The organism is Pseudomonas sp. ML2-2023-6, assembly GCF_037055265.1.
GTDB classification, from domain to species: Bacteria; Pseudomonadota; Gammaproteobacteria; order Pseudomonadales; family Pseudomonadaceae; genus Aquipseudomonas; species Aquipseudomonas kulmbachensis.
This window is the reverse complement of record NZ_CP146347.1, coordinates 3,104,080-3,219,422: the sequence shown is the minus strand read 5'-3', so window position 1 is coordinate 3,219,422 and position 115,343 is coordinate 3,104,080. Positions and strand designations below refer to the sequence as shown.

Annotated in this window: 89 protein-coding genes, 1 pseudogene and 1 riboswitch (1 of these 91 running past the window's edge); of the genes and pseudogenes, 44 read left to right on the top strand and 46 right to left on the bottom strand. The window is 57.7% G+C overall.

What is annotated here, in order from left to right:
* Positions 1 to 328: 328 nt before the first annotated feature.
* From V6L79_RS14735 to V6L79_RS14700, 8 genes and pseudogenes are all read left to right on the top strand, one after another.
* Positions 329 to 856: a fimbrial protein gene (locus V6L79_RS14735; protein WP_321836448.1), complete on the top strand. Its 528-nt coding sequence runs from the start codon at positions 329 to 331 to the stop codon at positions 854 to 856.
* A 61-nt stretch (positions 857 to 917) separates the two neighbouring features.
* Positions 918 to 1,601: a molecular chaperone gene (locus V6L79_RS14730; RefSeq protein ID WP_019822636.1), complete on the top strand. Its 684-nt coding sequence runs from the start codon at positions 918 to 920 to the stop codon at positions 1,599 to 1,601.
* A 103-nt stretch (positions 1,602 to 1,704) separates the two neighbouring features.
* The gene (locus V6L79_RS14725) at positions 1,705 to 4,242 is read left to right on the top strand and encodes a fimbria/pilus outer membrane usher protein (RefSeq protein ID WP_338579054.1); all 2,538 of its coding nucleotides are present in this window, start codon (positions 1,705 to 1,707) and stop codon (positions 4,240 to 4,242) included.
* Between the two features lie 11 nt (positions 4,243 to 4,253).
* Positions 4,254 to 5,294, top strand: a complete 1,041-nt coding sequence (locus V6L79_RS14720) for a fimbrial protein (protein ID WP_019822634.1) — start codon at positions 4,254 to 4,256, stop codon at positions 5,292 to 5,294.
* A 328-nt stretch (positions 5,295 to 5,622) separates the two neighbouring features.
* Positions 5,623 to 6,069 (top strand): hypothetical protein, encoded by a 447-nt coding sequence (locus V6L79_RS14715; RefSeq protein ID WP_261742217.1) that lies wholly within the window; start codon positions 5,623 to 5,625, stop codon positions 6,067 to 6,069.
* Positions 6,070 to 6,251: 182 nt separating this feature from the next.
* The gene (locus tag V6L79_RS14710) at positions 6,252 to 7,457 is read left to right on the top strand and encodes an EAL domain-containing response regulator (RefSeq protein ID WP_321836446.1); all 1,206 of its coding nucleotides are present in this window, start codon (positions 6,252 to 6,254) and stop codon (positions 7,455 to 7,457) included.
* Between the two features lie 148 nt (positions 7,458 to 7,605).
* Positions 7,606 to 8,398 (top strand): annotated as a pseudogene (locus V6L79_RS14705) (IS3 family transposase); the annotation flags it as partial.
* Between the two features lie 229 nt (positions 8,399 to 8,627).
* Complete coding sequence (locus V6L79_RS14700) at positions 8,628 to 9,008, top strand: type 1 fimbrial protein (RefSeq protein ID WP_338579053.1); 381 nt, start codon at positions 8,628 to 8,630, stop codon at positions 9,006 to 9,008.
* Between the two features lie 393 nt (positions 9,009 to 9,401).
* On the opposite strand, the gene V6L79_RS14695 is transcribed toward V6L79_RS14700, so the two are convergent.
* From V6L79_RS14695 to msuE, 3 genes are all read right to left on the bottom strand, one after another.
* A complete protein-coding gene (locus V6L79_RS14695; protein ID WP_338579052.1) occupies positions 9,402 to 9,743 on the bottom strand; it encodes a hypothetical protein in 342 nt (113 codons plus the stop codon).
* 303 nt (positions 9,744 to 10,046) lie between these two features.
* Positions 10,047 to 11,141, bottom strand: a complete 1,095-nt coding sequence (sfnG, locus tag V6L79_RS14690; protein WP_261742213.1) for a dimethylsulfone monooxygenase SfnG — start codon at positions 11,139 to 11,141, stop codon at positions 10,047 to 10,049.
* 46 nt (positions 11,142 to 11,187) lie between these two features.
* Complete coding sequence (msuE, locus tag V6L79_RS14685) at positions 11,188 to 11,751, bottom strand: FMN reductase (RefSeq protein ID WP_261742212.1); 564 nt, start codon at positions 11,749 to 11,751, stop codon at positions 11,188 to 11,190.
* 389 nt (positions 11,752 to 12,140) lie between these two features.
* Here msuE and V6L79_RS14680 point away from each other — a divergent pair, with 389 nt between their 5' ends.
* A complete protein-coding gene (locus V6L79_RS14680) occupies positions 12,141 to 13,379 on the top strand; it encodes an acyl-CoA dehydrogenase family protein (protein WP_338579051.1) in 1,239 nt (412 codons plus the stop codon).
* 323 nt (positions 13,380 to 13,702) lie between these two features.
* On the opposite strand, the gene V6L79_RS14675 is transcribed toward V6L79_RS14680, so the two are convergent.
* The 5 genes from V6L79_RS14675 to lysA form a co-directional block, all read right to left on the bottom strand.
* Positions 13,703 to 15,067, bottom strand: coding sequence for an MFS transporter (locus V6L79_RS14675; RefSeq protein WP_338579050.1), 1,365 nt, complete (start codon positions 15,065 to 15,067; stop codon positions 13,703 to 13,705).
* Positions 15,068 to 15,394: 327 nt separating this feature from the next.
* Positions 15,395 to 16,096, bottom strand: coding sequence for a FadR/GntR family transcriptional regulator (locus V6L79_RS14670; protein WP_321836442.1), 702 nt, complete (start codon positions 16,094 to 16,096; stop codon positions 15,395 to 15,397).
* Positions 16,097 to 16,189: 93 nt separating this feature from the next.
* The gene (locus V6L79_RS14665) at positions 16,190 to 17,719 is read right to left on the bottom strand and encodes an altronate dehydratase family protein (protein WP_338579049.1); all 1,530 of its coding nucleotides are present in this window, start codon (positions 17,717 to 17,719) and stop codon (positions 16,190 to 16,192) included.
* Positions 17,720 to 17,782: 63 nt separating this feature from the next.
* Positions 17,783 to 18,793, bottom strand: a complete 1,011-nt coding sequence (locus tag V6L79_RS14660; protein ID WP_261742208.1) for a zinc-binding alcohol dehydrogenase family protein — start codon at positions 18,791 to 18,793, stop codon at positions 17,783 to 17,785.
* Positions 18,794 to 19,028: 235 nt separating this feature from the next.
* Positions 19,029 to 20,345: a diaminopimelate decarboxylase gene (gene lysA / locus V6L79_RS14655; protein ID WP_338579048.1), complete on the bottom strand. Its 1,317-nt coding sequence runs from the start codon at positions 20,343 to 20,345 to the stop codon at positions 19,029 to 19,031.
* A 144-nt stretch (positions 20,346 to 20,489) separates the two neighbouring features.
* Here lysA and V6L79_RS14650 point away from each other — a divergent pair, with 144 nt between their 5' ends.
* Complete coding sequence (locus V6L79_RS14650) at positions 20,490 to 21,425, top strand: LysR family transcriptional regulator (RefSeq protein ID WP_338579047.1); 936 nt, start codon at positions 20,490 to 20,492, stop codon at positions 21,423 to 21,425.
* Positions 21,426 to 21,522: 97 nt separating this feature from the next.
* Here the strand turns inward: V6L79_RS14650 and V6L79_RS14645 are convergent, their stop codons facing one another.
* Both V6L79_RS14645 and V6L79_RS14640 read right to left on the bottom strand, forming a co-directional pair.
* A complete protein-coding gene (locus V6L79_RS14645) occupies positions 21,523 to 23,727 on the bottom strand; it encodes an OsmC domain/YcaO domain-containing protein (RefSeq protein WP_261742205.1) in 2,205 nt (734 codons plus the stop codon).
* A gap of 185 nt (positions 23,728 to 23,912) precedes the next feature.
* A complete protein-coding gene (locus V6L79_RS14640; RefSeq protein ID WP_321837127.1) occupies positions 23,913 to 24,911 on the bottom strand; it encodes a LacI family DNA-binding transcriptional regulator in 999 nt (332 codons plus the stop codon).
* A gap of 131 nt (positions 24,912 to 25,042) precedes the next feature.
* On the opposite strand from V6L79_RS14640, the gene V6L79_RS14635 reads away from it, so the two are divergent.
* Complete coding sequence (locus V6L79_RS14635) at positions 25,043 to 25,201, top strand: hypothetical protein (RefSeq protein ID WP_261742203.1); 159 nt, start codon at positions 25,043 to 25,045, stop codon at positions 25,199 to 25,201.
* Positions 25,202 to 25,340: 139 nt separating this feature from the next.
* Positions 25,341 to 26,012, top strand: a complete 672-nt coding sequence (locus tag V6L79_RS14630; RefSeq protein ID WP_261742202.1) for a GntR family transcriptional regulator — start codon at positions 25,341 to 25,343, stop codon at positions 26,010 to 26,012.
* Positions 26,013 to 26,150: 138 nt separating this feature from the next.
* Here V6L79_RS14630 and V6L79_RS14625 read toward each other — a convergent pair whose 3' ends face one another.
* Positions 26,151 to 26,540 carry a UDP-glycosyltransferase family protein gene (locus tag V6L79_RS14625; protein ID WP_261742201.1) on the bottom strand — a complete coding sequence of 130 codons (390 nt, stop codon included), beginning with the start codon at positions 26,538 to 26,540 and terminating at the stop codon, positions 26,151 to 26,153.
* Between the two features lie 312 nt (positions 26,541 to 26,852).
* Between V6L79_RS14625 and V6L79_RS14620 the strand changes: the two genes are divergently transcribed.
* From V6L79_RS14620 to abaF, 8 genes are all read left to right on the top strand, one after another.
* Positions 26,853 to 27,671: a transporter substrate-binding domain-containing protein gene (locus tag V6L79_RS14620; protein ID WP_261742200.1), complete on the top strand. Its 819-nt coding sequence runs from the start codon at positions 26,853 to 26,855 to the stop codon at positions 27,669 to 27,671.
* A gap of 10 nt (positions 27,672 to 27,681) precedes the next feature.
* Positions 27,682 to 29,454 (top strand): aconitase family protein, encoded by a 1,773-nt coding sequence (locus tag V6L79_RS14615; protein ID WP_338579046.1) that lies wholly within the window; start codon positions 27,682 to 27,684, stop codon positions 29,452 to 29,454.
* Positions 29,447 to 30,112 (top strand): amino acid ABC transporter permease, encoded by a 666-nt coding sequence (locus tag V6L79_RS14610; protein ID WP_261742198.1) that lies wholly within the window; start codon positions 29,447 to 29,449, stop codon positions 30,110 to 30,112. Before V6L79_RS14615 ends, V6L79_RS14610 begins: the two co-directional genes overlap by 8 nt.
* A gap of 10 nt (positions 30,113 to 30,122) precedes the next feature.
* Positions 30,123 to 30,773, top strand: a complete 651-nt coding sequence (locus V6L79_RS14605) for an amino acid ABC transporter permease (protein ID WP_261742197.1) — start codon at positions 30,123 to 30,125, stop codon at positions 30,771 to 30,773.
* Complete coding sequence (locus V6L79_RS14600; protein ID WP_338579045.1) at positions 30,766 to 31,488, top strand: amino acid ABC transporter ATP-binding protein; 723 nt, start codon at positions 30,766 to 30,768, stop codon at positions 31,486 to 31,488. The genes V6L79_RS14605 and V6L79_RS14600 overlap by 8 nt, the downstream gene beginning before the upstream one ends.
* A gap of 9 nt (positions 31,489 to 31,497) precedes the next feature.
* A complete protein-coding gene (locus V6L79_RS14595; RefSeq protein WP_321837132.1) occupies positions 31,498 to 32,526 on the top strand; it encodes a trans-3-hydroxy-L-proline dehydratase in 1,029 nt (342 codons plus the stop codon).
* A gap of 149 nt (positions 32,527 to 32,675) precedes the next feature.
* Positions 32,676 to 33,593, top strand: a complete 918-nt coding sequence (locus V6L79_RS14590; RefSeq protein WP_338579044.1) for a dihydrodipicolinate synthase family protein — start codon at positions 32,676 to 32,678, stop codon at positions 33,591 to 33,593.
* A 72-nt stretch (positions 33,594 to 33,665) separates the two neighbouring features.
* Positions 33,666 to 35,060, top strand: coding sequence for a fosfomycin efflux MFS transporter AbaF (abaF, locus tag V6L79_RS14585; protein WP_261742193.1), 1,395 nt, complete (start codon positions 33,666 to 33,668; stop codon positions 35,058 to 35,060).
* 127 nt (positions 35,061 to 35,187) lie between these two features.
* Here abaF and V6L79_RS14580 read toward each other — a convergent pair whose 3' ends face one another.
* From V6L79_RS14580 to V6L79_RS14570, 3 genes are all read right to left on the bottom strand, one after another.
* Positions 35,188 to 36,198, bottom strand: a complete 1,011-nt coding sequence (locus V6L79_RS14580; RefSeq protein ID WP_321836502.1) for an Ldh family oxidoreductase — start codon at positions 36,196 to 36,198, stop codon at positions 35,188 to 35,190.
* 61 nt (positions 36,199 to 36,259) lie between these two features.
* Positions 36,260 to 38,386: a bifunctional mannitol-1-phosphate dehydrogenase/phosphatase gene (gene mtlD, locus V6L79_RS14575; RefSeq protein ID WP_338579043.1), complete on the bottom strand. Its 2,127-nt coding sequence runs from the start codon at positions 38,384 to 38,386 to the stop codon at positions 36,260 to 36,262.
* Positions 38,387 to 38,950: 564 nt separating this feature from the next.
* Entirely contained in the window at positions 38,951 to 40,222 is a 1,272-nt protein-coding gene (locus V6L79_RS14570) for a hypothetical protein (RefSeq protein WP_338579042.1), read from the bottom strand.
* 351 nt (positions 40,223 to 40,573) lie between these two features.
* Between V6L79_RS14570 and V6L79_RS14565 the strand changes: the two genes are divergently transcribed.
* The 5 genes from V6L79_RS14565 to V6L79_RS14545 all read left to right on the top strand — a co-directional run bounded on the left by V6L79_RS14565 (position 40,574) and on the right by V6L79_RS14545 (position 50,130).
* Positions 40,574 to 42,763 carry a TonB-dependent siderophore receptor gene (locus tag V6L79_RS14565; protein WP_261742189.1) on the top strand — a complete coding sequence of 730 codons (2,190 nt, stop codon included), beginning with the start codon at positions 40,574 to 40,576 and terminating at the stop codon, positions 42,761 to 42,763.
* 259 nt (positions 42,764 to 43,022) lie between these two features.
* A complete protein-coding gene (mexE, locus tag V6L79_RS14560) occupies positions 43,023 to 44,267 on the top strand; it encodes a multidrug efflux RND transporter periplasmic adaptor subunit MexE (protein ID WP_261742188.1) in 1,245 nt (414 codons plus the stop codon).
* 15 nt (positions 44,268 to 44,282) lie between these two features.
* Entirely contained in the window at positions 44,283 to 47,462 is a 3,180-nt protein-coding gene (locus V6L79_RS14555; protein ID WP_338579041.1) for an efflux RND transporter permease subunit, read from the top strand.
* Positions 47,459 to 48,868: a TolC family protein gene (locus V6L79_RS14550; RefSeq protein ID WP_338579040.1), complete on the top strand. Its 1,410-nt coding sequence runs from the start codon at positions 47,459 to 47,461 to the stop codon at positions 48,866 to 48,868. Before V6L79_RS14555 ends, V6L79_RS14550 begins: the two co-directional genes overlap by 4 nt.
* A gap of 206 nt (positions 48,869 to 49,074) precedes the next feature.
* Positions 49,075 to 50,130: a lipopolysaccharide assembly protein LapB gene (locus tag V6L79_RS14545; RefSeq protein WP_261742185.1), complete on the top strand. Its 1,056-nt coding sequence runs from the start codon at positions 49,075 to 49,077 to the stop codon at positions 50,128 to 50,130.
* A 166-nt stretch (positions 50,131 to 50,296) separates the two neighbouring features.
* Here V6L79_RS14545 and V6L79_RS14540 read toward each other — a convergent pair whose 3' ends face one another.
* The 5 genes from V6L79_RS14540 to V6L79_RS14520 form a co-directional block, all read right to left on the bottom strand.
* Complete coding sequence (locus tag V6L79_RS14540; protein WP_095000393.1) at positions 50,297 to 50,674, bottom strand: response regulator; 378 nt, start codon at positions 50,672 to 50,674, stop codon at positions 50,297 to 50,299.
* A 67-nt stretch (positions 50,675 to 50,741) separates the two neighbouring features.
* Complete coding sequence (locus V6L79_RS14535; protein WP_261742184.1) at positions 50,742 to 51,938, bottom strand: hybrid sensor histidine kinase/response regulator; 1,197 nt, start codon at positions 51,936 to 51,938, stop codon at positions 50,742 to 50,744.
* Positions 51,929 to 52,537, bottom strand: coding sequence for a chemotaxis protein CheB (locus V6L79_RS14530; RefSeq protein WP_261742183.1), 609 nt, complete (start codon positions 52,535 to 52,537; stop codon positions 51,929 to 51,931). The genes V6L79_RS14535 and V6L79_RS14530 overlap by 10 nt, the downstream gene beginning before the upstream one ends.
* On the bottom strand, positions 52,534 to 53,349 hold the full coding sequence (locus V6L79_RS14525) for a protein-glutamate O-methyltransferase CheR (RefSeq protein WP_261742182.1): 816 nt from the start codon (positions 53,347 to 53,349) through the stop codon (positions 52,534 to 52,536). Before V6L79_RS14525 ends, V6L79_RS14530 begins: the two co-directional genes overlap by 4 nt.
* 1 nt (position 53,350) lies before the next feature.
* Positions 53,351 to 56,827 carry a response regulator gene (locus tag V6L79_RS14520; RefSeq protein WP_338579039.1) on the bottom strand — a complete coding sequence of 1,159 codons (3,477 nt, stop codon included), beginning with the start codon at positions 56,825 to 56,827 and terminating at the stop codon, positions 53,351 to 53,353.
* A gap of 176 nt (positions 56,828 to 57,003) precedes the next feature.
* Between V6L79_RS14520 and V6L79_RS14515 the strand changes: the two genes are divergently transcribed.
* From V6L79_RS14515 to cobM, 5 genes are all read left to right on the top strand, one after another.
* A complete protein-coding gene (locus V6L79_RS14515; RefSeq protein WP_261742180.1) occupies positions 57,004 to 57,369 on the top strand; it encodes a response regulator in 366 nt (121 codons plus the stop codon).
* A 100-nt stretch (positions 57,370 to 57,469) separates the two neighbouring features.
* Positions 57,470 to 57,682: riboswitch (cobalamin riboswitch) on the top strand.
* Positions 57,683 to 57,777: 95 nt separating this feature from the next.
* Positions 57,778 to 57,966, top strand: a complete 189-nt coding sequence (locus V6L79_RS14510) for a CbtB-domain containing protein (protein WP_019827274.1) — start codon at positions 57,778 to 57,780, stop codon at positions 57,964 to 57,966.
* An 11-nt stretch (positions 57,967 to 57,977) separates the two neighbouring features.
* Positions 57,978 to 58,679 carry a CbtA family protein gene (locus V6L79_RS14505; protein WP_321837138.1) on the top strand — a complete coding sequence of 234 codons (702 nt, stop codon included), beginning with the start codon at positions 57,978 to 57,980 and terminating at the stop codon, positions 58,677 to 58,679.
* Positions 58,676 to 59,101, top strand: a complete 426-nt coding sequence (locus V6L79_RS14500) for a cobalamin biosynthesis protein (RefSeq protein WP_338579038.1) — start codon at positions 58,676 to 58,678, stop codon at positions 59,099 to 59,101. Before V6L79_RS14505 ends, V6L79_RS14500 begins: the two co-directional genes overlap by 4 nt.
* A gap of 64 nt (positions 59,102 to 59,165) precedes the next feature.
* Positions 59,166 to 59,930, top strand: a complete 765-nt coding sequence (gene cobM / locus V6L79_RS14495; protein WP_338579037.1) for a precorrin-4 C(11)-methyltransferase — start codon at positions 59,166 to 59,168, stop codon at positions 59,928 to 59,930.
* 236 nt (positions 59,931 to 60,166) lie between these two features.
* On the opposite strand, the gene nfuA is transcribed toward cobM, so the two are convergent.
* Both nfuA and V6L79_RS14485 read right to left on the bottom strand, forming a co-directional pair.
* Complete coding sequence (nfuA, locus tag V6L79_RS14490; RefSeq protein WP_019827280.1) at positions 60,167 to 60,751, bottom strand: Fe-S biogenesis protein NfuA; 585 nt, start codon at positions 60,749 to 60,751, stop codon at positions 60,167 to 60,169.
* A 112-nt stretch (positions 60,752 to 60,863) separates the two neighbouring features.
* Positions 60,864 to 63,161, bottom strand: a complete 2,298-nt coding sequence (locus V6L79_RS14485) for a fatty acid cis/trans isomerase (RefSeq protein WP_261742176.1) — start codon at positions 63,159 to 63,161, stop codon at positions 60,864 to 60,866.
* A 154-nt stretch (positions 63,162 to 63,315) separates the two neighbouring features.
* On the opposite strand from V6L79_RS14485, the gene metH reads away from it, so the two are divergent.
* Positions 63,316 to 67,026: a methionine synthase gene (metH, locus tag V6L79_RS14480; protein ID WP_261742175.1), complete on the top strand. Its 3,711-nt coding sequence runs from the start codon at positions 63,316 to 63,318 to the stop codon at positions 67,024 to 67,026.
* Positions 67,027 to 67,072: 46 nt separating this feature from the next.
* Here metH and V6L79_RS14475 read toward each other — a convergent pair whose 3' ends face one another.
* The gene (locus V6L79_RS14475; RefSeq protein ID WP_338579036.1) at positions 67,073 to 69,022 is read right to left on the bottom strand and encodes an NEL-type E3 ubiquitin ligase domain-containing protein; all 1,950 of its coding nucleotides are present in this window, start codon (positions 69,020 to 69,022) and stop codon (positions 67,073 to 67,075) included.
* Positions 69,023 to 69,041: 19 nt separating this feature from the next.
* A complete protein-coding gene (locus V6L79_RS14470; RefSeq protein ID WP_338579035.1) occupies positions 69,042 to 72,194 on the bottom strand; it encodes a dermonecrotic toxin domain-containing protein in 3,153 nt (1,050 codons plus the stop codon).
* 153 nt (positions 72,195 to 72,347) lie between these two features.
* Here V6L79_RS14470 and V6L79_RS14465 point away from each other — a divergent pair, with 153 nt between their 5' ends.
* Complete coding sequence (locus V6L79_RS14465) at positions 72,348 to 72,563, top strand: DUF2970 domain-containing protein (protein WP_261742173.1); 216 nt, start codon at positions 72,348 to 72,350, stop codon at positions 72,561 to 72,563.
* On the opposite strand, the gene V6L79_RS14460 is transcribed toward V6L79_RS14465, so the two are convergent.
* Complete coding sequence (locus tag V6L79_RS14460; protein WP_338579034.1) at positions 72,560 to 73,651, bottom strand: ABC transporter substrate-binding protein; 1,092 nt, start codon at positions 73,649 to 73,651, stop codon at positions 72,560 to 72,562. The two genes, V6L79_RS14465 and V6L79_RS14460, sit on opposite strands and share 4 nt — an antisense overlap.
* A 482-nt stretch (positions 73,652 to 74,133) precedes the next feature.
* Here V6L79_RS14460 and V6L79_RS14455 point away from each other — a divergent pair, with 482 nt between their 5' ends.
* Positions 74,134 to 75,792, top strand: coding sequence for a nitrite/sulfite reductase (locus tag V6L79_RS14455; RefSeq protein ID WP_338579033.1), 1,659 nt, complete (start codon positions 74,134 to 74,136; stop codon positions 75,790 to 75,792).
* A complete protein-coding gene (locus tag V6L79_RS14450; RefSeq protein WP_261742170.1) occupies positions 75,776 to 76,270 on the top strand; it encodes a DUF934 domain-containing protein in 495 nt (164 codons plus the stop codon). The genes V6L79_RS14455 and V6L79_RS14450 overlap by 17 nt, the downstream gene beginning before the upstream one ends.
* 45 nt (positions 76,271 to 76,315) lie before the next feature.
* Here the strand turns inward: V6L79_RS14450 and V6L79_RS14445 are convergent, their stop codons facing one another.
* Both V6L79_RS14445 and sohB read right to left on the bottom strand, forming a co-directional pair.
* Positions 76,316 to 81,433: an NEL-type E3 ubiquitin ligase domain-containing protein gene (locus tag V6L79_RS14445; RefSeq protein WP_338579032.1), complete on the bottom strand. Its 5,118-nt coding sequence runs from the start codon at positions 81,431 to 81,433 to the stop codon at positions 76,316 to 76,318.
* Positions 81,434 to 81,633: 200 nt separating this feature from the next.
* Positions 81,634 to 82,653: a protease SohB gene (gene sohB, locus V6L79_RS14440; protein WP_338579031.1), complete on the bottom strand. Its 1,020-nt coding sequence runs from the start codon at positions 82,651 to 82,653 to the stop codon at positions 81,634 to 81,636.
* A 206-nt stretch (positions 82,654 to 82,859) separates the two neighbouring features.
* Between sohB and V6L79_RS14435 the strand changes: the two genes are divergently transcribed.
* The 4 genes from V6L79_RS14435 to V6L79_RS14420 all read left to right on the top strand — a co-directional run bounded on the left by V6L79_RS14435 (position 82,860) and on the right by V6L79_RS14420 (position 85,999).
* The gene (locus tag V6L79_RS14435; RefSeq protein WP_338579030.1) at positions 82,860 to 83,570 is read left to right on the top strand and encodes a histidine phosphatase family protein; all 711 of its coding nucleotides are present in this window, start codon (positions 82,860 to 82,862) and stop codon (positions 83,568 to 83,570) included.
* Positions 83,571 to 83,624: 54 nt separating this feature from the next.
* On the top strand, positions 83,625 to 83,939 hold the full coding sequence (locus V6L79_RS14430; RefSeq protein ID WP_048358034.1) for an SCP2 sterol-binding domain-containing protein: 315 nt from the start codon (positions 83,625 to 83,627) through the stop codon (positions 83,937 to 83,939).
* 201 nt (positions 83,940 to 84,140) lie between these two features.
* On the top strand, positions 84,141 to 85,208 hold the full coding sequence (locus V6L79_RS14425; protein WP_338579029.1) for a phosphotransferase family protein: 1,068 nt from the start codon (positions 84,141 to 84,143) through the stop codon (positions 85,206 to 85,208).
* Between the two features lie 23 nt (positions 85,209 to 85,231).
* Positions 85,232 to 85,999: an SDR family oxidoreductase gene (locus tag V6L79_RS14420; protein ID WP_261742163.1), complete on the top strand. Its 768-nt coding sequence runs from the start codon at positions 85,232 to 85,234 to the stop codon at positions 85,997 to 85,999.
* A gap of 88 nt (positions 86,000 to 86,087) precedes the next feature.
* Here the strand turns inward: V6L79_RS14420 and V6L79_RS14415 are convergent, their stop codons facing one another.
* The 14 genes from V6L79_RS14415 to V6L79_RS14350 form a co-directional block, all read right to left on the bottom strand.
* Positions 86,088 to 87,194 carry a nitronate monooxygenase gene (locus tag V6L79_RS14415; protein WP_338579028.1) on the bottom strand — a complete coding sequence of 369 codons (1,107 nt, stop codon included), beginning with the start codon at positions 87,192 to 87,194 and terminating at the stop codon, positions 86,088 to 86,090.
* Positions 87,191 to 88,096 carry an enoyl-CoA hydratase gene (locus tag V6L79_RS14410; RefSeq protein WP_338579027.1) on the bottom strand — a complete coding sequence of 302 codons (906 nt, stop codon included), beginning with the start codon at positions 88,094 to 88,096 and terminating at the stop codon, positions 87,191 to 87,193. The genes V6L79_RS14415 and V6L79_RS14410 overlap by 4 nt, the downstream gene beginning before the upstream one ends.
* A gap of 15 nt (positions 88,097 to 88,111) precedes the next feature.
* Positions 88,112 to 88,909 (bottom strand): ketoacid CoA transferase, encoded by a 798-nt coding sequence (locus tag V6L79_RS14405; protein ID WP_338579026.1) that lies wholly within the window; start codon positions 88,907 to 88,909, stop codon positions 88,112 to 88,114.
* Between the two features lie 11 nt (positions 88,910 to 88,920).
* Positions 88,921 to 89,796 (bottom strand): CoA transferase subunit A, encoded by an 876-nt coding sequence (locus tag V6L79_RS14400; protein ID WP_261742159.1) that lies wholly within the window; start codon positions 89,794 to 89,796, stop codon positions 88,921 to 88,923.
* Between the two features lie 9 nt (positions 89,797 to 89,805).
* Positions 89,806 to 90,699: a VOC family protein gene (locus V6L79_RS14395; RefSeq protein WP_338579025.1), complete on the bottom strand. Its 894-nt coding sequence runs from the start codon at positions 90,697 to 90,699 to the stop codon at positions 89,806 to 89,808.
* Between the two features lie 195 nt (positions 90,700 to 90,894).
* A complete protein-coding gene (locus V6L79_RS14390; protein ID WP_261742157.1) occupies positions 90,895 to 91,830 on the bottom strand; it encodes an OB-fold domain-containing protein in 936 nt (311 codons plus the stop codon).
* A 5-nt stretch (positions 91,831 to 91,835) separates the two neighbouring features.
* On the bottom strand, positions 91,836 to 93,047 hold the full coding sequence (locus tag V6L79_RS14385; protein WP_261742156.1) for a thiolase family protein: 1,212 nt from the start codon (positions 93,045 to 93,047) through the stop codon (positions 91,836 to 91,838).
* 137 nt (positions 93,048 to 93,184) lie between these two features.
* Positions 93,185 to 94,852: a DUF1302 domain-containing protein gene (locus V6L79_RS14380; RefSeq protein WP_261742155.1), complete on the bottom strand. Its 1,668-nt coding sequence runs from the start codon at positions 94,850 to 94,852 to the stop codon at positions 93,185 to 93,187.
* A gap of 86 nt (positions 94,853 to 94,938) precedes the next feature.
* The gene (locus V6L79_RS14375; protein WP_338579024.1) at positions 94,939 to 96,024 is read right to left on the bottom strand and encodes an MBL fold metallo-hydrolase; all 1,086 of its coding nucleotides are present in this window, start codon (positions 96,022 to 96,024) and stop codon (positions 94,939 to 94,941) included.
* The gene (locus V6L79_RS14370) at positions 96,017 to 97,879 is read right to left on the bottom strand and encodes a long-chain-acyl-CoA synthetase (protein ID WP_338579023.1); all 1,863 of its coding nucleotides are present in this window, start codon (positions 97,877 to 97,879) and stop codon (positions 96,017 to 96,019) included. Before V6L79_RS14370 ends, V6L79_RS14375 begins: the two co-directional genes overlap by 8 nt.
* Positions 97,876 to 98,949: an alkene reductase gene (locus V6L79_RS14365; RefSeq protein ID WP_338579022.1), complete on the bottom strand. Its 1,074-nt coding sequence runs from the start codon at positions 98,947 to 98,949 to the stop codon at positions 97,876 to 97,878. The genes V6L79_RS14370 and V6L79_RS14365 overlap by 4 nt, the downstream gene beginning before the upstream one ends.
* Positions 98,950 to 98,958: 9 nt before the next feature.
* Positions 98,959 to 99,588 carry a nuclear transport factor 2 family protein gene (locus V6L79_RS14360; RefSeq protein ID WP_321836411.1) on the bottom strand — a complete coding sequence of 210 codons (630 nt, stop codon included), beginning with the start codon at positions 99,586 to 99,588 and terminating at the stop codon, positions 98,959 to 98,961.
* 9 nt (positions 99,589 to 99,597) lie between these two features.
* On the bottom strand, positions 99,598 to 100,371 hold the full coding sequence (locus tag V6L79_RS14355) for an SDR family NAD(P)-dependent oxidoreductase (protein ID WP_261742150.1): 774 nt from the start codon (positions 100,369 to 100,371) through the stop codon (positions 99,598 to 99,600).
* Positions 100,372 to 100,401: 30 nt separating this feature from the next.
* Positions 100,402 to 101,136 (bottom strand): SDR family NAD(P)-dependent oxidoreductase, encoded by a 735-nt coding sequence (locus V6L79_RS14350; protein ID WP_261742149.1) that lies wholly within the window; start codon positions 101,134 to 101,136, stop codon positions 100,402 to 100,404.
* A 424-nt stretch (positions 101,137 to 101,560) separates the two neighbouring features.
* Here V6L79_RS14350 and V6L79_RS14345 point away from each other — a divergent pair, with 424 nt between their 5' ends.
* The 6 genes from V6L79_RS14345 (at position 101,561) to V6L79_RS14320 (ending at position 107,448) form a co-directional block, all read left to right on the top strand.
* The gene (locus V6L79_RS14345) at positions 101,561 to 102,892 is read left to right on the top strand and encodes an MFS transporter (protein ID WP_261742148.1); all 1,332 of its coding nucleotides are present in this window, start codon (positions 101,561 to 101,563) and stop codon (positions 102,890 to 102,892) included.
* Between the two features lie 17 nt (positions 102,893 to 102,909).
* Entirely contained in the window at positions 102,910 to 103,737 is an 828-nt protein-coding gene (locus V6L79_RS14340; protein WP_338579021.1) for an alpha/beta hydrolase, read from the top strand.
* A gap of 78 nt (positions 103,738 to 103,815) precedes the next feature.
* The gene (locus tag V6L79_RS14335; RefSeq protein ID WP_261742146.1) at positions 103,816 to 105,945 is read left to right on the top strand and encodes an FAD-dependent oxidoreductase; all 2,130 of its coding nucleotides are present in this window, start codon (positions 103,816 to 103,818) and stop codon (positions 105,943 to 105,945) included.
* A gap of 214 nt (positions 105,946 to 106,159) precedes the next feature.
* Positions 106,160 to 106,513, top strand: a complete 354-nt coding sequence (locus V6L79_RS14330) for a VOC family protein (RefSeq protein ID WP_321836409.1) — start codon at positions 106,160 to 106,162, stop codon at positions 106,511 to 106,513.
* A 231-nt stretch (positions 106,514 to 106,744) separates the two neighbouring features.
* Positions 106,745 to 107,101, top strand: a complete 357-nt coding sequence (locus V6L79_RS14325; RefSeq protein ID WP_338579020.1) for a type II toxin-antitoxin system RelE/ParE family toxin — start codon at positions 106,745 to 106,747, stop codon at positions 107,099 to 107,101.
* Complete coding sequence (locus V6L79_RS14320; protein WP_261742143.1) at positions 107,098 to 107,448, top strand: addiction module antidote protein; 351 nt, start codon at positions 107,098 to 107,100, stop codon at positions 107,446 to 107,448. Before V6L79_RS14325 ends, V6L79_RS14320 begins: the two co-directional genes overlap by 4 nt.
* Positions 107,449 to 107,472: 24 nt before the next feature.
* Here V6L79_RS14320 and V6L79_RS14315 read toward each other — a convergent pair whose 3' ends face one another.
* The 6 genes from V6L79_RS14315 to V6L79_RS14290 all read right to left on the bottom strand — a co-directional run.
* On the bottom strand, positions 107,473 to 108,855 hold the full coding sequence (locus V6L79_RS14315; protein WP_405046594.1) for a DUF1329 domain-containing protein: 1,383 nt from the start codon (positions 108,853 to 108,855) through the stop codon (positions 107,473 to 107,475).
* 111 nt (positions 108,856 to 108,966) lie between these two features.
* Complete coding sequence (locus V6L79_RS14310; protein WP_261742142.1) at positions 108,967 to 110,655, bottom strand: class I adenylate-forming enzyme family protein; 1,689 nt, start codon at positions 110,653 to 110,655, stop codon at positions 108,967 to 108,969.
* 37 nt (positions 110,656 to 110,692) lie between these two features.
* Positions 110,693 to 111,835: an acyl-CoA dehydrogenase family protein gene (locus V6L79_RS14305; protein ID WP_338579019.1), complete on the bottom strand. Its 1,143-nt coding sequence runs from the start codon at positions 111,833 to 111,835 to the stop codon at positions 110,693 to 110,695.
* 11 nt (positions 111,836 to 111,846) lie between these two features.
* Positions 111,847 to 113,037 carry an acyl-CoA dehydrogenase family protein gene (locus V6L79_RS14300; protein ID WP_338579018.1) on the bottom strand — a complete coding sequence of 397 codons (1,191 nt, stop codon included), beginning with the start codon at positions 113,035 to 113,037 and terminating at the stop codon, positions 111,847 to 111,849.
* A 182-nt stretch (positions 113,038 to 113,219) separates the two neighbouring features.
* Entirely contained in the window at positions 113,220 to 114,389 is a 1,170-nt protein-coding gene (locus tag V6L79_RS14295; RefSeq protein ID WP_338579017.1) for an acyl-CoA dehydrogenase family protein, read from the bottom strand.
* A protein-coding gene (locus V6L79_RS14290; RefSeq protein WP_261742138.1) for a lipid-transfer protein crosses the window boundary here: on the bottom strand, positions 114,390 to 115,343 show its 3' portion. It continues 225 nt past the right edge of the window; 954 of the gene's 1,179 nt are visible here — the last part of the coding sequence; the start codon falls outside the window, past its right edge; its stop codon occupies positions 114,390 to 114,392.

The window sequence follows — 115,343 nt, the reverse complement described above, 5'->3', positions numbered from 1 at the left end:
CGCAAATGCAGCGTCAATAAAACGACACCAAGCATAGTACTGGAAAAATTCCATTGTATTGACATGCTAGTTTCGGCTCGGCAATAATCTTTCAATGTCATCGAGTATGTTGATGCGAATATCACAAACCAGTGTATTGCCCAGCAATTAAGCGATCTGACATACCTTAATAGAAAGTTACTTAATCCGCCCTTGCCATGACTTGTCATGACTTACGCGGTGGTAATTATTTATTCTGTGAATTTTATTACCCTTTAGTTGCGGGCTCACTCAAAAGAGTGCTGCCAGTTATTTGCTTGCCCCCCTATTAATTGATGAGTAAAGAAAAATGAAAAAAACTGTATTGTCCGTAGCTGCACTGACACTGTCCATGAGTGCTTATAACGCAGTGGCTGCAAATGGCAACGTAGCCTTCACCGGCGAAATTGTACAGTCCACCTGTAAAGTGTCGGACCAAGACCAGAACAAACAAGTTTACCTGGGTAAATACCCAACCACTGCATTCCCGACGTCAGGTTCTACCAGCGGCGCGAAAGCATTCGACATCAACCTCGAAAAATGTGAAGCAGGTGATTACACCTTGCGTTTTGATGGCAACACTCCAGCGGGCCATCCAGAACTGTTGTCTGTGACTGGCGGCGCAGGCGGTGTAGGTATTGAAGTACTGGACCACAATGGCGCCACATTGCCAATCAGCCAGAATGTTACCAGCCCCGCGCTCGTCACCGTTGCTGCTGACGGCGCTAACCCGGGCTCTGCCACATTCAACCTGCGCGCCCGTTACAAGTCTTACCAGGACGTTGTAACGGCAGGTCAAGCGAACGCTACCGCGACATTCGCTATCGAGTACAAGTAAATAACCCCGCAGGAGAATCACTGGCCAAGGATGGCCACTTTTCTGAGCGCTTGAACCCCTTATGAAAAAAGTACTCTTGTGTGCGTTGCTCGCCTGTTCCGCGAACACGTTTGCTGGCATTCAGGTAGATGCAACACGCGTTATTTATAACAGTGACAGCAAGTCCGCATCGCTCTCTATCAATAACGACAGCGAGGAAACCTACATGGTTCAAACCTGGCTGGATACGGGCGATGCAAGTCAAATACCGCGCGACATACCGATTATTGTGACGCCACCCATCTTGAAACTGGCGCCTCATAAAGAGGCTGTTTTACGTTTTATCTATTCAGGGAAAGGACTGGCACAAGATCGCGAATCCCTGTTCTGGGTCAATGTACAGGAAATTCCTCCTGCCCCTAAACAGGACAATGTACTGCAAGTAGCGATTCGTACGCGTATTAAATTATTTTATCGGCCACAGGCGTTGCAAACCAATTTGCAAGCCCAGGCTGAAGCCTTGAAATGGCAGCGTCAAGGCCAGGTGTTAACCGTGACCAATAACGGCCCCATGTACGTAACACTAGGTATTTTAACGCTCAGCAACGGCGATAAAACCTGGAAAGTAAATGCCGATATGGTCGGCCCATATGACAGTCTCAAGATTGCCCTGCCATCAAATGCACAGTCCGCAAACGGCCTGTCGTTTACCTATATCAATAATTATGGCGGGCACACCGAGATCAAAAACGTCTCGTTGAAATGAGTCATGCTTCGCAGGGGAAAGAGTCGTGGTGCACCTAAAAACAGCTACACACAAGCTGACACGCAGAATTAAAATGGTTAACCGCGCAGGTTATTTTTATGTTGTGCCATTTCTACTCGCCCCTCTTGCCAAGGCCACGGACCAGTTCAACACGTCATTCATTCGTGGCAACGAAAATGCGGCTCAGGTGGCGGCACTTTCAGGCAGCGACGATATTCTGCCCGGCAGCTATCCGTTCGACGTTTTCCTGAATGGTCAACGCATCGATCATCGTGATATCGAATTCAAAAAGCTCGCCCCCGACCAGCCAATAGTGCCGTGCCTGACGGCTCTGGCTTACCGGGGCTACGGGATCAAGCTGTCAGATCGCCAAGTGCAAGATCCCACGGGGTGCTTTGCCTTGAACAAAGAAGTCCAAGGTGCACAGCTGAGTCATGACGCTGCGCTGCAACGCATGGACATTGAGGTGCCGCAATTATTTCTGGAGCCTCGCGCGCAAGGTTCCATCTCACCCAAGGTTTATGATCAGGGCGTGAATGCCGCCTTTATCAATTACAACTTCAATGGTAGCCACAACCGTTACGGCCATCAGCAAGCGGATAAATCTTCGGATTACTCCTTTCTGAGCCTCAACAACGGTATCAACGTCGGCAGCTGGCGATTGCGAAATAACTCTACGCTGAGCCAGCAATCAGGCGCGGGTTCCAGTTTCGATAATATCTCGACCTGGGCTGAAACAGATATTGTGCCCTGGCGTAGCCGTTTGATCATTGGGCAAACCAACACCAACAGTAACGTTTTCGACAGTATTCAGTTCCGTGGCGCGCAACTGTCTAGCGCCAATGACATGTTGGCAGAGAGCCTGCGTGGATACGCCCCGGTAGTGCGCGGGGTTGCATTGACCGCTGCCCGGGTTGAAGTCCGGCAGAATGGTTACACGATCTACAGCACGAACGTCCCCCCTGGCCCGTTTGCGCTTACCGATATTTACCCCAGCTCTTTAAGCGGCAATCTGGATGTAACGATCACTGAAGCCAATGGCTCAAAAAGCAGCTTTACCCTGCCCTTTTCCTCGGTGCCCAACATGTTGCGTGAAGGGATCTGGGACTATCAGCTGACAGCCGGCAAGTACCATGACGGGACTACCCACTACCAACCGTCATTTGTACAGGGCACTTTGTCACGCGGGATGACTTATGACGTTACCCCCTACGGCGGTCTGATGGTGGCGCAGAACTATCGTTCCGCCGTAGCAGGCTTGGGTAAAAACATGGGCCGTTGGGGCGCGGTGTCGTTCGACGCCTCTTACTCCGATACCGACCTGGCCAACGGCGATAGCAAACAAGGTCAGAGCGTGCGCTTCTTGTATTCCAAGTCGCTGAGCGACCTTGGGACCGAATTTCGCATTGCCGGTTACCGTTATTCGACCTCCGGTTATTACGACTTTTCTGATGCTGTAGCTGAACGTGACAGCTATGAAAGCGGCACTTACCGTAACGAGTACTACGATGAAAATGATTACCGCAATCTGGGTGTGCCAGGTTGGGCAGAGTCTCGTCGTCGGACCACTTATACCGACAACTTCGGCAATAAACGCCAACGTGTCGAGCTGTCTATCAACCAGCGCATGGGCGCCAGTTCGACGTTATATGCCAACGTGAGCAATCAGTCTTACTGGGGCGGCTCCAGTGAAGACCGAACAGTGCAGGCAGGTTTTAACAGCAGCTACAAAAATACCAGCTATGGCATTTTCTATCAGGATAGCCGCAGTAACTATGGCTTTAAGGACCGCAGTGTGAATGTGACCGTATCGGTTCCGTTCAGCTTTTTCAGTAAGGAATCGTCAGACATGACGGCCAGTTTCAATGTCGGTCACAGCGAGCAGTCGGGTAACACCTACAGCTCTGGCCTGAGTGGCACGGCACTTGACGATGACCGGCTCAATTACGTAGTGCAGACCGGACATGACGAATACTCCGGGCAGACGTCCTCGGCCAACATCGGCTACCAGGGCAACAAGGGCCTGATTAACGCGGGTTATAGCTACAGCAACGACTACCAACAGACCACACTGGGCGTGTCAGGGGGCATCGTGGCACACGCACGTGGGCTCACTCTGACCCAGCCGCTGCAAAGTACATTCGTACTGATCGAAGCCGAAAACGCCAAGGGCGTGCGCCTGGAAAACCAGCCTGGCGTGGAAATTGACAGCTCCGGCTATGCAGTCATGACTTCTGCTACTCCCTATCGTCACAACCGTATCGCGTTAAGGACTGAAGATATTGGCAGCGGCCTGGATATCCCGCTGGCGGCCAGGGATGTGGTGCCAACACGTGGGGCTATTCCTCGTGTGACGTTTGAAACTCACTCCGGCCAAAGCCTTTTGGTACACAGCACGATGAGCGACGGCAACTCGCCTCCCTTGGGTGCCAATATTTTCAGCGCGACAGGCAAAAACAGCGGCACGGTTGGCACTAACGGAGACATCTACATCTCGGGTGCCTCCACGGGTGATCTCTTGTTGGTGAAATGGGGAGCCGGCATAAACGAAACGTGCTCATTGCGCGTGCCCGAGTTGGCCGTCATGGAAGAACAGAACATCGGTTATCAAGAGCTTTCGCTGGCCTGCGTGAAGCCATAAAAGGACACCATATGTTTTTTTTATTAACGCATAAACATCGAGGACTGACCGCCGGATTGATAATCACCCTGGCAGCGGTCTCATCTAATAGTTATGCCTTGTCATGTAAAAAGAACGGCAGCATCCGTCAGGATATTGTGCTCGCTGAACAGATCAAGGTCTCTACTGCCAATACCGTGCCGGGCGCATTGCTGTGGCGCTCCCCGACGTTCACGTCTACCTTCCAGTGTGTTGACGATCGAAACCATCCTGGTGGGGAAAATGCCTACCTGTATTGGGACCCAAAAAACAATTTGAAGAGCATTCATAATTCAATTGAAATAGGGGTTAACTACGGCAGTATTGACTACAAGTTGGTGAATTCAGCACGGCAAGATATCGGTCCTGGAACACGCTGCCGAAAAAGAGGCTCTACCTGCTTGTCGCCTGCGCAATCTCTCAGTTTGACGGTGTCCTATTCGATATATATAAAGGCCACCGGAGCCGCACCGCCACCGGGCGGCAGGATTACCAACACCGGGGCGTACTCCTTGTTCCAGGTCGATGGTGTGGGCGGACTTAACAATGTCGCCGACAGCAACTTCAATGCCTATGTATCCGGGCTGGGCAATATCAGGTTTATCTCGTGCAACCCTAAAGTGACCGTGACTGCAAATAATGGCTCGGCTGTAAACTTTGGTAGCATTCCACGTCAAAATGCCAGGGTGGGGTTCATCGAAAAACAGGTGCCCTTCTCCATAAGCGCCGACATCTCAGGGCCCGACAGTGGCCAGGATTGCCAGGGACAGGTTCTGAACGCCAGCTTCAGCTCGACATACCCCGTGCAGGACACAACCACTATCCTGCCGACCAGCAACAGCGGCTTCGGGATTGTGCTATCACAGCAAAATACACCGATGAGCTTTATCCCTATGAACACCCCCGTAGAACTGGGACTGGTGAATGGCACCAACGTCAGAAAAAACTTTTTAGCGAGCCTTAAGTGGCTCAGTACTACGCCTAAAGTTGGCCCTTTTCGAGCATCTGCGAACATCGATATTACCTTCAAGTAATATATAATGGCCACCTGCCATCAATTATGAGTACCGCAATGCACAAACAATATCAGCCTTTTGAAGCGCTGTACCTTTACCCGCTATTAATGTGAGGTCTATTTAATAACACCTGGTGCGGACTATGTCCTCACCCTCTATAACCACATTAATGGGCATGGATTTAAATAATCTGTGCCCTGGCATCATCATCACTAAAGCCGATAACTTGATCACCGAGTATTGCCTCTGTGACGGGTGACTGCCGGGCAAAAACCTATTGACCCCGCACATACACACAACATATGCGACATCAGGACTGCATATAGCTCCAGGAGGAAGAAGCGTTATGAATCAAAGTAACAACGTAGAAGTCACATCTGCAGAAAAACTCGACGTGACCATTCCACAGAACCTCTATGAATCCCTAGTGACTCTTGCTACCCGACACGACCGGAGCATAAGCGGTGAAATAAAACAAGCGTGGATGCAGTGGACCGACCAGCTATCGAGCCTGAAACTCATATTGGCGCTTCTTACATCCCAGAACGGCAACGCGGCTGAATCAACCGATACGCACATTAGTCTTCGTACGGCACCGAGCAACATAAAACACCACCTTTGCAAGTTCAAAACAGGCCAAGTGCACCAAATTAAAGAACAAGCAAACATCTTAATGGTTTCGATGAATACCGTTATTTTGAAAGCATTAGTGTGGTGGGTTAATACCTGGAAGCGTGTAGACCTTCTCAACTCGGGTGTTATGAGCCTCCCCGAAATCCATCTCGACTCGTAACGGAGGTTGCCCGTATCACGATTTAAATCCTGGCGTTGAAAACCGTTTGGCACGTTTTTAACTGACTGGACGGCATGGGCATGGATGCCCATTGGTGGCCGGCCGGGCTCGCGTGTGAATGCGGGATTGAATAACTGGCTGATCAGGCATTACTGCTTTCAACACAATTTAAGGAGGGACCCGTGAAACCCTATCGTGTACTGATCGTTGAGGCGCATCCTTTTCAGCTTGAGTATGTGCTGAAAGTTTTTAATGAGGTTGGCGGCTTTACCGTAGACACCGTCCGGGATGGCGTTGTGGCGTTGGAGTGTCTAGCCCGTCATGCCTATGATTTGCTTCTCTGCGACTTACTGATGCCCATCATGGACGGCGTGCAATTGATCCAGAAAGTTGCTGCCCTGGAACAACCACCAGCGCTGGCATTGGTCAGTGCCGCGCCGCGCCGCATGCTGGTCAGTGCCGAGTTGGCGGCTAAAAACCTTGGGCTCTCAGTCCTCGGCCTGATCGCCAAGCCGGTTGAGACCGATGCGCTCAGACATTTGAAAGCACGCCTCGCTGTAGCCCGACTCAATGCTGAATCGGCCTGCGTACATACCCTCAATATTGACCCGCGCAGTATCGAACTGGCCATGAACAATGGGCAGATTCAAGCCTGGTTCCAACCCAAGATATCGCTGCGTAATGGCAACATTCTCAGTGCCGAAGCCCTGGTGCGCTGGGCCCATCCAGAATCCGGGCTGTTATTGCCCAAAGATTTTCTATCCGCACTGATCAGCCTGGGGCTGGAAGAGCGACTACTGTGGCTGATGCTCGAGCAAACCTTGCAGGCGCAAAGACAGTGGCGCGCGCTGGGCCGGGATATGCCTGTGTCAATCAACTTGCCTACTCACTTACTGAATGAGCACGACTTGGTTGACCGTTTGCACAATTACGTTGTGAACCATGGTACTGAGCCGAGCCGCATCGTCTTTGAGTTGATGGAAAGCTCAACCACCGAAGAGCTGGGCAATTATTACGCCGGCGCTTGCCGATTGCGCATGATGGGGTTTGGTTTAGCTCAGGATGACTTCGGCAAGGGATTCAGCTCCTACTTCAATCTGGTTTCCACGCCCTTCAGTGAGCTCAAGATAGACCGTTCATTGGTGCATGGTTGTGCTGAAAATGAAAGTCTAGCCTCAGCACTGAGCAGCCTCGTGGATCTGAGTCGAAAACTGGGCCTTACGGTGGTTGCTGAAGGTGTAGAGACCCGAGCAGAACTCGACTTTCTACGCAGTATCGAATGCGACCAAGCGCAAGGCTTCTTCATCGGTGGTGCCACGTCATGCAGCAACTTTGTGGCGGATTTACAAGCTTACCAATTCAACTGCCCATCTTTTAGCGTCAGGTGAAGCCGATGAAAAGTCGGCCCACTATTTACACTCCTCGCTGCGAGTCAAGTGAGTGGTTCCCTTTCAAGAGCTATGGCGTGCTCTTGTAGTGGTCTAATGATTCCGGACACCCATTTAGGCGAGAATGCTCGCCAGATCGAGGTGTCAGATGACCAAACAACGCCGTGTCTTTTCCGCTGAATTCAAACGCGAGGCTGCTGACCTCGTGCTAAGCAAAATCACAGCTTCATCGAAGCCAGTCGCTCATTCGGCATTAGCGAGTCGGCTCTGCGCCGTTGGGTTGGCCAGCTTCAACAGGAACGCACAGGTGTAACCCCACAGAGCAAGGCGTTGACCCCATAGCAGCAAAAAATCCTGGAGCGGGAAGCTCGAATCGCTAGTCTCGAACGAGATAAATCGATACTAAAAAAAACTACCGCGCTCTTGATGTAGGAAGACCTCTAGCGCACGCGCCGATCCATCTGCTAAGCGCACATGAACCCATTGAAAGCTTGTGCGAGGTGTTCGAAATCACCCGTTCGACGTACTACGCCCATCGCCTGAGGCGGCGATCTCTGGGTGTTGAGAGGATTCGATTACGTAGTCGAGTCAACGAGCTGTTCACCCAAAGTCGAAGCGCTGCTGGCAGCCGCAGTATTGTGTTGATGTTACAGGAAGATGGCGAGCAGATCGGACGTTTCAAGGTGCGTGGCTTGATGCGGGGGTTGGGGTTGATCAGCAAGCAGCCTGGCGCACATACCTACAAAAAAGCAACGGTAGAGCGGCCTGACATTCCAAACACACTGAATCGTGAGTTCGATGTTCCCGAGCCAAACAAGGTTTGGTGCGGTGATATCACCTACATCTGGGCGCAAGGAAAATGGCACTACCTGGCCGTGGTTATGGATCTGTATGCGCGTCAGATAGTGGGCTGGGCGTTGTCAGGAAACCCGGATGCTGACCAGGCCGAGACAAAACTTAACGTCGTGTCCGGGATTAGTTGACCACTACACTATCGACCTATAGCTGCCGATAGCGACAGGCAGAAATCGGACAAAAGCGGGTCTCCAATGACTCTACAACATTAGGGACGATTCACTTTCGAGAAAAAACATCTGAAGTTTCCAAAATAAACTCAAAATATCAGCCAGAATTATCGATGCGTTCCTTACAATCCAAAGGAGCATTAGCATGGACAATAATCGATTGGCGATAGGTACATTCCTGGTCTTTGCGTTGAGCGGTGTTAGCTTGGCTGCCGTCCCGTTAGGGCAAGGGGTTATCCAGTTTCACGGCAGTATTGAGGAGTCGGGCTGTATCACCAATGTAAAAATGAGTTCGACCTTTGAGTTCAAAAGGTGCCCGAGCCCACAGCTTGGCAGTGCGGTAAACGTGCGTAGAGTTGAATCGGTCAGCTCTGTCAGTGCTACCGGGCATTCCAACGTCAAAGTCAAGTTGCTCGCTGGCAGCAGTCCAGATGGTCGCTATTACAATCAACAATACGAGTTGGTGGAAGGTTCGGGAAAACCGGTGCTGTCGGGTGCTTACGTGATCACTCTGACTTTGCCCTGAAGACTAATCGCTGGCTTACATTTGGGAGGCACCTTAGATCCAGTTTGGAGGTGGTGGGGTAACTACCACAACAATTTACAGCCGTTCATAAATGCGTCGTAAATGGTCACATGTCTCCAGAAACAGGAGCTTTGGGTAAACGGTATATCGCAGCCAATTTGAGCAACTACCAATTCGACATGCAGAAATTCGCAAACGAAGCGCAAGTAATGTCCAGTTCAGGCTCAGCAAGCAGCCCAAGCGTGGCAAAACTATGAAAGCAATCGTCCGAAACAGACGTACTGCAACCAGATAGGCACTCAAACTCTCTGTAACACCTATTGAAAATTCAACGGCATATGTCATGAGGTCCGGCGATTCCATTCGAGAAAGCAGACCGGACCGCAACGAGCATTACCAGCCCATTTGAGCCTTGGTTTGCTTGCAGGTCGCTAACTGACCACGAAGCTTTCCAGCAAACACCTGAGTTTCCATTGACTGAACGGCTTGCGTAGAAGCGTATTCAGTCTGAATCTGGTCCAGCTTCGCCTTGGCATCAGTCAACTGAGATACACAGGCGTTAATGTCAGCAGAGGTCAGACTATGAGTCCCAGCCTCGTTTAGAGCCCCTTGTGGTCGGTTATCGAAAGCGACCTTCACTTCCCCAATCTTCTCCCGCGCAACCTTCTCTTTGTCGTCACCACATCCGGCCAGTACAGACACAGCCAACAGCCCTAAAACGAATTGCTTGATCAATGGAATATCCCTTGTTCATTGATGAAAACAGGTCCTACACGCGCTCACAGGGCCACTCAGCGCCCAGCGATTTGCAGAGGGTGAACGCCCTCTCCCTACAGAGCTTTGAGAACGTTAGTCTTTTCAGACTCTCGAAACACGAATGGGTTCTGACACACGTCAAAATCAGCAGCAGTGGCCCCTCACAGAATGTCACGTCGTAACCCGCCAGTTTCGGGATCGCGACAGACGAGGGCCCCAAGCCCGGCAAACACGCCGACGGCGAGCTCCCAGGCGCTTATGGTGCAGGGCGAAGCCCTCCTCTTACGCCACAGCTTTGGTCGCCACCGCCTCGCGCTCCAGCTCACGTACCAGCGGCAACACCTTGCGGCCGAAGTACTCCACCTCCTCCTGAAAGTGCAGAAATCCACTGAGCACCAGGTCCACGCCCACCGCCTTGAGTGCGACGATGCGTTCAGCAATCTGCTTAGGCGTACCGATCAGATTGGTCTTGAAACCATCGTTGTACTGCACCAAGTCTTCGAAGGTGGACTTGGCCCAGTTGCCTTCGCCTTCCGGGCTGGAGGCTCCGGCGTTCTTCGCCTCGCTGCCGAAACCGTTAACGGCCTCGGGGTCGGCCTTGGCGATAATTTCCTGCAACACCGCGCGGGCCTCGGCCTCGGTTTCGCGGGCGATGACAAAGGCATTCACCCCTACTTTCACCGAGTGGCCATTGATCGCGGCCTTGGCCCGAATGTCGTCGACCTGGGCCTTGATGCCTTCGACAGTGTTGCCGTTGGTGAAGTACCAATCGGAGACCCGCGAAGCCATGTCCCGCGCCGCACGCGAGCTGCCGCCCTGGAAGATTTCCGGGTGCGGTTGCTGCAGTGGCTTGGGTTTGAGGGTGTAGTCGTGGAAGCGGTAGAAATCGCCATGAAAACTGAAGTTGTCCTGGGTCCAGATGCCCTTTAGCGCCTGGATAAATTCCTCCGAGCGACGATAGCGCTCATCGTGGTCCAGCCATGGCTCGCCAATGGCGCGAAACTCGCCTTTGAACCAGCCCGACACGATATTCACCGCGACGCGACCGTTGGTGAACTGGTCGATGGTGGCCAGCTGCTTGGCTGCCAGCACCGGACTCCATGGGCCAGGCAGGATGGCCGCGATCACCTTGAGCTTCTCGGTGGCGGCCAACAGTGCGTGGCTGATGGTCACCGATTCGTGCTGATTTTCGGCGCCATAACCGGCAGTAAAGCGGATCTGTGACAAGGCGTATTCGAAGCCGGCCTTTTCGGCGATTTGCGCCAGCTTGCGGTTGTAATCGATGTCCCAGCTAGTGCGCTGTTCGATTTTGCTGACCACAAGGCCGCCACTGACGTTGGGAACCCAGTAGGCAAACTTAATGTTGTCCTGGCTCATTGCATGTACTCCATTGATTCGTTGAAGTGAGGGTTGAGCCGGAACGTCAGGCTGCGCTGGCGTCCGGTTGAACAGTCGGAGTGAGGCTCAATACCGCCGACTCGACAGCGCGCTCGATGCGCTCGAGCAACTGCGGGCTGGTGATTTGGTAATCGGTGAAATCGGCTTCGGCGGCATACACACCGATGGGCAAGCTCAGGGCCTGGAAAAAGCCGAACAGCGGGCGCAACTGGTGATCGATGATCAGGGCATGGCGGTCCGAGCCACCGGTGGCGGCCAGCAACACCGGCACGTTGTTCAACGCCTGGTGATGGACGAAATCGAACAGGTGCTTGAACAGCCCCGTGTACGAGGCACGGTATACCGGACTGGCAGCAATCAGCAGGTTGGCCGTTTCAATGGCCTGCAGATCGGCCTCGACCGCAGCGGGCAAGTCTTCACGGCGCAGCACCCCGGCAAACTGCGGTCCGACCTCGGACAACTCGATCAGGTGCAGCTCGATCGGAAGTTTTTGCGCAAGACCGGCGATCAGTGCCTTAAGCAGCACCAGGGTACGCGTAGGCCGCTGCACGCTCCCGGATACCGCAACCACTTTCAGTGTGCTGCTCATTGCCCGTCCTCGTGATGGCAGAGGCCACCGCGGCACCTGCGCAAGGACTAGAGCAGCAACCGTGCCAATTCAGTAATTCAATATAAATCAATTAGTTATGTATATTTCGTAAACGCTCAGTGTCGCCCGACGGACATGCTGTTGATCAACTGTTGCACTCACAACAGTTGTCACGCGGCGTTTGGCACATAGCCCCACCCGGACCTCTGTTGTCGGGCGGTCAGCGCTTCAACAAATTGCCCGGCAGGCGACAGGAGTGAGGACCGTTGACACCTCGCATGGCCTGTAAAACGGCTTTTACAGCGCCAGGCACGACCTGTGCACTGACAGCAGTACGCAACAGATCGACCGCGCTGTTGCGTCTCTTGCCTTCCAAAAGGAGTTGCACCATGACAGTCCAGCAACAACACCTACCACGCCCCCTCTCCACCGGTACTGACTACCAGGCCCTGGCCGAGCGCTTCCGGCCGATCTTTGCACGCATCGCCGCTGGTGCACTGGAACGCGAGCAAAGCCGCAGCCTGCCCTTTGAACAAGTGAAATGGCTGAAGGAAGCCGGCTTTGGCGCTGTGCGTGTGCCAACCCCGTACGGTGGCGCAGGCGCTTCCCTGCCCCAACTGTTTGAATTATTGATCGAGTTGGCCGAAGCGGACTCCAATCTGCCACAGGCGTTGCGCGGTCACTTTGCCTTTGTCGAAGACCGCCTCAATGCCCAAGCCGACGCACCACAGGACACCTGGTTCAAGCGTTTTGTCGAGGGTGAGCTGGTGGGCAATGCCTGGACCGAAATCGGCAGTGTCAAGATCGGCCAGGTCGGCACTCGTGTCTCGCGTCTGGGCGAACACTGGGTGGTCAATGGCACCAAGTACTACAGCACCGGTAGCATCTTCGCTGATTGGATCGACCTCTATGCCCAGCGCGATGACAACGGTGCCGACGTGATTGCCGCCGTCCGCGTGCAACAACCGGGCATCACGCAGAGCGACGATTGGGATGGCTTTGGCCAGCGCACCACCGGTAGCGGCACCTCGGTATTCGAAAACGTCGTGGTGGAGCCCGAAAACCTGCTCGACTTCGCCACCCGCTTCAAGTACCAAACGGCCTTCTATCAACTGGTGCTGTTGGCGGTTCAGACTGGTGCCGGCCGTGCCGCGGTGCGCGACATCACGGAAGAAGTGCGCACACGCACGCGCATCTTCAGCACCGGCAATGCCAGCCACGTCAGCCAGGACGTCCAGGTGCAGCAAGTGGTAGGAAAGGCATCGGCGCAGGTCTATGCCGCACGCGCCACCACCCTGCGCGCGGCGACCGCCTTGCAGATAGCGTATGAAAGCCGCTTCGCCCATGACGAAGTCGCAGAACGCGAGGCCAACATCGCGGCCGAACTGGAATCGGCCCAGGCCCAAGTGGTGATCGCCGACCTTGTGCTGCGCGCCACCAGTGACCTGTTCAACGCCCTCAGCGCCTCGGCCACCAGCACTGGCAAGGCCCTCGATCGTCACTGGCGCAACGCCCGCACTGCGGCCTCGCACAACCCGCTCATTTACAAGGAACGCATTATCGGCGACTGGGAAATCAACAATACCGAGCCGCCCTACGTCTGGCAGATCGGCGCTGGATTGAAGTAAGCCGACATCACGCGGGTGCCAGATACCTCACCAACTAATCATCTGTAATCAGCCTCAAGACAAAACAGATCGAAATCACCTGCAGACGACGGTCGAGCAGGTGAACGGACCGCTCTTTCCAGGTATTCGTCAAACCCCGACTCCCCCACTCACGCCCATTACCCGACTGCTTATAGCCGCCAAACGGCGCGGCTGCGCTCAAGGGTTGTCGAGGTCGCGCAGTAAACCCTCTCTGGCGCCTTACCGGCAGCACCAGATGCAGGTATTTCATCATCGGGTGCTGTGATCAACATTGACTATTTAATTGGCAGAGTCTGACCCCTTCAGCGCTGTTCCGGGCTCTGCATCAGGCGCAAACCACTGGCCAGCGCGCCCGCCAGGGCAAAAGCGCAGCCCAGCCACAGCGCGTATTGCGGACCGCTGTCCGTAGACAGGTGAAAACACAACGCCACCAGTGACGCGCCGAGCGTTTGCCCCATCAGCCGCGAGGTGGCGACGATGCCACTGGCACCGCCACTGCGGGCCATCGGGGCGCTAGTCATGATTGCCTTGAGGTTGGGTGACTGGAAGAAACCAAAACCGGCACCGCACAAGGCCATGCGCCAACCGATGTCAAAGGTCGAAGCGTTGTTGCTCAACAGCGCCAGGGACGCCATGCCCGCGCTCAACATCAGCAGCCCGGTCCCGCACAGCAGCGCCAGCGACACCCGGTCCGCCAAGCGCCCGGCAATCAGCGCCATGACTGCCACCACCGCAGGCCAGGGCGTCATCAGGAACCCCGTGGCCACCTGGCTGTGGCCGAGCCCCATCTGCAACAGAAAAGGCAGCGACACAAATGCCAAGCCCTGGGCGCTGAACGCGCAAATGGCAGTCAGTGAGGACAAGGCGAACAGCGGCCGCTTGAACAGATCAATCGCCAGCATCGGCGCTGGATGCCCGGCCTGGCGCCGCATCAGCCATAGCCCACACGCCAGCGCCACGCCGATCAGGCCCAGACTCAACCCTCCCTCTCCCCCGTGCACCGATGAGCCCAGGCCCAGTACCAGCAAGGCGAACAGCCCGGCACACAGGATCGCGGCCAGACGGTCGAAGGCGTGCCCGCTGATGGGGATTACCGGCAATGAACGCAGCCCGAGAACAACGGCCAGCAGGCCCAGCGGCACATTGATCAGGTACAACCAATGCCAGGTGGTTACGGACAGGATCGCCGACGCTGCCGTCGGCCCCAAGGTAAAGGCCAGCCCCACCACCAGTGAGTTATAGCCCAGCCCACGGCCAAGAATTTTCGCCGGGTAGATATGCCGCAACAGCGCGATGTTCACGCTCATTATTGCCGCCGCGCCCAAGCCCTGTACCACTCGCGCTGCTGTGAGCGTCGGCAGTGACCAGGCCAGACCGCAGAACAGTGACGCGACGATAAATACCAGCAGGCCGCCGAGAAACACCCTTCGATGACCCAAAACGTCACTGAGCGCGGCGAAAGGCAGTACCGCAGCAATGGTCGCAAGTTGGTAGGCGTTGACCACCCAGATAACTGAGGCAGAGTCAGTGCCGATGCCTTCGGCCAGGGTCGGCAGCGCCGTATTGACGATGGCGGTATCCAGGGTCGCCATGCCGATCCCCAGGGAGATCGCGATGACCGCTGGCAAGCGTGTATTACTGGGTAACCCATCGGCAACTGAAGGCATGGTCAATCCGCACACAGGATAAAGGCCTCTAGATTAAGGGCTCCAGCGGATTTTTTCAGCGGGTAATTGCGCGATTTCATCTGCCGACAGGGAACGCAGGCCTTGGTAGCCGCTGCCGCAGGAACGAGGCTGAGTTCGGTTGCGAGGCCATCGTAAAATCAAGGCCCCTTGTCTGACTGATACACCGCGCTGCCTGAATTTACGACGGCTGCGCCGCCGGACGCAGCCTCGTTCCTACGGCAGCGGCTAGAGGATTTTCGTAACGAGCCTTGCATTTCAGCCGCCCGCCACTGCACGTGTTCGAGCATGTATTCGATGTGTGTGAGGCTAGGGAGCCTCCAGCGCCCCCAACCAACGCGCTTCGGAACACAGTAAATGCTGGCGCATGGCAGTCTGGGCAGCAATGACGTCCTTGCATTCCAGGGCGTGCAAGATCGCTTCATGTTCGATCACTGCGGCATCCCAGGTGCCGTGGTTTTCCGAGCGCTCGCTAAGGTGCGCAGAAATTGGACTGTGACGCTCATCGAACAGCGAAGTTATGATCCTTAGCAACGCTGAGTTACCGGTCATTTTTGCCAGGCGGTGGTGAAACTTGCGGTCGTCTTCCAGCGGTGGGCGATTGGCTTCGATGCTCGCACGCATGGCCTCGATGCAATCCTTGAGGTAACGGTAGTCGCTTTTTTTCCCATGCATGCACGCCAGCACCACCGCCTCGCCTTCGATCAGCGCCCGTGCCTGCATCAGTTCGGACGGGCTCTCGCCGAGCGTAACCGTTCGTGCGCCACCCTCGCGCAAGCGTGCAGCGACGTAGACGCCCGACCCCATCCTGATCTCGATGCTGCCTTCGATTTCCAAAGCAATCAGCGCTTCTCGCAGCGACGGTCGCGATACACCGAGCAACTGCGTCAGGTCGCGCTCAGGAGGCAAGCGCATGCCTACCTTGAAGTCACCCTGAACGATGTATTCACGCAACCGGTCGGCGATTTTCTGGTAGAGCTTGCGCTCTGAAGACGCAAAGGAAGAGACCATCGAGGCAGAGTCCGAGAAATGATGCCAAAGGCTACCACAGCGGTCGAGGCGCATTGCACTAACCTCGGTGCTGGGGCCTTTGGCTTGTTGGTCTCACATCACCGCGCCGATTTGCCAGGGCACAAACTCGTTGTCACCCATGTCGTTTTCTTCACTGCAGGTTTTGCGCCCAGAGGCTGTTGCGAGCATGAGTTCGAACAAGCGTGCGCCCGCTTCGGCCACCGATTCTTCACCGTCGACAATCCCTCCGGCATTGAAATCCATGTCCAATGACATGCGTTGAAACAGCCGGGTGTTGGTGGCGATTTTGAGCGACGGGGTGGGTTTGCAACCATAGGTCGAGCCACGCCCGGTAGTGAAGCAAATCAGGCTCGCCCCGCCCGCTACCTGGCCAGTGGCCGACACCGGGTCGTACCCGGGAGTGTCCATGAACACAAGGCCTTGGTGCTCGACCGTCTCGGCATATTCATACACCCCCATCAGGCCTGTAGAACCGGCCTTGGCCACTGCGCCGAGAGATTTTTCGAGAATGGTGGTGATACCTCCAGCCTTGTTCCCAGGCGATGGATTGTTGTTCATGTCGCCGTGATGCTGGCGTACGTACTCCTCCCACCAATGAATCCGCCCCATCAGTTTGTCGGCTATCGGCGCCGAGGCCGCGCGGGCCGTCAGCAAGTGCTCGGCACCATAGATCTCCGGGGTTTCCGAGAGGATCGCAGTACCGCCATGACGCACCACCAAGTCAACTGCCGCACCCAGCGCCGGGTTGGCGGTGATCCCGGAATAACCGTCCGAGCCACCGCACTGCAGGCCAACAATGAGGTGGCTGGCCGACACGCTGCTGCGTTGCTGGCTGTTAACCTGCGCGAGCATGGCCCGTACCAGACAGATGCCACGTTGCACCGTTTCACGGGTGCCCCCTGCGTCCTGGATCACCAGACTGGCCTTGAGCACTGCAGTGCGGTCGGCCAACTGCTCCATCAGCGGGGCCAGTTGATTGACTTCACATCCCAGACCGATGACCAGCACACCCGCGAAATTCACATGATCGGCATAGCCGCGAAGTGTGCGCTTGAGGATCTCGATACCTTCGCCCTTGGCCCCCATGCCGCAGCCGCTGCCGTGGGTGATGGCGACCACGCCGTCAACATTGGGGTAATCGCGCAGAAACCCGGCATCGAACGCCGCAGTAATTTGTTTGCACACGGTGGCCGAGCAATTGACGCTGGAAATTACCCCGATGTAATTGCGCGTACCGACACGACCGTCTGCACGAACATAGCCAGCAAAACGAGCCTGGTCAGTGTGGTAAACGGTGGGCTGGTAGACGTTGGCCAACGAGTGGATGGAACTGGCCAGCGGCATCTGCAGGTTGTGCACGTGAACATGCTCACCGGGACGCAGATCGCTGCTTGCCTGGCCGATGATCTGGCCATATTTGCGTACCGGCTGTCCCTGGGCCACATCGCGCAGGGCGATTTTATGTCCCGACGGGATATCGGCAAGCGCGGTAACGCACAGGCCATCGGCACACAGTAGCTGGCCACAGGCGATATCGCCGCGTGCAACCGCGACGTCATCACCTGCAGTCAGTACCAGTAATGATGAGTTAGCAGGGTTCATGTTGGTTCCTCAACGGTTCAGGTGCGCTGCTCAGGCCTTGGCGGCAGAGGCAGCGCCACGCTCCTAGCACTCGATAATGGCTTTGACCACGCCTTGCTGCGGGTCCAGCAGAGTGGTGAACCGGGTGGCAACTTCGCTAAGCGGGATGCGGTGGGTGTTGAGTGCCTGATCCGGGATCAAACCGTCGCGCAGGCATTGCTCGACATAGCGGAAGTCTTCAACGGTGGCATTGCGACTGCCCATCAGGGTGGCTTCGCGCTTGTGGAACTCAGGGTCGGAGAAGGTAATCGAGTCACGCACCACCGAGATCATCACGTAAGTGCCGCCGTGGGCGATAAATTCAAAGCCGCGCTCCATCGCCCGGGCGTTGCCGGTGGCATCGAACACCACATCATAGAAATCGCCTTCAGTCAGCTCGGCCAGCGCCTCTTTATCACCTTCGCCAATTTTCACTGCCGCGTGAATATTCAAGTGCTTGCGGCAAAAATCCAGGCGGTCGTCACGGGTATCGAGCACGGTGACCACAGCCCCGCGCAGCCCGGCAAATATTGCCGCCGCCATGCCTATCGGCCCGGTGCCGACTACCAGCGTACGCTGCCCGGCCTGGAGGTTGGAGCGGCGCACTGCATGGGCACCGATGGACAAAAACTCGATCATTGCCGCTTGGTCCAGCGAAACCCCCACGGCCTTGTGGATGAACTGATGGGCGACGCTCAGGTATTCGGTAAAGGCGCCATCACAGTGCACACCGAGCACCTGGATACGGGTGCAGCAGTTGGTCTTGCCCTGGCGGCAGGCGATGCAAGAGCCACACGAGATGTAGGGCATTACGTAGACAACATCCCCAGCGACCAGGCCACTGCCCTCGTCACTGGCTTCGACGATCCCGGAAAACTCGTGCCCCATGACCCGCGGGTACTCCAGAAACGGCTGGTTGCCGGTAAAAATGTGCAGGTCAGTACCACACACCCCCACCCGCTTGATTCTGATCAGGGTTTCACCGGGCTGGCGGTCAGGCATCGGGCTTTCGATAGCGGTGAGCGAGCGCGGCTCGTTACAGATAACAGTCAACATTTTTTATTCTCCGTCGTTAGTGCAAGGGCTAACGGGTATTGGCGAGACGAGTGAGGGGGGGGCAAACAAGGGGGGCGCAGCAACGCAGGGAGCAAGACAGGGCATCTGGATCTCCTATTGTTGTTGGCTGGCTTGAGTGCCGCCTGGATGATCACGCCTCGAAAACTACACGCAGGAAAAAATATTGGCAAGACCAATTTGTTATTTATCTTAATTGGCCTTACCAGATCGATCCTCAGCCAATAGCATCCATCTCCCTGGCAACCAGATCCTCAAAGCGCTCTCTGTGACGCACGATCCGATACTCCTCGCCTATGACCAGCACTTCAGCCGGGCGAACTTTCGAGTTGTATTGGCTGGCCATGCTCATGGCGTAAGCACCTGCCGAAAAAATGGCCAGGGTGTCACGCTCCGAAAGTATTGGCAGAGGTCGCGACAACGCAAAAAAGTCGCCGGTTTCACAAATCGGCCCCACTACATCCACGGGCGATAGCGTGGCGTGTGAATCGGACTTCGAAGAAGTGCTCAGGTGTGTCCAGTGCCCGCTGAAATGCCCATATCGGATCGGCCACATGGCATGGTGTGCGCCGTAAAGCGTGGGCCGGAGCAAGATATTCATGCCCGCATCGACAATCACAATCTGCCGATCCCAGCCCTCCTTGATGTATTCGACACGCGTCAACAGCACACCAGCATTGGCGCTGATAGAGCGGCCGGGCTCGATCACGAACCGCACCCCCCGCGCCTTGAACCCCAGTAGCCGCTGAGAAATAATCCGCCCCATTTCCTGCAACGAAATGCTCGCGCAATCAGAGGCCTCATAAATGGCCGCAAAGCCACCGCCAATATTGATAGTTTCGACAGTGGCGCCTGCCTGCTCCACCTCATCCAGCAGTTTCTCGATGACATCAATGCAAGCCAGATAAGACGCGCTGTCATGGATAGGCGAACCAATGTGTGCATGGATTCCGACAACGTCGACGTTGCCGTACAACCCTGGCGCGTAAAGACGTGCCGAACGTGTCACCGGAATGCCGAACTTGGTTTGACGCCCTCCTGTGGCGGTTTTCTGCGGCGTATCGCGATCCGCCACATCGGGATTGATCCGGATTGAAACCCTGGCCCTGCAGCCGTACTGAGCGGCAATCGCATCGATCCTCGCCAGTTCACCCTCAGACTCGACATTGAACTGATAGATCCCTGCCTGCAGTGCATAGGTGATCTCTTGCACAGACTTGCCCACGCCTGCAAACACAATGGTTTCAGGGCGAGCACCGGCCAACAGCGCACGGTAGATTTCGCCCCCGCTGACCACATCCAGCCCCGCCCCCTGCTCAACCAGAAGCTTCAGGATGCTCAAATTGCTGCAGCTTTTGACCGAAAAACAAATCAGCGGGTCAATCGTTTGAAAAGCGTCACGCATGCTCTTTAAATGCGCCGCCAGGGTACTCGTGGAATAGACAAACAACGGCGTACCCAACTTTTCAGCCAGGACTTCCAAGTCCACCCCTTCGGCATGCAAAACACCTTGCTTGTAACTGAAACCATCCATTGGAACCTCTCTGAAAATCAGCGGGCATACTTGCTTGCCTGCCATTTTCTGCAAGGTTCAGATAGATTAAAAATACTACTTTATACGTAATCAATTCATATCTGATATGGTCAAAAACTCACCATTACCGAGGCAAGGATCGCCATGGCGTCGCTGAACTTCAGGCATATCGAGATATTCTGGGCGGTCATGACAGCCGGTAGCGCTACCGCCGCAGCGGCCCTGTTGCGCACCTCACAACCGACCATCAGTCGAGAACTGGGCAGGCTGGAGTCGCTGACCGGCTTGACCTTGTTCAAGCGCACCAATGCCAGGCTGGTCCCGACTGAACAGGCGCTACTGCTCTTCGATGAGGTCAAGAGGTCTTACTTCGGCCTGGAACGGATCGTCAAGGCAGCTGACGCCATTCGCCAGTACCGGCACGGGCAAATCAGCATCGTTTGCCTGCCAGCTTTCTCCCAGGCAGTGGCGCCCAAGGTCTGCAAACATTTCCTGGATCAATACCCCGCAGTGGGAATCAGCATTACGCCCCAGGATTCGCCGTTGCTCAACGAGTGGCTTTCTTCGCAGCGTTTTGATCTGGGACTGATAGAAGACAACAGCGCTCCCCCGGGCACCGATCTGGAGACCATCTTCACCTCGGATATCGTCTGTATCCTGCACACCGGGCACCCGCTGTGTGCCAAGGCGGTTCTGTACCCCGAAGACTTTGAGCACCAGCCGTTCATTTCTCTGGCGAGCAACGATCCCTATCGCAACAAGATCGACAGTTTATTCGACAGTTCGGGGATCAGCAGGCAATTGGTCGTTGAAACGCACAGCGCAGCGGCAGTTTGCGCAACGGTAGCCCTGGGGGTAGGCATTTCCATTATCAACCCGCTCACGGCACTGGCCTACGCGAAGCTCGGGTTGGAAATTCGCAGGCTGTCACTTTCCATTCCGTTCACCGTCAGTGTGGTGCGCCCCCTGCATCGCCCCTACTCTCCATTGGTCGATAACTTTATCAGTTCATTGAAGCATTGCTGCCTGGAGCTGAGCGATCAATTGCGATCCATCATTGACAGCGATGCCTTGGCATAACTGACTGACCGGCTTGTTGTCATCGCGAGCAAACCCGCTCCCACAGTGGTTATTTCAACCTTGTGGGCGCGGGCTTGTTCGCGATGGCAACGTCAGATCAATCCGACAGGCCCACCGCCTTGGCCCGTGCCGAATGCAGTTTTTTGTAGCTGTCGATCAACCGCAGGTGCCTGTCGAGCCCTTCCAGCTTCATGCTGGTAGGTGTCAGGCCATGGAAACGCACGCTGCTTCGCACCGAGCCGATCGCCGCGTCCATCCGTTCGTTGCCGAACATGCGGCGAAAGTTGACCTCGTAGTCTTCCAGTTCCAGGTCTTCGTCCAGTTCCATTTCCAGCACCGCATTCACGGCCTGGTAGAACAAACCACGATCAACGGTGTTGTCGTTGTACTGGAGGAACATTTCCACCGCTTCTTTTGCCTCTTCATACTGCTTGAGGGCAAGGTAGATCAGCAGCTTCAGCTCCAGGATCGTCAGCTGACCCCAGGCGGTATTGTCGTCAAACTCGATGCCGATCAAGGTGGTTATATCGGTGTAGTCATCCAGCTCGCTTTCAACCAGACGCTCAACCAGCGCTTTCAGCTCTTCTTCGTCGAGGCGGTGCAGGTTCAGAATATCGGCGCGGAAGAACAGCGCTTTGTTGGTGTTATCCCAAATCAGATCGTCAGCCGGGTAGATTTCCGAATAGTCCGGTACCAGGATGCGACAGGCCTTAGCCCCGAGATGTTCGTACACCGCCATATACACTTGCTTGCCCATGCCCTCAAGAATGCCGAACAAGGTCGCGGCTTCTTCGGCGTTGGCGTTTTCACCCTGGCTGGTGAAGTCCCATTCAACGAATTCGTAATCGGATTTTGAGCTGAAAAAGCGCCATGACACCACACCGCTGGAGTCAATAAAGTGCTCGACGAAATTATTCGGCTCAGTCACCGCATGACCTTCGAAAGTCGGCTGGGGCAGATCGTTCAGGCCTTCAAAACTGCGCCCCTGAAGCAACTCGGTCAGGCTTCGTTCCAGCGCCACTTCCAGGCTTGGGTGGGCACCGAACGAGGCGAAAACACCGCCGGTACGCGGGTTCATCAAGGTGACGCACATCACCGGAAATTCACCGCCCAGGGACGCATCCTTGACCAGCACAGGAAACCCCTGCTCTTCCAGTGCCTGGATCCCGGCAACAATGGCCGGGTACTTGGCCAGCACCTCTTGCGGCACATCCGGCAAGGCGAACTCACCTTCAATGATTTCGCGTTTTACCGCACGCTCAAAGATCTCCGACAGGCACTGCACCTGAGCTTCAGGCAGGGTATTGCCGGCGCTCATGCCGTTGCTCAGGAACAGGTTTTCGATCAGGTTGGACGGGAAATACACCACCTCGCCATCCGACTGACGCACGAACGGCAGCGAACAGATGCCGCGTTCTTCATTACCGGAGTTGGTGTCGATCAGATGCGAGCCACGCAGCTCGCCTTCGCGGTTGTAAATCTTCAGGCAGTACTCATCAAGAATCTCGCTCGGCAGCGCGTCCTTGGCCCCCGGCTTGAACCAACGCTCTTCCGGGTAATGCACGAACGCTGCATTAGCGATTTCTTCGCCCCAGAACTGATCGTTGTAGAAGAAGTTGCAATTAAGACGCTCGATAAACTCACCCAATGCCGACGCCAGCGCGCCTTCCTTGGTCGCGCCCTTACCGTTGGTAAAACACATCGGCGATTGCGCATCGCGGATGTGCAGCGACCACACATTGGGGACGATATTGCGCCACGAAGCGATTTCGATTTTCATGCCCAGGCCAGCCAGAATGCCGGACATATTGGCGATGGTTTGCTCCAGCGGCAGATCCTTGCCTGCAATGTAAGTGCCGGTCTCTGAATCGGAAACGGGCATCAGCAGCGCCTGGGCATCGGCGTCGAGGTTTTCCACCTCTTCAATCACAAACTCAGGGCCCGCTTGCACGACCTTCTTTACGGTGCAGCGGTCGATGGAACGCAAAATGCCCTGACGGTCCTTTTCAGAAATATCTGCCGGCAGTTCGACCTGAATCTTGAAAATCTGGTTGTAGCGGTTTTCCGGGTCAACAATGTTGTTCTGCGACAGGCGGATGTTTTCCGTGGGAATGTTGCGGGTCGCGCAGTACAACTTTACGAAATACGCCGCACACAACGCCGACGAAGCCAAAAAGTAGTCGAATGGGCCTGGAGCCGAACCATCGCCTTTGTAGCGAATCGGTTGATCGGCAACGACCGTGAAATCATCGAACTTGGCTTCAAGTCGAAGGTTGTCGAGAAAGTTGACCTTAATTTCCATGCGGGATTACCAGAATAACGAGCTAAACAAAATGGCGGCCATTATCCGATTTTTCGGCAGCAAGTGTTGCGCTTTTCAGAAATGAACCCGCCTGCGACAGCGTCCGCCCTTCAAATCGGACGATCCACAGCGGCTGAATCGCCTGCTGCAGCACTCGGACTGAAAGCCGACAAGTGAAGGGGCTGCTACAGGGACATGCGCTCCACCAGCGGGCAACCCACCCTGTGGGTGAAGGGTTCGTCCTTGCTCTCGATCAGGTGCAGAGCTGCACGCTGACCCATTGCGTAATAGGGCAATTGCACAGTGGTCAATGGGGGATAGAACAGCTCTGCAACGCCCACCATATTGTCGAAACCGAGCACGGCAATGTCAGCCGGAATTTTCAGGCCCTGGCCGAGCAGAAACTGGTAGGCGATCAGGGCAATACGATCATTGCCGCAAATCAGCAGATCAAAACCGGGCACTGAGGGCGACTCAGCCAACTGCCGGCTGAGCTCGCTGATGACTTCTTCATAGCCATCATCCGCGGACAGGTCGTATTGCTGGATGCTGTCCAGGGCAAGCCCGGCCTCCTCAAGGGCGCGCGCCAAACCTTGCTGGCGTAGCTGCCAGGCCATGCTGTGGCGCGGCAGATTGATGCACAGCGGGCGTCGATAGCCGCGCTGCAACGCCAGACGCACGCCCTGGTACTGGCCGTCTTCATCATCCGGGACATAGCACGCCACATCAGGACTGCTGCTCAAGCAGTTGCTCAGCACCAAAGGGTAATCGCGCAACACTGCGGGAATATCCAACTCACGCAATTGCATGGCACTGAACACAATCCCGTCAGGTCGATGGGACAGCATCAGGTCGATGGTTTGCTGGTTTGGAGGGGTTTCGAAGACGTTGATGATAAACACGCTCCAACCGTTCTCCCGCGCCGTGCGCTCCAGTGCCAGCAGCATGTCCACGGCGAAAGGCGTGGTTGCGGTGTCAAGGGCGAAGACGCCGATTGTCTTGCTGCTGGAAAGACCGCCGCGCATCTTGCGTGCAGACTCGCTGGGTACATAACCCAGGGTCTCGATGGCCTGGCGCACTGTGGCCAGGGTTTCTGCGTTGAGTTTTTGCGGGGTATTGATCGCTCGGGACACGGTCATCAGGGAGACCCCTGCCAATCGTGCGACATCTTTAACCGAAGCCATTTACAGCTGCCCTTGTGTGATTCTCTGTGCATGAGTCATATCGACCCGGAGCATGACATCAAGCCTGCAGTGGCGCAAACCGCAGCAGGGCAGCCGACTTGCGGCCAGGCGCCCTGCCCGGAAACGGCGGCTTGCAAGCACCAAAAAAACCGGTTGCTGCGAACGTGCTGCCAGTAGACCTGAACGACGGTGCCGCAGACAGCGAGTTCAACGTGCGCCAGACCTACTCCAAACTCGACCATTTGGCGTCGTTCCAGAACAGCCCGATGTTTCGTGATGCACGGCTGTAGGCAGGCAAGCGCCACGACCTGGATAATGACGCGGGTGCAAGCCCGCCCGCACAAAAATCAGACCTGGCCGACCATCGGCACAAGGAATACCCTATGTTTTTCGTATACCATATCTTTTTTCCAGCGAACGATGACCGCCGTGGCCCACCCAAAATTTAATGCTCCCGACTTGGGCAACTCCCCTTCCACGTCGGAAATCATCACCCTGCACCTGCGTGATGCCATCGTTGCCGGGCACTTCGCTGAAGACGAGCCGATCCGTCAGGACGATATCGCCCGCCAGTTCAATGTCAGCAAAATCCCGGTGCGCGAAGCCCTCAAACGCCTCGAAGCTGAAGGGCTGGTGATGTTCCAGCGTAATCGCGGAGCCATGGTCACGCGGATTTCCGAGGTGGAACTGGCACAGATGTTCGAAGTGCGCATGCTACTTGAAGACAAGTTGCTGCGCCTGGCCATTCCTAACATGACCGAAGACACCTTCGCCCGCGCCGAGCGCATCTGCCAGGAATTTGTCGGCGAAGATGATGTGGGGCGCTGGGCCGAACTCAACTGGGAACTGCACGCCTGCCTTTACGAGCCTGCGCAGCGCCCGTTCATGATCAGCCTGATCCGTTCGGTCAATGACAAGCTTGAACGCTACCTGCGTATCCAGATGAGTTTATCGGCAGGCAAGCACCGCGCCGATCACGAACACCGCGAGATTCTCGACGCCTGCCGTGCCGGTGATGTAGAGCGGGCGGTCAAATTGCTCGACGAGCACATTGCCGGTGTATGCAAAACCCTGTTTGAGCATTTGCCGCAGAGCCATTGACCTGCGCAAGGACCAAACACCTGTAGATACTCTGTTCCAGATCAAGCCCTTAGTGGGAGCGAGCCTGCTCGCGAATGATTTTCGCGAGCAGGCTCGCTCCCACGGTTGAAGTATCTCTGTACGCTCCTCAGGCAGGTTTCAGTAAACCGTGATAGCCAGATCAATCCCCAATATGTGCATGCGGGCAAGCGTGCCGAAACAGAGCGGGTAAGTCAGGCTGTGCGATAACTCATCACTTCGAAAACCGATATCCATTGTTTTTTGCGTACAGGCTTGCCACAGGGGTTTCAGCGCTTGCGGGAGCTGCTCAACAGCATCAAGCAGCACATTGATGCTCTCTTCAGGTGTGTCGTAACTACCCTGCGGGCCAAAACTTTCCAAAACCACTCTATGGCCAACACCTTCGAAATAAGAATCTTGCAAACAACTGACCGGACAATTGTCCTCATGCTCCGGCGCCATGGCCTGCGCGAGTAAAGTCAGGTCAACAGGAGCCGTCAGTAGCAAGTCTGTATTGATGTAGCTCACGATGGTTCACGCTCTCAAGAAATCCCCTCGCGCCCATACTGCCTAAAGCCAAAGCCATAACCAATACCGCAAAATGCCACTAAGTGTTCCCTTGTGGGGCATTTCCTACGGCAATGCTCCCTTCTGTAACACCACCCTGCTACCCGGCCATCCCTCCTGCTCCTGAGTGCCATCACACAAGCCAGCAAAAACCTCATTCGCGAACTGATTGCGGGCCTGTAGGAAAAATCGGCACATGATTTGCTAAACAAATATCGTATACGAAATTCTCAATACGACATTTAACAGCACTTCAACGACTTCGAGGCTTCTATGAAAAACCCCGTATTTGCCGTAGCCCTCAGCGCTGTTCTCAGTACCTCCTTTATTGCCACCGCCCAGGCCGACAAGCTTGATGACATTATTGGCTCGGGCAAACTGCGCTGCGCCGTGACCCTGGACTTCCCGCCGATGGGTTCGCGTGATGCCGCCAACAAGCCGGTAGGCTTCGATGTGGACTACTGCAACGACCTGGCGAAAGTACTCGGAGTCGATGCCGAAATTGTCGAAACACCTTTCCCCGACCGTATCCCGGCGCTGGTCTCGGGTCGCGCCGACGTTATCGTGGCATCCACCTCGGACACCTTGGAGCGCGCCAAAACCGTTGGCCTGAGCATTCCGTACTTCGCGTTCCAGATGGTGGTGCTGACCCGCGACGATACCGGCATCAACAGCTTCGCCGACCTCAAAGGCAAGGCGCTGGGCAACACCAGCGGCACTTATGAAGCCATCGCCCTGGAAAAAGACGTGAAAAACTGGGGCAGCGGCTCGTTCCGTGCCTATCAGTCGCAAAACGACACCTTGTTGGCCGTTGCCCAAGGCCATATTGAAGCCACCGTCGTCACCAATACCGTGGCCGCAGCTACCCTTAAATCAGGCAAGTACAAAAACCTCAAAGTCGCCGGTAACGCGCCTTACGTGGTTGATTACGTGTCCCTAGGCGCCAAGCGCAACGAGTACGGCCTGCTCAACTACCTCAACCTGTTCGTCAACCAGCAAGTACGCACCGGACGCTACAAGGAGCTGTGGGTCAAATGGGTCGGTACCGAGATTCCACCGGCTGATCTGACCGTACCTCACGTCTACTACTGAGGTATCCAGCATGTCCGGGAAAAGTTCTCTTGCCGGTCGCAGCCTGGTTGATGGCGCGGCCTTTGGCCCTTTGCTGTACGCCGATGTCGGCCTGAGTTTCTGGGGCGGCGTCGACCCGTTCAGTGGTGAGGTGATTGACCGTCACCACCCGCTCAGCGGGCAATGCCTGGCTGGCCGGGTACTGGCAATTCCAAGCGGGCGCGGCTCCTGTACCGGCAGCAGCGTGATGATGGAATTGATCAGCAACGGCCACGCCCCCGCCGCACTGGTGCTGGCTGAAGCCGATGAGATCCTGACCCTTGGCGTGCTGGTGGCCCGGACCCTGTTCGAACGTTCCCTGCCGGTGCTGTGCATCGGCAAGGAAGCGTTTGGCGCCTTGCGCGGCAAAGCGTTCGCCAGGGTCGACGGCACACACCTGAGCCTGTTCGACTCGGTGCCTGACGACACCACATCAGAACCGCTCAGCGATGTACCCACTACAGATTCCGCTACCCCGATTGAGCTGACCGAGCACGATCGGGCACTGCTCGACGGTAGTTACGGAAAGGCGGCCCAAGTCGCGATGCAAATCGTGCTGCGCATGGCGCAACTACAAAGTGCCGGGCAACTGATTGACATTACCCAGGCCCATATCGACGGCTGCATTTATACCGGGCCTGCGAGCCTGCGCTTTGCCCAGCAACTGGTTGAATGGGGCGCCAAGGTACGGGTGCCCACCACTCTTAATTCGATTTCCGTTGACCAGCGGCGCTGGCGTGAACTGGGCTTAGACCCGGCGCTCGGCGTGCCGGCCAGTGCGCTGGGCGATGCGTATATGGCCATGGGCGCGCAACTGAGCTTCACCTGCGCGCCTTACCTGCTCGACAGCGCGCCCAAGGCGGGCGAGCAGATCGTCTGGGCCGAATCCAACGCGGTGGTTTACGCCAACAGCGTGCTTGGCGCACGCACGCTCAAATACCCCGACTATCTGGATATTTGCATCGCCCTCACCGGCCGTGCGCCGTTGATTGGTTGCCATCTGGAAAGTCAGCGCAAGGCCCGTCTGCACGTCGAGTTGCCGCCGCTGGCCAACCTCGACGACGCCTTCTACCCCCTGCTCGGCTATCACATTGGAGCCCTGGCCGGCAGCCGCATCCCGCTGGTTTCAGGACTGGAGCAGCAGCACCCGGACCACGACGACCTCAAAGCCTTCGGCGCGGCCTTTGCCACCACCAGCGCTGCACCGCTGTTTCATATCGCAGGCGTTACACCCGAAGCGCTGAATCCGGAGCAGGTAGTGGATGGCCCGTTACCGGTGATCAAGATCAGCCTGCAGGACTTGCGGCTGAGCTGGCAGGAACTCAACAGTGCCCGCGACCCCAAGGTGGATGTGGTGTCGCTGGGCAACCCGCACTTCTCCCTCAGCGAATTCGCCCATTTGGCACGCCTGTGTCAGGGCCGCCAGCGCCACCCGGAGGTGGTGCTGGCGATCACCTGTGGTCGCGCCATCCTGGAACAAGCTCGCGCAGCCGGGTATATCGCCGTGCTCGAAGCCTTCGGCGCCACGCTGGTTAGCGATACCTGCTGGTGCATGCTCGGTGAGCCGGTGATCCCGCCTGCCGCCAGAAACCTGATGACCAATTCGGGTAAATACGCCCATTACGCCCCCGGCCTGGTGGGGCGCAAGGTGCATTTCGCCAGCCTCGCCGAGTGTGTGGATGCGGCATGCAGCGCCACGGCCAGCGGTCGCTTGCCGTTGTGGCTGCAAACCACTGCCTCACTGGAGAACCCTGCCCATGTTTGACTACACCTTCCAATGGCGCTCTGCCCTTCGGGCCTTGCCCGACATGCTCGCAGGCGCTGTGGTCACCTTCGAGACCGCCGCACTGTCGATGATTTTCGGCGTGCTGATCGCCCTGGCCCTGACGGTGATGCGCGAAACCAAAAACCCGCTGTTGCGCGGCGTTGGCAATGCCTGGGTATCCATTGCCCGCAATACCCCGTCGCTGTTCCAGATTTATGTCCTGTACTTCGGTCTCGGCTCCCTAGGCCTGCATGTCAGTTCATGGATCGCTCTGTTGGCCGGGATCACGTTCAACAACGCAGGCTACCTGGCGGAAAACTTTCGCGGCGGCCTCAAAGCCGTGCCCGATACCCAGATCCGCGCGGCACGCTCACTGGGCATGAGTGCGTTTCAGACCTACCGCATGATCGTGGTTCCGCAACTGTTGCGCATTGTCTTCTACCCGCTGACCAACCAGATGGTCTGGGCCGTGCTGATGACCTCACTGGGGGTGATCGTGGGGCTTAACAATGACCTCACTGGCGTGACGCAGGACTACAACGTCAAAACGTTCCGCACCTTCGAATACTTCGCCATTGCCGCGGTGCTGTATTACCTGATTGCCAAAGCGATCGTTGCAGTAGCCCGGCTGATGGCCTGGCGACTGTTCCGTTACTGAGGACTCACCCATGTTTTCCACCAGTTTTACCTGGAACGACTTTTTGTTTTTGCTGGACGGGGCCTGGGTCACCCTGCAACTGACAACCTGGGCAATTTTGCTCGGCACCGTTGCCGGATTGCTGTTCGGTCTGCTGCGCGCCTTGCTGCCACGAGCCAGCCTGCCGCTGGCCTGGGTGCTGGATGTGTTTCGCAGCGTGCCGTTGCTGATCCAGTTTGTGTTGTTCAACTCGCTCAAAAGCATTGTCGGCCTGAACATCAGCGCCTTCAGCGTCGGGTGCATCGTGCTTGGGGTTTACGCCGCCGCGTACTTCACCGAAATCGTGCGCAGCGGTGTGCTCGCGGTGCCATTTACCACGCGCCGGGCCAGCCGCTCGCTGGGCCTGAGCTACTTGCAGGACTTGCGTTACATCGTGCTGCCCATCGCCATGCGGGTGGCCTTTCCCGGCTGGCTCAACCTGGTGCTCAGTGTGATGAAAGACACCGCCCTGGTGATGTGGATCGGCATCGTTGAACTGCTGCGCGCCTCGCAAACCATCGTCACTCGTATTCAGGAACCGATGCTGGTGTTGTGCATCGCGGGCCTTATCTATTACGTCATGAGCCTGGTGGTTGCCCGCCTTGGCGCTCGCCTGGAAAAAAGGTGGCAAGAAAATGATTGAGATCGACAACGTCCACAAATCCTTCGGCGAACTTGAAGTGGTCAAGGGCGTGAACCTGACCGTCAACAAGGGCGAAGTGGTATCGATTATCGGCGGCTCAGGCTCCGGCAAGTCGACCCTGTTGATGTGCATCAATGGCCTGGAACCGATCCAGAAAGGCCATATCCGCGTCGACGGCATCGAAGTCCACGACCGCGCCACCAACCTCAACCACCTGCGGCAGAAAATCGGCATTGTGTTCCAGCAATGGAACGCCTTCCCGCACCTGACCGTGCTCGAAAACGTCATGCTCGCGCCGCGCAAGGTACTGGGCAAAAGCAAGGCCGAAGCCGAGGCGCTGGCCGTGCAGCAACTGACCCATGTGGGCCTTGGCGACAAGCTTAAAGCTTTCCCCGGCAAGCTCTCCGGCGGCCAGCAACAGCGCATGGCGATTGCCCGCGCCCTGGCCATGTCACCGGACTACATGCTGTTCGACGAAGCCACCTCGGCCCTCGACCCGCAGTTGGTGGGCGAGGTGCTGGACACCATGCGCATGCTCGCCGAAGACGGCATGACCATGGTCCTGGTCACTCACGAAATCCGTTTTGCGCGGGATGTGTCCGACCGTGTGGCGTTCTTTCGCAATGGCCTGGTGCACGAAATCGGCACCCCCGATCAAGTCATCGGCAACCCTGTGCACGCGGAAACCGCGGCGTTCCTCAAATCGGTAAAATAGGAGCAGAACATGCGTTCATCGAAGGTCATTCATGTGGTCAGCTGTCACGCCGAGGGCGAGGTCGGTGACGTGATCGTTGGCGGTGTGGCGCCACCACCCGGGGCTACGGTGTGGGAGCAGTCACGCTGGATTGCCCAGGACGAAACCCTGCGCAACTTCGTCCTCAATGAACCTCGCGGCGGCGTGTTCCGTCACGTCAACCTGTTGGTGCCAGCCAAGGATCCACGGGCACAAATGGCCTGGATCATCATGGAGCCGGCCGACACGCCGCCGATGTCGGGTTCCAACTCCATCTGCGTGTCCACCGTACTGCTCGACAGCGGCATTTTGCCGATGACCGAACCGCAAACCCGGCTGGTGCTCGAAGCCCCTGGCGGGCTGATCGAAGCGGTTGCCGATTGCCGCGACGGCAAGGTGCAGCGGGTCGAGATCAAGAACGTGCCCTCCTTCGCTGACCGTCTGGATGCCTGGATCGAAGTGCAAGGCCTGGGCTCGATCAAGGTCGACACCGCCTATGGCGGCGACAGCTTCGTGCTCGCCGATGCCAAGGAACTGGGCTTTTCCATCAGCCCGGATGAAGCCAAGGACATCGTCGAAGTCGGCTTGAAGATCACCCACGCCGCCAACGAGCAACTGGGCTTCGTCCACCCGCTGAACCCGGACTGGTCGCATATCTCTTTCTGCCAGATCGCCGCCCCCGTGGTGTATGAAAACGGTATTGCCAGCGGCGCCAATGCCGTAGTGATCCGTCCGGGCAAGATTGACCGCTCCCCCTGCGGTACCGGTTGCTCGGCACGCATGGCGGTGTTGCAGGCCAAGGGCGTGCTGAAGGTTGGGGATCGTTTTGTGGGGCGCTCGATCATCGGCTCCGAGTTCCATTGCCGCATCGACTCCATGACCGAAGTCGCCGGGCGCGCAGCGATCTACCCGTGCATTTCAGGCCGTGCCTGGATTACCGGCACCCACCAGCACCTGCTCGACCCAAGCGACCCGTGGCCGCAGGGCTATCGCCTTTCCGATACCTGGCCGGGGGCCTGAACAAACTGGAACCAGATACACCCTGTAGGAGCGAGCCTGCTCGCGAAGGTCGTTATCGCGAGCAGGCTCGCTCCTACAATTGGAATTTGTACAAAACGCTCGAAATTAATCGTATACGAAATACCATTATAAAACCGGAGGCAACAAACATGTGCAAGCGCATCAACTGGAGTGGCGTCTTCCCTGCGGTGACCACTCAATTCAACGATGACTTCACCATCAACCTGGACAAGACCCACCAGGTGATTTCCAACGTGATCCGTGACGGCGTCTCGGGCCTGGTGGTGTGCGGTTCGGTGGGGGAAAACACCTCGTTGACCGCCGAAGAGAAAATCGCCGTGACTGAAGTCGCGGTGGACGCCTCCCGCGGTCGGGTGCCGGTGATCTGCGGCGTGGCCGAATTCACCAGCGTGCAAGCCGCCAAGGTGGCCAACGCGGTGCGCAAGGTCGGCGTCGATGGCGTCATGCTGATGCCCGCGCTGGTCTATGGCTCCAAGCCCTTCGAAACCGCCGAGCATTACCGCTACGTGGCCAAAAACGCCGACGTGCCGCTGATGGTCTACAACAACCCGCCCATCTACAAAAACGACGTAACCCCCGAAATCCTGATTTCCCTGGCCGATTGCGACAACGTGGTGTGCTTCAAGGACTCCTCGGGTGATACCCGCCGCTTTATCGATATCCGCAATGAAGTCGGCGACCGCTTTGTGCTGTTTGCGGGCCTCGACGACGTGGTCCTCGAAAGCCTCGCGGTGGGTGCCGAAGGCTGGGTATCGGGTATGTCCAACGTGTTCCCAAAAGAAGGCGAAACCATCTTCCGTCTGGCCAAGGCCGGGCGTTTTGCCGAAGCCATGCCGATCTATGAGTGGCTGATGCCGATCCTGCACCTGGACGCCCGCGCCGACCTGGTGCAGTGCATCAAGCTGTGTGAAGCGATTGCCGGTCGCGGCAGCGCGCTGACCCGCCCACCGCGTTTGGCCCTGCCCCGGGAAGATCGTGAATTTGTCGAGCGGATCATGGCCAAGGCTCTGGCCAACCGTCCGCATCTGCCCGATGTCGGTCTTTGATTGATTGCCGGGGCGGGCGTTTGAGCGACCGCCCCGGCCCACCTGTTTTCACGGCCCTACAGGACACACTCCATGTCGACCAAACCCTCTCACGCTACAACCACTCCGGCGGGACTGAAACGCGTCGTGGCCGCAGCCATGGCCGGCACAGTCGCCGAGTGGTATGAGTTCTTCCTCTATGGCACCGCCTCGGCACTGGTCTTCGGCCAGCTGTTTTTCCGCCAGACCGACAGCCCGATTGACGGCATCATCGCCGCCTTCGCCCTGTACGCGGTCGGTTTTCTCGCACGGCCAATAGGCGGTCTGGTGTTCGGTCACTACGGTGACAAATTCGGCCGCAAGCGCTTGCTGCAACTGAGCCTGGTGGTGGTCGGTATCACCACCTTCCTGATGGGTTGCCTGCCTGGTTTCGACAGTATTGGCTATGCCGCGCCGGTGCTGCTGGTGCTGCTGCGCCTGATTCAGGGCTTCGCCTTCGGCGGAGAATGGGGTGGTGCCATTTTGCTGGTTTCCGAACACTGCCCGGATAACCGCCGGGGCTTTTGGGCCAGTTGGCCGCAAGCCGGGGTGCCCGCAGGCAATCTGGTAGCCACCGTGGCATTGCTGCTGTTGTCGACAACCTTGTCTGAAGCGGACTTTCTCGCTTGGGGCTGGCGTATAGCGTTCTGGTTCTCGGCAGTTGTGGTACTGATCGGCTACTGGATCCGCACCAGCGTCGATGATGCGCCGATCTTCAAGGAAGCCCAGGCGCGCCAGGCGCAAAACAAGCAACAACAGCTTGGTGTGGTTGAAGTGCTGCGTCACCACTGGCGCTCGGTACTGGTGGGCATCGGTGCCCGCTTTGCGGAAAACATTCTGTACTACACCGTGGTGACCTTCTCGATCACCTACCTGAAACTGGTGGTGCACAAGGACACCTCAGAAATACTGCTGCTGATGTTCGGTGCTCACCTGCTGCATTTTTTCATGATCCCGCTGATGGGCTATCTGTCCGATCTGGTCGGGCGCAAGCCAGTATATCTGGTGGGTGCCGTACTCACTGCGTTCTGGGGTTTTGTCGGATTCCCGATGATGGACACCGGCAACAACTGGCTGATCATGGCGGCCATTACGCTGGGGCTGGCGATTGAGTCGATGACCTACGCACCGTACTCGGCGTTGATGGCCGAGATGTTCCCGACCCACGTGCGTTATACAGCATTGTCGCTGTGCTACCAGGTAGCGCCGATCTTTGCCGGTTCACTGGCCCCGCTGATCGCCATCACCTTGCTCAACAAGTACCACAGCTCGACACCCATCGCCTGGTATCTGGTCGGAGCATCGCTGATCTCGATCGTTGCCGTCGCCCTGACCCGCGAGACTCGTGGCAAGTCGCTGCATCAGGTTGATGCGGAATCTGCGGCGCGGATCTCGGCGCTGGGCGAGCCTGTTGCGCCAGCTTCTCGTCGTAGTGACTCATTGGCGTAAACACAACCGTCGCCGCTGAGGAGATACTTCAAGCGTGGGAGCGAGCCTGCTCGCGAAGAACATTCGCGAGCAGGCTCGCTCCCACCAGAGCTTGACCTAGAACAGAGTATCTACAAACGCAGCAGGATCAGTTAAGCACCAACGCCTGCAGATCGTTATACAAAGCCTGCGGGATCTGCACCCCCTCCACCTCGCTACGCGCCCGTGCCTCATAGCGTCGTTGTGACGGCAAACGCGCACCCTGCCCTTCAATACCGGCAAACAATACCTCGGCCCGCGCCAGATGCTGCTCGGTGGCAGCCCCCAGAAAACGCTGCGGATCGAACGCGATAATCAACTCGCCATGGTACGGCGACGACTTGCTGCCCGCGTCATACGCCAAGGACTCGGCACTGGTCAAATCGCCGATCAAGGGCCCGGCAATCAACTCCACCATCGCCGCCAGCGCCGAGCCTTTATGCCCGCCGAAAGTCAACATCGCGCCCGTATCGAGCACCACATTGGCATCGGTGCTCGGCTGCCCCTGGGCATCAACCCCCCAACCTTCAGGAATCGCCTTGCCCGCCCGGCGATGCAGCTCGATATCGCCACGGGCGATAGCGCTGGTGGCGAAGTCGAACACAAACGGATCACGCCCCGCCCGTGGCCAGCCGAATGCAATGGGGTTGGTGCCGAACACCGGTTGGCTACCGCCTGCCGGCGCCACCCAGGCATGACTCGGGTTGCAGGCCAGCGCCACCAGCCCGGCTGCGGTCAACTGTTCGATCTCCACCCAGAGTGCCGAGAAGTGCACACAACGATTGATCGCCAATGCCGCGATACCGTTAGCCCGGGTTTTTTCCTCCAGCAATGGCAAACCTGCCTGGAATGCCAATTGGGAAAAACCTCCCGCCGCATCCACACGCACAATTGAAGGCGCCTGATCGATCACTTGTGGCACGGCATCAGCACAAACCTTGCCCGCACGCAGTGAGTTCACACAACCGAGTACCCGGTAAAGCCCGTGGGAAGCACAGCCATCGCGCTCCCCGGCCAGCACCGTAGCGCTCACCGCACGGGCATGGGCCTGGTTGAAACCGTTATGCAACAAGATCGATTCGGCCAGCTCGTAAGCCTCGGCCAGGGTCAGTCGGATCATCATCAGCTCCTTTAACAGACCTTCCAGACTGGCCCATTGCAGACCTCACCGCTTGATCGAATCAGATCACAGGCATGACGAATTCAGCACAGACGGGGCCATGGAAATGTCCGCAGACGGAGGTGATCAGCGCTGCATCCTTGATCGGGTCCAACCCCGGATACGGCTGGCCGTTGTAGCTCCCGGTATAGGTCAGCACAGCCTCGATGCTGCCGCTGGCCTGATACAGACTACGCATCAGTTGGCACTCCTGATCCTTGCTGTCGGTTGTGCACAGCGCGTAGTGCAGCGCCAGTGCAGTGCCGAACTCCAGGGCGCTGCTGTCAATTCCGTGCTTTTTGGCCAGGTCGATACTGCGGAAAATCCGCTCGTTACGTTGCAGCTTGCGCAGCGGATCACGCCCCACTCGAGCGCAGGGGTCCTTGAAGGAAGTGTTGCAGCGCTGCAGAAAGGTTTTCGAAAACCCGGTCACGGCATCGGCCATATGCGGGTTTTCGGCCACCAGTGCCGGGCCGACTGCCTCGCCGATCAGGCGCTGCGCCAACTCGCTGACCCGTGGATCGCCCATGCCCTGCCCCAACCAGGAATACCCCAGCAGGCTGGCATACCAGGCAATGATTGCGTGGGGGCCGTTCCACAACAGGTTCTTGATTACCTGGGTCTGGGTGATGTCATCAACAGTCTTCACCTGGCGCAAGCGCTCAAGCAAATTACTGCAGCGCTGGGCATAAAGCGGCATGTCCGGCTCACTGTTGAACAGGATCAAATGCAACTGGCTCAAAGCGTTACTGGACTGGGCGAAAGGCCGAAAGCGGCTGATCAGACGCTCGTATTCCGGCACCGGGGTCCGTGGGGCTGCCGTAGGCACAACCGGTTCATCGCTCAAACTGTTCTGGAACATCTTCGACTTGATCCGCAACTGGCGCACCAGCGCTTCGTTGGACAGTTTGGAGACAATGCGGCTAACCACGGTCTCGACAAAATGGGTGTTGTCGAGAATCTTGCGCGACAGTTCAGGGGATACCAGCAGCTCCAGTTGCGCCTGCACATGTCGACGGACAAAGTCCGCGCCGCCGACTTTGTTCAGCACAATTAGAATCGTCAATTCACGACCACGGCGCTCGTAGCGACGGATCAGGCCCTTGGCAATAACCCCAGCTTGCTTGCGGATTGCCGTTTCAGGGAGGCTCAGCCCAATGATTTCTGCCACGTCGTACATGCGGATCACCGCTTCGGCGTCGTCCATGTCGATCATGTTCAGGTTTTCGATGGTCTGGTCGAAAGACGTGGCGCTGTAACGCACGCTGAAGCGGCCAAACGCCTGAATGGTTTCGCGCAGCATCCGTGAACGGGTCGCGGCGATAATCTCGCACGGTCGGGTGTAGCCATCCCAATGGGAGAAAATTTGCGTCAGGTAGCCGCCCCCCATCGCACCGAAACCATGAATCCCGGCACTGAATTGATTGAGGGTCGGCGGGAAGCTCTCGGTCAGCGCCGGGGTGCCCAGGTCAGGCATGCACTCGTTCAGGTCGCCCAAAAAGCCGTGCATGCTCAGGTACGCCTTGAGTGCCCCGGCCTTGACCTCGGGCGCCGGAGGCTTGATGTCTTCGATCAGGATCGGCTGCCCTTCGGCGCGTATGGCCGACAGCAGACCGTTTTGCGAGTCCTCGAGCATCAGGCAATGCTGTGGCAGACAATTGAGCGCGCTGGCCGCCTTGAGGAAGATTTCGGGATGGGGTTTGCCCTGGCTGACCTCATCACCGCACACCGTGACATCGAAATACTTGAGCACATTGGCATTGATCAAGTACTCCTCGGCGATAGCCCGGCGACTTGAAGTAGCCACGGCCATGGTCAGACCGTATTTGCGCAGGCGCTCCAGCACTTCGAGCAGGCCATCCTTGATCGGCACACCATGATCACGCACAAAAGCCAGTTCCAGCTCATCGGCGCGCAACCTGACCTGTGCGTAGGGGAAGTCCTGGCCATGGTTGGCCTTGGCCAGTTCCTCGGCTTTTTTGGCACTCAAACCCAGTGAGCCGATCAGGGTTTCTTCACTAAGCGGCGTACCGTAAATCTCTAGAGCTGCCTGCTTGAGGGTCTTGAACCGCAGGCGCTCGGTGTCGAACATGGTGCCGTCCATATCGAAGATGGCACTGAAAATTCGTTTGCCCTGAAAATAAATCATGAGTACAGCTCCTTGTAGCGCGAACGTCGATGGGGTCGCTCGCTGAAACGCTTCGGATCAAAAAGTGGTTTCAAATACAAAAACCGGGCAGCAGAACGCACCGTTAAAAGCGGGGCATGCGCGAGCCGGAAGGGCTAGTAGTCAGAAATGATCAGGCGGAGGGAAGTAACACAGGCGCCCATTGGCGCAACTGCCTGAGAAGCAGGGTCTCAGCAGAGGTAAAGCGAAGTGTGCAAGAAGGCGGGAAACAAACCCTGTGACTGCACTGAAGCAGCATTTGACGTGAGGCCCACAGCTTGCAATCAGGGATGCGAAGTGTGAGCCCAACTGGCGATTGATACGTGTGATTCCATCCATATGGCGTTGAAATTTCCTGTATTACGTTGAGTCGGCCTATTAGCTATACCCCATCCAAAGCCTCTAAATCAAGGTTTGCCCCACTACCAACCTGCTGGTTGCCAGGCCGTAGCCACTGCAACAGGATGCGATGGGCGGTGCACCAGCCCCGCTTTTGAAGGCCCTTTGGGCCTTGTCGCAGCCTGCGGCAGCGGCTACAGGACAGTTTCAGATTTCACTGTTCCAGATCACCGTGATATTGCCCTTGTATGTGCTACCCGAGTGCTCATCAATCATTGTTTTGACCTGATCTCGATCGACTTCGAAGTGCAACGTAGCATTGCCGTTATCCACGTACTGGCTGGGCGAAATCACCTCAGGGTTGGTACTTAATAGAAAGCGCTCGAGCGTTTGATTCGAGGCATTACGCAAGCCGCCGGGCAACGTTAATCGCGTAGCCACTGGGACAGTGTGGCCCGCAGCGTTCTTGATCGCGCACTGGTCATTCAATGCGTTATCACACTGCAGCGTTACACTGAACGGCGAGGATGCCCATATTTTGAAGCGCTGGTCGGCCCACAACTTTTCCGGACGTCGCCCCTTGTTCAACCATTGCTGCCAACCGCCTGCAGGGTTAAGGGTGACGGAACCGTAGCCAGCCGGAAACTGAAACTTGAGGGTATGTTCAACGGTCAGGGTGAAGTTCAAGGTGACACTGTCGTCGGTGGCGAGCAGATTATCGCCAAAGTCGAAATCCCCACCCGGGCCCACTGAGTAAGTCAGCGAACCCTCATAAGTTCCAGACTCCATTTTCAGCGGATCAGGGGTGGTCATCCGGTAAGACACGCTAGGATTGCTCAGTCTCAGGCTATCGATCTCATATGATGGGCTTTTGGCACAAATTTCTTCACGTGGTGTCCACCAGAAGTAATTGGCGAAGGTATGGGCGGCCCCCATAAAGCTACCAAGCGTACAGGGCATACTTGCAGCCGCCCCCCATGCACCCGCCCAAAGTCTATTTTGGCTATCATTTGCACCCAACCCCAGCATACCAATCATAACTCCAACATTGCTTGTATTGTGGGTCGCGCTAAAAGCTGTAATGGACAACTTGATCTCAACCGACTGCCCCCTCGAATTTGTTACTAGAACGATTCTGTCATTGGCCGGGACCTTGATCATTGCGCCCTCTCGAGGATTGGCATGCTTGGCGAGAATCGCGCGCTGCGTTCGCGCCTCAAATCGCAAGCTAATACTGAACAGATTACTCGCACGGCACAAAGTGGCGTAGATAGCACAAATACCAGAGTCAGCGGTTGTGTTTTTAAACTCGTTAATCTGCGGGTTGCTCGAATCAGGGGAGAAATGGGCAGAAATCGGGATCGTTACCGCCTGCACCGGGAGTGTTGCAAGCCCTGCCAAGAGCGCCAGACAACAACTTGCAAGTACACGCCCCCCGGAACGGGTTCTATCAGAAACTTTCATGATTTGATCTTTCATCCTGGTGCTCTTGTTGCCCTCAATCTGCTCAAACTTGCATATATCGCTGAGGGGAAGTGTAAATTCATTGAGTTGACGAGCGCCGTTAGCCACGCTGGATACAGCAAAGCAACATCTGCGGGTGATACAAAAACAAAATGATAAAAATGGCTTTAAACGCAAAATCCATACTGGAAGTCACGCACTTTAACTTACGTCAGCAAGCTATTTATGTAGGGATTTTCTCAATATTTAAACTAAAAAAACGCGCCTTAAAATCATCTGACCGCTACCCTGTGCGGACGGTTATGTATGATGCGCGCTTGAGAAACAGGCCTGGCCTCAAGCCTGCCCATCGTTCAGGAGCTTTGCATGAACATGCTTTACCGGACTTTCAACGAGGGAGAGTCCGCCCCGCGGTTCACGCTCAACCTGCTGACCCTTGGCCTGCTGCTGTCCAGCACAGTGCCTGTGGCCCACGCGGCCAACACCGAACTGCCCGCGACGTCCATTACCGCCGATGACACCGGCGGCTACCAGGCTGACAACGCCTGGGTCGGTGGCTTCGAGGCGGCGCCCCTGCTGGATACCCCTGCGGCGATTTCGGTGTTTACCGACACCCTGATCAAGGATCAACAAGCCCGGCTGCTCAGCGAGGTGTTGCGCAATGACGCTTCCGTGGGTGAAAGCTATGCGCCCATTGGTTATTACGAGAACTTCGTGGTGCGCGGTTTCTCGCTGAACTCGGCCAGCAGCTACAAGATCAACGGCCGCACCATCACCGGCGAGCAAAACGTCGGCCTGGAAAACAAACAGCAGGTGGAGTTGCTCAAGGGCCTGTCCGGCCTGCAAAGCGGCGTTTCCGAGCCCGGCGGCGTGGTGAACTACGTGACCAAACGGGCGGCCGATGTGCGTTCGGTCACCGTTTCGACCGACGACCGTGGCAGTGGCTACTTGGCCACCGATGTGGGTGGCTGGTTCGGCAGTGAGCAGCAGTTCGGGCTACGTGCCAACTTCGCCCATGAAGATCTCCACTCCTATGTAGAACACGCCAATGGCCAGCGCGATTTCGCGGCGGTGGCGTTTGACTGGAACATCAGCCCTGACGCGCTGCTGCAACTGGATGTGGAGTATCAAAACAAGGAGCAGCGTTCGGTGCCGGGCTATCAACTGCTCGGTGGCACCGAGTTGCCGCACCATGCCTCGCCGAAAAAACTGCTGGCGCACCAGAGCGGCTCCAGGCCGGTGACCATTGATTCGCTGAATATCAACGGCAACTTCGAATACCACTTCAGCGAAAACTGGAAAGGCAGCCTCAGCGCCTCGCGCAGCAAGGTGGTGATTGATGACTACAGCTCGTTTGCCTGGGGCTGTTACGGCTCAACCAGTTGCACCAGCACGGTGCCCAACTACTTCAGCCCCGAAGGCGGTTACGACATTTACGACTTCCAGAGCCCGGACGATACCCGGCGCAACGACGAAGTACAGGCCGCACTGAGTGGTCAGTTTGATACGGGGGGCATCGGCCATGAACTGACCGTCGGCAGCAGTGCATTCAGACGTGTGGTCGATCAGCGCGAGCTGGTCAACGAAATGATCGGCAGCGGCAATATCGACAGCGAACCGCAGGACTTTGCGCGCTACGACGGGCCGCTCCAAGACAGCTATCGCCGTCTGGACAGCCGCCAATACGGGGTATTTTTCAACGACCGCATCAGCTTTAACGAACAATGGCAGACCGTAATTGGCGGGCGTGAAGTGCGTCTGGATGAGCGTACCTTCGACGATCAGGGCGACACCACCCGCCATACCCAACGCTACGAGTTCCTGCCCCAGGCCGCACTGATCTACAAGCCGGTGCAAAACCTGTCGCTGTATACCCGCTACAGCAAGGGCTTGTCGCTGGGCGGCACAGCGCCGTGGTATGCCAGCAATGCCTTTGAAATCCTGGCCCCTAGCGTGTCGCGGCAGATCGAGGCTGGGGTCAAGTACGACTGGCGGCGCATCAGCCTGAGCGCCACGCTGTTCCAGATCCGTCAGGACTACCAGTACGCACGTCCCGATGCGACTCCGGGTGAGTTCACCTACGTGCAGCAGGGCGAGCAGAAAAACACCGGTCTGGAACTCGCCGCCAATGGTTGGGCCAGCGAGCGCCTGCAGATTGCAGCCAGTGTGGCGGCGATTCGCTCGCGGGTTACGGGTAGCGGCACCCCTGACTATGAAGGGCACCAAACCATCAATGTGCCAACCCTGCGTGCCAGCCTTTACGGCGATTACGCCCTGCCCTGGGTCGATGGGCTGGCGCTGCTGGGTGGCGTGCAATACAGCGGCAAAAAGTACGCCAGCCAGCAAGGTGGGGTACAGGCGGACGCCTACGCCATCTTCAATATCGGCAGCCGTTACAGCACCCGAATCGAGGGCTATGACACAGTGTTCCGGCTGAGCGTCGACAACCTGTTCGACAAGCGCTACTGGCGCGATGTGGGCGGATACATGGGTGACAACTATGCATTCCAGGGTGCTCCGCTGACGGCCAGGTTGAGTGCCTCGATCAACTTTTGAGGATTACAGTGAAGCAACCGTGGGAGCGAGCCTGCTCGCGAAGGTCTCACCAGGGCTCTTCGCGAGCAGGCTCGCTCCACATCAATAATGAGTTCATGCTTTTTTTAATTGATAGTACCCTAACAAAAAGCGCAGGCTAGAGGGCTCGGTTCGGCTTTCTATCATTCCGGATGATATTGATCTTCGCTGGGTTCGATTCGTGCGCCAGCTCGCGTGCCAGCATTATCCGCCCATCTCAATAGATTGGCGGACTCCCCCCATGGAACGGTCACTTAAACATTTGCGCTTCCCACTCGCGGCCTTGGCCATCGTGGTGATGAGCGCATGCGGTAAAACACCACAAGCGACTGCTCCTGCTTCCGCTGCAAAAGTCAGTGTGGCCAAGGTGCTGGAACAGCCGGTCAATGAATGGGACGAGTTCACAGGTCGCCTCGAAGCACCGGAAACCGTAGAAATTCGTCCACGCGTGTCGGGCCAGATTGATCAGGTCGCCTTTACCGAGGGCGCCCTGGTGAAAAAGGGCGACCTGCTGTTCCAGATTGATCCGCGCCCGTTCCAGGCTGAAGTACGTCGTCTTGAAGCCGAGGTGCAACAAGCACGCGCCAACGCTACCCGCAGTGAAAACGAAGCCCAGCGCGGCGAACGTCTGCGCCAAAGCAATGCCATCTCGGCTGAGCTGGCCGACTCGCGCAGCACAGCTTCCCAGGCTGCACGCGCCGGTGTCGCGGCGATCCAGGCACAGCTGGACCTGGCAAAACTCAACCTGAGCTTTACCCGCGTCACCTCGCCAATCAGTGGCCGCGTCAGCCGTGCCGAAATCACCGCAGGCAACATCGTCAGCGCGGATGTCACGCCGCTGACCAGCGTAGTGTCCACCGACAAGGTGTATGCCTACTTTGACGCAGACGAGCGTGTGTTCCTCAAGTACAGCCAGCTTGCCCGCCAGGGCCAACGCGGCCAGAGCACGCCGGTATACCTCGGTTTGTCCAATGAAGACGGCAACCCGCATCTGGGCCAGATGAATTTCGTCGATAACCAGGTCAACCCGAAAACCGGCACCATCCGTGGTCGCGCCGTGTTCGACAACACCGACGGCAGCTTCACTCCTGGGCTGTATGCGCGATTGAAGCTGGTCGGCAGCGGCACTTACTCCGCTGTGCTGATCAATGACGAAGCGGTCGGCACTGACCTGGGCAAAAAATTCGTGCTGGTGATGGGTGACGACAACAAGTCGGTGTACCGCGCCGTTGATCTTGGTCCGAAAATCGAAGGCCTGCGCATTGTTCGCAGCGGCCTGAACAAGGACGACACGATCATCGTCAAGGGCTTGCAGAAAGTGCGCCCTGGCTCACCGGTGACGCCTGAGGTGATCCCGATGGCCAACGAACAAACCCTCGCCGCACTGGCACAACAACGACAAGCCCTGGAAGCCAGCAACCTGTCACCTGCCAAGCCCGCCTCTGGCGCGCCGAAGCTGGCCAGCGTCGCGACTCCTCGCGGTTAAGGGACGAAAACACCGATGAATTTTTCCCAGTTCTTCATCCAGCGGCCGATTTTCGCCGCTGTGCTTTCACTGTTGATACTGATTGCGGGCGGCATTTCGCTGTTCCAATTACCTATCAGTGAATACCCGGAAGTGGTTCCACCTACCGTCGTGGTGCGCGCCAGCTTCCCGGGTGCCAACCCTAAAGTGATCGGCGAAACCGTCGCCGCGCCGTTGGAACAAGCCATTACCGGTGTTGAAAACATGTTGTATATGTCTTCGCAGTCCACCGCTGACGGCAAGATCACCCTGACCATCACCTTTGCCCTGGGCACTGACCTGGACAACGCTCAGGTGCAGGTGCAAAACCGCGTCACCCGGACCCAGCCCAAGCTGCCCGAAGAAGTGACGCGCATCGGTATCACGGTAGACAAGGCTTCGCCCGACCTGACCATGGTTGTGCACTTGACCTCCCCGGACCAGCGCTACGACATGCTGTACCTGTCCAACTACGCCATCCTCAATATCAAGGATGAGCTGGCACGGCTGAACGGCATCGGCGATGTGCAACTGTTCGGCATGGGTGACTACTCGTTGCGGGTGTGGCTCGATCCAAACAAGACCGCATCGCGCAACCTGACCGCTACCGATGTGGTCAACGCCATCCGCGAGCAAAACCGCCAGGTGGCTGCCGGTGCGCTGGGCGCCCCCCCTGCCCCCAACGCAACCAGCTTCCAGCTGTCGGTTAACACCCAGGGCCGACTGGTCAGTGAGGAAGAGTTCGAAAACATCATTATTCGCTCCGGCGATGATGGCCAGATCACTCGCCTCAAAGACATAGCCCGGGTTGAACTGGGCTCCAGCCAGTACGCCCTGCGTTCCTTGCTGAACAACCAACCGGCGGTGGCGATACCGATCTTCCAGCGCCCGGGCTCCAATGCGATCCAGATATCCAATGACGTTCGCGCCAAGATGGCCGAACTGAAACAGAACTTCCCGGAAGGCATGGACTTCGACATCGTGTATGACCCAACAATCTTCGTTCGCGGTTCGATCGAAGCGGTAGTCCATACCCTGTTTGAAGCACTGATTCTGGTAGTACTGGTTGTTATCCTGTTCCTGCAAACTTGGCGCGCCTCGATTATTCCGTTGGTGGCAGTGCCCGTATCGCTGATCGGTACGTTTGCTGTGATGCATATGTTCGGCTTTTCGCTCAACGCCCTGTCGCTGTTCGGGCTGGTGCTGGCCATCGGTATCGTGGTCGACGATGCCATTGTGGTGGTGGAGAACGTCGAGCGGAATATCGAACTGGGGCTCAACCCGGTGGACGCCACCAAGCGGGCCATGCGTGAAGTGACCGGCCCGATCATCGCCACCGCCCTGGTACTGTGTGCGGTGTTTATCCCGGCTGCATTTATCTCGGGCCTGACCGGACAGTTCTATAAGCAGTTCGCTCTGACCATCGCGATTTCGACGGTGATCTCGGCTTTCAACTCGCTGACCTTGTCCCCTGCCCTGGCCGCTGTACTGCTCAAGGGTCATAACGCACCGAAAGACCGCTTCACCCGTGTACTTGATCGACTGTTCGGGAGCTGGCTGTTCGGTCCGTTCAACCGCTTCTTCGTCAAGGCCAGTAATGGCTACGTCGGCACCGTGCGCCGGATTATTCGTGGCAGCGGGATCGCAATGCTGGTGTATGCAGGTTTGATGGTGTTGACCTGGGCCGGTTTTGCCCACACCCCGACCGGTTTTGTACCGCCGCAAGACAAGCAATATCTGGTGGCCTTTGCTCAACTGCCAGACGCCGCGAGCCTGGATCGTAGCGAAGAGGTGATCAAACGCATGTCGGAGCTGGCCCTCAAGCAGCCCGGTGTTGCCAACTCGATCGCCTTCCCCGGCCTGTCGATCAATGGTTTCACCAACAGCCCGAACAGCGGCATCGTGTTTGTCGCGCTCAAGGACTTCGATCAACGCAAGGACCCAAGCCAGTCAGCCGCAGCTATTGCCGCCACGCTGAATGCAGAGTTTGCGGATATCCAGGAAGCCTATATCGCGATCTTCCCGCCACCACCAGTACAAGGGCTGGGCACCATTGGCGGCTTTCGCCTGCAAGTCGAGGACCGCGCTGGCCTGGGCTATGACGAACTGTACAAGGAAGTGCAGAACGTAATTACCAAGAGCCATAGCGTGCCGGAACTGGCCGGGTTGTTCACCAGCTATCAGGTCAACGTTCCGCAAGTCGATGCTGCCATCGACCGCGAAAAAGCCAAGACTCATGGCGTTGCCATCAGCGACATCTTCGACACCCTGCAGATCTATCTGGGCTCGCTGTATGCCAACGATTTCAACCGCTTCGGTCGCACTTATCAGGTCAACGTACAAGCCGAGCAGCAGTTCCGTCTGGAGCCCGAGCAGATTGGCCAACTGAAAGTGCGCAACAACAAGGGCGAAATGATCCCGCTGGCGACCTTCATCAAGATCAGCGACACCGCAGGCCCGGATCGCGTCATGCACTACAACGGTTTTGTCACCGCAGAAATCAACGGCGCAGCGGCACCGGGCTACAGCTCGGGTCAAGCTGAAGCGGCGATGGAGAAACTGCTCAAGGAAGAACTGCCTAACGGCATGACCTTCGAATGGACTGAGCTGACCTATCAGCAAATCCTTTCAGGCAATACCGCCCTGTTCGTGTTCCCGCTCTGCGTACTGCTGGCGTTCCTGGTACTGGCCGCCCAATACGAAAGCTGGAGCCTGCCGCTGGCGGTGATCCTGATCGTACCGATGACGCTGCTATCAGCGATTACCGGGGTGATTCTGTCGGGAGGCGACAACAACATCTTCACCCAGATCGGATTGATCGTACTGGTGGGGTTGGCGTGCAAGAACGCGATTTTGATTGTCGAGTTTGCCAAGGACAAGCAGGAAGAAGGCATGAACCCGCTGGATGCGGTACTGGAAGCCTGCCGCCTGCGTCTGCGGCCGATCCTGATGACGTCGTTCGCCTTCATCATGGGTGTGGTGCCTCTGGTGCTCTCCAGCGGCGCCGGTGCAGAAATGCGTCACGCCATGGGTGTAGCGGTGTTCTCCGGGATGCTCGGGGTGACCTTCTTCGGTCTGCTGCTGACGCCGGTGTTCTACGTCTTGATCCGCCGTTATGTGGAGCGCAGTGAAGCGCGCAAAGCCGCCAAACACCTCAAGCTGGAGTCGCAACAATGAGCGTGAGAGTATTCCTGCCAAGCCTGTTGGTACTGGCTTTGAGCGCCTGCGCCGTTGGCCCGGACTACAAAACCCCGGCGACAGAACCTGCACATATCAGTGCCGACAACCTCAAGGGTTTTGACCGAGCGCATTTTGAAGGGATCTGGTGGCAGCAGTTTGATGACCCGACCCTCAACCAGTTGGTGACTCAGTCACTGGCTGGCAACCGCGAGCTGCGCGTGGCATTTGCCCGCCTGCGCGCGGCCCGGGCGATCCGTGATGACGTCAGCAATGACGCCATGCCGACCATCACCAGCCGAGTCAGCAGCGATGTCGGCAAGGGCCAGATTCCAGGGACCACCGAGAAGCGCGTCAACAGTGAGCGCTATGACCTGGGCCTGGACATGGCCTGGGAAATCGATCTGTTTGGCCGCATCCAGCGTGAGCTGGAGGCCAGCGACGCCGACGAACAAGGGGCTGCAGCCGATTTGTATCAGTTGCAAGTGACCATGATTGCCGAGCTGGTGGACGCCTACGGTGAGTTGCGCGGTGCACAACTGCGCGAGCGTATTGCCCTGGCCAACCTGAAAAACCAGCAAGATTCCAAGGCCATTACCGAAAGCCTGCGTGACGCAGGCGTTGGTGACGAACTGGACGTGATGCGCGCTGATGCTCGCTTGGCGGCGGTTGAGGCAAGTGTGCCGCAATTGCAGGCCGAACAAGTACGCGAACGCAATCGTATCGCCACCTTGCTGGGCCAACGCCCTGAGCAGCTCAGCGTTGACCTGAGCCCGGCGCAGCTGCCGGCGATTGCCAAAGCCTTGAACATCGGCAACCCAGGTGACCTGCTGCAGCGCCGACCCGACATCATGAGTGCCGAGCGCAAGCTGGCCGCGGCCACTGCCCGGATAGGGGTGGCCAAGGCCGACTTGTTCCCTCGGGTCAGCTTGAGCGGCTTCCTCGGTTTTACCGCCGGGCGTGGTTCGCAAATCGGTTCGGCTGCGGCCAATGCTTGGGCCCTCGGCCCGCGCATTACCTGGCCAGCGTTTGATCTGGGCAGCGTGCGTGCACGCCTGCGCGGTGCCGACGCAGAAGCCGATGGCGCCCTGGCCAGTTATGAACAGCAAGTGCTGTTGGCACTGGAAGAGTCAGAAAACGCTTTTAGTGATTACGGCAAACGCCAGCAGCGTTTGGTGTCGCTGATTCGTCAAAGCGAATCCAGCCGAACTGCCGCTGACCTGGCTGCTATCCGCTACCGCGAAGGCACAGTGGACTTTCTGGTCCTGCTCGACGCCCAGCGCGAGCGTCTGGCGGCTGAAGACAGCCAGGCCCAGGCCGAGGTTGAGCTGTATCGCGGCGTAGTGGCCATCTACAAAGCGCTGGGTGGCGGCTGGCAAGCCGAGACCTTCGCAAGCGCGCACTGATTCAACGAGCTCCTTTGGTTGGCCGCAACCAACCATTTTTTAGCCCCGCGCTCATTCGGTCGCGGGGCTTTTTTTATCCGCCAGTGTCGCCAGGCTGCGGCGCCGGTCGTAGCCTCGCCTCGCTCTTCAACGGCTACAGCGTTTGACTCAAGCCCTCTACTGTCCCAATCTTGCACCTCATACGCTCGCCTGTTTCTGGATATTGGATGACCCAGCCACGCCGCTACCTCGTCATCAGCCTTCTGTCCGCGGTTATTGCTGCGGGTCTTTGGTATTCGATGCGCCCTGCTCCGACTGTCCCGACGCCCACTCTGAGCCAACGTTATTCCATCGCACTGGATATGGCCCAAAACGGTAAGCCCGGTGCCGCTCGCGTGCTCTATCAGCAACTGGCGCGCAACGACTTGACCGATGCGCGCCGCGTCAAACTGCATGCCGAGTTGCCTAACTACCCAAGCCCACAGGCGCTGAAGTTGGCCGACGCCGATTTGCACAGCACCTCACCACTGGTGCGCACGGCTGCGATCCAGAGCATTGTCGGGCTGGTACCCAACGCCCAGCGCACGCTGCTGCTGGGGCCGCTATTGGATGATCCGGAGCAGACTGTGCGTTTTGCTGCGGCCAATGCCCTGCTCGGGTTGTCCCCGGATGAACAGGGGCTGTACTTCGGCCCGTTGCAGCAAGTAATCGACGAGTTCGAGCGCGACCTCAAGACCCGTCCCGACGACCCGCAAGCTCAGGGTCAGCTTGCCCGGCTGTACCTGCACGAAGGGCAACTGGATAACGCCCAGGCTGCACTGGAGCAAATGACCCGCCTGGCCCCGGACGACATCAAGGCCGTGGCCGCGCAGATTGACCTGCTGGATAAGCGCGGCCAAGCGGAGCAAGCGCGCCAATTATTGGCCAGCCAACTTGAGGCACATCCTGACTCGGCTTACTTGCAACATACGCTGGGAATCTGGCTGCTCAATCACGGCCAGACCGAGTACGCCCTGCTCGGTCTAGCCAAGGCCGTGGAGCTGGAGCCTGACAACAGTGATTACCGCTACAAGCTGGCCACCGCCCTGCATGACCTCGACCAACTGGAAGCTGCGCAACGCCAGCTCGAAGAGCTGCTGCAACGCCAGCCTGCCAATCGCAAGGCACGGGTGTTGTTGATCGGCTACTGGAAAGAAGCCGGGCAATTGCAGAACGTGCAGGTGTTGCTCGCGCAACTGGAGCAGCAGAACCCGGATGATCCGGCGTTGCAGCAGGGGCTTTGAAACACCTGATTACGTAGCAGCTGCCGAAGGAACGAGGCTGCGTTCGGCGGCGTAGCCGTCGTAAAATCGAGCAACACGGTAATCTGGTACTCCCCGATTGCCGGGATTGCGAGCGCTGCGCACTCGAACGCAGCCTCGTTCCTTCGGCAGCTGCTACAAGTTTGGGTCAGGCCAGCAGTTTCTGGATTTGGGCCTGCAGCGTGTCGAGGTCGAACGGCTTGGCCAGAATCGGCGCCGTCAGGGTAATCGGGCTGCCCGTGTCACGGATTTCTGCCGGGTAACCACTGATAAAGATGACTTTCAAATCAGGTCGCAACTTCAGCGCAGGCTCGGCGATCTGTACCCCCGAAATACCTCCCGGCAGGCGAAAGTCGGTGACCATAAGATCCAGGTGCGGCTTGCTGGCCAATATTTCGAAGGCCTGCTCACCGTTTTCAGCCTGCAATACCCGATAGCCCTCGCCGGACAAGTAGGCACTAAGGACCATCAGGATCGAGGGATCGTCTTCGACAATCAAAACAACATCTTGCGCATCTTCACTCATGGGGAACCTTAATTCATGCAGTCGCTGCCCAGTAAGACTCCGGGCATGGTCACAGGTTGCATCGAGTTTATGTCTTTTGTACCAGCGGCAGGCAAACCCTGAACAAGGCACCCTCGCCCAATGCACTCTGTACGCTGATTGTACCGCTGTGGGCGGCGACTATCTGCTCCGAAATAAACAGGCCCAAACCCAGCCCCGCGATGACATGGCTGGATGAAACCCGTTCAAACTGCTGAAAAACCCGCTGCTGGTTTTCTTCGCTGATGCCAATGCCTTGGTCGCGCACGTCGACCACCGCCTGGCCACTTTCGATATAAACAGACACATCAATGGGCTTTTTTGCGCCATAGCGCAAGGCGTTGGTCAGCAGGTTGGAAATCACCTGCTCGATTCTGAACTCATCCCACTGCCCCACCACTGGCTGCTCTGCCGTGAAGTTGACACTCGACTGCGCCGCGCTGATCTGCGCCGAGAAGCTTTCCAGTAGCTGCGCGACGGTTTGGGCCAAATCGAACTGGCCAGGGCGGATAGACAGCTTGCCGGTGCGGATCCGCGATACGTCGAGCATGTCTTCGATCAGGCGGATCAGGCTCTGGATCTGGCGCTCATCACGCTCGACCATGGCCTGCATCTTGTCCATGGTGAACGCCGCCGCGTTATCGCGGGCCAGGTGCATCTTGCGCAGTTGGGTTTCCAGGATCAGGCCGTTTAGCGGGGTGCGCACCTCATGGGAGACGATCGACATAAAGTCATCGCGCATGCGTACCGCATGTTCCAGTTCAACCTGGGTCAATTGCAACTGTGCCAGCAAAGTTTCCTGCTCGCGACGGCTCTGTTCCAAGGCTTCGACCTGCTGCTTCATGGCCTTGCTCTGGCGATACAGCTCGACAAATACATTGACCTTGCTTTTGACCGCATGGATATCCAGCGGTTTGTGCAAAAAGTCGACCGCGCCGCTTTCGTAGCCCTTGAAGGCATAGTTCATTTCGCGCCCGGCGGCGCTGACAAACACGATCGGGATGTTTTTGGTCTTGGCCGTGCCACGCATCAACTCGGCCAGTTCAAAACCGTTCATGCCGGGCATTTGCACATCAAGAATGGCCATTGCGAACTCATGCTGCAGCAGCAACGACAACGCCTCATCCGCAGACAGGGCCTTGTATACGATGCGGTCCTCGCGCTTGATCAACGCTTCGAGCGCCAGCAGGTTTTCCGGCAGATCATCGACGATCAGCAGTTTGGCTTGAATATCACTTAGTAGCATGCGTTATGTTCCAGCTCGACGAGCAGACGGCCAATGCCGCGCAAGGGAAGAATGCAGTCCGGTTGGCACAGATCCAGTGCCGCTCGCGGCATGGTCGAAACCTGAGCTTCGTCAGGGTCCTGGATGATCGTCAAACCGCCCAATTCCTTGACCAGGCTCATTCCCCGCGCACCATCCTGGTTGGCGCCCGTCAGTAATACCGCAGCCAAACGCTGTTGATACACGTCGGCTGCGGATTCAAAAAGGTAATCAATGGCAGGTCGTGAGTAATGCACGCGCTCCTCCTGACTCAAGGAAAAACTGTGATCATGCTCGATCGACAGGTGATACCCAGGGGCTGCAAAGTACAAGGTGCCCGGCTCGATTGGCTGTTTGTCCTGAGCCTCCCTGACCGGTACTGGCAAGCGCCGGGCAAACACCTCGGCCACTTGGCTGCGACGCTCGTCAGGCAAATGCAGGACCACAATGATCGGCAGGCGAAAACCGGGTTTGAGGTCGGCGAAAATCGTCAGCAAGGCTTCGACGCCGCCCGCAGAAGCCCCGATCACCACCGCTTCGACAGGTCCCTGGTTAGCCCAGTAGCTGTTTTGGACAGTCATAGCTTGCGATAGATCCGTTCTTGTTTGAGCACGGATGTGAATTGCTTGCTGTAGTCCGAAAAATCCAGGGTTTCCTTGCTGCCAAGCATCAAGAAGCCGCGATGGCAGAGCGACTCCTCGAACAGCCCAAAGGCTCTGTTTTGAAGATTTTTATTGAAGTAAATCAATACGTTACGGCATGAAATTAAATTGGTTTCCGAGAACACACTATCGGTCGCCAGGCTGTGATCAGCGAACGTCACGTTCTCGCGCAACGTCTTGTCAAAAATCGCGTAGTCATAGGCGGCGGTGTAGTAATCGGCAAACGAGCGCTGACCACCGGCCTTTTGGTAGTTGTGGGTATAAGCTCGAATGTTCTCCAGGGAAAAAATCCCCTGCTTGGCTTTTTCCAGGGACCGCGGATTGATATCGGTTGCGTAGATAATGGTGCGGTCCAGCAGGCCTTCCTCACGCAGCAGGATGGCCATCGAGTACACCTCCTCGCCGGTGCTGCAACCCGCAATCCAGATTTTCAGCGACGGGTAGGTCTTGAGGATCGGCACCACCTCCTGGCGAATTGCCAGGAAATGCTCCGGGTCGCGAAACATCTCGCTCACGGGAATGGTCAGGAACTGCAGCAACTGCATAAAGGCCGTAGGGTCATGCAGGATGCGCTCCTGCAGGGCCGAAATGGTGTTGCAGTCGAACTGACGCAATGCGTGATTGACCCGACGCTTGATCGAAGCGCCGGAGTAATCGCGAAAGTCATAACTGTATTTGAGATAGATCGCTTCGATCAGCAGCCTTAACTCAATATCGGTGTTTCGATGCACTTTAGAGTCGTTCCATTTTCGGTAGCCAGACCCGGATCAAGGAAAACAGCCGGTCCAGGTCAATCGGTTTGGCCAGGTAATCATTCGAGCCCGCTTGCAGGCAGCGTTCCTGATCGTCCTTCATCGCCTTGGCCGTGACCGCAATGATCGGCAGCTTGCGCCAGCGTGGATTCTTGCGAATTTCAACGGTGGCTTCGTAGCCGTCCATCTCCGGCATCATTACGTCCATCAACACCAGGTCGATGTCTTCAATTTCGTTCAAGCGCTCGATGGCTTCGCGGCCATTGCGGCCAATGACCACAATGGCGCCTTTTTGCTCCAGCGCACTGGTCAGGGCAAAGATATTTCGTACATCGTCATCCACCAGCAAAATCTTGCGCCCCTCAAAGACCTTGTCGCGGCTGCGAGCGGTCTTGAGCATCGTTTGCCGCTCATGGGACAACTGAGATTCAACTTTGTGCAGAAATAATGTCACTTCATCCAGCAAGCGCTCCGGCGAGCGGGCACCCTTGATGATGATGGAGCGCGAATACTTGCGCAGCTCGGCCTCTTCATCGCGGGTCAGGTTGCGCCCGGTGTACACGATCACCGGCGGAAACGAGCAGATATCCTCGGTCGACATGCGCTTGAGCAAATCGTTGCCCAGCATGTCCGGCAACTTGAGGTCGATAATCATGCAGTCGTAAATATTGCTGCGCAGCAGGTCGAGTGCCTCTTGGGCGAAGCCAACTGCGGTGATTTGAATATCATCGTCGCCGATCAGGCGGGCAATACTATCGCGCTGCAGGTCATCGTCTTCAACCAGCAACACGCGTTTGACCTTCTGCGTGAGCTTGGCCTCCAGACGGGCGAATACATTTTTCAGTTCCTCGCGACTGGTGGGTTTAACCGCATAGCCCACTGCGCCCATGTGCATCGCCGCCTCGACTCGATCTTCGACTGAAATCACGTGAACCGGGATGTGCCGGGTAGGTGCCAGCGCCTTAAGGCGCTGCAACACAGTCAGCCCGGAGTGATCCGGCAGGCGCATATCGAGCAGGATTGCATCAGGAATAAACTCTGCGGCCAGGCTGAAGCCTTCGTCCGCGCCATGGGCAACCAGGCAGCGATAGCCCAGCTCATGCGCAAGATCGAAGAGGATGTGCGCAAAATTAGGCTCGTCTTCGATCACCAAAATACAGCGCGTGGAAAACGGAGCCTGTTCCCGGTCATCCATAAAACGTGGGATGTCGAGCGGTGCAACCACCGCTGGCAGCGGTTGAGGCTTGGCGGCCACCAGCGCAACCCGTGGCGCGGCGGCAATCGGCAGTTGGGCAGGTTCTTGCCCGTGCTCTACATACTGTTCAGGCAGGATCAGGGTAAAGATGCTGCCCTGCCCCGGTTTACTGCTGACATTGATCGAGCCACCGAGCAGGGTCGCCAGATCCCTGGAGATCGACAAGCCCAGTCCAGTGCCCCCATAACGGCGGTTGGTGGTGCCATCGGCCTGACGGAAGGCTTCGAAGATGCTGTCCTGTTGCTCCGGGGCAATACCGATCCCGGAATCACTGACCGCAAACGCAATGCCAACACCCGGCTGACGCGATACGGCCAGGCTGACCCGACCTTTTTCAGTGAACTTGATCGCATTGGACAGCAGGTTTTTAAGAATCTGCTCCAGGCGCTGGCTGTCGGTGTAGATCATCGACGGAGTGCCAGACTGCAACTGGACTTCAAAGGCCAGCGACTTTTCACCCGCCAGTGGCTGGAACATGCCGCGCAAACCTTCGACCACTCGCGCCACGCTGGTGTTCTCGGGGCGTACTTCGAGCTTGCCGGCTTCGACCTTGGAGATATCCAGAATGTCGTTGATCAGGTTAAGCAGGTCATTGCCCGCCGAATAGATCGACTCGGCAAACTTGACCTGCTCTGCGCTGAGGTTCTGTTGCGGGTTTTCCGACAGCAGTTTGGCCAAAATCAGTGAGCTGTTCAGCGGCGTACGCAACTCGTGGGACATATTGGCCAGGAATTCGGACTTGTACTTGCTGGAGCGCTGCAACTCTTCGGCGCGCTCTTCAAGCTGTACTTGCACCTGATTAAGCTGACTGTTCTTGCGGTCCATCGCGTCGCGCTGGCCTGCCAGTTCTTCGTTGGTCTGCTCAAGCTCGGCCTGCTGGGTTTCGAGGCTGGTTTGCGACTCTTTAAGTATGCGCGACTGCTCTTCGAGCTCTTCGTTAGCGGTTTTGAGTTCTTCCTGCTGCACTTGCAGTTGCTCATTGAGCTGCTGAGTCTCGGCCAGCACCTCTTGCAGACGCTGACGATAGCGCGCGGCCTCAATCGACATGCCAATGTTGTCGGCAATCAGTTCGAACAGCTCGATATCCCGATCGGTCAGAGGCCTGAGAAAGCCCAGTTCGATGACGCCATTGACCCGATCATCATCGCTGGTGGGTACTACCAGCACGCTGCGCGGACTGCCTTCGCCCAACCCTGAGCTGACTTTTAAGCAGTAGTCGACGGGCACGTCGTCCAGGCGAATCAGCTGATCCTGCTGTGCGGCCTGCCCAACAATGCCTTCGTCATTGTGGATCAGTTGATCCTGCGCTTCTTGCTCGCGAGAAAAACCATAACTGGCCACACGCTTGAGGCCACCGTGATCTTCACGTACATACACCGCAGCGACCACTGACCCCAGGTACTGGGCGCAGAACTGCAGAATATTACGGCCCAGCATATTGAGGGTCAGACGGCCCAGCACCTGCTCGGCCAGTTCAGTTTGCCCGTTGCGCAGCCATGCTTGCTGCTCCAGACGCTGCGCAGTCTTGATTTGTGACTCGAAGGCATTGTTGTAACTACTTGAAAGTTCTATTAAATCACGGCGCCCGATATAGGCCAGAAACCCGCTCAAACCCAATACAAAAAACAGATAAAGGCCAACACTGATGATTGTCGTGCGACTGACATCTTCACTGCGGGTGACCCGCAGTTGCTGCTCCATTTGGATGAAGTCGTCGTATTCCTTGCGAATGACATCGCTCAGGCGCTTACCTCGACCGGCCTGTACCGCCGAGCGGTAGTCACCGTCCTGACGGCGCATATCGACCATCGATTGCGCATAGGTATTCCACTCCTCTTGCAGCGCTTCCAGGCGCTTGAGGCGGTCGACCTGTTGCGGGTTATCGCTGACCAATTCCTGCAAACTCTTCAATTGCACATTGATCTGCGGTTTGGCCACGGCATAGGGGTCGAGAAAATGTTCATCGCCGGTGATCAGAAAGCCGCGCATGCCGGTCTCCAAATCGACCGTCAGGCGCACGGCTTCGTTGGCATTACTGATAACCCGGTCACTGTGTTCAACCCACCTGATCACTGACAACAAATAGCTGACCATAACCACAAACAGTGCGGCACTAAGCACACCGACGGCTAAGGGCAAGCCAACGTTGCGACTCAAGAGCTTACGAAAGCTGCGCTCATCAATTGATGCGGGTGAGTTCATTCTTCAGGCCCGTGTACTGTCATAAAAAACTGGAGTTTGCCGGATTACCGAGCAATAGTTCTATTTTCTTACCTCTAAGAGCACTTTTACGCACAAACAAACACACTCAAATGCGGGTGAAGGCTATTCTTGCTGCCTGTGAGACCCGCGCTTAAATTTTTATCGAGATCATGATTATGTCCGCTACACCCTCCACCATCCTTGTGGTCGAAGACGACGCCATTGTTAGGATGCTCATCGTAGACGTGCTGCAAGAACTGGAGTTCAGTGTGCTTGAAGCCGATGGCAGCGAGCGCGCCATGGAACTGCTGGCAGACCAGGCCCAGCACATCGACTTGCTGATGACCGATGTCGGATTGCCGGGCATGGACGGCCGGGCGCTGGCAGACAAGGCCCGCGAACTGCGCCAACGGCTGCCCATCCTGTTTGCCAGCGGCTACGCCGAAACCCTTGAGATTGCAGAAGGCATGGCGGTGATTGGCAAGCCCTTCTCGATTGATCAATTGCGCGACAAGGTCAAAAGCATGCTGGCAACTGCATGAATTCATAACTGTGGGAGCGAGCCTGCTCGCGAAGCGCTTGAGGCCTTCGCGAGCAGGCTCGCTCCCACAGGACTTGTGCATACCCACATCCCTGTGGTTTCCTACACATCTTGTATCAGGTGCCCTTCACAGGGTGAAACGGGAAACCGGTGCGTCAGGCGTTTTGCTCTGACAAGTCCGGCGCTGCCCCCGCAACGGTAAGCGAGAGAAACATCAGATCCACTGTGCTCGATGCATGGGAAGGAGATGTTTGCAGGCTCAACAGTTGAGCCCCTCGCAAGCCCGGAGACCGGCCTGGTTAATATGAATAACAAACCCGCGGTGGGCGGGCGCTGTTAAACCCTGCGAGCTTCGTTCGCGGGGTTTTCTTGCGCTTTGCTGCCCGTCGTCCGACCAGAGGCAAGCGCCATGTCTATCAGCACCAGCCGTACCCATTCCGCCGCTACTACCGCTACCCAAAGCCAACGCATTGTGGCCGCTGTCGGCGCTGCCGTGCTGGGCGCTTTTCTCGTGTACTTTGCCGGGTTCTCGCATATCGATGCGGTCCACAACGCGGCCCATGACACCCGTCACAGCTCCGCCTTCCCGTGCCATTGAGAGTGCCTGCCATGATTAAGCGTATCGCTCAAACCGCAGGCTTCACCGGTCTGCTGGCCGCTCTACTGCTGACTTTGCTGCAAAGTTTTTGGGTCGCCCCGTTGATTCTGCAAGCGGAAACCTACGAGAAACCGGCCGCCACCGAAGCACACGAGCATGCAGATATGGCCATGCCTGCCCACGAACATGATGCCGAGGCCTGGGAGCCGGAGGACGGCTGGCAGCGCGTGCTGTCCACCACTGGCGGCAATCTGGTAGTTGCTGTTGGTTTCGCCCTGATGCTGGCGGGCCTGTACACCTTGCGCGCGCCAACTCGCACATCCCAGGGTTTGCTCTGGGGCCTTGCCGGTTATGCGGTGTTCTGTCTGGCGCCAACCTTGGGCTTGCCGCCCGAGTTGCCGGGCACCGCCGCGGCTGATCTGCTGCAAAGGCAAATCTGGTGGGTCAGCACTGCAGCCTCAACCGCCGTCGCAATCGCACTGCTGGTATTCGGTAAGCACTGGGCACTGAAAGTGCTGGGCGTAGCCATTCTGGTGGTTCCCCATCTCTTTGGCGCACCGCAGCCACTGGTGCACTCCAGCCTGGCGCCCGCAGAGCTGGAGTCGCAGTTCAAAATTGCCTCGCAACTGACCAACTTTGCCTTTTGGCTGGCTCTGGGTGTAATCAGCGCCTGGCTGTTCCGCCGCAAGTCTGCTGGTCAGTACTCGGCGTGACAGTACACAGCACCGCGCCAATCCTGGTGATTGGCCTGGGCTGTCGTCAGGGTTGCAGTACACAAGAACTGTTGACGCTGATCGAACAATCACTGGGCCGGGCCGGGATCGCACTGAGCGCAGTCAGCGCCTTGGCCAGTATCGATCGCAAACGCCTGGAACCTGGTTTGCTGCAACTGGCCGCGCAACTCAACCTCGGTTTCGAGGTGTTCAGCGCGCAACAACTTGCACCGTACACGCCAGAACTGAGCCATCGCTCGTCCCTTGCGTTCGAACAAACCGGATGTTTCGGCATTGCCGAAAGTGCCGCACTGGCCTTGGCCGAACAACTCGGCGGTGCAGCGGCAAGCCTTGTGATAACACGACAAAAATCGCCTGGGGCGACCTTTGCGTTGGCCTCTATCGAGCAAAACCCGCGATAATCCCCCGCCTCACTATGAGCGTTGTTCAAGAACAGCTCTATCACGACCCTTTCAAGAGACTGCCATGACTGTTTATTTCATCGGCGCCGGACCCGGCGATCCAGAGCTGATTACCGTCAAAGGCCAGCGCCTGATTCGCAGCTGCCCGGTGATCATTTACGCAGGCTCACTGGTCCCCGAAGCGGTGCTGCAAGGCCATCAGGCCGAGCAGGTGATCAACAGCGCCGAGCTGCACCTTGAGCAAATCATCACGCTGATCAAGGCGGCCGACGCCAAAGGCCAGGATGTGGCCCGCGTCCACTCCGGCGATCCGAGCCTGTACGGGGCGATTGGCGAACAGATCCGCTGCTTGCGCGAGCTCAATATCGCCTTTGAAATCATTCCTGGGGTGACGGCCACTGCGGCTTGCGCAGCCATTTTGGGTGCAGAATTGACCCTGCCCGATATTTCACAAACCGTGATTCTGACCCGTTATGCGGAAAAAACCGTGATGCCTGCGGGCGAAGAACTGGCCAGCCTGGCGCAGCACAAAGCGACCATGGCCATTCACCTGGGGGTCAAGAACCTTGAAAATATTGTGGCCGAGCTGACACCGCATTACGGCAGTGATTGTCCGATTGCGGTGATCCACCGTGCTAGCTGGCCGGATCAGGACTGGGTGCAAGGCACGCTTGCGGACATTACAGCCAAGGTCCAGGCCAAGGGTTTTCGGCGCACGGCGCTGATTCTGGTGGGCCGGGTACTGGCCAATGACAGCTTTGCAGACTCGTCGCTGTACCGGGCCGGGCATGCGCATTTGTATCGCCCCCAAACCGGTGAATACCCGTAGCAGCTGACGAGCTCCGCGAGGCTGCGTTCGGCTGCGCAGCAGTCGTAAAACCTGAGAAATTGACTGTTCAGATACACCGCGATTATTGGGTTTGCGAAGGCTACGTCCTCGAACGCAGCCTCGCGGAGCTCGTCAGCTGCTACGGGTTTCGCCGGCAGCAACACACAAAATACAGGCATAAAAAAACGGTGCTCACGGGGCACCGTTTTTTCTTCAGCTTCGCAGCGAACGCCCTGTTAGTAGTAGGCGTTTTCTTTCTGCGAGTGGTCGGTCACGTCACGTACGCCCTTGAGTTCCGGCACACGCTCAAGCAGGGTGCGCTCGATGCCTTCACGCAAGGTCACGTCTGCCTGGCCGCAGCCCTGGCAACCGCCACCAAACTTGAGCACCGCAATACCGTCTTCTACCACTTCAATCAGGCTGACCTGACCACCGTGGCTGGCCAAACCGGGATTGATCTCGGTTTGCAGGTAGTAGTTGATGCGCTCGTTGATCGGGCTATCGGCGTTAACCATCGGCACTTTGGCGTTTGGCGCCTTGATGGTCAGTTGGCCACCCATGCGATCGGTGGCGTAGTCCACCACGGCATCGTCCAGGAACGGTTCGCTGAACGAATCGATCCAGGCCGTGAAGCTTTTCAGGCCGATGGCGGTATCTTCAGATTTAACTTCAGCCGGCTTGCAGTAAGCAATGCAGGTTTCGGCGTACTGGGTACCAGGTTGGGTGATAAAGACGCGGATGCCGATGCCCGGGGTGTTCTGCTTGGACAGCAGATCAGCCAGGTAATCGTGGGCAGCGTCGGTAATCGTTATGGCGCTCATGGAATCTCCTCGCAGACATGGGACAGAGTTTACGCCAATCGGCGCCCCTGACAAAGTCCTAGTGTTTTTGTCAGGAAAGCTACGCCCCATTCGTTCGAATACAACCGGACCTTTACAGGTTTTCGTAGCGGTTCATGTCCAGCACGCCCGCTTCGACCGGATCGGTTTCATTGATGTACTGACCAATATCGTGGAAGTACTGCCAAAATTGCGGATGGCTGCGCCGAATCCCCCAGCGCTCGACGATGGTGTCGAAAGTCTCCTGGTCCTTGCATTGTTCCATAGCCTCAACAAAGGCCTCGACCTGACCCGGCGGAATATTGAACATAAAGTTCGGGTAACTGCTGAGCACGCCAGGGTAAATGGTCAGGGTGTCCAGCCCCGGCACCAGGCGGTATTCCTCGCCCATCATAAAGGCAACGTTGGTATGCGCGCGATTGCGCAGCATGCTGTACATCTCGCGTTTGCCGTCGGCACCTTCGATGCGCAGCATGGTGGCTTCCGGCAATTGATTGATGACTGCCAGCCCGGCCGCGGGGCGCGAGGTCAAGCGGCTAAGGGATTGCTCAGCGTATTTGAACTCTTGCGGGATATCGGGCCGCGAACAGTACGCTCCAGTACAGCGATTGATCGGATCTGGCCGCGCATTCAGGGTTCCAGTACGCTCAATCAACTTGAGCGCGAAGTCACGCTTGGGGTCCGCCGGTTCGAGCTGCATGCCGGTCGGGGTGGAAGTATCGATTTTTTGATAGTCCATCCACATTTTCAGCTTGCCGCTGTTCTGATACCAGTCGCTCAGGATGGTAGAGCGTGAATAGGCTGGCATCAGGCGCAGGAAGTTGACCTCGGCACCGTTGCGGATCAAGTCGAAGTACAAGCGCGTCTGCGCCTGATGCGAGACGTTGCCGAACACATCGAAGTTGACCGCCAATTGGTAATAGGTGCGTTCCAGCAACGGGTAGTCAAACAGCCACATGGTTTGCGGGATCTCGCCGATCAGCCCCTTGCTGACACTGGCGCTGTCGAAGTGACGGAATACCGTCAGCAAGGCGTTGTCGTTGCCTGCCCACAGGGTCGACCAACTTGGCGGCGGCATGTCGGCATAGGCCTCCTGGCGCAGCTTTTCATAGTCGTTGCGCTTGTCGCGGTAGTTATGCCACAGCGAAATGACGCTACCAACGTCGTCGATCTGGCCGGGCATTGCCAGCAACGGCGTGGCTTCGCCACGATAGGCAGCGTCGGTCACGTAGCGGTCATGGGCCGGCTCCTGGAACACAGTCCAGAAATTGTCGCGAATGACATCGGTCGCAATTTGCCCACGGCATACCGGACCACGGATAAAGGTACGCACGAAATACTCGGCGTTATCGAGCATAAACTGATATCGCGCAACCGCCGGAATCGCTTCAAAGGTTTCAAACGGATTGGCTCGCCCGCGCGGCCCGTAGCCTGGCAGGCTGGTGGCATGCCAGTCGCCGCTGTAGAACAGCTGTTTGACCCGAGCCAACTTGCTGGCCCCCATCGGGTAGGTGATGTGGGTTTTATGCACGATCACGCCCTGCACCGGCATCAGCCGGTAGTAAAAAGCCGTGCCAGGGTCGTCGTTCGGACGGCGGGTCGCGATCAGATCAATGGGCTGCCCGCTTGGTGTGCGCGAGCGCACCCACTGGAAGAAATGCCCCGGCACACCGTTGTCGAAATAGGCATGGGCCAGGAACAGATGCTCGTACAACCATCGCCCGACAAGGGCTTCGGTCGAACCCGAGCGATTGAGCAGCTCTTCCCACTCGCTAATCTGTACCGACTCAGCGGCAGTGGGTTGGATCGCGTGCTGATCAACTTTGGCACCCTGGGCCAGCCAGGTTTGCACCGTGGTGTATTGCTTGTCTGTCAGCCCGGTTACGGCCAGTGGCATGCCCTCTTTGGGATGGTTTTGAGCGTAAGCGTTGAACTCACCCGGTGCCGGGCAGACATTCTCGCGATTGAGGCCAAGGACGATTTCTGCAGGCAATTTGGCATTGGGGGTCAGTGGCGTACGGTGGCCCAACTCAAGCATGCGAGCCATCAAGGCAGCTTGGGCGCCCTGAGCATCAAGCACCGAGTAAAAGCCTTTGTTACGCCACTCACTTGGGCCGCTGGCATCATAAAAAATCCGCGTCGGCGCCACGGCATCAACACGATCCCCTTTGTACACCGGCACCTTGCTGGCCCCCCGGGTCGCGCCCTCCGCGCTCCCCAGGTTCAATTGACAGGCTGCGTCGTTACAGGCGTGGCAGGCAACGCATTTTTCAGTGAGGATCGGCTGTATATCCCTGGTGTAGGAAATAGCCGGGCTTACCAACGGGGCCTGTGCCATCGCTGTACTGCACACCACCAGCGTCACGGCGCTGGTGAGTAGGCGAAAAAACATGTGCCATTGTCCTGATATCAAAAATATGTCGCGATTCTACCCGTCGAGCACCTGCAGCAACATGAATGAAATTCATGTTAATTCCAGAGCACTCAAATCCCACGCAGGTTTGTTATGATTTCGCATCTTTTGCATGGCTCTAACAGGTAGTCCTATGTCTGACCGCAGCGCTCGTCTCCAAGCACTTCAGCAAGCCCTCAAAGAGCGCATTCTGATTCTCGATGGCGGCATGGGTACTATGATCCAAAGCTACCGCCTAGAGGAACACGACTATCGTGGCACACGCTTCGCCGACTGGCCGAGCGACGTCAAAGGCAACAATGACCTTTTGATCCTCAGCCGTCCCGATGTGATCGGGGCCATTGAGAAGGCGTATCTGGATGCCGGTGCCGATATTCTCGAAACCAACACCTTCAACGCCACCCAGGTTTCACAGGCCGACTACGGCATGCAGGCGCTGGCCTACGAGTTAAACGTAGAAGGCGCACGCCTTGCCCGCAAGGTTGCCGACGCCAAGACTCTCGAAACCCCGAACAAACCACGTTTTGTCGCGGGCGTGCTCGGCCCTACCAGCCGTACCTGTTCCCTGTCGCCGGACGTAAACAACCCCGGCTACCGCAACGTCACCTTCGATGAGTTGGTAGAAAACTACACCGAGGCCACCAAAGGCCTGATCGAAGGCGGTTCCGATCTGATCCTGATCGAGACCATTTTCGACACCCTCAACGCCAAGGCCGCGATCTTTGCCGTCCAAGGGGTGTTTGAAGAGCTGGGCATCGAGTTGCCGATCATGATTTCCGGCACCATCACCGATGCCTCCGGCCGTACCCTGTCAGGCCAGACCACCGAAGCGTTCTGGAACTCGGTGAGCCACGCCAAGCCTATTTCGGTGGGCTTGAACTGCGCCCTGGGCGCCAGCGAGTTGCGCCCCTACCTCGAAGAGTTGTCGAACAAGGCCAGCACCTACATCTCGGCTCACCCCAACGCCGGTCTGCCCAACGAATTCGGCGAGTACGATGAGCTGCCGTCCGAAACCGCCAAGGTTATTGAAGAATTCGCCCAAAGCGGCTTCCTGAATATTGTCGGTGGCTGCTGCGGCACCACGCCGGGGCATATCCAGGCCATCGCCAACGCCGTGGCCGGTTACGCGCCGCGTCAGATCCCGGATATCCCAAAGGCCTGCCGCCTCTCGGGCCTTGAGCCGTTCACCATCGATCGCAGCTCGTTGTTCGTCAACGTCGGCGAACGTACCAACATCACAGGTTCTGCCCGCTTCGCCCGCCTGATCCGGGAAGACAACTACACCGAAGCCCTGGAAGTCGCGCTGCAACAGGTTGAGGCCGGTGCGCAGATCATCGACATCAACATGGACGAGGGCATGCTGGACTCGAAGAAGGCGATGGTCACCTTCCTCAATCTGATCGCTGGCGAGCCGGATATCTCCCGCGTACCGATCATGATCGACTCCTCCAAGTGGGAAGTGATTGAAGCGGGCCTCAAGTGCATCCAGGGCAAGGGCATAGTTAACTCGATCAGCATGAAAGAAGGCGTCGAGCAGTTCATCCATCACGCCAAACTGTGCAAGCGCTATGGCGCCGCCGTGGTGGTAATGGCCTTCGACGAAGCCGGCCAGGCCGACACCGAAGCGCGCAAGAAGGAAATCTGCAAGCGCTCCTACGACATTCTGGTCAATGATGTGGGCTTCCCGCCGGAAGACATCATCTTCGACCCGAACATCTTTGCCGTGGCCACCGGTATTGAAGAGCACAACAACTATGCTGTGGACTTCATCAACGCCTGCGCCTATATCCGCGACGAGCTGCCATATGCACTGACCTCGGGCGGCGTGTCCAACGTGTCGTTCTCGTTCCGCGGCAACAACCCGGTGCGTGAAGCGATCCACTCAGTGTTTTTGCTGTATGCAATCCGCAACGGCCTGACCATGGGTATCGTCAACGCAGGCCAGTTGGAAATCTACGACCAGATCCCCGCCGAGCTGCGCGATGCCGTGGAAGACGTGGTGCTCAACCGCACCCCGGACGGCACCGACAACTTGCTGGCGATAGCAGACAAGTACAAGGGCGACGGCAGCGTCAAGGAAGCAGAAACCGAAGAGTGGCGCGGCTGGGACGTCAACAAGCGTCTGGAGCACGCACTGGTCAAGGGCATCACCACCCATATCGTCGAAGACACCGAAGAGTCGCGCCAATCCTTCAAGCGCCCCATCGAAGTGATCGAAGGCCCGCTGATGTCGGGCATGAACATCGTCGGCGACCTGTTTGGCGCGGGCAAAATGTTCCTGCCGCAAGTGGTGAAATCCGCCCGAGTGATGAAACAGGCCGTGGCTCACCTGATCCCGTTTATCGAGCTGGAAAAAGGCGATAAACCCGAGGCCAAGGGCAAGATCCTGATGGCCACGGTAAAAGGCGATGTCCACGATATCGGCAAGAACATCGTCGGCGTGGTGCTGGGCTGTAACGGCTACGACATCGTGGACCTGGGGGTGATGGTGCCTGCGGAGAAAATCCTGCAGGTGGCCAAGGAGCAGAAGTGCGACATCATCGGCCTTTCGGGGCTGATCACACCGTCACTGGATGAAATGGTCCACGTCGCCCGCGAGATGCAGCGCCAGAACTTCCATCTGCCGCTGATGATCGGCGGCGCGACCACTTCCAAGGCGCACACCGCGGTCAAGATCGAACCCAAGTATCAAAACGATGCAGTGATCTACGTGACTGACGCCTCACGCGCCGTGGGCGTGGCCACGCAGTTGCTGTCCAAGGAACTGAAACCAGCTTTCGTCGAAAAAACCCGTCTCGAATACATCGAAGTCCGCGAGCGCACCGCCAACCGCAGCGCGCGCACCGAACGCCTGAGCTACGCGGCCTCCATCGCCAAGAAGCCGCAGTTCGACTGGGCTAACTATCAGCCGGTCAAACCAACCTTTACCGGCGCCAAGGTGCTGGACAATATCGATCTCAAGGTACTGGCCGAATATATCGACTGGACGCCGTTCTTTATTTCCTGGGACCTGGCGGGCAAATTCCCGCGCATCTTGACTGACGAAGTGGTCGGCGAAGCGGCGACTGCACTGTATGCCGATGCCCAGGAAATGCTGAATAAACTGATCGACGAAAAGCTGATCAGCGCCCGTGCCGTGTTCGGCTTCTGGCCGGCCAATCAGGTCAACGACGATGATCTGGAACTGTACGGTGATGATGGCCAGCCTTTGGCCAAACTGCATCACTTGCGCCAGCAAATCATCAAGACCGACGGCAAGCCGAACTTCTCGCTGGCCGACTTTGTCGCGCCAAAAGACAGCGGCGTAACCGACTACGTAGGTGGTTTTATCACCACCGCCGGGATCGGCGCTGAAGAAGTGGCCAAGGCCTACCAGGACGCAGGCGATGATTACAACTCGATCATGGTCAAGGCCCTGGCCGACCGCCTGGCCGAAGCCTGTGCCGAATGGCTGCACCAGCAAGTGCGAACTAACTACTGGGGCTACGCCAAGGACGAACAGTTGGCCAATGAGGATCTGATCAAGGAGCAATACAGCGGCATCCGCCCTGCTCCCGGCTACCCGGCCTGCCCGGATCACACCGAAAAAGGCACCTTGTTCGCCTTGCTGGACCCAGAAGCCGAAGAAATGCGCGCAGGCAAAAGCGGCGTGTTCCTTACCGAACACTACGCCATGTTCCCTGCGGCAGCGGTCAGCGGCTGGTACTTCGCCCACCCGCAAGCGCAATACTTTGCCGTGGGCAAGGTCGACAAGGATCAGATCGACAGTTACACCGCGCGCAAAGGCCAGGACTTGGCCGTAACCGAGCGCTGGCTGGCGCCAAACCTTGGGTATGACAACTAAGGGCTGATGCACCTGCAGGAGCCATCACGGCTCCTGCAGGCTTTTGTCAGATGTGCTCTATCTCTGTTCGCTCACGCTGTGTCAGGCGCAAGAGTAGCTCCCGCTCTTCGCTGCTGTTCTTTTTACCCAGCGCTTCGACCTCAACACTGTAAGCCGTACCAAAATCCGGATGACGATCTTCCAGCGCTTCAGCCTGCTCCTGGCGAAGCTGCTCAAGTTCCGTGAACTCTTGCGGGTATTTGCGCTTCAGGTAATCCACCCAATATTCCCGCGCCAGCAGTTGCTCCATAAATGCGGGGGTGTTTTCGGCAGCCAACACGTCGACGTATGCCGCCTCAAGCTCCTGGCTACTGACTTTGGCTGCGTTTCTGTAGAGCATGTCCTTCGGCTGCCTGGGAAGCTCAAGGCGCTTGGCCAGATCGACGCGATAAGCCATACGAATTTCCGCAGGGTCGATTTTCGGCCGCTGGTTAATCGCCGCCTGGGCGATTTCTTCCACTTGCCCCAGACGGAACAGCCCTCTGGACAGTTTGAGCAGAGCGGCCCCCTCCTCACCCGCAACCACTGATTTGAGCACAGTGAACTCATACACTTTCACTTCGATATTACTGAACAACAGGATTCTGCCGTCGCCGCAGGTGTACTGGGAGCGTGCGCGGGCAAATACATCTCTGCATAACTCTGGATCCGAGTCTATAGCCCGCAGAACGTCCCACACCCGTTTTGTCAGATCGGTCTTGTCCTGAATAAAGTCGCGGGAGTTCTTCAGTTCACTGAGCAGATGGAAAAGCGCTTCGCTGTCTTCCTGAGCCTGCAGGCCAGCCCAGATCCCGTGCTTGGGTGAGTCTTGGGCAACACCTTCAAACCATCGGGCCTTTTGCTGCGCCACGGGCTCCGAGACCAAGTGGTCGTAATCCTCATCGGAATCACTGATGGTGCTGTCTGATTCGTCGCTTTCCTGCAGCGCACTGTCAACTTCCTCTCGGGTAAAGCCAAGGTTATTACCCGAAAAGTCCATATAGTCGCGCAGTGTTCTGTACCCCGAGTACGACAGCAGGTTATCGGACAGATCGGTGCCTGCCATCAGCGTATCGTTGTTGCCTGCAAACAGCTGCGTGGGAATGTCTTCGATTTGATTGTTGCTCAGGTTCAGGGTTCTGAGGTTGGGCGTGTCGAGTACTCGGGTGGGCCATCGCGCCAGATTGTTACCGCTCAGATCGAGGGTTTGCAGCTGTGCCAGCCCGCTCAAGTCAAAACTCTCAAGGCGGTTATGGCTCAGGTCGAGCCACTCCAGATGCGCCAGCGACTGCAATTGACGATGCAACTGTTCGCTGTCTTCCAGGCTGTTAAATCCGGCCTCAAGCCGTGTGAGGTTGCCCAGTGAACCGACAGCCTCGGGCAGACTGGTCAGCGCATTGTTATTGAGTCGCAAGGTTTGCAACTCCGGAAAATCGGCGATGAAGACATCCGAACCTTGAGCTGTAAGCCTGACACCACTTAAATTCAGCGTCATTACATGTTCCAGCTGGACAGGTAGCTGCGGCATATCCCCCAGGCACAGATCCGAAAAATCCAGCGTCTGGCTGCTCTGTGCATGCCGGGTGCCCAGCGTTTGACCCCAGGCCTGCATGATCCGGTCAGCCGCACGTCTGCGATCGAGGGCACTGACCCACCGCCCGCCTTCTCTGTAGCCAGGCGTGTCAATCCAGCCATTGAGTTTCTGGACCAGAGCGCCATGTTGTTGGCCCCACTCGGCAAGCTGGAGTTCAATCTCGCTCAACCCCATGCCAGTGGCCTGCAGATCATCGATACAGGCAATCGCATCTCTTAGCGTCAGCTCAGGGTTCAACCTCTGGAGTATGGCCGCCGGGGTCAATTGCGACGCACCTTGCGCAAGTTCCGGCAGGTAGGCCAGCAACAGTTCCGGGATATCAGATACCGACCGGGGGAAATACTCGGGCGTGCCTCCGGTTTTGCCTTGCTCCAGCAAGTGCACGCCGATCCCTCCCGCACTGTCACGTCCTGCCCGTTGAGCATACCGGGCTCATGTGACCCTGGATATCACTCAACTCCAATCGTTGCACACCGGGGAAACGCTTCACAAAACCGGCACCCGGTTCACTCAACATCAGGTCTACGTCGAGCTTTATTGCCCTGACATGAGAGAAGTCGGCGTCCAGAGCAGGGAAATCACTCACCGACCCGAAATCAAGGTACGCAGAGGGCTGCGGATTGCGCAGCAAGCCTGTTCGCCAACAGGCAATCACCCTGTCTGCCACCGGCTGACGTTCCCAGTCGTTGCCCGTACGCATCCAGCGCTCCAGCGTGGCGCGCAAACCCTCCAGTTCGCGCTGCTGATTGGCCAGAAAGTGAAACAGGTGCTGAGCCGTCTCGCCCCCACTCTGCCGGTCGTACAGATAGCGGCTGGCCGCCTCGTCAGTCATGTTCGGGTAGATGGCGCGCATTCTGGAGAGTAGCGAAGGGGCGACCTCCGTCGCCTCTCCACGTCCCGACAAGGGATAGCCGATTTGCCCATTGAGCCGTTGCAGACCAGGCCTGGAGCGCGGCAGGCGGATCTTCAGGGCGCGCGCCATCTCGAGACGATGGGTGGTTGCATAGCTTCCCAGTGTGTCTTGGCTGACCCCAGGTATCTTCAGGCAATGCTCTGCCAGACGCTCGCTGTCGACCGACGCCAGACCCGGCAGATACAAACCGGCCAAGGCCCGATTCAGACGGCTTTGCTGCGCAGCGGCACGCGCCAGGTCATCGAGGGCACCCGACACCCGCCCCAGCGTGCGAAGCTGTGCCAGATCGCTTTGACTGGCCTGGGCAAGTACCTCCCCCGCCGTGCGCTCCGACAACATGGGAAACCTGCGACACAACCTTTCAACGTCCGGATTTTCCCGGTCGCCAGTTTCAGTCAGGCGCCTGAACAGGTTTTTTTCTCGGGTACCCAATTCATCGTAGTAATGTTGGTTAAGCGATGGTTTGTGCTCAATCAGTTGCCGTTCAACCCAAAACTGCTCAAGGGTATCCAGCAAAAGCGCAGACGGTGGCAGCCCATCAACATGCATCTTGCGCAATGCGTCGTCCGTGACACCGCTGACGTCGCCAATCCGGGCCAGGGTTGCGTCATCAAACCCTTGGGTCACATGCCCCAGCCGCCGCAGCAAGGTCGGGCGATCCCATTGCAAGGGCTGCTCATGGCTGTGACGCCAGGCACCGGCATTGTTGTGCTGGAGCACCGGCTGATAAGCCTCGCTGTCAGTCGGGTGCAAGACCTTCCATACGTTCAGTGCCTGGTCATGGGCCTGCTTATAAACCTGTTGATCCACCTGCACATAGAGCCCCCCTTGGACGTCATATTGTCCCAGCGCATTGGGCTTGAGCTGAGAAATCAACGAACCATCACATTGATACGGGATCAGGTCCGGCTTCCATAAACGGGTTTGGCCATCGCGCAATGTAATCGAGACCAGTTGATCGCCCCAGCGGGACACAGCGCCTGGCGGAATTTTACTGATGCCGTGGCCGATACCGCCCACCACACCGGCTACTGCCAGGTTTATCGCCACACTCTCAAAATTCGACCAGGCCCCTTCTGTATCACCGACGCTCCATGACTCGATGCCGTGATAGACCTGCAGGCTCATTTGCAGCGCCATAACCGCCATCATCACCTCCCCTGCGCCAGGGATAAAAAACGCGGCAACGTTCACCGCGTCCAATCCCAGGCCCAGGTAGTAGTCCAGGCGCTGCTGCAACAACTGGCGGTCGGCATCGGCGGTCGGCACGGCGAGCAACCGCGCATTGGCCTTGAGGCGTTGCAGATGCCAGCGATATAGCTCGCTGAACAGCTCGGCGGGCGCGGCCTCTATGTAACGCTGGTTTAGTTTGAGGTCCACTTCATCGACATAAACCGGCGCTTGCCCCGTACCAAGGTCGGGTTTGGTTTTATACAGCTGGGCGTTCAGGCGCGCCAAAAAAGTCTGGGCGGCCCCTTGCGGCACCAGGCTTGCGAACAACTGCTGATAGGGCGCGGTGCGCAAGTTCAGCCCCAACTCGTACTGGAATGCTTCGAGCGATGGGTATTCCTTGAGCGGATACAGCGGCGCCCCCGGGATATAAACCACCAGACGCTCCATATCAGGCTTTTTCATCACTGGCAGCTCAAAGCCCAGCCGGGTATTTGCCCACTCTGTTACCGGCAGCGTTGAACGATACGGACCAATGAGCAAGACCTCGCCCAAGGTAAAGCCATACAACTGGAGCTGACTGAAGACCACGGGCCTTCCATACAGCACGGGGGCCGCATCCCTGGCCAGCACTGACTGCAACATGGCGTAGGCTTGCCGGGATATATCCTTTTTCATCAGCGCGATGTTCATCCGCACGCTCAGCAGTTCCTTTTGCGCCCGAATCATCTGGTAGCCCACCACCGGCGCTGTATCAGGTGCTTCGAACACGGCATGAAGATGATCCTGATACTGCTGCCCCAGATCCAGCGCACGGCAGATATCCGAGAAAACCTGGGGCGTCATATCGAGTTTTTCTCGGTAACTGAAGCCCGACACAGGCTTGAGATTTTCCCGGGCTTGCTCAATTGCCCCAACGGCATAACCCGAACCATGCACCAGCGCATCGGCCATTTGCGAGTAGATACCCGTTGAACTTACGGGAGTCCATTTGTCGATATCCAAAGCACCCTCGGGCGCCAAGGCGCTGACCTGCCCATTGACCACCAGAGAAAACTCTTCATTGCCTTCAAAGTTCTGCAACGCTGCTTGGAGCAGGCTTTGATGCTGCACGGGTTGTTCACGGCGCAGGTAATAAAGACGGTTCTGGTTAACGTCAATTTCGGCACCTGTCGTACTGTGGCTGTGCAACGCCTCCTTAAGCCTGGGCTCGGCAAACTGGGTGATGCCCTGGAGGTCTTTAAGGGTTCCAGCCAATTCTTCATTGGCCCGACGACTACGTTCCTGGCTGGCAGCCAACGCCCGGCGCAACCATGACGGCGGCGTGTGATCCCCGGCATCCGCGTGCACAAACAGCCCCTGTTTGAGCCGCTTTATATCGGCAACTCTGCTGTGCTTGATCCAGCCGGGGACTTTGCCTTTGATAAATGCCGCATGCGGCCCAAGGCCTGCGGATACTTGCCATGTGGTCATTGAGCCTCTCCTGATGCTCGATTAAGAAGCCCCAGTACAACGAAAGGGTTAGCGGCTATGGCGGTATGTATATGTCGGCCCTGCCTTCAAACAGTGGCCATCTTGACTATCCTGTGATGTGAGCAGTCTCGCTTGACGATGCACGAGGACCTCATGGACGATCCAGACAACAAGCCCCCGACCTTCTGGCAAGTGCTGCACAGCGTGATGGCCGCCGCTTTCGGGGTGCAAAGCGCAAAGAACCGCTCCCGCGATTTCAGCCACGGCAAGCCCAGTCAGTTTCTGCTGATGGGCTTGCTGTTTACGCTGATTTTCGCGCTGAGCCTGTTCGGGATCGTCAAGTTGATCCTGTATCTGGCGGGGGTCTAGGGTGCTTGCAGCACCGTATTGAGGCTGAAGGGATAGTGCCAGGACACGGGCTTACCCTGGGCTGAAAGGCGCGCAAAAGGCACCTGCCAGGTTTCGCTACGAACCTGTACCAGCAAGTGTTGCGCCTGCTGGCGATCAATCAGTTGCAACAGCGGCACTTTGCGGTTCCTGCCACCGAATTGGCTAATATCGATGCCCTTGGCATCATCGCCGATCAGCACCATGGCCCAACCGCCCAAGGTAAAGTGCCCGCCGACCAACGCACTCAAACGCCCGTCGATGCGAGCCTCAAGCGCCGGAATTGAACTGTTGACCGCGCTGAACAGTACATCTCGCCCCACCACCTTGCCTGCCTCTTGCGCAGCCTGCATGGCGCCAAACGCCATCTCGTCATTGGCCGACCAGATCAGTGCCGTTGCGGGGTAGCGCTTGAGCAACAGGGTTGCTTGATCATAGGCGCGGTTCTTGTTCCATTCACCGTAGACCCGTTGCCGCAAACGAACTTCAGGATGCTCGGCCAGTGCTCTGTACAGGCCCTTCTCCCGCAGTTGCGCGGCTGGAGTATTTTTTGGCCCCGAGAACGCCAGCAAATCCACCGATTGGCCCGCACTGACCGGGCCGTGCTGGCGAATTATTTCGCTGAGCATCAGGTAACCCGCCTCCTCGTCGTTGGCCACCATGCTGCCAATCCAGTATGGATCACGCTCCAGTTCAGGGCCCACAAGACTCAATTGTTCAGGGGTCAGGGCGTTGTTGACCATAAACAGCTTTACACCACTGTCCTTGGCCATGCGCAAGATTTGCGGAGCGATGTACTCCTCGTTGACGAATACCAGATAGTCGGGGCGAACTTCGCCCTTCAAGGCTTCGCGCGCCTGCGCGACGGCCGTTGGTGCCGATCGGTCGGCATAGCGGATTTGAAGCTGCAGGTGTAGATTTTTGGCGGCAGCCTGCATGAACTGCGAATAGCTGACCCAAAAGGTTTCATCGGCATGGCCAGGGTTAAGAAACAACACCGTAGCCCCGTGCGCCACAGCCGAGAAAGGCAGGCACACGACAAGCGCGCACTGACAGAGAAATTTGAGCATGGACTGCTGCCCCAAGGAATTGACCTGCATTATTGCAGGCACAATACCATCAGGCACGCAGCCGATTACCGTATACCGAGCATCGCCGGATTTATCAAAAGACCGGCAAAGCGTCAGACGTTAAAGGTTATTGGTGACTGACCCAGAACACGGCAGTTGAAACCACCAGAACAATCAGAAAAAAGATGGCCCACGCATCGACCTTGCTGTCGTTTTTACGCACTTTGACTGGAGTACTCATCGCATCGCCTCTTTTCGGTTTTATGGGTGATTGCTTGAAGACTTCCGGACAGTTAAGCCCAGCAATGCCCTTCTCACAAGTAAGGGATTGAGAATCAACCTCTTATAGTCGTTTTGGTTCTTTGCATATGCTTAAACATCACTTTTGCGCATAACTACAAACTGGTATCGTGCCCCGCTCCGTGGGGAGTGCGCGGCCGTGCGCGCAGATAAGCTGTTAGCAGCCTGAGAACAGGACCTATATGTACGTATATGACGAGTACGATCAGCGGATCATCGAGGACCGCGTCAAGCAGTTCCGGGATCAGACCCGACGCTATCTGGCAGGTGAGCTGAGCGAAGAAGAGTTCCGCCCCCTGCGCCTGCAAAATGGCCTTTATGTTCAACGCTTTGCCCCAATGCTGCGGGTTGCCGTGCCTTATGGTCAGCTGACTTCGCGCCAAGCGCGAATGATGGCCAAAATCGCTCGCGACTATGACAAGGGCTATGCCCACATCAGCACCCGGCAGAACGTTCAATTCAACTGGCCTGCGCTGGAAGATATTCCGGACATCCTGGAAGAACTGGCCACCGTGCAAATGCACGCAATCCAGACCAGCGGCAACTGCCTGCGCAACGTCACCACCGACCAGTTTGCCGGTGTCGCTGCCGACGAGCTGATCGATTCGCGCCCTTGGTGCGAAATCGTGCGTCAGTGGACGACTTTCCACCCGGAATTCGCCTACCTGCCGCGCAAGTTCAAGATTGCTATCAACGGTTCGGCGTCTGACCGTGCCGCCATTGAAGTGCATGACATTGGCCTGGAGCCGGTGTTCAACGAAGCTGGCGAGCTGGGCTTCCGTGTGCTCGTGGGTGGCGGCCTGGGCCGTACTCCGGTGATCGGTGCCTTCATCAATGAGTTCTTGCCGTGGCAAGACCTGCTCAGCTACCTCGAAGCCATCCTGCGTGTGTACAACCGCTATGGCCGTCGTGACAACAAGTACAAGGCGCGGATCAAGATTCTGGTCAAGGCGCTGACGCCTGAAGTGTTCGCCGAGCGTGTTGAAGCCGAAATGGTTCACCTGCGCGGTGGCACCAACACCCTGACCGAAGCCGAAGTCCAGCGTATCGCCAAGCACTTCGTGGACCCGGACTACAAAGACCTGCCCGACTTCGGCGCGGAACTGACCGAACTCGACAAGCAGCATCCGGGCTTCGCCCGTTGGCGCTCCCGTAACACCCTGGCCCACAAGAAGCCGGGCTATGTCGCCGTGACCCTGTCGCTCAAGCCGACTGGCGTTGCACCGGGCGATGTAACCGACAAACAGTGGGACGCCATTGCAGAAATGGCCGACCGCTACAGCTTCGGCCAACTGCGCACCTCCCATGAGCAAAACATCATCCTGGCCGATGTTGAAGAAAACCGGTTGTTTGCCATGTGGGGCGAGTTGCGCGAAAACGGTTTCGCCACGCCAAACATTGGTTTGCTGACCGATATGATCTGCTGCCCTGGCGGCGATTTCTGCTCGTTGGCCAACGCCAAATCGATCCCGATTGCAGAGTCAATCCAGCGCCGTTTTGACGATCTGGACTACCTGTTCGATATCGGCGAGCTGGACCTGAACATTTCCGGTTGCATGAACGCCTGCGGTCACCACCACGTCGGTCATATCGGGATTCTGGGTGTGGACAAGAAAGGCGCCGAGTTCTACCAGGTGTCTTTGGGTGGCAGCGCCAGCCGTGATGCTAGCCTGGGGAAAATCCTCGGCCCATCGTTCGCCCAGGACGCCATGCCGGATGTGATTGAAAAGCTGATCGACGTGTATGTTGAAAAACGTACCGAAGATGAGCGTTTCATCGACACCTACCAGCGTATCGGCATCGACCCTTTCAAGGAGCGCGTCTATGCAGCGAATAATTAAGAACAACCAAGTCATCGATGAAACCTGGCACTTGTTGCCCAAGGAAACCACCTTTGACGAAATCTCCAACTGCGACGACCTTATCGTCCCGTTGGTGATGTGGCGCGAACACGGCCACGCCCTCAAGGCTCGCGATGGCGGCTTGGGCGTGTGGCTGGACAGCGATGAAGAAGCGGAAGAAATCGGCGAAGATGTGGCCAATTTCCAGGTCATTGCCCTGAATTTTCCGGCCTTCACCGATGGCCGCAGCTACTCCAATGCACGCCTGCTGCGTGACCGCTACGGTTACAAAGGCGAATTGCGTGCCATTGGCGATGTATTGCGCGACCAGCTGTTCTACCTGCACCGCTGCGGTTTTGACGCATTTGCCATTCGTGCCGACAAAGACCCATACGAAGCGCTGGAAGGCCTGAGAGATTTTTCAGTGACCTACCAGTCGTCTACCGATGAGCCGATGCCACTGTTCCGCCGACGCTGATCACCCCGCCGGCCTTGGGTTCGCCCAAGGCCCGCGGGCAGCCGGTCAGACATCACTGGAGGTTGAGATTTTCGGCTCGGTAAAGGGGTGCTCTTCGAGCTCCTTTTTGGTCAGCCGGGCAATCAGTGCATCCCTCACCTGCTGACGGCTTTCGCCCACTGCATGTGTCTTCGAAACATAGTCCTGACTGGACATACCCTCACGCGCGATGTAAATCACCTGCATGCGTGCATGCAAGGGAGAGTCGGCAGCGCTGAACTCATCAGGGTATTTCTTCTCCAGAAACGCGCCCCAAAAACCCTGTTTTTCGATAAAAGCCGTCTTCGCCGCCGGAGTGTCCTCACTCAATACCAGCTGCTTGGCGACCTCCAGTTGCTGTGGCGTTACATTAGCCATCCGCTCAAAAATCATTCTTTTTGGCCGGGCGGGCAAGCCAAGGTCCCGTGCCAGCTTGACCTGATAAAACATCTGCACTTCCAAAGGCTCAATACGGTCAATGCGTGCTTGCAAGTCGGCAGGGCTCAACCGCTGCGCCAGCCGCAACGCAGCTCCCGTGCCCAGCCGATACGCGACACCCTGCTGCTCCTGCGCCGTCATGGCGGACAACGGGCCGGATACAAAGTCCGGGCTGACGGCATCAATCAAACCCTGCAGCTGCTGGACATACGCGCGCTGCTCGGCATGAACCTCAGCCACTCGGCCTTCAATGACGCCCAACACATGCTTGTCCAGCAACTCCAGGCGAAATAGCCCGTGTGCCAGGTTCAGCAACTTGCCTTCAGTATTGCCCGTGTTCAGGGCAGTGAAGATTTGCTGACGAAGTTCCATATCCGCAAAAATCATCGGAATGCCATCAGCACAGGTATTAGGGTTGGCCGACACCTCAAACAACTGATCGCGTAACTCACTGTGCGAGTGCATATCATTGAGCATGGCCCAGACACGCCGACTCAAATTTTCGCGGTGGTGCAAATACTGCGCCGACGCGGTGAGGTCTTCCAGCACCCGGAAAAAATCAGCCGACGGGCCAATGCCGCTTAGGTTGCGCCACACCCTGTGTTGCTCGTAACTGGGCTGAACCGACCAATTAAGGACGCCGCCAGCCTGGGCAATATGTTGACGGCGCGGGGTGATGCCGAAATCGATACCCATTTCGCGCCGGTAATTATCCAGGCGCCGCAAGGAGTCTGCACTCAGGGGGTTGTCATGCAAGTGAGTGACACGATTGACCGACGTTCTCTGGGCATCAAACACATCCTGGGGAATACGCGTAATGTCGTTATCGCGCAGATCAAGGGTTTCCAGATGGCTGAGCGCCTCAACCCCCTCAGGCCAGGTTTGCAGGCCGGTATAACGTAATCTCAGATGCACCAGATCAGTCATACGGCGCACCGAGATACGTCGCCCCAGAGGATTTGCCATCAGATTCAGCGATTTCAGCCTGGTCAGCCCAGACAACAACGTGGACGTGCGATCGCTCAAAACAATCTGATTGCCCTGCAGGTTCAGATCGATCAATTCAGGCATGAGCAAAACTGCCGAAGGCACCTCGGTCAGTTGGCTACTGACTATAGACAGCACCCGCAAGTTGGGGAAACGTTCCAGAAATTGAACCGGGAATCTGCCGTTTGGCGAGTTGTGTAAACGCAGTGAGCTCACATGGCCAAAATCGGCCGACAGTTCAGGCAGGCAATCCACCGGCCAACCATTGAGATCGAGCGCATAACCGGAGTGATCCGCAAACTGCACACTTTCACTTTGCCTGCGCCAAGTGCTGATCAGTGCCTGGCTGATGTCCCGCTTGATATGGGGCGGGACCAACACGCGGGGCCCTGCTGCAGAGGTTTGAGTCCACACCGTTGCTGCCACCCAATGGTCAAGCCCGCTACGCAGCGTCTGCAGCTCTGCCTTGAGCTTGTTCAGTGCCCGAATCGTCAGCTCCGGGGTGAGCTTCAAGCGGTACAAGAACTGCCCCGCTTGCCCCTCGTTCATCAACGGAAACAGATCGGCAACCAGATCCTGAAGCAGCACGGCACGGTCCTCTTCCAGCAGATGCCCCGAACGACCACCCAGCGTGTACCCCAACCGGCCAGAAGCCATTCGAAGCGGCGACCTGAACCAGGGTTTTATCCGCTGCATTCCCAATATGCCTGCACTGCGCCCCCGATTGATGGCCGCAAGGTCGGCAACCTTACGCTTCAAAACCACGCCAGGGTCAGTGGCGGGCAAACTCAGTGCAGTACGTTGCGATGGCGTTAACCCTTGCGCCACACACATCAATAGATCAGGGCTGCGGTAAATGTCTTGATCTACGGTTCCATGAAACTCGTAAACATCGCCGGTTTTAAAAAGCTCTTGGCTATAGATGGCCGTGTCACGGCCCAGAGTGTTGAGCACTGTACCGTTGCTTTTATCCCGAACCACCAGACGCAGATTGGCTGGCCAGCCAGGCAAATCAAGCAAGGTGCGCCACCCCAGCGCCGAGCTGTCGGCGCTGCGCAAAGCCTCGAAGTACAGGCCCTCGATCGAACGATTCAAGCGCATGACCTGAGCATAACTGCGGGCCTCCTCGAGCACATGCAACGGTAAGCGGCCGCCACTGTTCAGCGCCATAAGCTCTTCAGGCGACAGGTGACTGATCAATTCCTCCAACACCACCACTGGTAATCCGGGGAACTGATCTTTCAGGCTATGCGTCTGCGTCGGAGCAACTTCGCCAATGTCATAAAGACGCGAAAACAACTCCTGCCTGGTGGACTCTGCATACTGACCCAGCTTGCGCGAAAGCGCTTGAACCTGCTGCTCCAACCCCAGGTCTAGCCGCCCCAGCAACGCTTCAATTTGCTGGGTGGAAAAAAAATCCAGCGTGACTTTCAACAGGTCGCCCCTGCTCACCTGGGTTTCGACGACTTGCAGCCGTGGATTGGACGGCGCCATATCCGAGCCGTACTCCCTGATTGTCACGCCCTGCATATCAACCACACGCAGTACACGATCCGCAGGCCAGCCGGGAAGCCGGGTCAACAGTTCCAATTGCAATGGCCCATTGTCCGGCGAACTATTGACCCCCTGTTTCATCTGCGCGATGAAACTCTCGATCATTTCACTCAAGCGCACACGCTTGATGCTGTCCGCCAGCGCTGGCGGCATAGGGCGGTTATCCATATAGAGCTTGCGCAGCACCGCTTCACGGGTGTCGGTCGCCAGCAAAACCTGCTCGGCCGTGGCATCCGAAAACCCTCGCACTTCAGGCCCCAGACGACGGAACAACTGCATACGCGACCACTTCCGGGGGGTTTCCAGTTCATGCACCCATGCACCGCTGCCGTTATGTTCAATCCGCGGCCTGTAGGCCTGGGGATCGGTGGGATGCCGGATAACGCCCTGGCGACTATCCGGGGAAACTTCGACCCGGAATATCTGCTGCTCAAACTGGAGATACTGCTTCTCGCCCACGCTATACAGCCCATGAGCATCAGGCTTAAGTCCTGCCAGCAATCCATTTTTCACCGCGTAAGGCTCAAGGTCAGGCCGCCACAGGCGCTGGCGACCGGTTACCGAGCGCACTGCCACCAGAGCATCCACCACAGGTTCGGGCCTGAGTACTTTTGCCGCCCCGGCGCTGCTCGCGACCAAGGCAAAGTTTTGCGCAATATCGAACAAGTGCTCCAGGGCTGCGGCACGGTCACCTTGCTCCCAGGCCTTGATGCCGTCGTACAACTCGACGCCCAATTGAATGACACTGGTGACCAGCAGGATGTCACCCAAAACAGGCACAAACCCTAGCGCAATGGTGAGCAGGCTCAGCCCGATATTCAAAAAGGACGCCTGGCGTTCCAAACGACTTTTGGAGTCTTCGTCTTCGGTGGGCACGACCAGTAACCTGGCATCGTCCTTTATTTGCGCCAGTTGCAGGCGCCAGGCCACAACAAACGGATCATCTGTCTGAGGCACATGCCGGCTCTCGGACATCAGGGCAGGTTCATTGATGATGGGTGGGCTACGCAGTAATAACGAGTCCCAGGTCACGTTCTGCATATCGGTGCGGCGCATAAATTCAGCACGATGGCGAAGCGGCACCAATTTAACAAAATAATTGGCGAACACACGGCCCTTCAACCACTCCCGTAACGTCGCCTTCAACAGTTCAAACGACTCAAATTCATGAAAGGCCTTGTGCGGACTGTTCGGCAGATAAAGCACACAGGATTGCGCCTGTGCGGTCGACTTGCTTTCTGGCCAGAAGACAATGACGCCCGGGACTTCAAACCCCATGATTTGCAAAGTGCCGTGGGCTGATTGCAGAAGTGAAAACAGGGCAGTAGGCGCGCCTAACAGGGTCATCATGAATGCATGAATATTTGTCGTTATTTCCTTCTTCATATAAGCCATGTGCAAGGCGCAGGTAAATTCATGGCGTAAGTTCTGGGTGAACGCAAATTTCAACTTGTAGGCTTTGGAATTAATATCTTCAGCGGACAAGTTGTCATCAACCGGTTCGAACACACGCGCCAAGTGCCATTGATACTGAAAGCCCAGATCGAGGTCGCGGCATATCAGTGCAAAGTGTTCCGGTTTAAGTGCCGGATGTTCAATCGCCCGGCGCGCGCTGACTTCATAAATACAGCTGCCTGAATCAAACCCGTCACTGGCGGTTTCTTCAATCTCAAAATTCTGCAGAGCGGCCTGCAGCAAACTGTGCTGGGTAATACCGGAGACCAGATTCAGCTCCAACGACTCGGGCGTGAGAAGATCAGGCATGGTTAACTGGGCAAAGGTATCGACCAATTTAACTTGCTGACGAGCGAAGAACAGTGTCAGGTTGCTCAATAATCGAACCTGTTTGAGGCCGTAAGTCCTGGGGTTCACGTCACCCCACCCGCGGGCTGCCAGCGCGGTCTTGAGCAACGGCTCGGCAAACTGTTCGATCGGCTTTACCTGAGCCAATACCGCAGAGACTACGCGCTGGGTAGCCTGGCCCTGCTTGAAGCTGTCGCGCAACGCCTCACGTATCCGGGGCGGCGCGTGAATGAACCAAGGTTCCAGCAAAGGCGGAATATAGGTTTTATGTTGATTGACGGCCAGCGTATTGGCCAATCGGCGGGAGTGTTCAATAACGGTTCGTTCAGCATCTGATACAAGAGCGTTGGTCGCGTCTGTCATGATTCTAGCCTGGCATGGAGTTCATGCCTCAAGCTTATAGACAGCCTTAAAACCTAGTGCGTTAATTACTTGTTCAAGAATCGGCTAACGCAATTAAAAACACGCTTTAAATACTAGATAATTACCGCACCTGAAGTCGCACTTTAGCAACCAAAATAATGACCCTGTTGCAATTACCCACTTACAACAGGGTTACAGCTTTACCAGTAACGCTGCTGGGTCAAACGGGACCACAACGAATCGGCTACCTTCTCTACCGAAGAACCGGCAGCCAACCCCACACGCTCCTGCAAACTTTTGCGCTGGGCAAAGTGCAAGTGATACAGCTGGGCTTCCTTGGCGCGTTCGGACAAATACTCGTCACTGGTTTTCAGTTCGTCGACCAGTTGCATGTCCACCGCCGCTACACCCAACCAGACTTCACCAGTGGCCACTTCGTCAATCGCCAGTTGCGGCCGATATTTGGCCACGAAGTTCTTGAACAATTGATGGGTGATATCCAGGTCCTGCTGAAATTTCTCACGACCTTTTTCGGTATTTTCGCCAAACACTGTCAGGGTTCGTTTGTACTCACCGGCGGTCAGCACTTCATAGTCGATATCATGCTTTTTAAGCAGGCGGTTGACGTTAGGCAACTGTGCAACCACGCCAATGGAGCCCAGGATTGCAAACGGGGCGCTGATAATCTTCTGCCCGATGCACGCCATCATGTAACCGCCACTGGCCGCGACTTTATCGATACAAATTGTCAGCGGAATGCCTGCCTGGCGAATACGTGCCAGTTGCGACGATGCCAGGCCATAGCTATGTACCATGCCGCCGCCGCTTTCCAGACGCAGTACCACTTCATCTGTCGGCTTCGCCAGGCTCAGCAATGCGGTGATTTCGTGACGCAGGCTTTCTGTAGCCGATGCCTTGATATCGCCTGCAAAGTCCAGAACGTAGACATTAGGTTTGTCTTCAGGCAGTTTTTTCAGCTTTTTCTCAGCTTTAGCGGTCTGTTTGTGCAGCGCCTTGAGTTGACTCTTGGACAACAGGGACTGCTCCAGACGCTCACGCAGACCTTTGTAAAAGTCATTGAGCTTGGTGACCTGCAACTGCCCGGCAGAACGGCGTCCTTTGCCACGCAATGCCACCAGGGTCACCAGTACCACCAGAATGGCAACCACCAAGGTCACGGTTTTAGCCAGAAAACTGGCGTACTCGGCAAGAAATTCCACAGCCTCTCCTTAGAACGTCTGCAGCCCTCAGGTCAGGGCTGCGCAATGGCAACCAGCATACCGGCGCCAACCGGGGCCTGCCAGCCGTGAAACACCTTACGCGCTGGCACTTGCAGGAATTCAAACAAGCGTATGTTTTTTCATTGACAGCCACTTGCCATCCTCCTAACCTCGCCAGACTTTCAGCGGACCGGGACGACGCGGACGTGGGCAGCATCTACTTGATAAGACATGGCCAGGCCTCTTTCGGCGCAGATAACTACGACATGCTGTCGTCACTGGGTGTGCGCCAGGCAGAAATTGCCGGCCAGCATCTGGTCGATCTGGGTCTGCGTTTTGACCGCTGCCTGTCGGGGGATCTATCCCGTCAGCAAGACACCGCGCGTCATGCACTGGCACAGTTCAGCGCTGCTGGACTACCTACCCCAGAACTTGAAGTAGACGCCGCATTTAACGAGTTCGATGCATTCGCCATACTTGACGCCCTGCTTCCTGGCCTGCTGCCAGACGAACCTGGCGCATTGGCGGCGATGACTGATGCCGCCCATAACCCGGCGGAATTCCAGCGCATCTTTGAGCTGATCATCGACCGCTGGCTCAGTGGCACCTACGACACCCCTGGGCTGGAAACCTGGCTGGGGTTTGTCGAACGGGCCCAGGCGGGCTTGAACCGGATTCTCGACCTGGCCAAAGGCCAACAGACCATTGCCGTGTTCACCTCGGCAGGTACCATTACTGCCCTGATCCACATACTGATCAACATTGCGGCCAACGATGCCTTCAAGCTGGCCTGGCAAATTGTTAATACCTCGCTCAGCCAACTCAAGTTCCATGGCCGCGAGGTGACCCTGGCTTCCTTCAACAGTCATGTGCATTTGCAACTGTTGAAGACGCCGTCACTCATCACCTATCGTTGAGCGTCGGCAACCGCGGCCCAGCGCCGCTGAAACCCACCACAAAAGGATCGAACCATGACTTCTGTAGCTGATGCCGTTCAAGCAATGAAAGCCAAATTCAACCCAGCCGCTGCTGCAGGCCTGGACCTGGTATTTGGTTTCCGCATTGATGACGACAAAAACTTCTCGCTGATCGTCAAAGACAGCACCTGTGAACTGAAAGAAGGCGAAAACCCGGACGCCCAGGTAACACTGGTAATGGACGGTGAAACCCTGGAAGGCATCGTCAGCGGCGAAACTGACGGCATGCAAGCGTTCATGGGTGGCAAACTGCGCGCCGAAGGCGACATGATGCTGGCCATGAAGCTGAGCGAACTGTTCCCGGCTTAAGCAGCAGGCAATACCCAAAACCGAAGCCTGCGCGCTTCGGTTTTTTTTGGCCTGCACTTCACTCAGGCAATGCTTATCAAGGATGCTGATCGCGCACTAACACCCACACCTATTAAGGCCCTGCATGCCTTGTCGACGACGTGGCCGCCCATTAGATTAACGAATATTGCCAAGCCCTAAATATAAGCAGAAGAGATAGATATGGCGCTTACCGACTCGTCCACCCGCATCCGTTCCGGCGAAGAACTCGACGCCAGCCGCATCGATCCTTATATCAAGGCGCATATCCCGGGGCTTGCAGGGCAACCGACAATCAGTCAATTCCCTGGAGGCGCCTCCAACCTGACCTACCTGATTGAATACCCAGGCCAGGAACTGGTGCTGCGCCGCCCGCCGTTTGGCCAAAAAGCCAAATTAGCCCACGACATGGGCCGCGAGTTCCACATCCTCAACCAGCTCAAGAACGCCTTCCCCTACTGCCCCAAAGCCTATGCCCACTGCACCGACACAACCCTGATCGGCTCCGAATTTTACGTGATGGAGCGGGTCAAGGGCATCATCCTGCGCTCTGACATACCCGACGAACTGGCGCTTAGCGCCGACAATACCCGGACGCTGTGCAAGCGCTTTATCGACAAACTGGTCGAGTTGCACAAGGTCGACTACAACGCCTGCGGCCTGGGTGATCTCGGTAAGCCGCAAGGCTACGTGCAACGCCAGATCAGTGGCTGGACCGAGCGCTACGACAAGGCCCTGACCCCGGATGCACCGCGCTGGGAAGCCGTTAAAGACTGGCTGCAGGCCAACATGCCGGCCGACCATCCGACCCCGGCCATTGTTCACAATGACTACCGCTTTGATAACGTGATCCTCGACCCCGCCGATCCGATGCAGATCATCGGTGTGCTGGACTGGGAGCTGACCACTCTGGGCGACCCGCTGATGGACCTGGGCAATACCCTCGCCTACTGGATTGAAGCGGGCGACCCGGCACCGGTGCAATTAATGCGACGCCAGCCAAGCAATGCCTCCGGCATGTTGACCCGCCGCGAATTCGTCGATTACTACGCCGAGCGCTCCGGGATCCAGATCGACAACTACGATTTCTACTACACCTATGGATTGTTCCGTCTGGCGGGTATCGTTCAACAAATCTACTACCGCTACTACCACGGCCAGACCCAGGACAAACGCTTCGCGCAATTCGTGCAAATGAACGCCCTGCTTGAGCAGATGAGCCTCAATGTCATTCGCCGCTCCAGCCTCTAAGCCCGAGATAACAAGGAACCCGCATGTCCAGGACTCAACTGTTCGACCTTGATGGCAAAATTGCGTTCGTGTCCGGTGCCAGTCGCGGTATCGGTGAAGCCATTGCCAAACTGCTGGCCCAGCAAGGTGCCCACGTGATCGTTTCCAGCCGCAAGCTCGAAGGCTGCCAGCCCGTGGCCGATGCGATCATCGCCGATGGCGGCAAGGCCACAGCCATCGCTTGCCATATCGGCGAAATGGAACACATCACCCGGACCTTTGCGCGTATCCGCGAAGACTTCGGGCGCCTCGATATTCTGGTCAACAATGCCGCCACCAACCCGCAATTTTGCAACGTGCTGGACACCGACCTCAGCGCCTTCCAGAAAACCGTCGACGTGAATATTCGCGGTTATTTCTTTATGTCGGTCGAGGCCGGCAAGTTGATGCGCGAGCACGGCGGCGGCAGCATCATCAACGTGGCCTCGATCAACGGCGTTTCACCGGGGGTATTCCAGGGGGTGTATTCGATGACCAAGGCGGCGGTGATCAACATGACCAAGGTGTTTGCCAAGGAATGTGCGGCATTCGGCATCCGCTGCAACGCCCTGCTGCCAGGCCTGACCGACACCAAATTCGCTTCGGCGCTGGTCAAGAATGACGCCATCCTCAAGACCGTCCTGCAGCAGGTTCCGCTCAAGCGCGTGGCCGCGCCGAGTGAAATGGCCGGAGCAGTGTTGTATCTGGCAAGCGATGCATCGAGCTACACCACAGGTGTTTCGCTGAATGTGGATGGCGGTTTTTTGTCGTAGGGCCAGCTTGGCTGGCTACCAGCCCCACCGCCTGGATGGGGCTGGTGTTGTTATCCAACCAAGTACAGATGCAACATTGGAAGCCGTTTCAGATGCCTGCTGGCTGTGACGCCTTGGTGCGTACAGCCTGATGACGTGCATTCACTGCCATCAGGCAACGTTCAGCTTCTTGCACCATCTCGTCGATCAATTGCTGGCAACTTTTCAACTCGCCGATGGCGGCCGCTACTTGCCCGCACGGCAGGATCCCTTCATCCGGCACGCCATCGACCATCGAGCGTTGCAACAACACCGGCTGGTTGGCTGCCATAACGGTTTGTGACAAGGCTGCGGGGTCTTCCTTCACCGATTGGACGAACACGCTGAGCATATGCCCAAGACTCATGCCGGTCTGTTGCTTCCAGTGCCAGGCGCTGCCCAGAGCAATGCGCAGGCGGCCAAAGGCACTGGCCTTTTCCAGGCGATTGATAAACGCGTTCTCGATCATCCGATGGCGCATGCCGTCCACCGCCGTCGTCACGCGAATGTGCTGGGGATCAGAGACTTTTACGTAACGGTCCAAAGTTGCGATAGGGGTTGGCGATTCCTGGGTCATTAGGAACCGCGTACCCATGGCAATCCCGGCAGCGCCGCTGGCCAGCGCCCCGGCCAGCCCACGGCCGGTGGAGTAGCCACCCGCTGCAATCACCGGCACCCGTACTGCATCCAGTACCTGCGGCAGCAAAATGGTGCTTGGCACGCCACCGGTATGCCCGCCACCTTCACCGCCCTGCACCGTGATCATGTCCGCGCCAAGCTCCACGGCCTTGATCGCATGCTTAAGCGCGCCCACAGTCGGAATGCACAACACCCCGGCTTTCTTGAAGCGGTCGATGGTCTGGCGATCCGGCCCACGGCCATAGCTCACAGCACGCAAGCGGTATTCAATGGCCAGATCCACGCACTGCGCGGCATTTTCCTGGAACATATGGAAATTAAGGCCAAAGTTGCTGCCTCCCGTGGCCTCGATCACCCGCTGAATTTCAGCCTCCAGTTGATCCGCCGCGATGGTCGCCCCGGCCAGAAAACCGAAAGCTCCGGCGCGGGTACTGGCGATCACCAGATTGGCGTCCGCCACCCAGCCCATCGCGGTTTGCACGATTGGATAACGACAGCCCAAGGCATCGGTCAATGCCGTTTGCAAATACTCGCTCATCGACGATCACCTGCAGCGGTCTTGTTCGCTTCAATCATGGCCTTGGCGTCATAGCCGCCAAGCTTGTCGCCCGAGAGCAACTCGTTATGGCTATGGGCAAAGTGATGCCAGGCAAACACCGCATCCATCGCCGTGCGCTTGCCCTGCAAATCTTCAACGTGATTGATCGCCTGCTTGGTCAAGGCCAAGCCCATGCGCGGCTGTTTGGCAATGGCCGCGGCCAGTGCGTATGTGCCCGCCTCCAGCTCCTCGCGGGCAAACAGGCGGTTGACCATGCCCATTTGATAGGCGCGTTCGGCGTTCATACGATCACCGGTAAACAGGAATTCCTTGGCGATACGCGGGTTCAGTTCATAGGGATGGGCAAAATACTCCACCCCCGGAATGCCCATGCGCACCACTGGGTCCTGAAAAAATGCATCGTCGCTGGCCACGATCAAATCGCATACCCAGGCCAGCATCAACCCACCTGCAATGCACGCGCCCTGCACCATGGCAATGGTCGGCTTGGGCAGTTCTCGCCAGCGCCGACACATACCCAGGTACACCTCCTGCTCGCGGGCATACAGGTATTCGCCACCGGGTTTGTTGGTGTGATCCCACCACAGGCTGGCGCGATCAAACGCCTTGTTGATATCGCGCCCGGGGGTGCCAATATCGTGACCCGCCGAAAAGTGCTTGCCATTGCCGCGCAGCACTATGACTTTCACCGCATCGTCATTCACCGCGCGGCGAAAAGCATCGTCCAGGGCGTAGGTCATTTGCGAGTTTTGCGCATTGTTCACGGTCGGCCGGTTCATGCTCAGTGTGGCAATACCATCGGCCACCCCATAGAGCACCGGCTCTTCGGTTTCATACACAGCGGTATCAGCCCGCTGCACAAATTCGCTGTCGCTGCTCATGTGAGTTCCTTGCCTTCAGGCCTGGCGAATGCCGGGCGGGTTGCCCTTGAGCGCTGCTGCGCGATAGTCGTGGGGGTCCAGACGGCGAATCAGGGCCAGTTGCTCCGGAGTCGGGGCAACGGTTTGCTTGAGGTCGGCAGCCTTGAGTAACGGGAAGCCAGTATTTTCCTGCACTTGTTCAAAGCTCACTCCGGGGTGCAGGGAGCGCACCTGTACCACTCGATCCGGGCCACCGAAGTCCATCACGCACAGGTCAGTGACGATCAGGCGGATATCCATCAAGTCGCGGCGCATACCCTCTTCCCAACGCTCAGCCTTGAAGCCGACACCCGATACCATGTCCACTTCGCCCGAGACGAAAGCACGGGTGTTATGGGCCGGAACAAAAAACGAGTTGATATGGTTGATGCTGTTGCCCGGCAAGCCGCGCACCCCAAGCATCGCCACCTTGGGCTTTTGATAGTCGCCAATGCATGACAGATTGGTCTGGCCCCAGCGGTCGATCTGGGTCGGGCCGATCATCGCGTGGCGGCGTCCGCCCCATACGCACTCGAACACCCGCTCGAACGACAGGTAACCCGAGTAGCGCGGTACATAATCACCACGAGGCCCCAGCGGGATCGGTTCTTCCACCAGAAATGCTTCGCTGTCGGTCATCAACAGTTCAGGGCTGTGGGTCAATTTGGCCAGGCTCGCACCCAGGCGCGGAATCACGCCCAGGCCCGAAGCAATCACTTCACCGTTGCCGCGCCAGGCTTCACAGGCAGCCACGATCAACAGTTCAGCCAGGGTGTATTCGCTAATAGCAGTCATGTCCAAACTCCTTAAAACACGGGCAGCGGCAAAGCGCTGAGTCGATCGACACCGCCATTGCTGGCCTGGTAGGCGCTTTCGCCCGGGGTCACAAACTCGGCTACATAGCCTTCCCAGCCGCCTTCCTCAGCGGCACTGGCGCTGTAGCGTTTCAAATGGCTCATGTCCCAGCCGTAGTCGGACGGGCACGACGTCGGGTGCGCGCCAAACGGTGCATGCACCACGCCGCTGACCAGATAGCGCTCGAACGTGTTGAAGCGGGCTTGAGCGGCATCCAGGCTCAAGCGCTCCTCAATCCGCTCGCAAGACACAAAACACTGCTTGGCAGCACGGGCGAACAGATGATCGAAATACGGATCAGGACCGGTGACCAGAGTGTTACCCAGACGGTCCGCCACGTTGACGTGCAAAAAGGCCATATCCAGGTTCAATGCCGGCATCGCCAGCAACACTTCGCCATCGTCATAGGGCGACTGCACCTGCTTGATCTCGGGGTTCAGGCGGCTGACATCAGTGGCCAGGCCGCATCGGGTCGGCAAAAACGGCAGGCGCATACCCGCGGCGCGCAGGCCCCATTGCAGCATGCCTTCGTCCAGTTCCATCAGCTCCAGTTCACCGGCCTCGCGGGCCTTGCGAAAGTAGGCTTCGAGCGGGATCGCATCGAGGGTGGCAAAGCCGAAAACCAGTTTTTTGACCTTGCCGGCCGCGCACAGCATCCCGACTTCAGGACCGCCGTAGGCGACCACAGTAAGGTCCTTGACGTCCGAGCGCAGGATCTCGCGCACAATCGCCATGGGCTTGCGCCGTGGGCCCCAGCCGCCGAAGCCGATGGTCATGCCGTCGCGCAACTGGCCGACCACGTCTGCCGCTGTCATTTGCTTGTTCATGGTGATTCCTTACTGTTCTTGGCCCACGGAGAAATCGTGGCCCCACAGGCTTACCCGGGTGAATTCAAAAGCGCTGTGCTCTTGCCAGTCCACCAGCAAGCCGCCGTAGCCGTACTCCAGGTCAAAGCCTGAAGGGGTTTTCATATCAAACGAGGTCATGCGGTCGTTCAGGTGCTGGCCGAGGGTGGCCGACAACGGCACTTGGTGGGCGATGCGCCGGTCATGGGCGCGACCGACTTCGGTCATCGACTCGACCTCGACCATCACGTGCACACAACCGGACGGCACCGGGTATTCGGCCAACGCCAGGCTGTGGTGACGGCTGTTTTTGCAATGTAAAAAATGGATGCGGACCGGTGGCGCCGAAGGGTCGGGCCGGAAGTTGAAAATGTCCGACAGTTCAAAGCCAAGCACATCCTTGGCAAACGCCAGCGTGGCATCGAAATTCGGTGCAGGCAGCACGGTGTGGCCCAGGCCCATATCGCCAGTGATAAAACCCGGTACGCCTTGCGGCGAGATAAACGGCTGGCAATCGGAGCGATGGCCCCAGCTCAGTTCATGACGGTTGCCCGACGGGTCGGTGACATGCAGCAGCGCTTGCACACCGCGCTGATCGCACTGCTCGGGGGTGCCCAAGCGCCAGTTCACATCAGCTTGATCCAGTACTTCGATGGCGGCATTGAATGCCTTCTCGCTGGCCAGTTCCCAACCGGAGGCCAGGTAGCGCGACTCACCGCCTGGCACGATCAGCATGCGAAACGGACGCTCATCCATTTTCACGTACACGCCACCGGCGGGTGCTTCGCTGACCATCATCCCGAGCACGTCCTGGGCATAACGCTGCCACTGAACGGGGTCGGCAGACTCTGCAACGAAGTAGCTCAAACCACGAATGTCGATCATGTGCCTGCTCCTCAATGCCTGTATTTATTGGCTGAGAGCAGTATGGGAAGGAAGGTTGCGAGGCTCATCGTCCGTTGAGACTAAAGCTTGATTGGCGGAACACACATAAAAACTGCAGGAGCGAGCCTGCTCGCGAAAGCGATCATCCAGTCAAACACGCTTTCGCGAGCAGGCTCGCTCCCACAGGGGGGGGGATTACATATAGAGAATCACCAGTTCATTGATCACCGACGGCCGCTCGCTGCCCAGTACATGGGTGTTGAGTTCAAGGGTCAACTGGGTGCCGCTCTTGACGCGCTCCACCTTCTTCACCCGTGCCCGCGCATGAATCGTCGAGCCCGCTGGCACCGGTGCCGGAAAGCGCAGTCGATCCGAACCGTAGTTGATCATGTTGCTGAAACCGGTGATCTCGTACCCCAGGTTCAGTTTCATCCGTGATTGCAGAATCTGCACCAGCGCCCCATGGGCAATGGTGCCGCCAAACGGGCTTTGCTTGCGCGCCCGCTCTGGGTCGGTATGAATCCAGTAGTCGTCGCCCGACAACTGGGCAAAGGTGTCGATCAAGGCCTGATCGACCACCACCTGATTGCTCCAAGGGCTGAATTGGTCGCTGACCAAGGCCTGTAATCCTGCTTCGTCATCCAGAGCAATCTGGCGCACCGCTACTGCTGCTGCAACCGGTTGCTCGACCACGCGTAAGGTCTTCAACGCATCTGCGTCCTTGTCCAGCCCGGTAAAACGCAGCAGCCGATTTCCTTTGCCATCGACCTCGGCAAACACCGGTTGCAGACGCATGCCGATCTTCACCTCTGACTCGTCCAGCCCCACCAGGTTGGTATTGATCCGTACGCCTTGATCCAGTTCGACCACCGCCAGCATTTGCGGCATTTCATCGGCGAAATCCGGCAGGGTCGCGATGCGGGTTACGGTAAAGCTGTATAACGTCGCCCCGCCGCTGACTTCACGCCAGGTCAGGGCATGGGTGAAGCACGCCGGGCAATGCCGACGCGGATAAAATACCCAATGGCTGCAGTGCTCACATTGCTGAATCAGCAGACGCTCAGCCTTCAGACCTTCCCAGAACGGCGCAGAAATTTCGGTCGCTACCGGCATTGGTTTGTTATTCGACATCGGATTCAAGCTCCCTGAAGTATCAATGCGCCCTGCTCACTCATCACCCCACCGGTGCCTGATACATACACCGTGTCGCAACGTTTGAGCTGGCGTTCACCGGCTTCACCGGCAATTTGCGTCACGGCTTCGATTACCTGGCTCATGCCGCCGGCCGAGCCTGCCTGACCAAAGCTGAGCTGGCCGCCGTGGGTGTTCATCGGGAAGTCGCCGCGCCAGGTCAGATCGTGTTCACGCACAAAGCTCATGCCTTCGCCCTTGGCGCAAAATCCGGCGTCTTCCAAGGTCAGTAAGGCAGTGATGGTGTAGCAGTCATAAATTTGTGCCGCATCCACATCACCTGGCTTGAGCCCGGCCATCTCGAAGGCGCGGCGCGAAGCAGGCCCGATTGGGGTGTGCAACATGTCAGCGGCATAGGACGGCGACTTGAATGCCAGGTGCTCGCCAAAGCCAGTGATCCAGGACGGTCGCTTGCGGGCTCGTGCTGCCACCTCTTTGGAAGCGATGATCATTGCGGCGCCACCCGCCACAGGCATGACGATTTCCAGTACATGCAGCGGGTCAGCGACTTTTTTGCTGGCCAGTACTTGCTCAATGGTCAACGGCTGGCCGTAGAACATTGCTTGTGGGTTGAACTGCGCATTGGTGCGTTGATCCACCGCGATTTTTGCCATCGCCCGCGGGTCGTAGCCATATTGCGCGGCATAGCGCTGAGCGATCATCGCGTAACCGGTGTTCTGACCCATATGGCCGTATGGCAAATCGAACTCGGCTTCAGGTGCGCCAAACGCCGTGCTATGCCCCCCAAAGCGCATGGCCCGGGCCATCCAACTGGCGTCTTCATCCGGACCCATCGGTGCCATGCGTGCAGGCAATACGCACAGCACCGCCTGGCACAAACCCAGTTCGATGGCGGCCGCTGCGCGCCAGACCATACCCACCGAGGTACAGCCACCAAGGTCGACGACTTCGGCAAAATTGAGTCGCAAGCCCAGGTATTCGGCGGCCATGGCCGGTACGAACACCGAAGCTTCGTGAAATTGCGGGCCGTTGATCACCAGCCCGTCGAGATCGGATGCCTGCAAACCTGCATCCTGCAATGCCTGAGCCGCCAGGTCGGCAACTTGCTCCAGATGGAACATGCGCGGGGCCGTAGCGTATTTCTCCGGTTTGTACTGTGCGCTGCCGACAATGGCCGCATGACCTTTAAGACCCATGGGTTTCTCTCTTTGAATGCGAACTGGATCACCTGTGGGAGCGGGCTTGCTCGCGATGGCATCAATGCGATCAGACAGAAACAACGCGCTGCCTGCATCGCGAGCAAGCCCGCTCCCACACCAGGGTGGGGCGTGTTTTAGAAGGTGTATTTCATCGAGAACGTGGCGTAGTCACGGTCTGCCAGAGGCCGGTAGATCGGGTCAGGCGAGCCCAGATATCCGATGTACTTGAGCGACACTTCCAGGTTGCTCAGGTATTTGAAGGTGGTGCCCGCACTCAGGCGACGGTCACCCGCTACCCCGGCAATCGTCCCCGACATCGGCGCCGCGCCGCTGAACACGTCCGAGAAGGTGAACGGAACCTCCAGGTCCCAGCCCTGGAATACGCCCGGATAACTGAACGAAGCACCGACGGTGTACGCGCTGGATGAGCGAGTACGCCATGCACTGCTGGTCTTGTAGGTGTAGTCATTGGACGGTTGCACCGACGGTGCCAGCGATGGCAACAGAGGCAAGCCTTCAAGGTTGGGTGCTGCCGAGGTGTCGTCGGCATGGTCGGCACGCACGGTGACGATTTCACCGGTCAATGTGGTCTGGCTGGCCCATGGGCGGTCACCCAGAATGCGCATGGCCGAAAACTGCAGCTGCTGGCCCTTGCCCCTGGCAGGCACAGGCCCCAGCCCGGTGTTGACCATCACTGGCGCACCGTCGCGATACGACCATTCCGCACCGAGCTGGTACTCGCCCAGCTTGGTGGTGGCGCTGATACCGGTCAGCTTGATGTCTTCAAAATACTTGACCCTATAACCGTTGGCCTTGTACGCCAGCCCGCCGGGCCCGGCCGGGATCGGGTCCCAGCCCACCAGTGCGGTGGCCGGGTTTTTGTCGTGGTACACCACATGGAACAGCGACAGTTCAAGCTCGCTGACCGGGCGATAACGGATCTGCGCGCCCCACTGCCCGCTATCACGTGGTTCATCCGTGCCCAGGTAAGGCACCTTGTTGGCGCCCATATACAGAAACTCGCGACCCGGCCCGATTACATCCGAGGTCGACAGAAAGCTGCCCACCGGCGGCAGTTCAGTACCCTTCCACTCGTACTGCACATAGCCGCCCAAGGTGATTTGCGGGTTGATCCGATAGGACGCCGAGAACTGCCCGACTGGAAGCAGCACTTCCTTGACCTCAACCCCCGGCTGCGCAGCCTTGACCGCATCGGACGGGTTCTGCACACCATTCACGCCAGGGTAATAAAGGCTCTCGCCCCACGACTCGATATGCCGACCGGCTTTAACATCGAGCATGGTGTCGTTCTCAAAACGCCAGCCGCCAAACACATAAGCGTCGAGCAAGCGCGTACGACCTCCGCTGTAATAGCGGGTATCGCTGGTGAACTCGTCATTGCTGCCGTATTTGTTGACGGTCGCAGGCGAATTATTGTCGTTATTACGGTGGTATACATCGTCGTAAAAGGTACTGGCACGCACCACCGCGCCGTAGTTGTCCTTGCGCAGGATCATCTCGCCCAGCGCGCCGACCCGGTTGGTGGTGAGGCTGTGCTGATCGAAGTTGCGGTTAGGATCATCAGCGTTTACCCCCATCAACCTGTCGCTGGGATTACCCAAGCGCATGCCGATGCCATAACTGGTGGTGACCGACCAATCGATGGTGGTGCCGTCATCAAACTCGATGGTATCCCCTGCCCACACTGGGCTGGAGACCAGTGCCACGGCGACCGCCAGGCCACTGACCTGATAACGGTGCGGGCGCGGCCCTGGACATTTATTGTTATTTTTATTGATCACTCTGCCTCTCCTGGTTGACGACTCGGTGGCCGCCTCGATGGGTTCAAGCGTCATTGCGTTCTGCGTACCGCGCCTATAGCCACTGCTCAAAACAACTCAAACGGGTCGAACTTCACGACTCCTGTCGGGGCCTGTCGATAACGATGCAGCCCTCCTTGTTCCTCACGAACGAGCGCCCCCTCGGCCATAAGGTAATTGGCGTGAGCCAACGTCTCCCCAAGCGCCATCAGCTCGTCAAAGCGACCTGACAGCTTTTTAAACAACACCGCCATCATCTCCAGCGCCGTGCGTGGTTCCTGGCAGGCAACAAGCAACTGCTGCAGATGATTGAGATGGTGATCACGCAACTGATCCAGTCGCAGATGCAGATTGAAAAACGGCCGCTCATGAGCCGGCAGCACCAGCACGCTGTCGGGGATTACCCGCAACCGTTCGATAGAGTCCAGCCAGTCACGCAATGGATTGGCGTGCGGTTCGGTGACATACACCGCAATGGTCGAGGTGATACGCGGCAACACCTGGTCACCCGAAATCAGCAAGCCGTCGTCCGGCGCGTACAGGCAGGCGTGCTCCGGTGAATGCCCGTTGCCCATCACCACCTGCCAGCGGCGCCCGCCGATGGTGAGTTGGCTGCCTTGAGTTAAACGGGTAAAGCCCGCCACCCGTTGCGGGCGAAAGTGCTCACCCTGAATCAGCGGTAAAATTGCCAAGGTCTGCTCGGTGCTGAACCCGGCCTTTTGATAAAAATCCACAAATGCCCAATCGGGTGCAGCGGCCTCTGGCGGGCCATGATGCATCGCTTCGAACTCGCCATGAGTCATCAGCACCGGGCAACGAAAACGCTCGGCCAACCAGCCGACCACGCCGGTATGGTCGCTGTGAAAGTGGGTGCAAATCACCGCCTTGAGCGGTAAACCTGCAAGCACTTCAACAAACACCCGCTCCCACACTTCACGGCATTGATCGCTGTTCAGGCCGGTATCCACCGCCACCCAGCCGTCGCCGTGACGCAGCAAATACAGGTTGATGTGATCGAGCCCAAACGGCAGCGGCATGCGCAGCCATAAAACGCCCTCGGCAACTTCCTGAACCTGCCCGTTGGCCGGTGCTTGCGGCCAGGGATAGCGCAGGCCATCACGCCATTGGTGGCCTTGGGCGTCCAGTTCACTCATGGCTGCTGCCCACAAAGGGTGGCAAACCGGCACGGGCCAACACTTGCAACGAATACGGCTGATAGGTGCGAGTGCTTTCATCGCGCACAAACAGCGGATCGGCAAATAAACCCGGCGAGTAGCCCTGGCGCTGCAAATCGACCTTGCGCAACTTGAAGGTGCTGGTCAGGTCGGCCGCTGCCGAGACCCGTACAAAGATTGGCGCGGCATAGCGTGGCAAGCGCGCTTCTGTCAGTTCATAGAAAGCCTGCGGATCAAACCTGTGTCCGGACTGCATCAGAATCGCAGCCATCCCGGCGCGCCCCTCGTGTTCGGGCACCTGCACCCCGTACACGTTGATCAGTTCCAGGCCTGGCATGTCGCTCAGGGTATCGGCCACCTCCAGAGTCGAGACGTTTTCGCTTTTCCAGCGGAAGGTATCGCCAATGCGGTCGACAAAATAGAAATAACCGTCGTCGTCATAGCGCAGCAGATCACCGGAGCTCCAGTAGGCATCCCCGGCCTGGAACACGTTGCGGCGGATCTTGCTTTCGCTGGCAGCCGTGCTGGTGTACCCCTCGAAACGGCCACCGCCAATCTGTGGATGATCAACGATAAAGCCCATGGCCTCACCCAATTCACCGGGTTGGCACAGCTGGTAAAAACCGTTCTCGTCCCGTGGATGCGTGTCACTTTCGACGTCGTAACGCACCAATCGCAGATTGGTACGGCTCCAGTCCGGTACGCGACCACAGGAGCCCACATAGTTATCGACATTGATCAGGTTGGCGTTGGCTTCGGTGGCACCCCAGCCCTCGAACACCTGAATCGGGCCAAAACGTTCCAGCCAGCGCTGCCACGATTCAGGCGTCAGACCGGCACCGAGCATATAACGCAAACTGTGTTCGCGTTCACCGACCACCACGGGCTGGTTGAGCAGGTAACGGCAGATCTCGCCGATGTACTGGAACACGGTGATGCGGTTGCGGCGCACATCAGGCCAAAATTCGCGCACGCTGAACTTGCGCCGCACCACGATGCTCGCGCCCACGCGCAGCGCAGTCGAGGTCACCGAAGTAGCTGCCGCGCCGTGGTACAGCGGCAGACAGCAGTAAAATACGTCGTCACAGGTGGCGCCCAGGGTAACTTCCATCACGTCACCCGACGACATCCAGCGCATATGGCTGTAACGCGCAGCCTTGGGTAGCCCGGTGGTGCCCGAGGTGAAAATCAGCAGCGTGGTGGTTTCAGCCGTGATCGCGGCACGCACCTCACGGGGGAAGACAGTCTCCGGTGCCGCGCAAATCAGTTCGCCAAAATGGCTGTCGACAAAAGTCGGCAGCTCACCGTCAAAAGGGTTTAGTGCATCTTCGACCAGCCATAGCGGTACATCCGGCAGGCCTTCAGTGCCCAGCAGGTTGGCCAGGCACTCTTCGCCCACCACCACGGCCTTGGCAGCGGTGGATTGCAGTGCATGAACCAGCGGCTTACCGCTGACCTGAGTGTTGATAAACGCCACCACAACACCGAGCTTGACCAGCCCGAACCAACTGAAGAAAAACTGCGGGCGGTTCTCCATGGCAATCGCGCACACATCACCAGGGCGCAGGCCCTTGGCGTAAAGCACATGAGCCATGCGATTGGCTTGGGCATCCACGGTGGCATAAGTGAAACGCTGCTCGCCGTCGATCAAAAAAGCCCGCTCGGGATAAGCCCGGGCCTGCTCCTCAAGACGGTCGGCCAAGGTGTACAGGTCTGCCGGTTTGATCCGGGCGCTGGCCGCAGAACGCAAGTCCAGCAGCGCCTGGGTCTGCTCCCGTGGTACAGGCTGTTGTTTTGGCGCTGCCAGAGCGCTGATCCGCGACATATCGTTCATTGCGCCACCGTCTCGCTCAGCGGGTAATCGCTGTAGCCTTCGGGGCCAGGGGAGTACAAGGTCTTGCGGTCGAAGCGGGCCAGGGGCAGACCCTTGCGCAGGCGCTCGACCAGATCCGGATTGGCGATAAAGTGTCGGGCAAACGACACCGCTTCACCCTGCCCGGCCTGCAACGCAGCAGCTGCCGATTCACCGTCGAACCCGTCATTCAAAATCAGCCCGTTACTGCAATGGCGCTGGGCCAGGGCAAAGGCATCCAGCTCCGCCAAAGGCGAACGCATGATATGCACGTAAGCCAGGCCCATAGGCTCGGCGGCCTCGCACAATGCAACCGCAGTGGCCAACGGGTCTTCGTCATCTATGTCATTGAACGGATTACCTGGGCACAGCCGCAGCGCCACGCGCCCGGCACCAATCGCCGAGGCCATCGCTGCCAGCACCTGCGCCGGGAAACGCACGCGGTTCTCGACGCTGCCACCGTACTGGTCTTCGCGCAGGTTGCTGCCCGAGGCCATAAACTGCATCGGTAGATAACCGCTGGTGCAGTGCAGCTCAACGCCGTCAAAACCGGCTTCACGGGCATTCAGCGCCGCCTGGCGATACTCCTCGATCACCTGTTCGATATCTTGCAGCGACATGGCCTGAGGCTCGTCGGTGTCGACCATCCCCGCGGTGTCGGTAAACAGCTGGGTGCGTGCGCGCAAGGCTGATGGCGCAACCGTGGCTGCACCTGCAGGTTTGTTGTGAGCGCTGGATGCACGGCCAACATGCATCAGTTGCAACACAATCAGCCCGCCCTCGGCATGTACGGCATCGGTCACGGCCTTCCAGGCGGCGATCTGTTTTGCGGTGTAAATCGCCGGGGTACGACAATAGCCCAGGCCACTGGCCGAAGGAGCAGTGCCTTCGGCAACGATCAGGCCGGCAGTCGCGCGCTGGCGGTAGTACTCAACCATCTCGGCAGTCGGTACGCCATGCTGATCCGCGCGGCTGCGGGTCATCGGTGCCATGACTATACGGTTGGCCAGTTCCAGCTCGCCGAGGCGCACAGGTTCAAACAAAATGCTCATGGTGGCTCCTTAGCGCACGCGAATTTTCGGTGCGCCAGCCCCTCGGCGCAGGGTGGCAAGAAACTGTTCAACTGGAGCGGCGGTGGCCACTTGGGGCAGTTGATCCTTGTCTGGGCGGTTGGCCCAGAACTCGGTCCAGGACGGGAACAGATCGTGAAAGGTTCCGGCGTAGGGTTCGCGGCCCGGCCAGCGCATTTTTTGCGTGCCGATCGGCGGTTTGTTGAGGTCACTGGCGTACCAGTAGCACGGCAAGCGGCGCCGGAAATACCAACGCCCCTGCATCCGCTCGTAGTCATCCCAATAGAGCATTTGCATGGTCACCCACTCGGGGCCGGTCTCGTGCTCGTTCTTGGAATACACCACGCCAACGGCATGGTCCGGATCGGTGAATTCGATAAGGTGCTGGCCCAGGTGGTGCGAGGTGCCGTGAAATTGATCGCGCAGGGTGTCATCGACCCAGGCTTTAAGGTGTGCACGCCCGATTTTTTCACGGCCCACACGAATGTCTTCGGCAAACAGATTGACGTGGGCATCGAGGTCGCGCATGTCCAACGACAGCGAATATTTGCCGGCCAACTGGCGGATCTCATCAATCGACTCAAGCCGGTCGAGACGTGCAAGCAAGGCGTTCTGTTCCATAAAAATTCCTTATTCCAATACCGTGTACAGCTCACTGCTGCGTCCACCATCGACCGGCAAGCAGGCACCGGTGATATACGAGGCTTCATCGCTGGCGAGAAACAGAATGGCGTTGGCCACTTCAACGGGCTGGCCGACACGCCGAAGCGGAATCAGCTTTTCGGTATTGATGCGAGTTTTGTCGTCGGTGAGCATGCCCGCCGTGGCTGGCGTCTCGACCACACCGGGGCTGACCACGTTGCAGCGAATGTTGTGGCTAGCACCCTCGCTGGCGGCAGCGCGGCTGAAATTGATCACTGCGGCCTTGGCGGCGGAGTAACCGGCCATCCAGGGCGTACCGAACTGACCACAGATCGAGGCCAGATTGATGATCGAACCGCTGCCCTGGGCCCGCATCAGACTCATGGCCGTGCGAGTGCCCCAAAAGGTGCCGTCCACGGTGGTGGCGAAGTTGGAGTGCCAATCTGCAGTCGAGGTGCTGTCAATCGCCCCCCAGCTGTAAGCCATGGCGTTGTTGACCAAAATATCCAATCGACCGTGACGCTGTGCAACATCGCTGATTGCGCTGACATAGGCAGATTCATTACTGACATCTGCCACCACGCATTCAGCGCGGCCACCGGCATCATGGATCTGCGCAGCCACTGCTTGCAGCGGTTCGATACGACGACCGCAGAGCACTACCCGCGCGCCCTCCTCGGCAAACCGCAGCGCAGTGGCTGCACCAATGCCCGATCCGGCGCCGCTGATAAATGCAACCTTGCCTTGTAAACGAGTACCCATGCTCTGCTCTCCCATTGCTGCCTCCAGCTATCAGATAAACGCCATGCCGCCGTTGACCGCGAGGTTTTGCCCGGTGATAAACGCCGCGTCATCGCTGGCCAAAAAGGCTGCGACGCGAGCGATCTCATCGGTTTCACCCATGCGGCCCAGAGGGATGGCATTGAGCATGCTTTGCATCCAGTCTTGCGGGATGTCCGCCATCATCGGGGTGTTGGTCGGGCCGGGAACGATGGTGTTGACGCGAATACCGTTGCCAGCCAATTCGCGAGCCATGCTGCGGGTCAGTCCCATCACGCCAGCCTTGGCCGCGCAGTAATGGCTAGGGCCTTCGCCGGTGAGGGCCGAAGTACTGGAGATATTGATAATCACGCCGGGGGTGGCGGCTGCGAGCATCAGTTTTACCGCTTCACGGCTGCAGTAAAACGGGCCGGTAAGGTTGACGCCTATCACCCGCTGCCAGTTCTCGTCGGGGGTTTGCGCAAAGGCATCGATAGAGCCGATCCCAGCGTTGTTAACCAGAATATCGAGACTGCCGAAGTGTGCGTGAACGGCGGCCATCGCGGTGGCGACCGAGTCGCTGTCAGCCACGTTGCAGCTCACGGCCAGTGCCTTGTCGCCGAGCCCTTCTATACTCTGGCGCGCGGCGTCCAGATTGATATCGGCAGCGACAACCTTGGCCCCCTGCTCGGCAAAGTGACGCACAATAGCTCGCCCCATGCCCTGACCTGCGCCGGTTACAAACGCCACTTTATTCAGCAATTTCATAGGTTTCTCCCGCCTGCCCGATGTCGGCCGCCCTAAAGCCTGGGCGGTGTATGGGAGCAATCATTGACTGGAGAAAAAAGCTGAACATCGTCCGATGGGACTAAGCAGCCGAGCCCGCGCTCCTGGCTCACCGTTAAATCCGGCTTTACCAGGGCTGCGCCGTCTACCCACCTTGTAGCCGCTGACGAGTAGAACGAGGCTGCGTCCGGTTGCGGAACGGCCGTACCCCCTCAGACTCACTGCGATATCCGGCTTTACGACGGCTGCGCCGCCGAACGCAGCCTCGCGGAGCTCGTCAGCGGCTACAGGTGCAGGTGCAGGTGCAGGTGCAGCAATATGATCGGCTGGTCTAAATGGACGATGTACTCGCCACACGGTTCGTGGAATAACTGATTCACTAGAACAAAAACCGGGAGAGCCCGTCGTGTCCATACCCTTGCGCCCCACCTGGCGAACCCATTACGCACTAGGCGTTTTGGCTGCCATCTATATCTTCAACTATATTGACCGGCTGCTGATGGCCATTTTGATCGAGCCGGTAAAAGCCGAGTTCGGCATTTCCGACACCGGTATCGGCCTGCTGTCAGGCGTAACCTTTGCGGTGTTTTACACAATTTTCGGCTTCCCGCTGGGACGTCTTTCCGACCGTATCGGGCGCAAAAAAGTCATCGCATTCAGTTGCATCGCCTGGAGCGTAATGACCATTTTCTGTGGCTTCGCAGCCAGCTTCTCGATGCTGGTGGTGGCGCGGATCGGGGTGGCTATCGGTGAAGCCGGTGGCACGGCACCGTCCATGGCGATGGTCTCGGACCTGTACCCACCCGAGCGCCGTTCAACCGCGCTGTCAGTCTTGATGCTCGGCTCAAGCCTGGGGGCGATTTTCGGCTTGGGGCTGGGCGGCTGGATCGCGCAGCATTACGGCTGGCGTTTTGCATTTGTGGTTATCGGTGCACCAGGGATTTTTCTCGGCCTATTGCTACTGTTCACCGTGCGCGCGCCCAAACCCGCGATGCTGGTCAATCCCAATCAGGTGGTGCAGGCACACTGGGCCGTCACCGTGCGCGAACTGTTCCAGACCCCGTCCTTTCTATGGATAGTGCTCACCGGCGGCTCTGCAGCAATTGCCGGTTATGCCATCGGCACCTGGAGCCCAAGCTTTCTGATCCGCTCCCACGGTTTGAGCCTGCAGGACGCCGGGCTGCTGGCCGGTGTAGCGGGCGGTGCCGGGGCTACGTTCGGCACCCTGACCTGCGGCATTTTGTGTGACCGCTTGGCGCGTCGCGACAAGGGCTGGCAAATCGGCGTGCCGCTGCTGGGCACGCTGATCAGTATCCCGTTCGCGCTGGCTTATTTCCTGTGGCCAGTGGGCACTGCGTTCCATGTAGGCAGCACGCCGGTGCCGACCGCCTTCCTGTTTTACGGCGTATTCAGCTTCTTCGGTACATGGTGGGCAACACCTTGCCTGGGCGCGATTTCCCATCTGTTCCCGGCCACCCGGCTGGCCCAGGCCACGGCGATTTTTGTAATGGCCATGACCCTGCTCGGCGTCGGCGTCGGCCCACTGTTGATCGGCATGCTCAGTGACGGTTTCGCTCATACCCTGGGCAACGAAGGCTTGCGCTATGCCCTGGCCTCTTGTGTCTCGCTGCTGGTATTTGCCTCGGTGTTTTTGGCCATGGCCTTGCCGCGCTATCGCAACCACCTGATGAACAAGACCCTGCCCCCAGCACAGCTGGCTGACGCGGCTACTGCCTGATTTTTGGAGATTGAGTGATGACTGAACAAGACCTTCCCCTGCCCATCGGCCACTTTGTGACACTGGACAGCGGCCTGCGCCTGCACTTTCTCGACGAAGGCAGCGGCCCAGTGGTGTTGTGGTTACATGGCAGTGGCCCGGGCGCCAGCGGTTACAGCAATTTTAAAGGTAATTACCCGCAGTTTGTTGCCGCAGGTTTTCGCAATCTGGTGGTGGATTTGCCGGGTTTCGGGCGCTCCGACAAGCCTGAAGATGCGCAGTACAACCTCGATTTCTTCGTCAAAGCCATGTCGGGTTTTCTCAAGGCTGTCGGAGTAAAACGGGCGACCCTGCTCGGTAACTCCTTGGGCGGCGCCATTGCCCTGGGCCTGGCGTTGGCTGAGCCTGCGCGTGTCGAGAAACTGATCCTGATGGCCCCCGGCGGCGTTGAAGATCGCGAAACCTACTTCAAAATGGTCGGTATTCAACGCATGGTCGAGCTGTACAACGCAGGCCCGCTGGGCATCGAGCAAATGCGCCGGATCATGAGCCTGCAACTGTTTGACAGCTCGCAGCTGGACGACAATCTGCTGGCCGAACGGGTCGCCGTGGCCGTGCACCAGCCGCGCAATCTGTTTACCACCATGATGGTGCCGAACATGACAGAACGCCTCGAAGAACTGCAGGCACCCATTCTGGGATTCTGGGGCACCGACGATAACTTCAACCCCGCCAGTGGCGCGCTCAAAGTGTTGAACCACGCACCCAATGCGCGCTTTATCATGCTCAACCGATGCGGCCACTGGGTGCAAGTTGAACACCGCGAGTTGTTCAACAAGGCGTGCCTGGAGTTCCTGCGCAGCTGAACCCTGAACACGCATGACCTACGGCTGCCTGCGGGCGGCCGTATCCCCTTCCAGATACCCGCTCGGGCTGAAATAACAATGACAAAATACCCTCAGTTGCTGGCACCCGGTCGCATTGGCTCTCTTGAGCTGCGTAACCGCATCATCATGGCGCCCATGGGCTCCAATTTCGCCGAAGCCGACGGCCAGTGTGGCGAACGTATTCAGGCCTATTACGAAGCTCGCGCCCGTGGCGGCGCCGGGCTGTTGATCATGGGCGTATGCTCGGTGGCGTTTCCGGCCGGGACCGCCGAGCCGTTTCAGGTTGGTGTCTCCAGCGATGAGTTTATCCCTGGGCTAAGCCGCCTCGCTGAACGCGTCCACCAGCACGGGGCAAAAATCGCCATGCAATTGCAGCATGCGGGCAAGACCTCGGTACGCGACATGGCCGAAGGTCGGCAACTGTGGGTGCCTTCCGTACCGCCGGTACTGCAAAGCGACATGATGGCCGCGCTGACACCCGAAGAGCTGGCCAACTTTGTCAGTTCCATGAAGCGTCGCGCCGAAGGCTCACCGATCCGGGTAATGGACAGCGCCGATATCGCGCAGATGATCGACTGGTTCGCCTGCGCCGCCGACCGTGCCAAGCGAGCCGGTTTCGACGGTGTGGAGCTGCATGCGGCCCACGGTTACATCATTGCCGGCTTTCTCTCCGGCTATTACAACCAGCGTGAAGACGCGTATGGCGGCACCCTGGAAAATCGCGCCCGGTTGCTCCTGGAAATCATCGCGGCAGTACGCGCCAAGGTCGGTAACGAATTCGCTGTCTGGTTGCGTCTGGACGCCGAAGAGCTGCACACCCCCGGCGGCATCAACCTGGAAGACGCCAAGGCGGTGGCACGCATGGCCGAGGCGGCTGGCGTCGATGCTGTCAGCGTATCTGCCAGCGCCCGTATCACCAGCGGTGTGGTCTTTACCGAAGCGCCTCTGGTGCACCAGCCCGGCGGTTTTCTGGAGTGGACCGGCGCGCTCAAGCGCAGCGTGCAAGTGCCGGTGATTGCCGTGGGGCGTATCGAGCCGCAGGCCGGTGAAGCAGCCCTGAAACGTGGCGACTGCGACTTTATCGCCATGGCTCGCAAACTGCTGGCCGACCCGGAACTACCGAACAAACTGCTCAACGATCAGGAAGCCAGTATCCGCCCGTGCATTTACTGCTACGTGTGCGTCAGCCAGATATTCATCAACGAGCGGGTCAAATGCGCGGTCAACCCCATGACCGGTCATGAGTTCGAATACGTCATTGGCCCCACGGCCACGCCAAAACATCTGGTGGTGGTCGGTGCCGGGCCTGCCGGGATGGAAGCCGCACGCATCGCCTCCTTGCGTGGGCATCGCGTGACTCTGCTCGAACGCAGCGACCGCCTGGGCGGTACGCTGTTTTTTGCGGGCCTGGCCTATGCCGAAAACGCCCGCCTGCTGGATAACCTCAAGGTTCAGGTACAGCAGTCAGCCATCGATATCCGCCTGAACACCCAGGCCAGTCCCGCCCTGCTCCGCGATCTGGGTGCCGATCAGGTGCTGGTGGCTGTCGGTGCAGAACGTGCGGCACCGGCGATCCCCGGCGCCGATCAAGACCACGTATGGAGCGGCGACGAACTACGCCGCCTGATGACCGGCGACCGCGCCGAGGAAATTGCCAAGCGCAAACTGTCCTTTACCCAGCGTGCGCTGATGAAAGCCGGCAGCCTGACCGGCATTACCGACAGCCGTGAAGCCATGGAGAAACTGTCGCGGGTATGGATGCCCTTGGGCAAGCGCGTGACCATTATCGGTGGCGGACTGGTGGGCCTTGAGCTGGCAGAGTTCCTGATTGCCCGCGGGCGTCAGGTAACCGTGCTGGAAAGTGGCACCCACCTTGGCCGCGAACTGGCCATCGTGCGCCGCTGGCGGGTGTTGCATGAAATTCGCGTGCATGGCGCAAAGTTGATCACTGGCGCCAGCGTGACCGCCATTGATGGGCATTGCGTGCGTTACCAATTGGCAGATGGAACCGCAGCACAGAGCGAGGCCGACTCCGTGGTACTGGCCATCGGTGCACAGCCTGATACCGGGCTGCTCGACGAATTGACCCGCGCAGGGTTGAGCGCTACCAGCATTGGTGATTGCCATAGCATTGGCTACATCGAGGGTGCTATCAGTGCTGGCCACCGGGCTGGGCGAGAGGCCTGAATACAGCGTTCCCACAATTTCAGGCCTGGCTTACTCGTCCTTTTTGACAAAGGTGACGTTGCAGCCGGACCTGAAATTGATGCACATCAAACATCCTCTGTTAACTGCTCTCGTCCCTGACTACTTTAGAACTGCAGCTATTGTAAAAAGGCGATTCCCGATGAACCATTAAGGATCCAAAGAGTTCCTGCCAGCACCACCCTAGGAGATACTCGTGACTGCAGATAACCGCCATTACAAAATCGACAACATCGAATTCAACGTCCACGACATTGCGCGCAGCAAAGCCTTCTATGGCGCCGTATTCGGCTGGACGTTCACTGACTATGGCCCCACCTACAGCGAATTCACTGATGGGCGCCTGAGTGGCGGTTTCACCACGGGCGAACCGGTACGCCCCGGCGGCCCGCTTATCATTGTGTATGCCGACGACCTGGCCCGGGCTCAGCAGGTAATCACCGCTGCCGGAGGCCTGATTACCCGGCCTGAATTCAAATTTCCGGGCGGTAGTCGTTTCCACTTCACCGACCCGGACGGCTATGAGCTGGCGGTCTGGTCACAGGCATAACGACACATTTCCAGCAAAACCCTCCTCCCCTGACCCCGGTAACGACCAGTCTTAATACCGGGGCCAACTGTCGCCCCGTCATTTGAACGTAAGTAAAAAAACCTGCACAACCTTGCGAATTGTCTCAATTGACCCTCGAAACACCACCCTCCTAACGTTCAGCGGTTGCCCTCTATCACATTGGATGTGGGTCTCATCAGACGAACAGCCGCATTTGGCGGTTAAAAACCATTGACCAAAGGTAGCTTTAAAGCTACACCTCTTATGATCGAGATAAGACATTACGTCAGCGAAACGGGTAACGACCATTACCAGCAGTGGCTGGACCACCTAAAGGATCGAACGGCCAAGGCGCGCATCACCGTGAGGGTTAACCGGCTTTCAGCAGGCGCCTTTGGCGATTGCAAACCACTGTGCCAGGGAGTGTGGGAATTACGCATAGATCATGGGCCGGGTTACCGGCTTTATTACGCTCAGGACGGCAAAAAGTTGGTGCTGTTGCGGCTCGGTGGCGACAAGCGCCAGCAGCAGGCCGACATTGACAAAGCGGTACGCTGCTGGAACGCGTATCAGAAGAGGAAGCCATGAACAGAACCAACAGTCACGACGAATCCGTTATCGAAATGATCCGCCAGGATCCCGAATTTGCCATTGAATACCTGCGCATTGCCATTGAAGAGCTGGATGAAGAAGGCGGCCAGGCCAGTTTTCTGACCGCGCTGCGCCACGTTGTAGAAGCACGGGGCGGCATGGCACAAATAGCCGAAAAGGCTGGTCTCTCCCGCGAAAGCCTGTACCGCGCCCTGTCCCCCAAAGGCAATCCGACACTGCGCACCATGCGCCAGGTGGTGCATGCCACCGAAATGACCTTTGCCTCGCTGACCTGCCCCCATGAAAAAGCCCCGTCAGTGCAAACCGACGGGGCTTTAACGTGAAGCTTGCTGCTTGATACTTGTTGTTTATCTGCCCATGGCCCGCGCCGCATCTGCGGTGTACTGGTCAGGAGTGAATTTACCCTCGTTGAGAATTGGGCCCTTCTTGGCCTCGTTGGTCATGCCGTAACCGGTGTACTGCCCAGAGTTCAAGTCCATGAAAAACTGCGATCCTGCCTGCCAGCCGCTCATGTCCGGGTGGTAGTAATAGTTGATCATGGCGTGTTTCCAAAGCTGCCCACGGGCGTCGTAATTGTCCGCCATGACCGAGTTCCAGGTGTCTTCGTCGATAAACAGCACACGCTTGCCATACACGTGGCGGTAACCTTCTTTCAAGTCACCTTCTACCACCCACACGCGACGCAGTTCATAACGCATCAGCTCAGGGTTGGGATGGTTGGGGGTTAGCATATCCGCGTATTTGACCGTACCGGCGTTAGGCTTATAGGCGTTGGCCGGGATGTAGATTTCACGCTTGCCTAGCAGTTTCCAGGTAAACCGCTCCGGCGAGCCGTTGAATAAACGGTCTTCGTCCACCGTCATGGTGCCGTTGGTGCCGATCATCGGCTGGTCATAGCCGTAGCCCGGCAACAAACGCACGCGACGGGTGGACGGGCTGTAGCTCCAGGCCTGACGCGGGTTGGCCTGGAAATCGTAGGGTTCGTGGGAAATGCTGATCACGCCATTGTCACGGGCCGGTTTAAGGGTCGTGTTGTTGCCCATGGCTTGAATCTTGTCTTCAGTTTTAGGTTCGACTGTCGGCGAGTTGGCCTGTGACAGCCCGCGTGCATAAGCACGTCCCCAACCGATGCTGCCATTGGGCAATACGGAGGCCAGGTCGCTGGTTTTTTCTTCGGTCCAGGCTCGAGCTGGGAGCTGGTGGTTCCACAGCACTTCCATGCCGCTTTTTGGAATCGGGAACGGTACCTGGCCCAATCCTTCAATACCCATGCCATCGTGCACCAGCTTGGCGTTCAGGGCATTGCTCATGGCACGTCGGCACACGTAGTCCGGGTAGCGGAAATCACGGTGACCAGGGTAGACATTCATCTTGTAAGTGGTCGGATAACGCTTGAACAGTGCCTTCTGGCCTTCGCTGAGTTTGTCTTCGTACTGGGCCATGTTTTGCGCGGTGATCACCAGAATCGGCTTCTCCGCAGCGTACGGATCAACCGGTTGGTCGCCCGAGAACTTCACATGGTTCCAGCCCGGCACTTCGCCCAGGTACTTGCCGGTATACGGCGGGATGGTCCCCGCGGCGTTACCTGCCTGCTCTGCCCCTACACAGGTCAGCTCTTTGCCCAGTTTGGCCGCTTCTGCGGGGGATACCTGGGCAGTTGCCGTGCCGATGGTGCACACATTGACGGCCATGGCGGCTGCGAGCATTACGCCTGTTCTTGTTATTTTCATGTATTGCCTCCTACGCGGATAAAGCTTGCTGGGGGTATGCGTCCATTCTTCGCCAATCACAGGCGAGCACATCGTCCAGTAAGACTAGAAAGGGCTTGATCAGCCCCTCCCTCAGGCCGTTACCAACAACTCTTTGAGCAAGTTCTTGAGCATCTTGCCCGAGGCATTCCGGGCAAACGGTGTGTGCTGAACATGGATCTGCGCCGGGACCTTGAAGCTCGCCAGACGCTGCGCGATAAAGCTGCGTACCGCCGCGCTGTCCGGGGTTGAAGCCGGGTCGCCGCGCACCACCAGAAACACCACTTCGCCAAGCACATCGTCAGGTACGGCAAAGGCTGCAGCTTCAATCACACCGGGCATTTCACAGGCACAGGACTCGACCTCGGCAGCAGAGATTTTCTCGCCGCCGCGGTTGATTAAATCCTTGGCCCGGTCCGTGATGTAGAGAAAACCCTCGTCGTCCAGCAGGCCAATATCGCCGGTGTCGAGCCAGCCATCGCACAAGGTTTGGGCGCTGGCCTCGGGCAGGTTCCAATACGAGCTCATCAGCGTTGGCGAGCGCACCCAGATCAACCCACTGACCCCACTGGGCAACGGTCGATCCGGGCTGTCGCCAATGCGCACGTCAACAATGGGCAACGGCCAGCCCGCCGAAGCTGGTTTGTAGACAAACTGATCACCGCCAATCGCGGCACAAATACCGTTGCTTTCGGTCAGGCCATAACCGCTGCCACCGACCGCTTCGGGTTTGCGCTGCGTCAGGTTGGCCAGCAAGCTGCTGGAAGGTGCCGCACCACCTAATCCCAGTCCAAACAGACTCGCGGTGTCGGGGCTGCCGAAACGTGGTGAGGTCAGCAACTGCTGCATCATCACCGGCGCTCCGTTGAACTGGGTGCACTGCTCATCGCGGATCAGGTCGAAAGCCTTTTCCACGTCCCACTTGTACATCAGCAGCAAGCGCCGGCCGCTGCGCAAAGCCAACAAGAACTGTGCATGCAAACCACTGACATGAAACAGCGGCACCGCCATCAAGGTGGTGGGGGCATAGCCGCTGTTGATCACCACGCTGATACGTTCAGGTGAACTCAGCGCGCAAAACGCGCCCTGAAACTCAAGCGCTGCCAGTGCCTGACACACTGCGCCGTGGGTCGACAGAACGCCCTTGGCCAGGCTGGTGGTGCCCGAGGTGTAGAGAATCATGGCCGGATCCTGGGCGCTGACTTGCTGCACAGGTACGTTTAGCGCCGAGGCGGCCAGCAGGTCTTCCAGACGCTGGCAGTGTTCGTCCAGCGGTGCGCCTGCACTGAGCCCCACCACAATCGTCGCCAGCCCTTGTTCACGCAAGTCGCCAACAAGCAGTTGCAAGCGCGGCTCGTCGCACAGCAACAAACACGCACCACTGTCCTGCAATCCATGGAACAACTCGTCTCGCAGGCCCCAGCTATTGAGCGGTACGCACACTGCACCGCAACGCTGAATAGCGGCAAAGGCCACCAGCCATGCGGGCTGATTACGCATGGCAATTGCCACGCGATCGCCCTTGCGTACACCAAAGCGCTGTACCAGTTGCCCGGCCAGACGATCCACCTGATCGAAAAACTGGCTGAATGTCAGGCGTTGTTGCTCCCACACCAGAAATTCGCGATCTGCATGTACGCGACCACTGTCAATCACGGCCCAAACGCTGGCTGCGCTATGACGAAAATACTTCGCCCCGCCGTCCGAAGGCGTCAGTACTTCAAAAGGCGAGCCGACACCAATCAACTGCTGCCAGGCGCTCTGCCATTGCTCAAGTTTCATCTTGTTATTCTCCTGACTCGAACAGTTCGCTATCAGCTCAAGCGTGTGCCAGCTCAAGGGCTGCATAGCGCTCGCAGTGAAAATCGGCGTCGCCCAAGCTTGCCTGTGCAACGCGGATACGCTTGAGAAACAGCCCCACATCCAGCTCGTCGGTGACGCCAATACCGCCATGCATTTGCACCGCTTCATTGACCACCTTGAGTGCCATCTGCCCCGCCTTCCATTTCGCCAGGCTGGCCAGCCGCTGACGCTCACCCTCGCTCAAAGTGCTATCGTCCAGGGCGGCCAGGCCCGCCATCACCGCGCTGCGCGCCAGTGCCAGCTCGACATACAACTGCGCTGCCCGATGTTGTAGCGACTGGAAAGTACCAATCGCGACATCAAACTGAACGCGGGTCTTGAGGTAATCGAGGGTCAGTTCGAAAAGTTTTTCAGACATGCCCAGCATCTCGGCAGCCAGGCACACACGCCCGCGATCCAGCGCGATATTCAATGCCGGCATTGCACAGCCAATGTCCCCCAACAGCGCATCAGGACCGACCTGCACCTGTTGCAACTGCAATCGCGCATGGTTACGCGAGTCAATCAGCGGCAACGCCTTGACGGTCAGCCCCGGAGCATCTGCTGGCACCAAAAACAGGCTGATCCCCGCCGCCGCGCCAGTGCGTGCAGCCACCAGATAGCCGTCGGCACCGACCCCATCAATGACGAAATATTTATCCCCGGTCAGGCTATAGCCGTCGCCATTGGCCACAGCTTGCAGCGCCACTTTTGAGGGGTTGTGCCGCGGCTGTTCGTCCAGCGCCAGCGCCAGGCGTCGTTCGCCACTGATGGTCGCCGATAGCCAGCGATCCTGCTGCTGGGCATTGCCTTGCAGATGCAGCAGAGAACCGCTGAGTACCACGCTGGAAAGCAGCGGCGAAGCGCTGAGATTGCAGCCGATAGACTCAAAAATCGGGCCCAGGCCCATGCAGCCAAAATCCAGCCCACCGAGATTTTCGGGGAATGGAATGGCACTCCAGCCCAACGCCACCGCGTCTTGCCAGAGTTGCGGGTCAAAGCCGCCTGCTTGCGCTTCATCGCGCAAGGCGCGCTGGCGGGATACCGGGCTGCGCGCCGCCAGAAACTCGCGGGCGCTGTCGGCCAACAGCCGTTGATCGTCGTTATAAAGCAGGTGCATGGTGAGTTTCCTTACTTCACGTCAGGCAGGCCCAGGACCCGCTTGGCAATAACGTTGAGCTGGATTTCTGACGCGCCGCCAGAGATGGTCAGGGCAAAACTGTTCAGCCAGCCACGGGTGATGGCCTGTTCCTGAGGAGCGAAAGCACCCTTGTCCCAGCCCAGGGCGTGATAACCCATGACATCCATCAGCACTTCGAACTTGTCGCGTTCCTGTTCGGTGTGGACCAGTTTCATGATCGACATCAGACCGTTGACGTCCTGCCCTGCCCGGGCTTCTTCGCCCATGCGCTGCACAGTCAGGTTGTAGCTGTGCTCGTTCATGGCGCTGGCCACGGCTCGCGCCACCAATGCCGACTCGCTTTGCCCCACAGGCTCCGGCAAGTACTGCTTGACCAGTGGTAACAGGTGAAAATGGGTCGGCAAGCTGAACTCGCCAAACTTGGACATGGCTTTGCGTTCGTGCTGCAACAGGCGCTTGGCCAGGTTCCAGCCGCCGTGCAGCGGGCCGATCAGCTGACTTTTAGGGACTTTGACGCCATCGAAAAACACCTGGCAGAACGCCGACTTACCGCTGATCAAATCAATCGGTGCGACGCTGACCCCGGGGCTTTTCATGTCGAGCACGATCAGGCTGATACCCGCGTGCTTGCTGGCTTTGGCATCGGTACGTACCAATGCATACATCCAGTCCGACTTGTCACCGTAGGAAGTCCAGATCTTGCTGCCATCGACCACAAAGTGATCGCCAGCATCCCGGGCTGAGGTTTTCAGGCTGGCCAGATCAGAACCGGCGTTAGGCTCGGAGAAGCCCTGACACCAACGTACTTCGCCACGGGTCATGGGTGTCAGCAGGTTTTTTTTCTGCTCTTCGCTGCCGAATTCCAGCAGCACCGGGCCAAGCATCCAGATGCCCAGATTGATTTGCGGCGGGCGGCATTTGAGACGACGCAGTTCGCTTTCGAGCACCGCGTTATATTCCGCGCTCAGCCCTGCACCACCGTATTCGACGGGCCAGTCCGGACAAAACCAGCCTTTATCGCGCATTCGCTCAAACCACAATTGAGCATCTGCATTGGGAAACTCGACATCGCTCGCACCCCATACCAACTCGCCTTCAGGAATGGCCTTGCGCTGCGATGGCGGGCAATTGGCCTCAAGCCAACTGCGGGTTTGCTCTCTGAACTGGTCAATCGGGTTCATATGTTTCACCTGTAATGAAAGCTTTCGTAGCAGCTGTCGAGCTCCGCGAGGCTGCGTCCGGCTGCGCAGCCGCCGTAAACCCTGCGACCAGATACTCCAGACATATCGAATTCACCGGGTTTACGATGACTTCGTCCTCGAACGCAGCCTCGCGGAGCTCGACAGCTGCTACGTAAATGGCCTCAACGCTGGGTACGCGGCATGCCCAGCCCGAATTGGGCGATCAGCTCACGCTGGATTTCATTGGTGCCACCGCCAAACGTCAGGGTCACCGAGGCACGCACTTCGTACTCCAGTTCACCGTGCAGCAAGGAGGCCGCCGAACCACCGCGCACCAATCCATTGGCACCCACGATGTTGCTCAATACGCGCAATATCTCGATCGCCGATTCCGAGCCGTAGACCTTGGTAGTCGAAGCCAGCGCTACATCCATGCGCTCACGCTCGAGGTCAGCGGCAATGCGCAAGTTGATCAGGCGCATGGCTTCAAGCCGTGCATAGCACTGCGCCAGACCAACGCGCACCCAAGCCTTGTCGGTGGCACGAACGCCGTTTTCATCCGCCGCCTTGGCCCACGCCAGAATCCGGCCAAACAGCCCCACTACCTTGTCCGACCAGGCACCCAGACCCAGCCGCTCATGGTTCAGTTGCGCGGTGATCAACTTCCAGCCGCCGTTCAACTCGCCTACCAGCATGTCTTTTGGCACCCGTACGTTGTCGTAGTAGGTAGCCGCCGTCGGGTTGCTGGTAGTTGGAATCACCGTGGTCGAAAAGCCCGGTGCCTGGGTGTCTAGAATCAGGATCGACACCCCTTTGTGCCGTGGCCGTTCAGGGTCGGTACGGGCTGCCAGCCAAATGTAATCCGCCGACTCCGCGCCCGAGGTCCAGAGCTTGGCGCCATTGACCAAAAATTCGTCGCCTTCAAGGCGGGCCGAGGTTTTCAGCACGGCCAGGTCGCTGCCTGCATCCTGCTCGGAGTAGCCGATGGCGAAGATGATTTCGCCCGCTGCGATCCCTGGCAGGAATTTGGCCTTTTGCAGCTCAGTGCCATGGGCCATCAGTGCAGGCCCGACCGTGCTGATGGTCACAAACGGCAGTGGTGCACCGGCAATATTGGCTTCTTCAAAGAAGATAAATTGCTCGGTAGGACCATAGCCCTGCCCCCCATGCTCCTTGGGCCAGCCCACGGCCAGCCAGCCGTCGCGGCCCATCTGGCGGATAGTGTCGCGGTACAGTTCGCCGCCCTCTTTGCCGCGCAATTGCTCACGCAGCTGCGGGGTCATCAGGTTCTGGAAGTAGTCCCGCACCTTCAGGCGCAGGGCATGCTGTTCGGGCGTGAGGTCGACGAACATTCAGGCTGCTCCCAGAATCAGGCCGCTGGTAGGCACACCGGTCCCGGCAGTCACCAATACGTTTTCCACGTTATCGACCTGGTTGACTGCACTGCCGCGCACCTGACGCACCGCTTCCGCCACGCCGTTCATGCCGTGGATATAGGCCTCGCCCAATTGCCCACCGTGGGTATTGATCGGGAACTTGCCGCCACGGGCATGGTGCCCGGCGCGGATAAATTCCTTGGCTTCGCCGCGTTCGCACAGGCCGAACTCTTCGAGTTGCGGCAACACAAACGGGGTGAAGTGGTCGTAAATCACCGCAGTTTGCAGCGCCTCAGGGCCAAGGCCCGACTGGCGATACAGTTCTTTGGCGACCACACCCATTTCCGGCAGGCCGGTAATGTCGTCGCGGTAGAACGAGGTCATGATTTGTTGGCCCGAGGTGATCCCCTGCGAACCTGCCTTGATCACCACCGGCTTCTGGCGCAGGTCCTTGGCGCGCTCGGCCGAGGTGATCACCATCGCCACCGCGCCATCGGATTCCTGGCAGCAATCGAGCAAGTGCAGCGGCTCGCAGATCCAGCGTGAAGCCTGGTGTTCTTCCAGGGTGATCGGCTTACCGTAAAAGAATGCCGCCGGGTTGGTGGCGGCAAAATCCCGTACCGCCACTGCCACGCGACCGAAGTCTTCGGAGGTGGCGCCGTAGGTGTGCATATAACGCTGGGCAAACATGCCGACCCAGGATGCCGGGGTATGCAGGCCGTGGGGCATGTACCAGCCGTAGTTCACATTCTCGAAGATCGGCGTGGAGGCAAAGCCGTAACTACCGCTACCGAAGCGATACCACGAGCGCTCGTTCATGGCGCGATATACCACCACCACTTTGGCCACACCGGTGGCCACGGCCATCGCCGCGTGCATGATCGGCGCACAGGCCGCACCACCGCCGTGGGGCACCTGGGAGAAGAACTT

What these genes read in the sequence shown, in the direction of transcription:
- V6L79_RS14610 (WP_261742198.1), top strand. Translation starts at nt 29,447, where the DNA reads ATGTTTGACTACACCTTCCAATGGCGCTCTGCCCTTCGGGCCTTGCCC.
- msuE (WP_261742212.1), bottom strand. Translation starts at nt 11,751, where the DNA reads ATGAGCAGCACACTGAAAGTGGTTGCGGTATCCGGGAGCGTGCAGCGG.
- V6L79_RS14535 (WP_261742184.1), bottom strand. Translation starts at nt 51,938, where the DNA reads ATGCTACTAAGTGATATTCAAGCCAAACTGCTGATCGTCGATGATCTG.
- V6L79_RS14730 (WP_019822636.1), top strand. Translation starts at nt 918, where the DNA reads ATGAAAAAAGTACTCTTGTGTGCGTTGCTCGCCTGTTCCGCGAACACG.
- V6L79_RS14335 (WP_261742146.1), top strand. Translation starts at nt 103,816, where the DNA reads ATGACAAAATACCCTCAGTTGCTGGCACCCGGTCGCATTGGCTCTCTT.
- cobM (WP_338579037.1), top strand. Translation starts at nt 59,166, where the DNA reads ATGACTGTTTATTTCATCGGCGCCGGACCCGGCGATCCAGAGCTGATT.
- V6L79_RS14555 (WP_338579041.1), top strand. Translation starts at nt 44,283, where the DNA reads ATGAATTTTTCCCAGTTCTTCATCCAGCGGCCGATTTTCGCCGCTGTG.
- V6L79_RS14350 (WP_261742149.1), bottom strand. Translation starts at nt 101,136, where the DNA reads ATGAAATTGCTGAATAAAGTGGCGTTTGTAACCGGCGCAGGTCAGGGC.
- V6L79_RS14425 (WP_338579029.1), top strand. Translation starts at nt 84,141, where the DNA reads ATGGCGCTTACCGACTCGTCCACCCGCATCCGTTCCGGCGAAGAACTC.
- V6L79_RS14590 (WP_338579044.1), top strand. Translation starts at nt 32,676, where the DNA reads ATGTGCAAGCGCATCAACTGGAGTGGCGTCTTCCCTGCGGTGACCACT.
- V6L79_RS14355 (WP_261742150.1), bottom strand. Translation starts at nt 100,371, where the DNA reads ATGGGTACTCGTTTACAAGGCAAGGTTGCATTTATCAGCGGCGCCGGA.
- V6L79_RS14370 (WP_338579023.1), bottom strand. Translation starts at nt 97,879, where the DNA reads ATGAACGATATGTCGCGGATCAGCGCTCTGGCAGCGCCAAAACAACAG.
- V6L79_RS14305 (WP_338579019.1), bottom strand. Translation starts at nt 111,835, where the DNA reads ATGCACCTGCTTTATAACGACGATCAACGGCTGTTGGCCGACAGCGCC.
- V6L79_RS14665 (WP_338579049.1), bottom strand. Translation starts at nt 17,719, where the DNA reads ATGAACCCTGCTAACTCATCATTACTGGTACTGACTGCAGGTGATGAC.
- V6L79_RS14735 (WP_321836448.1), top strand. Translation starts at nt 329, where the DNA reads ATGAAAAAAACTGTATTGTCCGTAGCTGCACTGACACTGTCCATGAGT.
- V6L79_RS14405 (WP_338579026.1), bottom strand. Translation starts at nt 88,909, where the DNA reads ATGACTGCTATTAGCGAATACACCCTGGCTGAACTGTTGATCGTGGCT.
- V6L79_RS14650 (WP_338579047.1), top strand. Translation starts at nt 20,490, where the DNA reads ATGGCGTCGCTGAACTTCAGGCATATCGAGATATTCTGGGCGGTCATG.
- V6L79_RS14300 (WP_338579018.1), bottom strand. Translation starts at nt 113,037, where the DNA reads ATGAACCCGATTGACCAGTTCAGAGAGCAAACCCGCAGTTGGCTTGAG.
- V6L79_RS14715 (WP_261742217.1), top strand. Translation starts at nt 5,623, where the DNA reads ATGAATCAAAGTAACAACGTAGAAGTCACATCTGCAGAAAAACTCGAC.
- V6L79_RS14400 (WP_261742159.1), bottom strand. Translation starts at nt 89,796, where the DNA reads ATGAACAAGCAAATGACAGCGGCAGACGTGGTCGGCCAGTTGCGCGAC.
- V6L79_RS14580 (WP_321836502.1), bottom strand. Translation starts at nt 36,198, where the DNA reads ATGATCCGACTGACCCTGGCCGAGGCTTACGAGCTGGCCGAATCGATC.
- V6L79_RS14450 (WP_261742170.1), top strand. Translation starts at nt 75,776, where the DNA reads ATGCAGCGAATAATTAAGAACAACCAAGTCATCGATGAAACCTGGCAC.
- V6L79_RS14445 (WP_338579032.1), bottom strand. Translation starts at nt 81,433, where the DNA reads ATGACAGACGCGACCAACGCTCTTGTATCAGATGCTGAACGAACCGTT.
- lysA (WP_338579048.1), bottom strand. Translation starts at nt 20,345, where the DNA reads ATGGATGGTTTCAGTTACAAGCAAGGTGTTTTGCATGCCGAAGGGGTG.
- V6L79_RS14660 (WP_261742208.1), bottom strand. Translation starts at nt 18,793, where the DNA reads ATGTTGACTGTTATCTGTAACGAGCCGCGCTCGCTCACCGCTATCGAA.
- V6L79_RS14415 (WP_338579028.1), bottom strand. Translation starts at nt 87,194, where the DNA reads ATGAGCGAGTATTTGCAAACGGCATTGACCGATGCCTTGGGCTGTCGT.
- V6L79_RS14550 (WP_338579040.1), top strand. Translation starts at nt 47,459, where the DNA reads ATGAGCGTGAGAGTATTCCTGCCAAGCCTGTTGGTACTGGCTTTGAGC.
- V6L79_RS14395 (WP_338579025.1), bottom strand. Translation starts at nt 90,699, where the DNA reads ATGATCGACATTCGTGGTTTGAGCTACTTCGTTGCAGAGTCTGCCGAC.
- V6L79_RS14545 (WP_261742185.1), top strand. Translation starts at nt 49,075, where the DNA reads ATGACCCAGCCACGCCGCTACCTCGTCATCAGCCTTCTGTCCGCGGTT.
- V6L79_RS14320 (WP_261742143.1), top strand. Translation starts at nt 107,098, where the DNA reads ATGAACAGAACCAACAGTCACGACGAATCCGTTATCGAAATGATCCGC.
- mtlD (WP_338579043.1), bottom strand. Translation starts at nt 38,386, where the DNA reads ATGATTTATTTTCAGGGCAAACGAATTTTCAGTGCCATCTTCGATATG.
- V6L79_RS14375 (WP_338579024.1), bottom strand. Translation starts at nt 96,024, where the DNA reads ATGAGTGAACTGGACGCCCAAGGCCACCAATGGCGTGATGGCCTGCGC.
- V6L79_RS14385 (WP_261742156.1), bottom strand. Translation starts at nt 93,047, where the DNA reads ATGGGTCTTAAAGGTCATGCGGCCATTGTCGGCAGCGCACAGTACAAA.
- V6L79_RS14460 (WP_338579034.1), bottom strand. Translation starts at nt 73,651, where the DNA reads ATGCTCAAATTTCTCTGTCAGTGCGCGCTTGTCGTGTGCCTGCCTTTC.
- V6L79_RS14465 (WP_261742173.1), top strand. Translation starts at nt 72,348, where the DNA reads ATGGACGATCCAGACAACAAGCCCCCGACCTTCTGGCAAGTGCTGCAC.
- V6L79_RS14540 (WP_095000393.1), bottom strand. Translation starts at nt 50,674, where the DNA reads ATGAGTGAAGATGCGCAAGATGTTGTTTTGATTGTCGAAGACGATCCC.
- V6L79_RS14675 (WP_338579050.1), bottom strand. Translation starts at nt 15,067, where the DNA reads ATGCCTTCAGTTGCCGATGGGTTACCCAGTAATACACGCTTGCCAGCG.
- nfuA (WP_019827280.1), bottom strand. Translation starts at nt 60,751, where the DNA reads ATGAGCGCCATAACGATTACCGACGCTGCCCACGATTACCTGGCTGAT.
- V6L79_RS14565 (WP_261742189.1), top strand. Translation starts at nt 40,574, where the DNA reads ATGAACATGCTTTACCGGACTTTCAACGAGGGAGAGTCCGCCCCGCGG.
- V6L79_RS14485 (WP_261742176.1), bottom strand. Translation starts at nt 63,161, where the DNA reads ATGTTTTTTCGCCTACTCACCAGCGCCGTGACGCTGGTGGTGTGCAGT.
- V6L79_RS14700 (WP_338579053.1), top strand. Translation starts at nt 8,628, where the DNA reads ATGGACAATAATCGATTGGCGATAGGTACATTCCTGGTCTTTGCGTTG.
- V6L79_RS14645 (WP_261742205.1), bottom strand. Translation starts at nt 23,727, where the DNA reads ATGGAAATTAAGGTCAACTTTCTCGACAACCTTCGACTTGAAGCCAAG.
- V6L79_RS14505 (WP_321837138.1), top strand. Translation starts at nt 57,978, where the DNA reads ATGATTAAGCGTATCGCTCAAACCGCAGGCTTCACCGGTCTGCTGGCC.
- V6L79_RS14470 (WP_338579035.1), bottom strand. Translation starts at nt 72,194, where the DNA reads ATGACCACATGGCAAGTATCCGCAGGCCTTGGGCCGCATGCGGCATTT.
- V6L79_RS14310 (WP_261742142.1), bottom strand. Translation starts at nt 110,655, where the DNA reads ATGAAACTTGAGCAATGGCAGAGCGCCTGGCAGCAGTTGATTGGTGTC.
- V6L79_RS14455 (WP_338579033.1), top strand. Translation starts at nt 74,134, where the DNA reads ATGTACGTATATGACGAGTACGATCAGCGGATCATCGAGGACCGCGTC.
- V6L79_RS14680 (WP_338579051.1), top strand. Translation starts at nt 12,141, where the DNA reads ATGACAGTCCAGCAACAACACCTACCACGCCCCCTCTCCACCGGTACT.
- V6L79_RS14315 (WP_405046594.1), bottom strand. Translation starts at nt 108,855, where the DNA reads ATGAAAATAACAAGAACAGGCGTAATGCTCGCAGCCGCCATGGCCGTC.
- V6L79_RS14510 (WP_019827274.1), top strand. Translation starts at nt 57,778, where the DNA reads ATGTCTATCAGCACCAGCCGTACCCATTCCGCCGCTACTACCGCTACC.
- V6L79_RS14520 (WP_338579039.1), bottom strand. Translation starts at nt 56,827, where the DNA reads ATGAACTCACCCGCATCAATTGATGAGCGCAGCTTTCGTAAGCTCTTG.
- sfnG (WP_261742213.1), bottom strand. Translation starts at nt 11,141, where the DNA reads ATGAGCCAGGACAACATTAAGTTTGCCTACTGGGTTCCCAACGTCAGT.
- V6L79_RS14365 (WP_338579022.1), bottom strand. Translation starts at nt 98,949, where the DNA reads ATGAGCATTTTGTTTGAACCTGTGCGCCTCGGCGAGCTGGAACTGGCC.
- V6L79_RS14340 (WP_338579021.1), top strand. Translation starts at nt 102,910, where the DNA reads ATGACTGAACAAGACCTTCCCCTGCCCATCGGCCACTTTGTGACACTG.
- V6L79_RS14530 (WP_261742183.1), bottom strand. Translation starts at nt 52,537, where the DNA reads ATGACTGTCCAAAACAGCTACTGGGCTAACCAGGGACCTGTCGAAGCG.
- V6L79_RS14640 (WP_321837127.1), bottom strand. Translation starts at nt 24,911, where the DNA reads ATGGCTTCGGTTAAAGATGTCGCACGATTGGCAGGGGTCTCCCTGATG.
- V6L79_RS14720 (WP_019822634.1), top strand. Translation starts at nt 4,254, where the DNA reads ATGTTTTTTTTATTAACGCATAAACATCGAGGACTGACCGCCGGATTG.
- V6L79_RS14670 (WP_321836442.1), bottom strand. Translation starts at nt 16,096, where the DNA reads ATGGTCTCTTCCTTTGCGTCTTCAGAGCGCAAGCTCTACCAGAAAATC.
- V6L79_RS14595 (WP_321837132.1), top strand. Translation starts at nt 31,498, where the DNA reads ATGCGTTCATCGAAGGTCATTCATGTGGTCAGCTGTCACGCCGAGGGC.
- V6L79_RS14390 (WP_261742157.1), bottom strand. Translation starts at nt 91,830, where the DNA reads ATGTCGAATAACAAACCAATGCCGGTAGCGACCGAAATTTCTGCGCCG.
- metH (WP_261742175.1), top strand. Translation starts at nt 63,316, where the DNA reads ATGTCTGACCGCAGCGCTCGTCTCCAAGCACTTCAGCAAGCCCTCAAA.
- V6L79_RS14410 (WP_338579027.1), bottom strand. Translation starts at nt 88,096, where the DNA reads ATGAGCAGCGACAGCGAATTTGTGCAGCGGGCTGATACCGCTGTGTAT.
- V6L79_RS14515 (WP_261742180.1), top strand. Translation starts at nt 57,004, where the DNA reads ATGTCCGCTACACCCTCCACCATCCTTGTGGTCGAAGACGACGCCATT.
- V6L79_RS14620 (WP_261742200.1), top strand. Translation starts at nt 26,853, where the DNA reads ATGAAAAACCCCGTATTTGCCGTAGCCCTCAGCGCTGTTCTCAGTACC.
- V6L79_RS14430 (WP_048358034.1), top strand. Translation starts at nt 83,625, where the DNA reads ATGACTTCTGTAGCTGATGCCGTTCAAGCAATGAAAGCCAAATTCAAC.
- V6L79_RS14605 (WP_261742197.1), top strand. Translation starts at nt 30,123, where the DNA reads ATGTTTTCCACCAGTTTTACCTGGAACGACTTTTTGTTTTTGCTGGAC.
- V6L79_RS14570 (WP_338579042.1), bottom strand. Translation starts at nt 40,222, where the DNA reads ATGAAAGATCAAATCATGAAAGTTTCTGATAGAACCCGTTCCGGGGGG.
- V6L79_RS14295 (WP_338579017.1), bottom strand. Translation starts at nt 114,389, where the DNA reads ATGTTCGTCGACCTCACGCCCGAACAGCATGCCCTGCGCCTGAAGGTG.
- abaF (WP_261742193.1), top strand. Translation starts at nt 33,666, where the DNA reads ATGTCGACCAAACCCTCTCACGCTACAACCACTCCGGCGGGACTGAAA.
- V6L79_RS14420 (WP_261742163.1), top strand. Translation starts at nt 85,232, where the DNA reads ATGTCCAGGACTCAACTGTTCGACCTTGATGGCAAAATTGCGTTCGTG.
- V6L79_RS14360 (WP_321836411.1), bottom strand. Translation starts at nt 99,588, where the DNA reads ATGGAACAGAACGCCTTGCTTGCACGTCTCGACCGGCTTGAGTCGATT.
- V6L79_RS14600 (WP_338579045.1), top strand. Translation starts at nt 30,766, where the DNA reads ATGATTGAGATCGACAACGTCCACAAATCCTTCGGCGAACTTGAAGTG.
- mexE (WP_261742188.1), top strand. Translation starts at nt 43,023, where the DNA reads ATGGAACGGTCACTTAAACATTTGCGCTTCCCACTCGCGGCCTTGGCC.
- V6L79_RS14615 (WP_338579046.1), top strand. Translation starts at nt 27,682, where the DNA reads ATGTCCGGGAAAAGTTCTCTTGCCGGTCGCAGCCTGGTTGATGGCGCG.